A 115,343-nucleotide genomic window follows, 5' to 3' on the forward strand; every position below is an offset into this window, starting at 1 on the left:
TTGTGAGCACACACACCAGGTGAGAAGAACCCAACCACCACAACAGCGGCATCACCAAGATGACACTGAGTCGGTTTGGGCGAGCGGCGGCGTGGGCGTTACTTCAAGCAACTGCCGCCGTCGACGGGCAGAGTGACACCGGTGATGTAGCGGGCCTCATCGGAAGCCAGGAACAGGACCGCATTGGCGATGTCCTCGGGCTCGACCCAGCCGATCGGCAGGGTGTGCATCAGCTGACCGACGACCTTCATGTCCTCCGGGCCCGGGTTCTCCAGGTCGGGACGGAACAACTTCATCGTGCCCTCGTTCATGAACAGGGGAGTGTTCACGTTCGTCGGGTGCACGGAGTTGACCCGGATGTTCTGCGCGCCAAGCTCGACGGCGAACGTGCGCATCAAGCCGACCACGCCGTGCTTGGCGGCGACGTAGTGACCGGTGTGCGGATAGGCCTTGAGCCCACCGACCGAGCTGGTCAGGATGATCGATCCGCCCCGGCCGCCTTCGAGCATGTGCGGCACACCGGCTTTCACCGTCTTCCACACGCCGCCGAGGTTGATGTCGATCATCGCTGTCCAGTCGGTCTCGCTGGTCTTGTCCAGCGTCTGGCCGCCGTTGCCGATGCCGGCGTTGGCCACGATGATGTCGAGGCGGCCCAGGGCGTCGACGCCCGCGTCGACCGCGTTCTTGAGTGCGTCGTAGTCGCGGACGTCGACCTCGGCGGTGTAGATCTGCCGGTTGTGGCCCTTGACCAGATCAGCAGTCTCGGCGAGGTCTTCCGGTGTCGACGCGGCGATCAGGTCGACGGTGTCGATCTTCTTACAGATGTCGACCGCGATGATGTCGGCGCCCTCCGACGCCAACCGCACCGCGTGCGCGCGGCCCTGTCCGCGGGCCGCGCCGGTGATGAACGCGACTTTGCCTTCTACCCGTCCTGCCATGGTTGTTCAGTCCCTTCGTAGGTGAAAGATGTCAGGGGACGATCGTCGGCATGGCGTCCCAGCCGCGGACCGCCGTGGTCTGAGACTTCTCCGCGGCCGCCCAGTCGACCTCCCAGGTGGGGAAGCGTTTGAGGATCTCTTCGAGTGCGATCCGACCCTCCATTCGGGCCAGTGCGTTACCCATGCAGAAATGGGTGCCGGCCCCAAAGGTCATGTGCGACTTGAGCTCACGGTGAATATCGAACACATCGCCGTCGGGTGCGAACCGGCGATGGTCACGGTTGGCCGCACCGACCAGCATCAGCATCGCCGAGCCCGCGGGGACGGTCTGGCCGTAGTACTCGACGTCGCGGGTGACGTAGCGGGCGATCTGCAGAGCAGGCGGTTCCCAGCGCAGGATCTCCTCGATCGCCTGTGGAATCAAAGCCGGGTTCTCGGCGAGTTCACGACGCTGGTCGGGATATTCGGCCAGGGTCTTTCCCGCCCAGCCGATCAGCCTGGTGGTGGTCTCGGACCCGGCCGTCGCGATCACCGTCAAATAGAGCAGCAGTTCCTCGCGGTGCAGCCGTCGAACTGTGCCGGTCTCGTCGGTGAATTCGGCGTTGAGTAGATCGGTCATGATGTCGTCCGACGGGTGATCGCGCCGGTAGTCGATGAACTCGGCGAACACCTCGCCGGTGGCCAGCAGATCGACTTCCTTTTTCTGCAGCGTCGCCTCCCCGTGATCGGTGATCGCGCGCTGGCGGTCCTCCGGAATGCCGAGGAGCATGCCGATCACTCGCATCGGCATCTGCTCGCCGAGGTCGTTGACGAAGTCGAACCGGCCGGTACCGATCAGCGGATCCAGGCACCGGGTGGTGAACTCGCGGATCTGCGGCTCCAGCGCGGCAACTTTGCGCGGGGTGAACACGCGCGACAACAGGTTGCGGTGGATGTTGTGGATCGGCGGATCCTCGAAAATCAAAGTGCCGGGCGGAATTTCCATGCCGGACTTGATGATCTCCAGCAATGCGCCCCGGCCGGAAATGAATGTTTCGTGGTCGATGACGGCCTTGTTGACATCGTCGAACCGGCTCAGCGCGTAGAAGTCGAGATCCGGGTTGTGGTACAGCGGTGCTTCCTCGCGAAGGCGCGCGAACATCGGAAACGGGTTGATGTTCTGGTCGACGTCATAGGGGTCGTAGTGAAGATCGCGAGCGGCACTAACTGTCACCGGAATGTTCCTCCCATGGGCCATCGGTGGAGCAACCATTGCAGTTCTGTTCAAAACGTGTCAATGGCATGTCCGGAATGCGTGAGCTTTGCTGACCAAGTGAGAGAACATCGTTCTCATCCCGCTCGCTTACGTGGCCGCAACTGTTTGGTCGCTAGGTCGTGAACAGGTTGAATAGGGGGGTGTCGCGCAGAGAATCGCCCTTGAGAGCCCGGGTATGACGCTGGTCGCCGGCGTGGACTCGTCCACCCAGTCCTGCAAGGTCCTGATCTGTGATGCAGTCACCGGTGCGGTCGTGCGATCGGCCAGCACACCGCACCCTCCCGGCACCGAGGTCGACCCCGAAGACTGGTGGCACGCTCTGCAGAACAGCATTGCGCAAGCCGGAGGACTCGATGACGTGGCCGCGATTTCCGTCGGTGGTCAACAACACGGCATGGTCTGTCTCGATGACCGTGGCGCCGTCGTCCGACCCGCACTGCTGTGGAACGACACCCGCTCGGATACCGCCGCGGCCGACTTGCTGGCGGAGTCGGGTGGAGCGGCCTGGTGGGCAGATCAGATCGGTGTCGTTCCCGTCGCGTCGATCACGGTGGCCAAGCTTCGCTGGCTGGCCGACCACGAACCAGGCAACGCCGACTCGACTGCCGCGGTTTGTCTTCCACACGATTGGCTGACCTGGCGACTGCGCGGTACCACCGACATCGGTGAGTTGTGCACCGATCGCAGTGACGCCAGCGGCACCGGTTATTACTCGGTGGCGACAGGCGCCTACCGAGACGATGTGCTCACCACCGCCATGCGAGGTCGCCGGCCGGCGGTGCCGCGGGTGCTGGGTCCGCACGAGCCGGCCGGGCACACCGTTTCCGGGGCAGTGCTGGGGCCTGGCGCCGGGGACAACGCCGCCGCAGCGTTGGGACTCGGCGCGGGCGTCGGTGACTGCGTCATCTCGTTGGGGACCTCCGGAGTGGTCAGTGGCGTGAGCGAAGCGGCGCCACATGATCCGGATGGCCTGGTTGCCGGCTTCGCCGACGCGACGGGGCGGTATCTACCGCTGGTGTGCACACTCAACGGCGCGCCGGTACTGGCCGCGGTGGCGGCGATGTTGGGGGTGACCCTCGAGGAATTCTCCCGCCTTGCGCTCACTGCGCCTGCCGGCGCCGAGGGTCTGGTCTGGGTGCCGTATTTCGACGGCGAACGGTCACCGAACCTGCCCGCCGCCACCGGTGCGCTGCACGGAGTGACGGGTCGTAACATGCTGCCGGCCAACGTCGCCCGTGCTGCCGTGGAGGGGTTGCTCGCCTCGATGCGGTTCTGCCTGGACAAGATCGCCGAGCAGGGAATCGGCGCCGAACGGGTGATGATCGTCGGCGGCGGGGTGCGCTCCGAAGCGGTGCGCCGAATCGCACCCGCCGTGTTGTCAGTACCGGTCGCGGTGCCCGAACCGGGTGAGTACGTCGCCCTCGGTGCCGCCCGCCAGGCGGTGTGGACGCTCAACGGCGGCGACTGCCCGGCATGGTCGTCGGTCCGGTCCGTGGCCTATGAGGCCGAGCCGACGCCGGCGGTCATGGAGCGCTATCAGGATGCCTGCCTGCTGACGCTGGGCCGCGACACGTAGCAGCGCGCGGCGCGGCCACGGATACCCGTGAGGATCTCGTAGTCGATCGTGCCCGCCGCGCGCGCCCAGTCCGCGGCCGTCTCCTCGCCGCAAGCTCCCGAACCGAACAGGACCGCCCGGTCACCCTCGGTCACGTCGGTTGAGCCAGGGCCGAGGTCGACGACGAACTGGTCCATGCAAATTCGTCCCGCACTGGGGAATCGTCGCCCGCCGATCACCACCGCGAACCCGCCCGACAGCACCCGGGGGATACCGTCCGCGTAGCCACAGGCCACCACCGCGATCGTGGTGTCGCGCGGCGCGATCCACGTGTGGTTGTACGAAACACCCTGTCCTGCCGAGATTTTCTTGACGAGCGAGATCTCGGCCGTCAGCGTCATCGCCGGTGCGAGACCGAAGTCGCCGAGGTGTGGAACGGGGGTGCGTCCGTAGATGGCGATGCCGGCGCGGACCAGATCGCGCGACAGGTCCGGGCGAGTCAGTGCCGCAGCCGAATTCGACACGTGTACCACCTGCGCGGGCGTGCCCGCCCTGCGCAGATCCGCCACGCAGTCATCCAGATGTGCCGCCTGCCGCGTATTCAGCGGGTGGTCCGGTTCATCACCTCTGGCAAGGTGTGTCATCGCGGTCCGCATCGCCACCGAACCGGATGCCACACATTTGGCGATTCCATCGCACAGCTGCGCCCACTCGGGCATCGCTGCGCCGCCGCGTCCGAGACCGGTGTCGACCTTCACCCCGATCGTTGCCGTGGTGCCGACGGACTCGGCTGCCGACGCCACCGCCGACAACTGACGGACCGAGGAGACCACCACTTCCACGCCTGCGGCAACGGCAGCAGCGAAATCGGTTGTGGGCGTGTGGAGCCAGGCCACGATCGGAGCGGACACCCCGTCGCGGCGCAGTGCCAGGGCCTCGTCGACTGTGGCAACCCCGATCTCGGCCGCACCGGCCGCCAGTGCTGCGCGCGCGACCTGGGTGGCGCCGTGACCATAGCCGTCGGCTTTCACCACGGCCATCACGCCCGATCGCGCCCGCTCGCCGACCACGCCTACGTTGTGGGCGATCGCGCCCAGGTCGACGACGGCCTCGACGGCCGCCACGTCAGTAGTCGATGGCTTCGATGAGCGGCGACGGCTCATCCATCAACGCCCAGAAGCGATCCCGGATCGCCACCGTCAGCGGGCCTGGTCGGCCGTCACCGAATGGTTCGCCGTCCAGCGAGACGATCGGCGTCACGCCGCCCGCGGTGGTCACCGCCATCAGTTCGTCGGCATCGTAGAGTTCGCGGCTGGTCACGTCGCACAAGGTCGCTTCGATGCCCATGGCGTCGGCGATCTCGAAGACCGTCTTGCGGGTGATCCCGGGTAGCGCGTTGCGCGACGGGGAGAACAGCTTCCCGTCCTTGACGATCACGACGTTGAAGCCCGGTCCCTCGGCAACGCAGTTGTCGGCGTCGAGAAGGATGGCGGTGCGCGCGCCGCGGTCTTTGGCCTCGAAGCTGGCCGCGGTGAGATCGCCCCACTGGTAGTTCTTGATCGTCGGGTCGACGGTGTTGCGGCCCGCCCGCCGGACGTGCCGCGGCACGACGGCGGTTGTGCCGAAGATCTGTTCCTCGGGCGGGAATGCCCACAGGTAGGGGATCGCGTAGATGTAGACCTGATGGTTGAGCTTGGACAAGTCTTTCTCGCCCTTGCGCTTTCCGTAACCACGGGTGACGGTCAGGTTTACGAATGACTCTCGAAGTCCGGACAGCGCGACGCAACGCTTGGTGATGTCGGCCAGCTCCTCCTTGGTCATCCCGGGGTCCAGTCGCAGCTTGCGAGCACCGTCGAGCAGCCGGTCCAGGTGATCGCCGAGCCGGAAGATGTTGCCATGCCAGACATGCGCGACGGTGTAGGTAAGGTCGGAGTGGCCGAACCCGGTGTCGAAGATGGAGATCCGGGCCTCCGACGCCGGCACGTACTCACCTTCGATCCAGGCGGCGCCGCCGGCGAATTCGGTGGAGTAGTCCAACTCGTAGTCACTGTATTGGATGACAGACCCGGGCGGGGTGTCCTCGCGGATGGTGCCGGGCTCGACGCTGACCAGATTGCTGGTTGCGAAATCGGTGTGAATTGTCATGTGGATGCTTCCTTTTCGAGGTTAGTCGTTGACGAGGTGGGTGCGGGCGAAGTCCGATCCGGCTTCGCCGCGGCTGAGCCGGCCACGCAGTCCGGTGCCCCACCACAGGGCTCCGACCGCGACGATGCCGAGGAATACCCAGCCATTACCGGCGAACTGTGGCAGGAATATCAGCGCCACTGCGACGGCGAGGAACACGACCAGCGCGGTGACGTAGACCGGTACGCGGAAGCGGCCCAGATCGAAGGTGCCCGGCTCGCCCTGCGGGATGGTGCCTTTACGCACGCCGACCAGCAGGCCGATCGTCTGCAGGATGTAGACCGAGAAGAACAACAGTGAGGCGATACCGAGGATGTAGTTGAACGCCTTCTCGTTGACCAGAGCGGAGAGCAGCAACACGGTCGACAGGCACCCGAGACCGATCACCGCGTACGTGGGGGTCTTGCTCTTGGCCGAGACATGACGCCACAGATGCGACGCCGGCAGCATGTTGTCGCGTGCCATCGAGTACGTCAACCGGGTGGCCACCAGGATGTTGGACAGCAGACACGCCAGGATGTTGGTCAACGCCACCGCCACAACGATTTTGGTGACAACGGGCCCGGCCTGCTGGTTGATGATCTCCTCGATCGGCGCGGCCGAGTTGGCTTGGACGGCCGCCTCGTCGCGGATCGCCAGGACGTACACGACATACATCAACAGCTCGATCACGATCGAGGTGACCAGCGCGTAGAACATGGTGCGCGGGACCACGTGGCGGGCGTTCTTGGTTTCTTCGGCGACATCGGCACCGGACTCCACGCCGATCAGGCCGAAGAACGGGCCGAGTGCAGCGGCCAGCCAGGCCACCACATAGGAGTCTTTGTCGCCGGATTCACCGCCGGTGAACAGTACCGAGATGGGTTGGTGGTGGTCGGGTGCGGAGAACGCGATGATCGCCACCAACAGTGTCGCGCCGACCGTGATGATGAGCTCGAGGCTCACACCGATGTTGTTGACCATGGTGGCGAAGCGCACGCCGTAGATGTTGATGAGCACGCAGAGGAACACCACCCCGATGGCAACCAGGATCTGTTCGCTCTGGCTCATGTTCCAGCCGAACAGGCCGCCGAGGTAACCCGACAAGATGAAGCCGACGCCTGTCATGCCGCTGATCCAGCCGAGGAGGGCGACGAACCCGGTGAACCAGCCGAGGCTCGGGCCGTTGATCCGGCTGGTCCACTGGTAGGCGTAGCCGGCAAGCGGGATCTTCGCGGTGAGGTCTGCGGCGATGAACGCCCACAGTGCGAACACCACGCCGGCCAGCAGCAGGGTCCAGACGAAGGGCCCTCCGGCCGTGAAGTAGCCGGCGCCGAATCCGGTGAAGACCGCGGTGGTGGCGCTGATGGTGGCGAACCCGATCGCGAATGACGCAACCGAGCCCACCGACCGGTCAAGTCGCTGCTGGTAGCCGAACTCGGCGAGTCGGGCGTCCTCGCTTTCGCCGGGGCGGGCCGGTGGTGGTAGCGGTGAATGAGTGGAGGGGGTCAGCGCATCGGTCATGGTCACTCCAGGTCAGTGCGGCTCACAGAACAACTGAAGCCAGGAAAACGCGCCGTGAACGGTTTCGGAAGTTCCACATTTCAATGGACTTATAAGCGTGGTTTATCAGCGGGTTCGTCGCCGAAGTTCCAGTGCTCCTGAACGTGCGAGACCAGCGCCGCTGCCTGCGGAGACAGCCGCGCGGGGTGCCACGCCAGCGCGGTGTAGCTGGGCGGGCGCCCGGTGATCGGCACGTAAACAATCCCGGGGCGGTCGTAGAAATGCGCCACCGACGATGTGGTGAAGCTGATCCCGAGGCCACGGGCGATCATCGTGGTCTCGGCTTCGTACGTCGCGGCGATGCCGGCGATCGACGGCGGGCGGTTGCCGCGCACGTCCATCGCCAGCCAGTAGTCGCGCCAGACGCCTGCGGTCATCGGGGCGCACACGATCGGTTCGTCGAGCAGGTCGGTGATGTCGACCTCGGTACGGGTGGCCAGCCGGTGATCCCTGGGCAGGCACGCCACCCAGCTCTCGGCGTCCAGAAGAAGCATCCGGTGATCGGGCAGATCCACCGGCGGCCGGATCAGCGCGACCTCAGTGCTTCCGTCGCCGAGACCCGCAGTGGGGTCGGCGAAGTCGTACTCGCTGGGTTCGACGACCACGCCCGGGTGTGCCGCCTCGAAATGCCGAACGATGCGGAACAACAGATCTGCTCCGGTGCCGATCAGGTAGCCGAGGCGCAACACGCCCTGCTGTGTTCCTGACATCGTCACCAGGTTGGCGACGACGGCGTCAACACCGCTGAGCGCCTGCTGCACCTGGGGGAGCCACGCTGCGCCCAAATCCGTCAACGCGACTTCGCGGGTGTTGCGGGTGAACAACGCGACACCGAACTGGAGCTCGAGTTGCTTGATCGCCGTCGACAACGCCGGCTGGGTGATGAACAGCTTGTCGGCGGCGCGCCGATAATTCAGCTCGGTGCCAAGGACCGCGAAGTACCGCAACTGGCGCAACGTGACGTCGACTTTCGTGGTGCCCTCCTGGCTCGAGACTGATGGCGATCTTCCAGTGTGCGTCGATCTCGGCGAGATTGACGTATTTAAATCACGCGCTTGACTTACCTCGCGGACTGCGAGTTGACTGCCTACGCGCACCGGTTCCGCGTGCCGACGAGAGGGATTGGGCTGTCATGGGCAACGAACTGGCAGGCAAGATCGCGGTGGTCACCGGCGGTGCGTCGGGCCTCGGGGCCGCCATTGTCGAGCGATTTCTGGCTGAGGGCGCCACCGTCGCGTTCGGCGACATCGACGCCGAACAGGGGCGGGCGTTGGCCGGTGCGCACGGCGCGAAAGCGCTGTTTCTGCCGACCGATGTCGCCGACACCCAGCAGCTCACGCGCCTGATCGACACCGCGGTCGAGGAGTTCGGCGGCCTCGACGTGATGGTGAACAACGCCGGGATCTCGGGAAAAATGCACCGGCGTTACCTGGACGACGATCTCGACGATTTCGAGCGGGTGATGGCGGTCAATCTCAAAGCCGTGATGGCGGGAACCCGAGATGCGGCCCGGCACATGACGGAGCGCGGCGGCTCCATCATCAACCTGACCTCGATCGGCGGCATCCAGGCCGGCGGTGGCGTGATGACCTACCGCGCGTCGAAGGCCGCGGTCATCCACTTCACCAAGTGTGCCGCGATCGAATTGGCCAACTATGAGATCCGGGTGAACTGCCTTGCGCCCGGCCATATTCGGACGGCCATCGTGTCGAAGTCCGCGCACGGCATGGATCCCGACCAGGTGGCGAAGTTCGAAGCCGGGATTCGCGCGACCATGCGCGCCGACCGGCCGCTGGAGCGGGAGGGAACCGCCCAGGATGTAGCCGAAGCGATCCTGTACTTCGCGGGCGACCGCTCGCCGTACGTCACCGGCACCGTTCTGCCGGTCGACGGTGGAACCGCGGCGGGCAAGCCGGTGCCGAAGAAGACAAAGCCGGCAGGTTCTTAAATCAATCGCTTGACTTAATCGCGATCAGGGCGTTGACTGGCGTGCGATGACCACCGCCACCACCACTGGGAGCACCCGTACCGATCGGGCGAGTCTCACCCGCGAAGCGATCCTCACCGCCGCCGAGCGGCTCTTCGCCGAACACGGCGTCTTCGCCGTCTCCAACCGTCAGGTCAGCGAGGCCGCCGGGCAGGGCAACAATGCGGCCGTCGGCTACCACTTCGGTACCAAGACCGACCTGGTCCGCGCGATCGAACACAAGCACGCCGTTCCGGTGGAGAAGCTGCGTGAGGAGCGGATCGCCGCGATGCCCGGCAGCGGAATCGGCCTGCGCGACTGGGTCGAATGTCTGGTGCTGCCGCTGACCGATCACCTGACCGAGTTGGGCAACCCCACCTGGTATGCCCGGTTTGCCGCGCAGGTGATGGCCGACCCGGCGTACCAGAAGACGGTCACCCGTGACGCGCTGGCATTGCCTGCCCTGATCACTGTGGTGGAGGGCATCAACCGGTGCCTGCCGGACGTGCCGGGCCATGTCCGAATGGAACGCAACATCATGGCGCGCAACCTGTTGATGCACACCTGCGCGGAATACGAGCGGGCCCTCGCCGAGGACTCGCCGCTGCCTCTGACCAATTGGCGCACAGCCGCTTCCGGACTCGTCGACGCGATCGTCGGACTGTGGCTGGCTCCTGTGACACGACAAGGCTAGAACCACGATGAAGGTCACCGTCGACCAGGACAAGTGCGTTTCCTCCGGCCAATGCGTGCTCAACGCGGCCGAGGTCTTCGATCAGCGTGACTCCGACGGTGTCGTGGTGCTGCTCGAAACCAACCCGCCTGCCGATCAGGAAGACAACGCGCGCCGGGCGGCCGCGGCCTGTCCTGCGCAGGCCATCTACGTCGAGGAGTGAGGCATGTCGGACACATTGACGTCTGAGGAAACCGAGGCGGCGACCGGCCCGGAGTATCCGATGGAGCGCACCGGGCGGTGCCCGTTCGCGCCGCCGGAACAGGTGATGGAGTTGGCCGCCGCCGCACCGCTGAGCCGGGTCCGCATCTGGGACGGCAGCACCCCGTGGCTGATCACCGGCTACGCCGAAGCCCGAACGCTGTTCGCCGATCCGAGGGTCAGCGTCGACGACCGACGCTCCGGCTTCCCGCATTGGAACGAGCACATGCTCTCCACGGTGGACAAGCGCCCCCGCTCGGTGTTCACCGCCGACGCCGAAGAGCACACCTTCTACCGCCGAATGCTCTCGAAACCCTTCACCTTCAAGCGAGTTGAGGGCCTGCGGCCGGCGATCCAGAAGATCACCGACGACGCCATCGACAAGATCCTGGCGGGCCCGCAGCCCGCGGAACTGGTCACCGCGCTCGCGCTACCGGTGCCGACCGAAGTGATCTGCGAAATGCTCGGCGTGCCCTACGAAGACCACGGTTTCTTCCAGGAGCATGCCAACGTCGGGTTGGCGCGTTATGCCAAGCCCGAGGACAGCATGAAGGGCGCGATGAGCCTGGCGAAGTACCTGTCGAACCTGGTCGAAACCAAGATGGACAACCCGGCCGAGGACGCGGTGTCGGATATCGCCGAACGGGTCAAGGCCGGCGAGATCAGCGTCAAGGAGGCCGCACAACTGGCCAGCGGCCTGCTCATCGCCGGCCACGAGACCACCGCCAACATGATCGGCATCGGAGTGCTGGCTCTGCTGGAGAACCCCGAACAAGCTGCGATCGTGCGTGATGCCGACGATCCCAAAGTCGTCGCCAACGCCGTCGAGGAACTGCTGCGCTACCTGTCCATCATCCAGAACGGTCAGCGCCGCGTCGCGATCGAGGACATCGAGATCGGTGGCCAGACCATTCGCGGGGGAGAGGGCATCATCATCGACCTGTCCCCGGCGGACTGGGATGCCACGGCATTCCCGAATCCGGACCAGTTGCAGGTGCGGCGCGAGAACGCCCGCGAGCATCTGGCGTTCGGCTACGGCCGCCACCAATGCGTCGGTCAGCAACTCGCGCGCGCCGAGCTGCAGATCGTGTTCAGCACGCTCCTTCGCCGTATCCCGACGCTGAAGCTGGCCAAGCCGCTCGACGAAATCCCTTTCAAGAACGACAAATTGGCCTACGGCGTGTACGAACTGCCCGTTACCTGGTGAACGCTCCACCTCGACAGCCTGATTGGAACTGACATGACAACCGCAACGCTCTATCCCGCCGGTGGTCTCGGCGCCCCGAAGGACCGCCACGGACACGCCAAGGGTGACACCGGTTTGCCCGCCGGCACCGAGGTGTTCTCCGCCGATAACCACATCTCGCTGTCCGAGGACATCTTCTTCGACAAGTTCCCGGAAGAGCTCAAGGAGAAGGCGCCACGGATCTGGTACGAGGACGGCGCATACATGGTCGGACGGGCCAAGGGAAAGACGTTCCTGCCCTTGGACTTCAGCCGGGTGCTCATGCAGTACGACGACCTGGCCGGAGCTGCCACCACCAACATCGATGCCCGCATCGCCGAACTCCGCGAGGACGGTGTGGACAAGGAACTCGCGTTTCCCAACGCGGTGTTGGCGCTGTTCCACTATCCGGACCTCGAGTTGCGCGAGCGGATCTTCCGCATCTACAACGAGCACATCGCCGAAGTGCAGGCCCGCAGCAACGGCCACTTCTACGGCGTCGGCTTGATCAACTGGTGGAACCCCGACGGCGCCCGCCGCACGCTGGCCGAGGTGAAGTCGTTGGGGCTCAAGACGTTCCTGATGCCACTGAATCCCGGCAAGGGTGAGGACGGCGAGATCATCGACTACGGCAGCACCGCGATGAGTCCGGTGTGGGACGAGATCGAGGCCGCCGGTCTGCCGGTCACCCACCACATCGGCGAAACCCCGCCGAAGACGCCGTGCGAAGTCAACAGCGTGGTGGTCGGCATGATGATCAACGTCGACGGATTCCGGGAGACGTTCTCCAAGTACCTGTTCTCCGGCATCCTGGACCGCCATCCGGGGCTGAAGGTGGGTTGGTTCGAGGGCGGCATCGCCTGGGTGGCCACCGCGCTGCAGGACGCCGAGCACCTGCTGGCCTCCTACCAGCACATGTTCAACCGCAAGGTGGAGCACGACATCCGCTACTACTGGGACAACCACATGAGCGCGTCGTTCATGGTGGACCCACTCGGACTCAAGCTGATCGACGAGATCGGTGTGGACAACGTCATGTGGTCGTCGGACTACCCGCACAACGAAAGCACCTTCGGTTACTCGGAGAAGTCGCTGCGGCAGGTCGTCGACACCGTCGGACAGGACAACGCGGTGAAGATCTGCAGCAGCAACATCAAGAAATTTCTGGGTGTGCAGTGACCACATCGCTGACCGGGCCGGTACGGTCCCTGGCTGACATCCCGGCACAGCCGGACCGTTCCCGCATGCGTGCCGAGACCGGAGCCCGGTTGCGGGCTGCCATGGCTGAACGCGGTGTCGACGCGTTGATCCTGTTGGGCAACAACGCCGTCACCTACGCGACCGGCACCAGCTGGCCGCTCGGCGACGCCGGACTCTCGCACGTCGAGCGTCCCGTCGCGGTGGTGCTCGCCGACGACCCGTCGCCGCACCTTTTCCTGCCGTTCCGGGAAGGTGCCGCCGAAGAGACCGAGCTGCCGGCCGATCATCTGCACGGGCCGGTGTATCTCGAATTCGACGAGGGTGTCCAGTATTTCGGCACGGTGCTGGCCGAGCTGATTCCACGCGGCAGCACCGTCGCCGTCGACGAGCTCACCGGAGCGATGCGCCGGGCGCAGGGCCGGCTGTTTCCGGGCGGCACGCCCGGCGACGCCGCGGTGGTGGTCGGTGCGGCCAAGACGGTCAAGACCGCCGACGAGATCGCCTGCATCTACAAGGCCGTGCAGATCACCGACACCGCGATGGTGGACGTGCAGAAGGTGCTCGCACCGGGAATCCGCCAGATCGATCTGTCGGCCGAATTCATGCGGCGGGTCTTCGAATTGGGTGCGGTGGCCAGCATGCTGGAACCCATCTGGCAGGTCATGCCCGACACAAGGGCCGACGGCGTGTGGACCACCCACGGTGACCTGGCCCTGCCACTGCTGTCCACCGAGCGTGAACTGCGCGACGGCGACGTGCTCTGGACCGACGTGTCCATCACCTATGGCGGGTACTGCTCGGACTTCGGCCGGACCTGGACCGTGGGCACCGCCCCGGATGCCCGGCAGCAGGCCAACTTCCGCAGGTGGCGCGACATCATGGCCGCCGTCGCCGACGTCACCCGTGCAGGTGCGACCGCGGCCGATCTGGCGCGTGCGGCGATTGCGGCCAACGACGGCGCGAAGCCGTGGCTGCCGCACTTCTACCTGGGGCACGGCATCGGGGTCAACGCGGCCGAGATGCCGATGATCGGAACCGATCTCGGTGACGAATTCGACGAGAACTACGTACTGCAGGCCGGCATGGTGCTGGTCCTGGAACCCGTGATCTGGGAAGACGGCACCGGTGGCTACCGCAGCGAGGAGATCGTGGTCATCACCGAGGAAGGCTGGATCAAATTGACCGACTACCCGTACGCGCCCTATGGCGACTGAGGTACTGGGCGACGACCGCGCCCTCCGCACCGGGCGGCGGAAGCGCGCGCTGGCCCAGATGGCGGCCCACGATCTGGACATCCTGATCCTCGGCAGACAGTCGAACATCCGCTACGTCAGTGGCGCCCAACAACTCTGGGTGGCCGGGACACGTCCCTTCGCTCCGTCGTGTGTGCTGCTGCGCGACGGCGCAGTGCACCTGCTGAGCACGTGGGACGAAGGCGTCCCCGAAGACATCCCGCACGAGAACCTGTACGGCATCGCCTGGAACCCGATGAACACCATCGAGAACCTGAAGAAGATCCCCGGTGCGTCCACCGCGCACCGGGTCGGCTCCGACGCGCTGTCGCCGGGATTCGCGCAGTTGTTGCCGATGGCGTTCCCCAACGCCGAATTCGTTGACGGCGAGGCGGCCATGGGTGCGGCCCGGCGCATCAAGACGCCCGAAGAGATCGACGCACTGCGCGAGTCGGTCAGGGTGGCCGAGGTCGGTCTTGCCGCGGCCGCGGCCAACCTTCGAGACGGTGCATCGCTGTCGGACCTGACCGCGGTGCTGCTGGAAGCGATGACCGCCGGCGGTGTCAGTACACCGGCCCATCAGGACGCTGTGTGGGTGACGGCCAAGGACCACCCGTGGCGGCGGGTCCGCGGTGACGGACGGGTCCACGACGGTGACCTGGTGGCCATCGCCTCCGGCGTGCTGGATCGCGGATACATCGGTGAAATCGGCCGCACCCTTCCCGTAGGCGAGGTCACCGCGGGCGTCAGCTCGCTGTTCGAGCGCTCCGAGCGGCTGCACGCGGCACTGATCGGCGCATGCCGGCCCGGCGCGCCCAACGCGGGCCTGCTTACGGCGTATGAGACTGTCGGCGAGGCACTTCCGGTGGTTCCGGTGGCGCACGGCCTGGGTGTCGGATTCGACTCGCCGGTGGTCTCCCCGCAACTGGCGGCCACCGCGGCCGGTGAGCATCTCGAGCCCGGAATGGTGCTCGCTGTCACCGGTTACGTGTTCGAGCCCGGAGTCGGCGCGGTGTTCCGCCGTGATTCGGTGCTGATCACCGCGGACGGTTGCGAGGTACTGACGTCGAGTCCGGCGTCCAGTGCCCGTGGCTGAATCGCGGCGCCCGTCGGCCGAGGAGATCATCCTCTACGACAAGGACCCGAAGACCAGGATCGCGACGATCACCTTCAACCGGCCCGAATACCTCAATGCGCCGACCGCCGCAGCGCGCCTGCGGTATTCGGACCTGCTGTACCAGGCCGGGGTGGACGACCAGGTGAAGGTTGTCGTCATCCGGGGCGCGGGGGAGGATCTCGGCAGCGGTGCCGACCTCCCCGAATTCATGGAGTTGCAGAACGACGAGGACACCGGCCCCCGGCTCGGGGAGTTCCGGATCCCGGCCGGTGCGGTCGAATACCCCCCGCAGGGGACATATCGCCGCGGCGCCTCGGTCGGTGCCTGGTATGCCAGCCCGCAGTCTGGTATCCGCACGCTGCAGGACTTCAAGAAGATCTCGATCCTCGAGGTCAAGGGATACTGCTACGGCTGGCACTTCTACCAGGCCGCCGACGCCGACCTGGTGATCTCCAGCGACGATGCACTGTTCGGTCATCCGTCCTTCCGCTATTACGGATGGGGTCCCCGGATGTGGTGGTGGACCCAGATGATGGGCATCCGCAAGTTCCAGGAGATGGTGTACACCGGCCGGCCGTTCACCGCTGCCGAGATGTACGAGTGCAACTTCCTGAACAGCGTGGTGTCGCGTGCGGAACTCGAAGACGAGGTCAGCCGCTATGCCCTGGCCTGCGCGCGAAACCGGCCCACCGACACCGTTTTTCAGCAGAAGATGTTCTTCGAGGTGTTCAAGCAGTTCCAGGGTGAGTACCTGGGGAGCCTGCTCGGCAGCACGTTCGAGTCGCTGGGTGGCACGGCCGCACGCGACGAGGACGAGTTCGACATGCACGCGGGACTCGACTCGGGGCTCGCCGGCGCAGTGAAGGACAACGACAGCAAGTTCCCGCCGGAGTGGCGGCTGTCGAAGTCCGGACGCGCCACGGCCAAGCCCAAGAAAGCGAAGGCCGAGAAGACCGAACCCAAGAAGACGAAAAAGAAGAAGAAGTAGCGATGGCCGACTCGCCACTGACCGGCTTCGTCGTGGTCGATCTGTCCACCGGCATCCCCGGCGGGTACTGCACCAAGTTGCTCGCCGACGCAGGCACTGAGGTCATCAAAGTCGAGGCGCCCGAGGGTGATCCGCTGCGGCGATGGTCGGCCTCCGGTGCGCGGATCGGGCCGAACGAGGACGGTGCGCTGTTCAGCTTTCTGGCCGGCGGCAAGCACAGCGTGGTCGCCGACCCGGCCCTCGACGACGATCTGCGCTGGATCGGCGACGTCTTGGCCGGCGCCGACGCCGTCGTCTGGTCACCGGGTTCACCGCTGGCCGACCACTCGGAGCTGGCGCCCGCCGCGGTGCACGCCGCCCATCCGCACCTGGTCGTCGCCGCGATCACACCGTTCGGTCTCGACGGCCCGTGGAGTGGCCGCCCCGCAACCGAATTCACGCTGCAGGCCTGGTCCGGCGGCATCGTCGGGCTGGGCCGCGGTGCCCCGGACCGCGCACCGGTCTACGTCGGCGGCCGGGTCGGCGACTACCTGTCCGGGGCGTATGCCAGTGCGGCGATCCTGGCGTACCGGATGCGGGTGCTTGCCGGCGGCGCCGGTGAGCTCATCGATCTGTCCATGCTCGAAAGTCACGTCATGGGTCTGACGTACTACCCGGTGACGTACTTCGACATGCTCGGACGGCCCTGGCGCGACGCCCGCAAGCTGACCGTGCCGGGGGTCGCCCGAGTCAAGGACGGCTTGGTGGACGTCGGATGTGGCACCGCTCAGCAGTGGTTCGACCTGTGCGCGATGACCGGGCACGAGGAGTGGATCGACGAGAACGCGCCGGTGAGCATCACCGAGCAGGCCAGCTCGAAAGCCGACGAACTGTACGCCTGGATGGCCGAGCACACCGGTGACGAGGTCCGCGAGCTGGCCACGGCGTTCCGGATCCCCAACGCGCCGGTCGCCACTCCCGACACCGTCGAGACGCTCGAGCACTTCGTCGCCAGGAAGACGTTCGTCACCCACCCGGCCGGCTTCCGTCAGCCCGGCCATCCCTACCGGATCACCGGCGTCGAGTTGCGCCCGCCATCGCCTGCGCCGCGACTCGGCGAGCACACCGACCGGCATCGCCACGCTGCGCGCACACCCCGGCGGCCCGGCACTGCTCAAGATCGATTGCCACTGCGCGGGATTCGCGTGGTGGATCTCACCACGTTCTGGGCCGGACCGTCCGCCACCCACCTGATGGCGCTGCTGGGTGCCGAGGTGATCCATGTCGAGTCCGCACGACGCCCCGACGGCACCCGGATGATCGCCGGGGTTCCGGTCACCGAAGACCAGTGGTGGGAGAGGCAGCCGATCTTCGCCGCGCTGAACACCTGCAAGAAGGACATCACCCTCGACCTGGGCACGGAACGCGGCCGGGAGCTGCTGCACCGGCTGATCGCCACCGCCGACGTGGTCGCGGAGAACTACACGCCGCGGGTGCTCGATCAGTTGGGCCTGGATTACGCTGGCTTACAGCGCATCCGGCCAGATATGGTCATGTGCCGCATGCCGGGTTTCGGACTGGACGGACCGTGGCGGGACAACCCCGCGTTCGCGTACGTGATCGAGGCCGCCGCAGGTATCAGCTGGCTCACCGGCTATCCGGACCGGAATCCGTACGAACCGTATTCCGTCGGCGATCCCAACGCCGGGTTGCACGCGCTGAACGCGATCCTGCTCGCCCTCGAACATCGACGGCGCACCGGCAACGGGTCGCTCGTCGAGGCCGCGATGGTGGATGCGGCCCTCAACATCGCCGCCGAGCAGATCGTCGAATACACCGCCTACGGCGCGGTGCTCCAGCGTGCAGGCAACCGGGGACCGACCGCGTCGCCGCAGAACCTGTACCGCAGCAACGAGATCGACGAGTTCGGCCGAGACGACTCCTGGGTGGCGATCGCCGTCGAGACAGACGAGCAGTGGCAGGCATTGCGCGGCGCACTCGGCGATCCGGACTGGGCAGCCGATCCCGAACTCGACACCGCAAGTGGCCGGCGCGCCCGCGAGGACGTCGTCGACCGACACCTGGGCGCGTGGTGCCGGGACCGCACCGGGGACGAGATCGTCGCCGCGCTGTGGCCTGCCGGTGTCCCGGTGGCCAAGGTCATCCAGCCGCACCGGCAGACCGACCTGGAACAGCTTGCCGCCCGCGGATTCTTCGAAGTGCTCGATCACCCGGTGAACGCTCCGGCGCGATTCACCACGATGCCGTTCCGCCTATCCCGGCGGACACCACCGATCCACACCGCGCCTGCACCGCTGCTCGGCCAGCACAACCACGAGCTGCTGACCGAACTCGGCTTGTCCGAACGCGACATCGCGGACTTGGTATCGGCCGGGGTGATCGGCTCGGGGCCGCCGGGCTGAAGCCAACGCCGGGCGGAGGGACGTATTGCCTCCACCGGACAAATGAGAATAGGATTCTCGTCAACTGCATAAGGAGGATTTCATGGGTCAACTGTCGCACCGGGTGGACGTGCCGTTTCCGATCTTCGACGCGGACAACCATCTCTACGAGCCGCCGGAAGCGCTGACCAAGTTCCTGCCGAAGGAATACAAGGACTACGTCCAGTACGTGCAGGTCAACGGCCGCACCAAGATTGCGCTGCGCGGTCAGATCAGCAACTACATTCCCAACCCGACCTTCGAGGTCGTCGCCCGCCCGGGCGCGTGGGAGGAGTACTTCAAGTACGGCAACCCGGACGGTAAGACCAAGCGCGAACTGTTCGGCGAACCGATGCGCGCCATCCCCGCGTTCTTCGAGCCAGCCCCGCGCCTCGAGGTGATGAACGAGCTCGGCCTGGACAAGACCCTGATGTTCCCGACCCTGGCCAGCCTGCTCGAGGAGCGGCTGTCCGACGACCCCGTGGCCATCCACGTCCTGGTCCACTCGCTCAACCAGTGGCTCGACGAGGTGTGGGGGTTCAACTACCAGAACCGCATCTTCACCACACCGGTCATCACGCTGCCGATCGTCGAGAAGGCGATCGAGGAACTCGAGTGGGTGGTCAAGCGCGGTGCCCGCTGCATCCTGGTTCGCCCCGCCCCGGTCCCCGGATTCCGCGGGCCACGCTCGTTTGCACTGCCGGAGTTCGACCCGTTCTGGGAGCGCGTCGTCGAGTACGACCTGCTGGTCGGCATGCACTCCAGCGACAGCGGCTACTCGCGGTACACCTCCGAATGGGACGGCGCCAGCGCCGAGATGCTGCCGTTCCAGACCAATGCGATGGGCATCCTCAACGAGTGGCGCCCGATCCAGGACTCGGTGGGGTCGTGGGTGATTCACGGTGCGCTGTACCGCCATCCGAAGCTGAAGGTCGCGATCGTCGAGGCCGGCTCGAAGTGGATGACCCCGCTGCTGGACGGCCTGGCCGAGGTGTTCCGCAAAGCCCCGGAGGCCTTCCCGAGTGATCCGGTGGAGATGGTCAAGAGCCGCATCCACGTCAGCCCGTTCTTCGAGGACGGCATCGACGATCTGGTCAACCTCGTCGGAGTGGATCAGGTGCTCTACGGGTCGGACTGGCCGCATCCCGAAGGGCTGGCCGAGCCGACCTATTACATCGAGGCCCTTCAGCACCTGAAGGCCGACGATCAGGCAAAGATCATGGGCGGCAACCTGTCTCGCCTCGTCACGGTGTGACACCAGCGGTCACCTGGCAGACCATCCCTGAGATGGTCTTGAGTGCGGCGGACCGGTTCGGCGACGCGGAAGCAGTCGTCGACGGTCCGTTGCGGCTGTCTTTCGCCGAGGTGGCGCACCGGGTGCGCTGTGCGGCAGGTGCGTTCGCGAAGCTGGGCGTCGACAAGGGCGACCGGGTCGCGATCTGGGCGCCCAACTCCGCGCACTGGATGATCGCGGCCTTCGGAGTGCTCACCGCAGGCGGGATCGTCGTCCCCGTCAGCACCCGGTACAAGCAGGCCGAGGCCGCCGACATCATCACCCGCAGCGGCGCCAAGGCAGTCCTGATCGAGAAAGGTTTCCTGGGACAGGATTTCACCGTCCCCGCCGGTGTGCCTGCGATCGACCTGAAGTCCGGCTTCCTCTCTGAGGGTGAGCCGTTCGAGCGGGAGGTCGGCGGGACCGACATCGCCGACATCATCTACACCTCGGGCACCACCGGACGGCCCAAGGGCGTGATGATGAACCATCTGCAGAATCTACGGATGTACACCGAATGGTGCGATCTTGCCGACCTGCGCCCGGGCGACCGCTATCTGATCGTCAACCCCTTCTTCCACACCTTCGGATACAAGGCCGGCTGCATCGCGAGCTTCATCCGCGGCGCGACGATGCTGCCCGTCCCGGTCTTCGACGTCGACCGCGTCGTGGAGCTGATCGCGGCCGAGAAGATCACGATGCTGCCGGGGCCGCCGACGCTCTATCACTCGCTGTTGGCCGTGTCGGACAAGAGCAAGCTCGCCACGCTGCGGGCCGGGGTGACCGGTGCCGCCGACATTCCGGTGGAACTCGTCCGCCGAGTGCACGAAGAACTGCCCTTCCGCACACTGGCCACCGGCTACGGGCTCACCGAGGCCGGAACCGCGACGCTGTCCCGGCCGGGGGACTCGTTCGACGATGTCGCCACCACAGCAGGCGTGCCGTGCGACGGGGTTGAGGTGCGCATCGCCGACGACGGCGAAGTGCTGGTCCGGGGCTACAGCGTCATGCAGGGTTACTTCGATGATCCCGCGGCCACAGCGCAGGCCATCGACACCGACGGCTGGCTGCACACCGGAGACCTCGGAAGCTTCACCGAGTCGGGACGCTTGAAAATCGTCGGGCGCAAGAAGGACATGTTCATCGTCGGCGGTTTCAACGCTTACCCGGCCGAGATAGAGGGCTTTCTGATGGAGCATCCCGCGGTCGCGCAGGCGGCGGTGATCGGGGTGCCCGACGAGCGGCTCGGTCAGGTCGGCAAGGCGTTCGTCGTGCTCAAGAACGGCAGTGAACTGCCGACCGAGGATCTGATCGGCTGGAGTCGAGATCGGATGGCCGGGTTCAAGGTGCCCCGCGAGGTCGTCATCGTCGAAGCGCTCCCGCTGAATGGGACGGGCAAAGTCATGAAAGACCAGCTGCGCTGACTTTTTGTGGAAATGCCATTTCCGCACTATGGCGTCCAAATCACGCGACAATCGCGGACGCGCGGCAAAGCAACTTATCCTTCAGTGATAATCTCATTCTCACGAGACATCGCGCGTCGGCCGTGGATGTGACGGACGACTCAGACCCCGCCCGTACGCTGGCGGGGTGTTTGGACCCAGAGAGGAGTTCGGCATGCGACGGATATTCGCTGATGCGCGCGTGCCGGACCGCAAAGACATGTGTGGGTGCGATGGCGGCTGAGGTCAACGAGGAGGCGGTCTCCGAAGCGCTGGCCGAGCTCGCCGAGGCCGAGGCGGCCGAGGCCGAGGCCCGTGCGGAGGCGGCACGCGCCAAGGCCACTGCGGCGCGCCTGCGAGGAGTGGAACCCGATCCCGGGGATGAGGATTCCGACGACGCCGAAGACGCCGAGGATTATGAGGACGACGAACTCGAGCCCCGCGGGTGGTGGGCGCGCGTCGGTGCGGTCACGGTCGCGGTGGCGGTGATCGTCATCCTCACCATCGCATCGATGGTGGTGACCGGCCTGATGCTCGTCGCGCACCAGAGGGTCGTCGCCCAACGGGCGCATCAGGACGAGCTGGTGGCTGCGGCGCGCGAGGGCGTGATAGCGCTGCTGTCCATCGACTACAACCGGGCCAAGGCCGACGTCCAGCACGTCATCGACTTGTCCACGGGAACGTTCAAGAACGATTTCACCAGAGGCGCAGACGATTTCGTCAAGACCGCCGAACAGTCCAAAGCGGTAACCGTGGGCACGGTCAAATCTGCCGCGTTGGAGAAGGAGACCGGCGACACCGGCGTGGTGCTGCTGGCTGCCTCTTCGACCGTTACCAATGCCAATGGGGCACATCAAGATCCGCGCGCCTGGCGGATGAGCGTGACGGTCGCGCGTGATGGTGCCCAATACAAGATGTCGAATGTGGAGTTCGTGCCATGAGTAGTGACAAGACCACCGAGCCCGTTGAGGGCGACAAGAAGGCCAACGAGCCCGTCGAGGGCGATGACAACACCGATGTAGCCGTCGTCGACGAGGAGTCGACCGCAACGGAACTCGAGGCGGAAACGACCGACGAGGCCACCGAGGGTGACGACGTCGGGACCGAATCCGAACTCCCGGTGTCGGGTGCACGGCGCGGTCCTCTGAGTTGGGCCGCCAGCAACTGGGCGGCGATCCTGCTCGTGGTGTTGCTGGTCGCATCGGCGGGTGCCGCCGGCGGCGTCTACTGGTGGCTGTACCGGCCGGACCAGCAGACCAACTCCGCGGCTCAGCAGCAGGCGATCAACGCTGCGCGCGACGGCACGGTGGCCTTGCTGTCGTACTCCCCGGACAGCCTCGACAAGGACCTGGCCAACGCCAAGGCGCACCTGACGGGCGAATTCCTCAAGTACTACAGCCAATTCACCGACCAGATCGTCGCGCCTGCGGCCAAGCAGAAGGGCGTCAAGACCGAGGCGACCGTCGCGCGGGCGGCGCTCTCGGAGATGCATCCCAGCGACGCGACGGTGCTGGTCTTCGTCAACCAGGTGACCACCAGCAAGGATCGGCCCGATCCGGCCCTGGCGACCAGCAGCGTCATGGTGAAGCTGACGAAGACCGACGGTCACTGGTTGATCTCCGAGTTCAACCCGATCTAGGCCAGCTGAGCAGGAGGACCAATCGATGAGCGTGGCACTGTTGTTGGAGATGGCCGCCTCCGACGCCGAGCGCGTCGGGGTGGTCAGCGACGACCAGCGACTCACCGTCGGCGAGCTGAGCACGCTCGCCGACGGCGGGGCGGGCGTCATCAGCTCCCGCGGTGCCGGCAGCGTCGTCTACGTCGGCCTGGGCGGAGTTATGCTGCCGCTGCTCATCTTCGCCTCGGCTCGCGCCGCACGCGCGTTCACGCCGCTGAACTATCGCCTGTCGGCCGAGGCGCTCGCCGACCTCATCGATCGGCTACCCGACCCGTTGATCGTCTTCGACGCCGACTATGCCGACGTGGTGGCCGGCGCCGGCGCCGCGCGAATCGAGTCGCGGGAATTCCTGGCCGCGGCAGCGACAGCCGAGCCGGTCGCCGAATTCCCGGACCCCGATGACATCGCCGTGGTGCTGTTCACCTCCGGGACCACGTCGCGGCCCAAAGCTGTTGAGCTGTCCCACAACAACCTCACCAGCTACGTGACCGGCACCGTCGAGTTCGCGTCCGCCGAGCCCGGTGATGCCGCGCTGATCTGTGTGCCGCCGTACCACATCGCCGGCGTCAGTGCGGCGCTGTCGAATCTGTACGCCGGTCGAAAGATGGTGTATCTGCGTAAGTTCGACGCGCGCGAGTGGATCCGGCTGGCATCCACCGAAGCCGTCACCAGTGCCACCGTGGTGCCGACCATGCTCGATCGCATCATCACGGAGTTGGAGACCAACCCCACGCCGTTGCCCTCGCTGCGGTCACTGGCTTACGGCGGCTCCAAGGTTGCCCTGCCCCTGGTGCGTAAGGCGCTCGAACTGCTGCCCGCGGTGGGTTTCGTCAACGCCTACGGGCTGACCGAAACCAGTTCCACCATTGCCGTTCTCGGCCCGGACGACCACCGGGCGGCGCACGCGGCCGCCGACGAGTCCGCGCGCAAACGGCTCGGCTCGGTCGGCCGGCCCGTGCCCGGGATCGAGGTGCAGATCCGCGCCGACGACGGCACGGTCCTGGGCCCCGAGGAGATCGGTGAACTCTACGTCCGCGGCGATCAGGTGTCCGGCCGCTATGCCGAGATCGGCTCGGTCCTCGACGCGCACGGTTGGTTTCCCACCAAGGACGTCGCCTACCTCGATGCCGACGGATACCTGTTCATCGGCGGACGCTCCGACGACACCATCATCCGCGGCGGGGAGAACATCGCCCCGGCCGAGGTGGAGGACGTCCTCGTCGAACACCCTCACGTGCGCGACGTCGCTGTCGTCGGTGTCGAGGACGATGAATGGGGCCAGATCATGGTCGCTGTCGTCGTGCCCGTCGCCGACATCACCCCGGATCCGGAAGACCTGCGCGCACACGTGCGCACCCAGCTGCGTGGTTCACGAACCCCGGACCGGGTGGTGTTCCGCCACGAATTGCCCACCACGCCGACCGGCAAGGTGCTGCGCCGCCAGCTTGCCGACGAGCTCAAGTCGCCGACCGCCACCCCGTGATCCCAGGAGGACAACCATGATCAAGACCGGCACCCGACTGCAGAGCCAGGTATGCGACACCCAGGTGATCGTCGTGCGCTCATCGGAGCGTCTGGACGACCTGCGGGCCGGCGGCGTTCCGATGATCCCGCTGGACGGCGAGAAAACCGAAGGCGCGCAACTGGATCCGGACTTCGCCGCGGGCACCGTGATGGGCAAGCGTTACGTCGACGCCGACGGCGCCGAACTCCTGGTCACCAAGGCCGGCGCAGGCAGCCTGAGTGTCGGCACCACACCGCTGGAGCAGAAGACCGCAAAACCGCTGCCGGCCAGCGACTAGGGGTCGGCGTGGACGGCGCGGGGGAGGTCGAGACCCACACGCTCGTGCTGGCTATGGACTACCGGGTCCCGGATCCCAGCCGGGTCTGGCCGGTGCTGCAACGCAGCGAGTCCGCGCTCGCCGATCTCGGCGCGCATTACGTGTTGGTCTACACCTCGACGCGCGAGCATGGTCGCGTCATGGTCACCATCTCGCTGCGGAGCAAAGAGCCCATTCTCGAAGTGTTGCGCTCGCGCGTGTTCCTCAACTGGTTCGACGCTGTCGGCCTCGACGACATCCCCGCCATCTTCGCGGGCGAGACGGTGGACAAGGTCACGCTCGTCGAGCCGTCCGAGGAGAACCCGCCTGGGGTGATCGTCGGCGCGATCGCCGCGGTCGATGACGTGTCCGCGATGATCAGGCGAGTTCACCGGGGACTGCCCCGATTCGAGGCCGCCGGGGTGCGGGCCGTGCGCATCTTCAAGGCCTTCGACGACGACCACGAAGTGATGATCCTGCAGGAGCTCGACGACGAGGCCGACGCCTCCGATTGGGTGAATCATCCCGACGTGGCGGCGGAGTGGATGGGTCACACCGGAGTCGGCGCCTATCCACCGGTTTTCGTCGGCCGCTTGCAACACATCATGCGGCTGGACGAGAGCGTCTGAGAGCGATCGATGTTCGTCTGCCTCTGCAACGGTGTCACCAGCCAGGTGGTGGCCGAGGCCGTCGAGGCGGGCGCCACGACCACCAAACAGGTCGCGACCGCGTGCGGAGCGGGCGCCGAATGCGGCCGCTGCCGTCGCACGGTCCGCGCCATCATCGACGCGGCCGATACGGCGGAACACAAGCGCCACAGGGGCTTCCTACACAAGGGGTGAGGTATGGATGTGCAGCGCATCAGCGACCAACCAGCCGTTCAAAAGCCCCTCCGGCCCTTGACCTGTTAGGTCGAATCAGCTGGGAGAGATTGCGCCTGCGGGCTCGGTTCGTTTATCAGGCCAACGTGCCACTGTTGGACGTCGGCCCGCTCGGGCTGGTCTGGAGTTCGGGAGCGGAGGTATCCAATGACCCATCCCTCGGGGATCCCGGTATTCAAAAGGTTCTTTCGCTCCGCTGGAGGCGTCAAGATCGACAAAAACGACATACGTCGATTCCGTCAGTTCGTCGACGAACAAATCGACGATATCGCCATCGCCGGGCACAGCTCGGCCCGGTGGAATGGACGTGACGTCATTGTGCCGCAAGACCTTCCGATTACCAAGGGTGTCCAGGAGCGAATGCGCGAGTTCGACAAGATCGACGAGGCTGAAGAGATTCGCGAGCTGTTGCGCCAGGTGGTGCGACAACCACCGGGCGATGTGGCGTTCGCTGAGGAGACCGAGCGCCTGCTACCGGAATTGTTCGGTGGTTTGAGTGTCGCGCTGGCCCGGTCGTTTCGCTTGGTTGACCCTACGGTCTGCGACCCGTCCACTGAGCACTGGAATCGCGTGTTCACTCTATTTCGGCTGGTGTACTGATGTCGGGCGATCTGACCCCGATGGGTCAGTTCGAGAATCCCTATTTCGGAATGGATCACGCCGCGGCTAGTGCTGCCTGGTCACCCGCTGCCGATATCGTCGAGACAGACAGCGCATACGTCATCGAGGTTGAACTACCGGGCGTGCGGCGCGAAGACGTTGACGTCACGCTGCACGGCAACGAGCTGGTGGTGACCGGCGAGCTGAAAGAACGCAAGCGTGACGGCATATTTCGCCGACGTGTCCGAAAGGTGGGGGAGTTCGCGTTTCGCGTGACGCTGCCGGGCCCCCTGCGGGAGGACGACGTCGAGGCGTCGTTGGCGTACGGCGTTCTCAAACTATATGTGCCGAAAGCGGAAACCACGAAGTCAAGCAAGATCACGGTCACGGAGTGAGTCGTCGCTAGCGACGGCCGGCGTTACGCGGCGGTCGGGGTCAAGCATCGGTGTTGAGGAAGCGCCAGGCGCGTGTCGCGGCGTGGAGGTTGAACCGGGTATCAACGTTGTGGAGGTCGTGGCCGGTGAGTTCAGCGATGCGCGCCAGTCGGTAGCGCAAGGTACTGCGATGAATGTGCAGAGCGGCTGCGGACTCGTCATAGTTGCCGCCACATTCCAGATAATCGCTGAGAGTTTGCACAAGTTCGGAATTCCTACTCTCGTCGTAGTCGATCAGCGAGCCCAGCCATTCGCGCACGAAAGCCTCGACACTGCCACCGTCGTGGGCGGCGTCGATAAGACGATAGAAGCCAAGCTCGTCGAAGGCCTCTACGCCCTCCGGATTTGCCGAGCGCAGCCGGATATTCAGGGCGCGAAGCGCCTCGGTGTAAGACCGCGGCAATTCATCAGGCACGTCGCACCGACTGCCGATTCCGATGACACTGGTTGTCCGGCCCAGCTTCTCGCTGATGGCGTGGTGCAACGCCTGCGGGTCCGGGCGGCTGTCGATCAGGAGGACGATCAGCCCCCCGTGGCGCCCCTGCAGGTAGTTAAGTTGCAACGCGGCCACCGCGCGCACGGCTGCGGCTGCCAGCACACTCTCCGCGACGTCGTCGACTCGCACCACCACCACATAATGTGGGCGCCGCAAGTCGTGACCCAAGGCATCGGCGCGAGCGTACGCCCCGCTCCGATCAGCGCCGGCCAACAAGTCATCGACCAAGTCGCAGCGCAGCTTGAGCTCCAGCTCGGCAAGATTTCGCCGGTGGCCAAGTTCCAGACCCAACACAATTGCACCATGACGCAGGGCCAGCAGGCTGTCTTCGGTGATTGCGTTATTCGGGTCCGAAATCACCACGACCCCGAGAATGTCCGTCCGGCGCTGTACCAGCATGAGCACCCGGCCCCCGAACCGTCTCGGACCGTTCTGAGCGGTCAACTCGTGCAGCAACAGCTCGCGATCAACCGTCGCTTGTTTGGGATACGGGTGAGGCTGCGCAGGTCCAGCCCAGCAGCGCAAGTTGCCGAACTTGTCTTCTACCCCTACCGGCAGTGCCGTAAGGTCGTGCAGGGCATCAGCGATGCCCTGCTCGCCCATTCCCGACGCCACCGCCGCGCTCAAGACCTCAAGCGTGTTCGCTTGTCTTCGCAACCGCGAAACCGCTGTGGCGAGTTCGTGATTCGTACTCTCAAGGGCGTCGTTGGTGCTCGCCAGTCGTTCGACGTGGGCGATGTGACGCTCGTGCATTGTGGCGTATGCCAAGGCCGCGCCCGCTTGCTGGCCAAGGATTGTCAGACAACGGATTTGAGTCGTCAGCGGCATACTGCGCGCGCTCAGCACGATGCAGCCGTTCACTGTGCCTCGGTGACTGAGTGCAAGCGCCCACGCCCACCGCCCGATTCCCATGTCGAACTGCCCGTCACAGCCGTACTCGCGAAGGCGCTGTTCAATTCCTGGCTGTTCGGTCTGGTCGAACGGAAAGCGAACGAACATGCCGTCTAGGCATTGGTAACTTGCTTCGACCCGACAGGCCGCGAGCTTGCCAACCGTGGCGGTAGCCACGCGGAAAATTTCGCCAACATCGTCACCGCTGAAAACTACCTGCGAGAGAACGGTCAGACTCCTGTGGAAAGGCCGCCGGGGTTGCCGGTTTTGGTCTTGAGATTCAAGCGATTCGCCGTTCATATCGAAATGGCCATCTCTCACCCGCGCTTTACCGGCGTGTCTCTGATGCCACCGTCGGCGATCCGAACAGTGTTCCGGGTCCGAGCGTCAGCCCGCTCCTGGTACCAACAGCCTATGCCCTTCTGATAGCGGTGCGACGATTCGTGAGGGTTTGACTGCTAGACGAGCGCCGGTGAATGTCGGCGCACCGAGGAGTGAACGTTCCATGCCGATCGACGAGCGGGATCTCTAGACTTATAGGGGAGGACGGCGAAATCAGGTAACGCATGCGTCGATCGGTCGATACACGGCGAATTGGGTCGGCGCCGGTGGCGCAGACCAGCGATGTTGACGAGGCCCGCGACTTGCTGGGCCGGGCCTACTTACCGCTGGACATCGATCCGATCGGTTGTGGTCCGCTGGACCTGCACATGAGCGCCGCGAAGCTTGGAGTGCTGACAGCGGGTTACGTTCAGTTCGGCGGCGAAGTGAAAGTTCGCATACCCGACGTGCAGTCCTATCACGTTGACATCCCGATGTCCGGACAGGTGACCAACTCGTGGGGTGACGGTCGCCAAGACGTGGCGGTTGCCCCGGAATCTGCGGGCGTCTTTACGCCTGGCATCCCCGTCGACATCGGATGGTCCCCGGGTTGTGGCCAGATCTGCCTCATGATCCCTACCCGCGAAATGATGCAGCAGTTGGAAACCATGCTCGGCCAGGCATCGCTTGCCCCGGTGGCATTCGAGCGTCGCCTGGATCTGCAGACTCCGTCATCGATCAGCTGGTTGGAGCTTGTAACCGTGTTGATGCGCGATGCCAACCGACCAGGTGGAGTGCTCAGTCACCGACTCGCCGAGGACAATCTGCAACATCTGATCGTCCAGTTTCTGCTGCTGATGCAACCACACAACCACAGCGCAGCTCTCCGATCGGATGAGCGCCCATCGTCTGCGGGCGTGGTCAGGCAGGCCATCGAGCTGATGCGGGCGTTCCCGGAAGCCTCGTGGACCACGGCGAAACTGGCCCAAGAGACAGGACTCAGCGCCAGGGCACTCCAGAGGAGCTTCGCGCGCGCTGACCAGATGCCGCCCATGGCGTACCTTCGGTACGTTCGCCTGCACCGTGCACATGCCGAACTCCTGAACGCCGATCCGCGGTCCGTCACGGTGACCGCTGTGGCAAGCCGCTGGGGCTTCTTGCACTTCGGTCGCTTCGCTCAGCAGTACTACCAACAATTCGGGGAGTCGCCCTCGGTGACGCTTCGCGGCCGCGACGGCCACGCAAGGCGATGACGACGGTTCCGAGGGCAGAGATGGCTTTCGGATCAGCCTTCGGAGTCTGGACTCACCAGTCCTCTGGCGACCACCGACACTGGTTGCCGACCATCCCTGGACAGCTGTGCCAATAGCGAGAGCGCGGCGACGGCGTCCATGGCGAAGCGTTCCATCAGGATTCCTTTAGCCAGTCCGATCAGCTCGCGATTGGTCTGGGCCTGGCGGTACCGCTCCGCGCGCCGACCAACCTCGAGGAGAATTTCGGCATCGCCGGCGAACGCCAGCCCAATCAGTTCGTCTTGGGGGCCGAACGCGGACGCCTGAGCCGAGTACAGGTTCAGTGCCGTCCTGCCGTGGTGGTGGGTGAACAACGGCACGCACAGCATTGAGCGGATGGGTGTGACGGCTACGACTTCCTCGCTGAAGGCGGGCCACCGCGCCTCACGAGTGAGGTCGTCAACTCGGCACGTTTGGCCTTCCCAGGCTGCATCGAAACTCGGCCCCTGCCGGCAGCGCTGCTGCAGCTTGTTCAACAACCGAAGGTGATCGTCGGTTGAGGCGAGACTGCGCACGCTGTCGGCTTGCCCGAGGCGCACGATGCCGGCGTACTCCACCGCCGATAGCTTCATGGCAGCAGCAGTGATCAGTGCCCAGATCGAGCCAGGATGGACGTCTGCCTCGGCGCGCACGCTACGGATCAGGTGTGTGATGGCGGCATGTGCGTCGGCCTCCCTCTGCACCTGTTCCGCCGCCACGGCCATAGCTTGCTGCATGCCGACCCCTCACGTCACGCTGTCTTCTCAGCACGAGTCTGGCAATCTGATGCCGCCATCGTGAGCGCCCCCAGAGTCAAAAATCGCGATCACCATTCGTCCCGGCAAGACAAGCCCTCAGCCGTTACCGACACCAGTCAGCTGTTTGAGCAGGCGGCAATCCGACTTGCGCACAGGTGATTTCACGAGTTGCGGCAGCCCATTCGTACATGCCGACCCGTCATAGTCATTTCGAGCCGGAGCGCAGAAGCGCGCATGGCCTCATCGCTCCGCGAGGAGTGGGGTGGCGTCGCCCACTGGCGCTACTCGGCGAACCGCTGGCGTTGCCGGATGCCGTAGGCAGCTGCTCTCACGCCACCGTCGTCTTCGAGCCCTGATCCCAGCGCTCCGCCGACGGTAGCGATGGAGGCAATCAACCACGCGAGCCACAGATAGTCCGCAGCCGATACCGGATGACCGACTGCTTGGGCAAATACATCTGGCGTCAGAAGAATACCGGCCGTGAACAACATCGACAGGAACAACGCCACGTGGAGCACGACGACACCGATGATCAGCGTGATCACGGTCGCGATGTTGTAGAGACGCGACCGGGTACGTGCTGCGGATGACTCTGGACGCTCCCAGAGTTCGTGATCAAGGATCAACCAGGTGACCATTGCCCCGATCGACAGCACCGTGGTGGCGCTCATTCGCCACGGTCCCATCGTGTCGGCGAATCGCCAAATTGTGTCGGTTGCCAGCCCCAGTGCGCCAGAGCCGAGTGCCACCACGAGCACCTTCGATAGTCCAACGACCAACCTCCACGGTCGATTCGCGCGCACCATGCCGGCCAGCAACCGAAAGCGCCGAAGGCCTCGTGGGGCGAAATAGCGGACTCCTGTGCATGTCTCTGTAGCCGGAAGTCGTGCTGCCGTTTGTGGCAGAAGCTCAGGTCGGTCGGCCACCACAGCGACGGCCAGAAGGACCAAGGCCCGCACGCGGCTGGTGACAAATGCTGCGCCAACCCCCGCGACGCAGATGAGTCCAAACCGATGCCCCGCGCTGATTTCGGCGAGAACGGGCAGGGTGCCGTCTCGACGGGGTAAATCGGTCATGTATATGACGACGTCAGCATTTCGTTCCAAAGGCGCAACTGATTCGATGACCTCAGCGAACGACGCTTGTTCGTGGCGCAGGTGCGACTCGATCTGAACGGAAGTTTCCCACCGCACTGGTGAATTCCGCCGGTCAGCGAGTTCAGCCGACAGCCAATCGGGTGTGCGCTCGGCAAGTCGCGCCGGCACCCCGGGATCTGCGATGAGCAATACGGTGCAGGTGTAGTGAGGCCAGCCGGGTCCTTCTTGAGCGCCGATCATTACTGTGGAGTCGCTACCGTCGTGTGGAAGCGGTAGCCGCGCGCTCGATTGCAACACCGGTGAGCAGCGCCCGCAGCTGGGCGCGTCCTCGACTCAATCGAGAGTTGACGGTGCCGACAGGTACTTGCATGATCTCGGCGATCTCCGTGTAGCGGAAACCTTCCACGTAGGCGTAATGGATCGCCATCCGAAAGCTCTCCGGGAGCGCCATCAGCGCCTCCACTATCTCGTCGTCCGGCAAGGCCGCCAGCGCTTCAGCCTCTGCTGAACCCACGTCTGACGATGAGCGCCGGTAACTCTCAGCGATCTGCGAATCGGTCATTCGACCGCAGAGGCATTCCGCCGCCTGTCGCTGAGCCCGGCGGTAGGAACTGATCCATGTGTTCGTCATGATCCGGAACAGCCACGCCTTGAGATTGGTCCCTGTTTGGAAGGAGTGAAACGCCGCATAGCCTTTCAGCATCGTTTCTTGAAGCAGATCCTCGGCGTCCATGCGGTTTCGGGTCATTCTCAGCGCGCCGGTAAAGAGGGGGTCGAGCAGCGGTAACGCATCCCGCTCGAACCGGGCGGACAATTCGGCTCTGGTCTCGGATGACCGAATGACAGCGCTGCCGACCGGTTGACAGCCGCTCGCACGCTTTCCGACGAGGACGAGAAAGCCGCTGCCCGCTGCGTCGATCGCTGGACTTCGCCGGCCGGCTCCGCGGCGAACGTGTCGTTTCGGCGGGATCGATGCCACGCCGCGGGCCTCGCCGGGGAGGAGCTCCAGAATTGGTGCCGTACAAGCTCGTTCGGTATCCATCTTGGAATTCCCATGCTAGAAGTGACGGTTGCAACGCAGGTGCTCAAAAATTAGATTGCCGGTCTGGCCGACATACGGCGACGTCCCGGCAGGTCCAAACGACGTTTTCGAACTGGTCCGCTGGGGTCAAGGACCACGGACTCGACGTCAGGCTGGTCCCTCGGGACCGCCGTTCGGCATGTCTGTCATGCGTGAGCGGACGGTGATTGCCACGCGGCGAACCAGCCGGAGCATCGACATCATCGAAACAGCGAAAACCTCTACGTGGCAGAGCAACCCGTTTTATCGGCGGTGTGGAGCTGGCTTTGATGAAGCAACCTTTCAGGCCGCAAGGCTGGTGTGGACGCGAACACGTTCATCGGGGCACCTTAGCGGCGACGACATCAGCCTGGAGGATCTCGAGCGGCTCGTCAAAGAGTAGGTCGGCATTGGCCAGCAGGGATGAGGCGATCGCCCCCTCCAGGTGTGCCTGTCGTTCAGCGTTCGACGGAAATGCATCGACGATCCAGAAGGTGGTCATATCGGTTCGCAGCGCAAACCAAACGACGGTGCCCTGCTCCTGGTTGGCCAGTCTGAGGGCGTCGGTCAGGAAGTTGCTGACCTCGTCCGCCTTATCTGGTTTGGCCACTAGCCTGACGACGAGCGCCACGGCAAGCGGGGAATCGGCAGTAGTCATGATTACTCCTCGCGTATTCGCCTCGCCTATACAGTGATTCGATGGCGGAGGTCTGGTTCACAGGGCCATGAGCCGCGGCTTCAGCACCACCTTCGTCCAACCGTCGTCGCGGGCGTCGAAGTGCTCGTAGGCACTCGGGGCGTCAGACAACGGAAGTTCGTGAGAGACGATCCACGATGGCTTGGCCTTGCCTTCGTGGATCAGGTCTCGCAACTCACGGTTGTAGCGCTTGACGTTTGCCTGCCCAGTTCCCATCCGTTGGCCTTTGAGCCAGAAGTCCCCCATCTCAAAAGCGATTCTGCCCTTCCGCCGGTCGTCGTCCTGCGCGCCGGGATCCTGCGGCAGATACAAGCCCACCACGCCGATTCCGCCGGTGAACTTCACCGCCCGCACCAGATCGTTGAGTACCATCGACGGATCCTCGTGGCCGTGGGGATCATGCGCCTGATAACCGATGCATTCGCAACCGCAGTCGGCACCAACGCCTTTGGTCTCTTCCAGGATCTGCTCGAGGGCAGATCCCTGCGAATCGTCGATCGCGATGACCCCGATCTGTTCGGCCAGCTTGAGTCGGTCGGGGCGACGATCGACGATCATCACCTTGGCCGCGCCCTTGATCACCGCTGAGTGGGCGGCCATCAGACCGACCGGGCCCGCACCATAGACCACTACCGCATCGCCGGGTTGAAGCCCGGCAAGCTCGGTGCAGTGCCAGCCGGTCGGAAAGATATCCGACAGCATGACGTAGTCGGTTTCCTTCTCCTGCGCGTCATCGGGCAGCTTCAAACAGTTCGAGTCGCCGAACGGTACGCGCAAGTATTCGGCTTGGCCGCCGTCGTATGGCCCCATACCCGCGAAACCGTAAGCCGCCCCGACCATCCCCGGGTCGGGATTGTTGGTCAGGCAGTAGGCCGTCAGTCCTTTTTCGCAATTACGGCAGAAGCCGCAGCTGATATTGAACGGCAGGCAGACCCGGTCGCCAATTTTCACCGAGACCACCGCGGGGCCCACGTCGACGACCTCACCGAGGTTCTCGTGCCCGAGAATCCTGCCAGTTTCCATCGTTGTCCGACCCTCGTACATATGGAGGTCGGACCCGCAAATGTTCGTGGTGGTGATCTGGACGAGTACGTCAGTAGGCGCTGTGATGACCGGTTCCGCGACATCCTCAACACGAACCCGCATGGGCCCGTCATACACAACAGCTTTCATGACTGCTCCTAGATTGCGTACGGGCCGCCGCGGCGATCTTGAGGTCGGCGCCGCATATCGGCCGACTGGCGACGCGATCAAGCTGCGTCGGCACCCAGGTTTCTACAGCGCGGTGCAGACGTCTTCGTCGCACCAGGCCGAATTCGCAGCGCCTTTTTGGCCTCCGTGAGACGGCTGCCCGGGTCGGCGAGTCAGCCATAGCTGATTTGCGTGCTGTTTGGACGCGAAACGGATGACAGCGGGCGTTTGGTGGATATCGCAGGGCTCCTCCGTGCACTTGACTAGCTCGCGATTACGCCCGCAGGAGGTGACGTGAGCCAAGATGCCCTAGGAAGGCACACTCGGTCGATCGTTGTCAGCGTCCAACGTTTGGTCGTTGGAGACACCGTGGTCCACCTTGCGGGTGACTTGACGGGTGGCGCAGCTGCCGCGATTCAGCAGACCCTCATCGACCAACTAGCGCAAGCGCCACCACAATTGATCGTGGACCTGTCGGCGGTCAGTGGTATCGACTCCGACGGTGTTGCTGCTCTTGTCTCGGCCGCCGCGGTCGCCGGCGAGTCGGATAACGCATTTTGCCTAGTGGACAAAGGGGCCGGTCCAGTCCTTTGCGCTCTCGCCGCCGAGCGAGTGATCGATCTGTTCGAGGTCTTCTCCTCTGTTGGCGAGGCGGTCCAGGGCTGGCGCTGACTGACGCGCAATCGTCCTAGCCGGATCGCAACGCGCACCGCTGGTCCCGGCCGGTCCACACACAACCCCCGCCATGCCGGGCGATCGTATTGCCCTCTCCAACAGGGATTGTGGGAGTGCGTCGCGGTTTCGCCTGGCAGTGTGCAGTGCACCGGGATGATCACAATGTCATCGCATGCGCGGGCGGACAGTCACCGCGACGCAGGATGACGAATTGATCCGCCAGCCACACCAGCGCCGGACCGTTCGGGTCTACGCCGGGTAGCAGGTCAAGCATCGTGAAGGCATCACCGACGCACTGCGTTAGAAACTCCCTTTCCTTCTTCTCCAGCCCAGCCTGTGTCGTCATGGTGAGACCCTTCCCAAGATCGTCCGGAGGCGGGCAGTCCGCCCCAATCAGTACCTTGGTGCACGATTCGGCCGCGGTCCCCGGCCTGAAGGCGCGAGGAATCAGCAGCCATATGGTCCTTGGGAGACAGATGAAGCGCCTCGCCACGTCGGGTTTGTGATCGGCAGCCATCTGTAGGCCGCGTTCCCAGGGGGGAAGGCTACGAGTTCTCCACTTGGGATTGCACCCTCTCGCGCTGACAGGACCAATTCCGACCGACAACTCTGGCTTGTCGGGAGCACGCGCTCGTCGAACTCGATTGCCACACTCGTTATTCGGAAGCTAATGCACGGACCGTGCGTACTGGCTCACGACTGCGGAAGCCTCCGATAACCATCGTTGCGACCGTAGGAGAAGCCATGGCTCTAATGCGATTCGATCCGTTTCGCGAATTCGATCGGCTGGCCGAACAAGCAGTGGCCGGCGCACGCACTGCGCGCACGCTTCCCATGGAGGCGGTGCGGCGCGGTGACCAATTCCTTGTCGCCCTTGATGTGCCGGGGATACAGGGCAGAGACCTTGACGTGACGGTCGAACGCAACGTCATCGAGGTCACCGCGCGCCGTCGTCCGCTCAAGCAGGATGGTGACGAACTGATCGTTGATGAGCGGCCCCAGGGTGAGTTCCGCCGCCAACTCTTCCTCGGCGACAACCTTGACCCCAACGGGATGAGCGCGGTCTGTGCCCATGGCGTGTTGACGTTGACCATCCCCGTCTCGGAGCACAGCAAGCCTCGCAAGGTGGAAATCGAGACCACCGACGAAACTCAGCAAGCCATCGCTACCGAATCCGTGCCACCCCACCAACAAACAGTGAACGCGTAGGAGCAGCGATGGCTGTGCATTCGACGGTGCAGACCTCGGCGGTGCGGACCAATGAGCCGGCCCGCCAGGTGATCGCCACTTTCGACAACTACGCCGACGCCGAGCGTGCGGTCGACTATCTGTCTGACCGCGGGTTCGAGGTGAACCGGGTATCGATCGTGGGCCGCGATCTGCAGTACGTAGAACAGGTTCTCGGTCGGTTGAACTATGGCGGGGCGGCGCTGCGTGGTGCCGGCTCGGGCGCCTTGGTCGGCGCGCTGATCGGATGGATCTTCGGCTTGTTGAGCTGGATCGACCCATTGGTCTCGGCCCTGGTGCTGGCCGGCTACGGCCTGGTTTTCGGGGCCATCGTTGGCGCCGCTTTCGGGCTGCTGGTGCACGCTCTCCAACGCGGCCAACGCGATTTTCGCTCGGTTAGCGGGCTGCGCCCCAGCTCCTATGACGTCGTTGTGGACGTGCAGGTTGCCGATCGTGCATTGCAACTCCTGACCAGCGGCAATCGAAAGGAATAGACGATGGCAACAGCGGTAGGTATCGACCTTGGGACCACGAATTCGGTGATTGCCGCCTGGCAGGGCGGGGAACCGGTTGTGATTCCCAACACCGAAGGCGCGCGCACCACACCCTCGGTGGTGGCTTTCACAGAAAACGGCGAGCGACTGGTCGGGCAACTGGCCAGGCGACAGTCGATCATGAACCCAAAGGGCACCATCTATTCGGCCAAGAGGTTCATCGGTCGTCGCTTCGACGAGATATCGGAGGAAGCCAAGGCGGTCAGCTTCGACGTCGTCGAAGGCGAAGGTGGCGCCGCCCGGTTCGACGTGCGGGGCAGGCAATACTCGCCAGAGGAGATCAGCGCGCAGGTATTGCGCAAGCTCGTCGAGGACGCCGGCAAGTTCCTCGGTGAGCGGGTCAAGGAAGCGGTGATCACCGTCCCCGCGTACTTCAACGATGCGCAACGCAACGCCACAAAGGATGCCGGGCGGATCGCCGGGCTGGAAGTGCTGAGAATCATCAACGAGCCCACGGCTGCAGCGCTGGCGTACGGCCTGGACAAGAAAGGCCACGAGACCGTGCTGGTCTTCGATCTCGGTGGCGGCACGTTCGATGTCAGCCTTCTCGACGTCGGTGACGGGGTGGTCGAGGTTCGCTCCACCGCGGGTGATTCCCATCTGGGTGGCGACGACTTCGACCGCCGGCTCGTGGACTACCTGGCGGACGAATTCCAACGTGAGAACAACATTGATCTGCGAAAGGACTCGCAGGCGCTGCAGCGACTGTTCGAGGCTGCCGAGAAGGCGAAAGTCGAGCTGTCGTCGGTGACACAGACGCAGGTCAACCTGCCATTTGTGACCGCCGACGCCAACGGCCCCAAGCACCTCACCATGACCATCAATCGGTCGAAGTTCGAGGAACTCACACACGATCTGGTGGAGCGCTGCCTGGGTCCGGTCAAGCAGACGATGGACGACGCCAAGGTGACGGCGAATGACATCGACGAGGTCATCCTGGTCGGCGGGTCGACCCGTATCCCCGCCGTCCAGGCCCTGGTCCGCCGGCTCACCGGCGGCAAGGACCCGAACATGACCGTCAACCCCGACGAGGTGGTCGCAATGGGTGCCGCGATTCAGGCGGGCGTGCTCAAAGGCGAGGTCTCCGATGTCCTGCTTCTCGACGTCACCCCGCTCTCGCTGGGGGTGGAGACTGCCGGTGGTGTGATGACCAAGATCATCGAACGAAACACCACCATCCCGGCGCGCCGCAGCGAGGTGTTCAGCACCGCTGCAGACAATCAACCGGCTGTGGATATCGTTGTGCTGCAGGGTGAACGCGAGATGGCGAAGGACAACCGGGTACTCGGCAGGTTCAAGCTGGAGAACATCCGGCCGGCCCCCCGCGGCGAGCCACAGATCGAGGTCACGTTCGACATCGATGCCAATGGGATCCTCCACGTCACCGCGCGTGACAAGGACACCGGCGCCGAGCAGAGCATCACCATCAGCGAACAGTCGAACCTCGATCACAACGAGGTCGAGCGGATGCTCGCAGAGGCCGAGTCGCACCGGCGCGAGGATGAACAGCTGCGAAAGCAAGTCGATGCGCGCAATGAACTCGATTCCGCCGCTTACCAAGTCGAGCGTCGCCTCGCCGAGCTGGGTGACTCCGCGGCGCCACATGACCGGGCCCGGGCCGAGATGCTGGTCGCCGACGCCAAGCAAGCCGTCACCGACGAGGCGCCGCTGGAACGCGTGCAATCGCTGACATCCGAACTGCAGCAGGCGCTCTACGGGCTGCAGCCCATCCAGGGCGGCAGCAACGGACAGCAGGGGCCCTCTGCCAACGGGCACGGTGCGCCGGCGGGCGACGACGACGTGGTCGACGCCGAGTTCGATCGGGGCTGACCCACCATGGTCAGTTCGACGGAACATTCGCAGACCGACGAGGACCGGGCGGCGGTCGAGAATGCCGCGCCTGAAGCGGTTGCCACCCCGAACGATTCGGACGCCGAGCTTGCCAGGATCGAAGATCGCTGGCGTCGTGCGGTCGCTGATCTGGACAACCTTCGAAAGAGATACGCCCGTGAATTGGACCGCGAGCGAACAACGGAACGGTCCAGAGTGGCCGGTGCGTGGCTGCCCGTCGTAGATAACTTGGAGCGGGCGATCGCTCATGCGGGTGACCAGTCCGACGCGGTCGTCGAGGGCGTGCGGAGCATTCTGGGGCAGGCACTGCAGGTTCTCGATCAACTGGGTTACCCGCGCGATGTGGAGTCGGGGGTGCCGTTTGACCCGCAGCGTCACGAGGTGGTCGGAGTCGTCGAGCATGGCGACAGCCCACCCGGGACGGTTGTCGAGGTGCTGCGCCCGGGCTACGGACAAGGCTCGAACCAGTTACGGCCGGCGTCCGTCGTGGTCAGCCGACGCGAGGAGTAGGTCGGGTGGCCCGCGACTACTACGAAGTCCTCGGTGTGTCGCGGGACGCGAGCACCGACCAACTCCAGCAGGCGTTCCGCACGCTGGCCCGCAAGTACCACCCGGATGTCAACAAGGATCCAACAGCCGAAGACAGGTTCAAAGAGGTCAATGAGGCCTATCACGTGTTGTCGGACCCCGACACCCGTAAGCGGTACGACCGCTTCGGCGAAGACTTTCGGCAGGTACCCGAGGATTGGGAGGCGCGAGCAGCGGCCGGTGCCGGTGGATTCGGCGGTGCTGGGCGATCAGGCACCCGGGTGCGTTACGGCCAAGGCTTCGGTGGGACCGGCGGTGGCATCAACATTGAAGACCTTTTCGGTGAGATGTTCGGCGGCGGTGGCGGATTCGGCCCGATTCCGGGCGCTGACCAGGAAGCGAGCTTGGAGCTCACTGTCGAGGAGGCTTACCGCGGCGGCAAACGCCAGATCTCGCTGGGTGGCCGGAACTACCGGGTCAACATCCCTGCCGGTGTCATCGACGGTCAGCGTATCCGGCTGGCCGGAGAGGGCGGCCGGGGTAACGGAGATGCACCGGCGGGAGATCTCTATCTGCGCGTGCGAATCAAGCCGCATCCCCAGTTCCGTCTCGACGGACGCGATGTCACCGTCGATCTGCCGGTATCGCCCTGGGAGGCGGTGCTGGGGACCACTGTCGCGGTCCGGACACCCGGCGGTGAAGCAAAAGTTGCGGTGCCCCAGGGTTCGTCGACGGGCAGGCGGTTGCGTTTGCGCGGCGAAGGTATGCCTAATCCACGTGGTGTCGCCGGCGACCTCTACGCAGAGATCAAGGTGATGGTGCCAGCGCAACCCACTGGGCGAGAGCGTGAGTTATTCGAACAACTGGCGGCGGTGTCCACGTTTGACCCGAGGAGGGGACGATGACCGCCCCGCGCTATGTGCTGACGCGACGGCCCGCCATGCGACTCGACGTTTTCGCGATGCGCTGCGGATTGCATCCCGAGATGGTGCGCCGACTGGTGGCGCTCGGCCTCGTCGCCTGCCGACGGGATTCCGCCGGCGACCCCTCATTCGAATCTTCAGCGTTGGTGACAGTCGCCCGCATTCAGCGATTGAGGACCGGTCTTGGACTGAATTATGCGGCGATCGGGCTGGTCCTCGACCTGCTGGACCATATCGAAGAGCTGGAATCTGCTTCTCGCACAAGGAGGACGCCACCGTGGACATCAACAAACTGACCCAGAAGTCACAGGAGGCACTGGCCGAAGCGCAGAGCATGGCGACCAGAATGGGCCATATCGAGGTCGACGGCGAACATCTGCTGATGGCGCTTATTGACCAGCCCGATGGTCTGGTGCCGCGGCTGCTTGATCAGGCGGGCGCCGACACCGGGGCGTTGCGCTCCGACCTGGAACGCGAGCTGAACCGGCGCCCCAAGGTGAGCGGTCCGGGTGCAGTGCAGGGCCAGGTCTCTGTCACCAGAAGGCTGGCGAATCTGTTGGAGGCCGCCGAGCGGGAAGCCAAGCGGCTCAAGGACGAATACGTGTCCGTTGAGCATCTGGTCATCGCCCTTGCCGAAGAAGGTGCATCTACCGCCGCAGGCCGGATACTCGCCGGAAACGGTGTGACACGAGATTCCTTCCTGGGTGCATTGACCAAAGTCCGCGGCAACCAACGGGTCACCTCCGCGACACCCGAGGGGGCTTACGAAGCGCTGGAGAAGTACGGCCGCGATCTCGTCGCCGAGGGACGCGCCGGCAAGCTGGATCCAGTGATCGGCCGAGACGCCGAGATCCGCAGGGTAATCCAGATCCTCAGCCGCAAGACCAAGAACAACCCCGTCTTGATCGGCGACCCCGGGGTGGGTAAGACCGCGATCGTCGAGGGGTTGGCCCAGCGGATCGTTCGCGCGGACGTCCCGGAAGGTCTGCGCGACAAGACGATCTTCTCCCTCGACATGGGCTCGCTGGTGGCAGGTGCCAAGTACCGCGGCGAGTTCGAGGAACGGCTGCAGGCGGTCCTGTCGGAGGTGAAAGCGGGCGAGGGTCGAATCCTGTTGTTTGTCGACGAGCTGCACACCGTGGTCGGCGCCGGGTCCGCAGAGGGGTCGCTGGACGCAGGCAACATGCTCAAGCCGATGCTGGCCCGTGGCGAGCTGCACATGATCGGTGCCACAACCCTCGACGAATACCGCAAGCACATTGAAAAGGACGCTGCGTTGGAGCGCCGGTTCCAGACCGTCCTGGTCGACGAACCGGACGTCGAGGACACCGTGTCGATTCTGCGCGGGTTGCGTGAGCGTCTCGAGGTGTTCCACGGGGTGAAGATTCAGGATGCCGCATTGGTAGCGGCGGCAACCCTGTCACACCGCTACATCACCGACCGCTTCCTGCCCGATAAGGCGATCGATCTGGTGGACGAGGCGTGTGCGCGGTTACGAACCGAAATCGATTCGATGCCGGCGGAATTGGATGAGATCACCCGTCGGGTCACCCGGCTCGAGATCGAGGAGGCGGCGCTGGCCAAGGAGACCGACACGGCCAGCAAGTCCCGGTTGGAAGAACTTCGCAAAGAACTGGCAGATCTGCGAGCGGAGGCAGACGCGCGGCATGCGCAATGGGATGCCGAACGCCAGGCGATCCGGCGGGTACAGGAACTGCGCGGGCAACTCGAGCAGCTTCGGCACGAGGCAGAAGAAGCCGAACGCGACTATGACCTCAACCGGGCGGCCGAGTTGCGCTACGGCCAGATCACCGAGCTGGAACGCAAACTGCAAGCGGCCGAGGAACAGCTGGCGTCCAAGCAGGGCGAAAAGCGGCTGCTTCGCGAGGTCGTCACCCAGGACGAGATCGCCGAAATCGTTGCCGCATGGACCGGTATACCGGTGGCCCGATTGCAGGAGGGTGAACGGGAGAAGCTTTTGCGGCTCGACGAAATACTGCACGAGCGGGTGATCGGTCAAGATGAGGCGGTACAGCTGGTCGCCGATGCTGTGATTCGGGCCCGATCCGGAATCCGGGATCCGCGCCGCCCGATCGGCTCGTTCATCTTCCTCGGACCTACCGGGGTCGGTAAGACCGAGCTCGCGAAGACGCTGGCCGCCGCGTTGTTCGACAGTGAGGACAACACGGTCCGTCTTGACATGAGCGAGTACCAGGAGCGGCACACAGTGAGCCGATTGGTCGGTGCGCCACCGGGATACGTCGGTTACGAGGAGGGCGGACAGCTCACGGAGGCGGTACGACGCAAGCCCTACTCGGTAGTGCTGCTCGACGAGATCGAGAAGGCGCACGCCGACGTGTTCAACACCTTGCTGCAGGTGCTCGACGACGGCCGGCTCACCGATGCGCAAGGACGTCAGGTCGACTTCCGCAACACGGTGGTCATCATGACCTCGAACATCGGATCTCTCCACCTGCTCGACGGCGTCACCGCGGATGGCGAGATCAAGCCAGATGCGCGCGACCGGGTGCTGGCCGAGCTGCGCGGACAGTTCCGTCCCGAGTTCCTCAACCGGGTCGACGATATCGTGTTGTTCACTCCACTATCGATGCCGCAGCTTGAACGGATCGTCGATCTACAGCTTGCCGAGCTTCGGGATCGGTTGGTGGAAAGGGATATCGAGCTCGATATCACCCCGGAGGCCCGCCGGCTCATCGCCCAACACGGCTACGATCCGGTGTATGGGGCGCGGCCGTTGCGCCGCTACATCGCCCACGAGGTAGAGACCAGGATAGGGCGGGCCTTGCTGCGCGGCGACATCGCGGGTGGTGGGAAGATCCGCGTCACCGTGGAGAACGGCGAACTCGCCGTGGACTATTCGGCGCCGGTCCTGGCGGCTTGACGGAGGAGGCGCTATGGAAACAGACATTGTGACATGCCCACACTGCGGAAAACGCAATCGCGTACCAGCGGCGGCCACGGGGACGCCCCGGTGTGCCAACTGCCACCAGTGGCTGCCGTGGATCGCTGCGGCCGGGGACACGGACTTCACCGAGGTCGCCGAAAAGGCCTCGGTTCCAGTACTTGTCGACCTGTGGGCAACCTGGTGTGGACCGTGCCGCATGGTGAGTCCGGCGCTGGAACAGCTCGCGACTGAACGCGCCGGGCAACTCAAACTGGTCAAGGTCGACGTCGACAAGGCGCCGGCGACTTCGCAGCGGTTCACGGTTCAGGCGGTACCGACACTCTTGCTGCTCGAACACGGACGAATACTGGCGCGGCAATCGGGCGCGGCACCCGTTGCTGCACTTCGTAATTGGCTGGACAACGCGCTATCGGCCGACAGCGCGAAGGAGGGACGATCATGACGTCTGTAGGGATCGATCCACACGTGGCGGCGATCCGCCCAGTGCGTCCACGCGCGGCCGGCTGCGAGGAATGTCTACGCCTCGGCACTCCATGGGTGCACCTGCGGTTGTGCCTGACGTGCGGGCACGTCGGTTGTTGCGACTCGTCACCGATGCGGCATGCCCGAGCGCACGCGCATACGGTGAGCCACCCGATCGTGCAATCGATGGAACCCGGCGAGAACTGGCGGTGGTGCTATGTCCACGAGAATTATGTCTGAGGTCACCGCCGAGGAGCGCGAGTCGACTTCGCTGGCGGAAACTCCCGACATCTACGGCGCGTACCCGCGACTGTCCGACGACCAAATTGCCACCCTCGAGGCAGGCGGCGCCCGGCGCGCCGTAGAGACGGGCGAAATACTGGTCCAAGAGGGGAAGCGCTCTGATTACTTCTTCGTCATCCTGTCCGGCAAAATCGCTGTCAGCACCACCGACGACATGGGTATTCGGCACGTCATCCGGGTACATGGCCCTGGGCGGTTCCTCGGGGAGCTCGGCGACCTCGAAGGACAAGCCGCCTTTTATACCGCCGAAGTGGTGGAACCCGGCGAAGTGCTCGTCATACCGACCGAGCGGGTGCGGGATCTGGTCGTCCACGATCCGGTCCTCAGCGATCTCATCCTGCGCGCGTACCTATTGCGCCGCTCGCTGCTCATCCAACAAGAACATGGATTCCGGATCATCGGATCCTGCTACTCGCCGGACACTGCCCGTCTGCGGGAATTCGCGGCGCGAAATCGTCTGCCACACAGGTGGATCGACCTTGAACGTGACAAGCACGCCGAACGGCTGCTGCAGCGGTTCGGAATATCGCCCCAAGACGCTCCGGTGGTGGTCTGGGGCGGGGCGGTGCTGCGCAATCCGACCAACACCGAGCTGGCTCGTTGGGTTGGACTGCCGGCACCGGATACCGTCCCCGACGAATGCGACCTCGTCGTGGTGGGCGCTGGTCCGGCCGGGCTCGGCGCTGCGGTGTATGCCGCGTCGGAGGGCCTGACCACCGCGACCATCGAGCGGTTCGCAACCGGCGGGCAGGCTGGGACATCGTCGAGAATCGAGAACTACCTCGGGTTCCCCGGCGGAATCTCCGGAGCCGACCTTGCCGAACGGGCGGCGCTTCAGGCCGGCAAGTTTGGTGCGCGGACCATCGTCTCCACGGAGATCACCCGGCTGGAATCCAGTGGCGGACAGCACCGGTTGACGCTCGCAAACGGGACGTCGGTGGTGGCCAGGGCCGTGGTGCTGGCTATGGGAGCCCGGTACCGAAAGCTGTGTGTGCCAGGCATTGAAACGTTCGAGGGCAACGGCGTTTACTACGCCGCCACCTTTCAAGAGGCGTTGATGTGCGGCATCGGGCCCGTCGTCATCGTGGGGGGAGGTAACTCCGCGGGTCAGGCGGCGGTGTTCCTGTCCTCGCTGGTTTCGCGGGTGTACGTGGTGATCCGCGGCGACGACTTGAACAAAGACATGTCTCGATATCTCGTCGACCAGATCCTCCTGAACCCCCGTGTGACGGTCCTATCGTGCACCGAGGTCCGGGAAGTACATGGAAACGGCGTACTCAGTTCCGTGGTGACCGAGGACAAGCGCACGGGCGAACGACAATCGATCCAGACCCCAGCCCTGTTCGTCTTCATCGGCGCCGATCCCAATACCGGATGGCTCGCCGGTGCGATTCAACTCGACGACCGTGGCTTCATCCCGACGGGCCAGGCCGCGCTTTACTCGGACACCGACGAAAACCAACTGCGCACACCGGGTCAGCCGAGGACGTTGGAGACCAGCCAACCCGGTGTATTCGCGGCAGGCGACGTGCGTAGCGGCTCGGTGAAGAGGGTGGCCTCCGCGGTTGGCGAAGGGGCGATGGCCATCAGCCAAATCCACGCGTACTTCGGCGGCTGATCGACGGCGGTTGGCCGCAGCGGGCGCAAGATGCGCCGTTGCGGGCGTACCGTCGTGCCATCATCGACGCGGCGGAACACAAGCGTCACAAGCGTTCTCTGCACAAGGGGTAACGCTGGATCTCCAGCGCAATCAGCGATGAACTTGAGATCGTTTCGGTGCTCCACCCGCTATGCCCGCGCAGTCGATGGGCCGGCTGCCGCCGCGGGCGACTGAGACAACCGCGTGCGGCGGCAACCACCACCGCGTTATGGTCCGCACCGACAGCGGATGTGGAGTTGACCGAGGAGGCCGAGACATGAGTGGTGTCATCGTCACCGGAGCCGCGTCGGGGATCGGCCGGGCTTGCACCGAGGCGCTGATCGCCGACGGGCGCCGAGTAGCGCTGTGGGACATCGCCCCGGCTGTGGCGGAGGTGGCCGAGGGACTCGGTATGCCCCACAGCGTGATCGACGTCTGCGACGGCGCCTCGCTGAGCGCTGCCGTCGATGCTGCCGCGACCGCGATGGACGGAATCGACGGACTGGTGCACGCCGCCGGACGGGTCATCCCCGAACCGGTAGGCGCCTTCACCGAGGAATCGTGGGACGCGGTGCTCGACGTCAACCTGCGTGCCCAGGCGATGCTGTCTCAACTGCTGTTGCCACAGCTGCAGGAGGCTGCCCGCGCCGGCGCCGCTCCTGCGATCGTCGGCATCTCGAGCATCGAGGGACTGACCGCCAACCCGTTCATCCCCGCCTACTGCGCCTCCAAGGCCGGCCTGCTGGGGCTGACCCGATCGATGGCCGCTCAGCTGGGTCCGGAAGGGATCCGGGTGAACGCGGTGTGCCCCGGCTTCATTCGCACCCCGATGCTGCAGATCGCCCTCGACGTCGACGAGGTGCGCGAAGGTTTCGAGGCGGCCGCACCGATCGGCAGGCTGGGGAACCCCGACGAGGTCGCCGCGGCGGTGGCGTTCCTGATGTCGCCGAAGGCGTCGTTCATCACCGGCGCCCACCTCGTGGTCGACGGGGGAGTGACCAGCAGACATCCCTGACGCAGGGATCAGCCCACTCAAGTCCCCACAGGTCGGGACTTACGCCCCTGTCAGACCCAGGGCGGTGCGGCGACAGTGGACGTATGAGTGTGCAGTTTCCCGAGCCCGAGACGCTTCGGACGGTCCTGAGCCTGGCGATGCGGGCACCGTCGGTACACAACTCGCAGCCATGGCACTGGCAGGTCGGGCCGAACAGCCTGGATCTGTACGCCGATCCCAGCAGGCACCTGCCGAACACCGATCCCGACCGGCGCGACATGCTGGTCAGCTGCGGTGCTGCTCTGCACCATTGCACGGTCGCGCTGGCCGCGTTGGGGTGGCAGGCCAAGATCCGCCGGTTCCCCGATCCGGCCGACAGCGCTCACTTGGCGTCGATCGAGGTGGCGCCGCTCGCGGCCGGTGAACTCGATGTCACGCTGGCCGCCGCGATCACCCGGCGTCGCACCGATCGGCGCACCTTCAGCTCGTGGCCGGTACCCGGTGGTGACATCGCGCTGATGGGTGCGCGCGCTGCGCGGGCGGGGGTGATGTTGCGCCAGCTGGACCTGCTGCCGCACCTGACGGAGATCGTCGCCCGATCGGTGTCCAAGCACGCCGCCGATGCCGACTACCTCAGTGAGCTCAGCGCGTGGAGCGGTCGGTACGGGTCACTGGCGGGGGTTCCCGCCCACAACACTCCCGCACCCGATCAGCACGCGACGCTGCCTGCCCGAGTGTTCGCGGGCCCGATCTTGGCGCAGCCGTCGGAAACGCCTGCCGCCGAAGACAACGGCGTCCTGCTCGCGCTCGGTACCGAGACCGACGACGACCTGGCCCGGTTGCGCGCCGGCGAGGCGACCAGCCTGGTGCTGCTGTCGGCGACAGCCATGGGGCTGGCGACGTGCCCGGTCACCGAGCCGCTGGAGATCGGTGAAACACGAGAAGCGGTGCGTGAAGACGTCTTCGGCATAAGCGGCTATCCGCAGATGTTGGTGCGCATCGGCTGGGCCCCGGTGAACGCCGACCCGCTGCCTGCCACCCCACGCCGGCCATTCTCGGAAGTGGTCGGCGGCCTCGACGATCGCGTGGCGTGACAAACCGAAAGGAATATCAAATGGCAACTTCTGCAACGAAATACGACATCATCGTCGGTGTCGATGGATCCCCGGAGTCAAAGGTCGCCGTCGACTGGGCGGCACGCGACGCGGCACTGCGGGGGATGCAGGTGCACCTGGTGCACGTGCTGAGCTCGCCCGCCGTGATGACCTTCCCCGAAGTGCCCGTACCGAGCGGTTACTTTCAGTGGCAGGAGGATGCGGCTCGCGAGATCTTGGATAGCGCGGCCGAAACCGTCGCAGCCGCCACCAAGGACGACCCGGTGGAGGTCACCACCGAGATCGTGAGCGGATCTCCGGTGCCGACGCTGGCGGATTTGTCCAAAGACGCCCAGCTGATCGTGGTGGGATGCCGGGGGCGCGGTGCGCTGGCCCGCAGTCTGCTCGGCTCGGTCAGCACCGGCCTGGTTCACCACGCGCACTGCCCGGTGGCGATCATCCACGACGAGGATCCGTCGACGGCCCGCCCGTCGAAGGCGCCGGTGGTCGTCGGCGTCGACGGTTCACCGGCCTCGGAGAAGGCGCTGGAAATCGCGTTCGAGCAAGCCTCGTTGCGTGGAGTGGAACTGGTCGCCGTGCACGCCTGGAGCGACACCGGGGTGTTCGAATTCCCCGGCCTGGACTGGTCGTCACTGCGGTCGATCGCCGAGGAGACACTGGCCGAGCGGCTGGCCGGTTGGCAGGAGCGCTACCCAGATGTCGTGGTGCATCGGCTGGTCGTGGCCGACCGGCCCGCGCAACAGCTCATCGAGCAGTCGGAGTCGGCTCAGTTGACAGTCCTCGGCAGCCACGGACGTGGCGGATTCGCCGGGATGCTGCTGGGGTCGGTCAGCACCGCGGTGGTGCATGGATCCCGGCAGCCGGTGATCGTCGCACGCAGCGGCTAACACCAAACACCGCGGGACACAACGCCTTACGGCAGTGGTGCACTCCAGCGCAGCACCGTACCGCCGCCGGCGGCGTTGTCGACGGTGAAGTCCCCGCCGACCTCGTACGCGCGGCGACGCAGGTTGATCAACCCACTCGGGTTGACTTCGGCCGGCATGCCCCTGCCGTCGTCGACCACCTCGATCGCAAGTTCGTCCTCGACCCGCACAGTGACGCTGAGCGATTGGGCGTCGGCATGGCGCACCGCGTTGCTGACCGCCTCGCGAACCACCGCCTCGGCGTGATCGGCCAGGCCCGCCTCGACCACCGACAGCGGACCGACGTACTGAATGGCGATCCGCGGGCCCGAACCGGCGAACGCGTTGACCGCGTCGTCGAGGCGCTGCCGCAGCTGTGTGGTGGTGCCCACCGACCCGCCGTGCAGGTCGAAGATCGCGGTGCGGATCTCCTGGATGACCTCCTGCAGGTCGTCGACGCTGGCTGTCAGCCGCTGGCGCACTTCGGGCAACCGGCTGCGCGGAATCGTGCCCTGCAGGGACAGCCCGATCGCGAACAACCGTTGGATGACGTGGTCGTGCAGGTCGCGAGCGATCCGGTCGCGATCGGAGAGTACGTCGAGCTCACGCAGGTGACGCTGCGTCGAGGCCAGCTGCCAGGCCAGCGTCGCCTGGTCGGCGAACCCCGCCATCATGTCGACCTGTTCGTGGCTGAAGGTCTGCCTGCCGATGCGCCGCAGAATCACCACCACCCCGGCGACGGTGTCGGTGGTGCGCAATGGCAGCACCAGCGCTGGACCGATCCCGGGTATCGCAGGCAGCTCGTCGCTGATGTCGGCGAAGCGCTGCGGCGCCTGTGCTGCGAAGGCGTGGCCGATGACGCTGTCCCGCACGGTGATTGGCGGCAACGACCCGGACTGACCGACCTTGCCTGCCGTCTCGACGACGAGCAATTCCTCGACCTGGTCGACGGGCAGCTGGATATCGCTGGGCACCGCGACGAGGACCACGTCCGCCGCGGTGAGTTTGAGCGCCTCGTCGGCGATGAGCCGGAACACCTGCGCCGGGTCCGCACCACCCAACAACTCGGTGCCGATGTCGCGGGTCGCCTCGATCCAGGACTGCCTCGTGCGGGACTGCTCGTAGAGGCGGGCGTTGTCGATCGCGATCCCCGCCGCGGCGGCCAACGCTTCGACCAGGACTTCGTCGTCCTCGCTGAACGGCTGCCCGTCGGCCTTGTCGGTGAGGTACAGGTTGCCGTACACCTCGTCGCGGATGCGCACCGGAACGCCGAGGAAGGTGAGCATCGGCGGGTGATTCGGCGGGAAACCCACCGACGCCGGGTGCTGCGTGATGTTGTCGAGCCGGATCGGTTTCGGTTCGTCGATGAGGTGGCCGAGTACGCCGCGGCCGGAGGGTAGCGGGCCGATCAGTTCATGGGTCTCGGCGTCGATGCCCTCGTAGATGAACTCGACGAGCTCATGATCGTGGCCGCGGACGCCCAGTGCTCCGTAGCGGGCGTCGACGAGGTCGATCGCCGTGTGCACGATGGTCTTGAGTGTGACGTCCAGTTCCAGACCCGAGGTCACCACGAGCATCGCTTCGACCAGACCGTCGAGCCGGTCCCGGCCCTCCACGATCTGCTCTACCCGGTCCTGGACCTCGACAAGTAGCTCGCGCAGACGTAGACCTGACAATGTGTCACGCAGCGGCGACCCGGCCTTACGATTTCCGTCTGGTCCGACAGTGTCGGTCACAGCCCTCATGTTGCCACCAGAAGGCAACGGCCGCTTCACTCTTGGCTGCGCTGATTGTGGTCGAGCTTCGAGATGAACACCGCGGCTTGGGTGCGGCGCTCCATCCCAAGTTTTGCCAGCAGACGCGATACGTAGTTTTTCACCGTCTTCTCGGCGAGGAACATTCGCGCGGCGATTTGCTTGTTCGTCAGGCCCTCGCCGAGTAAGCCGAGCAGGACCCGTTCCTGTTCAGTGAGACCCGACAGCGGATCGGAACGCTCGGCAGCACCGCGCAACTTGGCCATCAGCGCCGCGGCGGCCCGATTGTCGAGCAGCGACCGGCCCGCGCCGACATCCTTGATCGCCTCGGCGAGCTCCATGCCCTTGATGTCTTTGACCACATACCCGCTCGCCCCGGCGAGGATGGCGTCGAGCATCGCCTCATCGGATGTGAACGACGTCAGCATCAGGCACCGCAGATCGGGCATCCGGGACAGCAGATCGCGGCACAACTCGATGCCGTTGCCGTCGGGCAGGCGGACGTCGAGCACCGCGACGTCGGGGTTGAGCGCGGGGATCTGCGCCAACGCCTGCGCCACCGAACCGGCTTCGCCGATGACTTCGAGATCGGGATCGGCGGACAGCAGGTCGATCAGTCCACGGCGAACGACTTCGTGGTCATCGACGAGGAAGACCTTGACCATGGTGCAACGATATCGGGAGTTCGCTAATCCGCGTCACAACAATCGCTGACGGTCGACGACCAGAACCGAGCAATCGGTGTTGTGCAGGGCTGCCGACCCGGTGGGACCGAGTAGTTCCTCGATGCCCCGGGCGTTGCGTGCGCCCACCACGACGAGCTGGATGGAGCCGGCGTTTTTGGCCAGATAGTTCAGCACGCTGCCGTGGATCGCGACCGGTCGGGCGTCGAGATCGGGATATTGGTTCTTCCAGTGCGACAGCCGGCGGTCCAGTTGCGCACGCACCATCCGGTTGCCGTCGGCGACGGCGTGGGAGTCGTGGACGTCGGTGTAGCGCGACTGCCACGAGCCGAGAACCCGCAGCGGCGCGCCCCGCAACCGTGCTTCGGCGACGCCGAACTGCAGCACCGCAGCGCTGTCGGGTGATTCGTCGAGTTCGACGACGATCCAGCCGGGTTCGTGCCCCAGGGGCCGATCCTCGCCCCGCACGATGGCGACGGGGCAGTGCGCAGCGGTGACCAGCGCGGTCGCCGTCGATCCGATTCGGTCGGCGTCGAAGTGCTTGAGCCCGACCTCGCCGACGCAGATCATCGCGGCCACCCGCGAGGCCTCGACCAGGGTGGCGATCGGACGGCCGTGAAGGACCTCGACTTCGAGCTTGACCTGCCGTCCGGTGGCCTCGACCGCCTCCGCCGCCGACCGGACCGCGAATTCGGCGCCGGCCAGCAGACGCGCCTCCTCGTGCGGGTCCACCGGATCCGGGCCGGGCGGCTGGATCGCGTAGACCAGCCGCAGCGGCATATCGCGGCTGACCGCCTCGTCGATCGCCCACAGCGCGGCCCGGACAGCACCCCGAGAACCGTCGACGCCGACCACGATCGACGGCGGTGTGAACGATTCGGGCATCAGGGGCTCCCCGGGACGGCGGACTCCATTGTCGCCGACGACGACATCAGAGCGAGGTGAAAACGCCGGGCCGCTAGCCGGCTGCGGCTTCGATCTCCGACATCGATGTCGCGAAAAGCTGACTGGCCAGGTTGGACAACGCCCGCGCGACGGCCACCTCGTCGCGCAGTTCCACCGCGTGTTCGGTGCCGGCATCCATCCGGGCGGTCCCCGTGCCCACCAGGGCGGTACTTCGCCAGGAGAGCAAAGCGGTGGCCCGGGTGCGATCGGCATCCTCGTCGACGGCGATCAACACGGCCGAATGCTTGGTCTGGTCGAGATCTTCCATGGCGTCCCCCTCGGTCATCTCGATCCGACCACGTGGGCTGACACCGCGGATAGGGGCCGAAGTCCCAACGGAGTGGGTCGTTCGGCGGCTCAGCGCTTGGGCTTCGGCGGTGCGAGCACTTTCATGACCATGCGCATCGCCGGCTCGGGAACCCGGTCCTTCATGGCGAGTGCGGTCTCGGCGACGCGGCCACGCGCCGGCGTGCCGCGGCCGAACAGCCGGTTGAACGGACCGCCCGACGGTTCCAGCTCGACGTGCATCGGGGGCCCACCGTCGGCGGCGCCGAGCGCAGAGGAGATCACGATCCGCTGGATCTCGCTGGTGCCCTCGAAGATGGTGTACAGCTTGGCGTCGCGGTACCACTTCTCCACCGGATGGTCGCTGATGTAGCCCCAACCGCCCATGGTCTGGATGGCCCGCTCGGTGGTCTTGACGGCGATCTCGCTGGCGGCCAGCTTCGCCATCGAGCCTTCACCGCGCTCGAACGGCACATTGTTGGCGGCCATCCAGGACGCGCGCCAGGTCAACAGCCGGGCGGCGTCGATACCGGTGGCGAGGTCGGCCAGCGGGAAGGCGATGCCTTGGTTGTCGATGATGGGGGCACCGAACGCCTCGCGGCGGTTGGCGTAAGCGGTGACGTATTCCAGTGCGGCACGGGCGATCCCCAGCGCCTGGGCGGCCACCATCGGGCGAGTCTGCTCGAACGTGCCGAGGGTGGCCGATCCGGAGCGCCGCCCGCCGGTGGCCATGGCCTCGCGGGTCTTGGCCAGCTTGTGCTCGAGCTTGTCCTGCCCGCCCAGCAGGTTCGCGCCGGGCACCCGAACGCCGTTGAACTTCAGCTCCGCGGTGTGCGACGCACGGCACCCGAGCTTGTCGAGCTTGCGGACGAGCTCCAAACCCGGTGTGCCACCGGGCACGACGAACAACGCCTGTCCGCGGTGGCCCAACTCCTCGTCGACGACGGCGTTGACGACGTGCACGTTGGCGATGCCGCCGTTGCCGATCCACATCTTGTGTCCGTCGATGATCCAGTCGTCACCGTCGCGGCGGGCCCGGGTCCGCAGGTTGCGCACGTCGCTGCCACCCTCGGGTTCGGAAATCGCCAATGCGGCAAGCTTCAGATCCCCCGGGGTGCCGAAGCACTCGGGCGCCCAGGTCAGCATCTGTTCGGGGGTGGCGGCCTGGCCGATGGCCGACAGTGCCAGCGCCGGCATGACCACGGCCAAACCGATTCCCGCACAACCCCAGAACAATTCCTCCATGAACATCGGCAGCGACAGGCCGGTCGGGTCACCGATCAGGTCGCGGTAGAACAGTGGACTGTAGAAACCTTGGCGGGCGGCTTCCTCGAGTACCGGCCACGGAAACTCCTGGCGCTTGTCGTAGTCGGCGGCCACCGGTCGGATGCAATGTTCGGCGAACTCGTGTGCGCGGCGAGCGAGATCGTGCTGCGCCGTCGTCGGCGTGAGGTCCAGACCCATCGTGCGTCCTTTCGACGCTTGGGTGATACCTCCGGTACCGCATGATCAAACGTCGGGCCCGCCGGGAAAGTTGGAGCCCGGGCTGCCGCGGAGTCGGGTTGCACGGCAGCTCGGGGCTGACTGGGATATCGACCGCCGACCGGTGGGCGTTACCGACGTTTTTCGCCCCTGGTGGCCGGGTAGTCGACTCCGACACGGAGGTGATTTCCATGCCAAAGACAACCAAGCGCGGCGACGCCAAGAAGAGCGAGTTGCCCAGCACTCTGAAGAAGTCCGACGCGAAGGCACAGCGCACTTTCGCCAAAGCACACGACGCGGCGGCCGAGGAGTATGGCGAGGGCGAGCGGGCCCACCGGGTGGCCTACAGCGCGCTCAAGCACAGCTACGAGAAGGTCGGCGACCACTGGGAGGCCAAGAGCTCCACGGGGCCCTCGGATTCCCGGGCGCGCAGCGGCGGCCCCAACCCGAAGGGCAAGAGCGCGGAAGGGGTCGACGCCAATTCGAGCAAGAAGCATCTGCTCGACGTCGCGAGACGGCTCGACATCAGCGGACGTTCATCGATGAACAAAGGCGAACTGGTCGACGCCATCATGAAGGCCAATCGCCGCGAGAGCAGGCGCAACCGCTGATCAGCGGTCCCGGCGAGGGGTGGCCGGTGCCGGCTCGGAGTCGGTGAAGAACTCCAGGAGGTACCGGCTCTCCTCGATGTCGCCGATCGTGCGCCTGGCTTTCCTTCTGGTGATGAGAATGGCGGCGATCGCAAACGCCCACACGACGTATTGGACGCACCAGGCCAGTCGGAACGATTCGAACGAGTAGCCGCCTGCCGCACCGATGATCACGCCCATCGCCTGCATGACCAGCAGTGAGGCCAGGAAGCCGCCCATGTTCACCGCGCCCTGCGCGGTGCCCAGCGTCGAGCGCGGGTTGAAGGTACGTGCGAAATCGAAGCCGACCATCGAGCCCGGGCCGCCGAACGAGATCACCACGATCAAGAGCACCAGCAGCCAGCGCGGTGCCGCGGATGGCAGCGCCAGCACCACCGTCCAGATGAGCGCATTGCTGATGACGATGCCCAGCACGATCCATGACCGCCGGTGTGGATGCCGGCCGGTGATGATGCCGATCAGCACGCCGAAGACGATCGCGGCGACCACCGAGATGGTCAGCAGTGTTCCCGCCTCACCACGCGAAAGATTTTGCGCCACCGTCAGATACGGGACTCCCCACATCAGCGCGAAGACGGTGACCGAAAACTGGGTGCCCATGTGGGTGAAGAAGCCGAGCCGGGTGCCGGGTCGCATCCACACCGTGTTCACGCTGGCCAGCGTCTCGCGAAGGCTGACCACCGGGTCGTTCGCGGTGATTCCGCTGGGCGTGTTCTTCACCAGCAGCAGGGTCAGCACCAGCGACAGCACGCCGAACGCCGCGACGGTCACATAGGCCCGGGTCCATCCGGACCCGATGAGCAGAGCCATGAACGGCACCGCTGAAAGCACCTGTCCCAGTTGACCTGAGATGCCGGTCAGCTGGGTCACCAACGGGATCTGGCGCGGTGTGAACCAGTGGGGCACCAGCCGCAACACCGAGATGAATGTGAACGCGTCGCCGAGCCCCACCACCGCGCGGGCGGCGATCGCGGTGGGCAACGACACAGTGACTGCCAGGACCAGCTGACCTGCGAGCATCAGCGTCGCGCCCGTCAGGATCATCTTCTTGGACCCGAAGCGGTCCAGGAGCAGGCCGGCCGGGATCTGTGCGGACGCATAGACGATCACCTGCAGCACGACGAACGTCGACAGCACGCCAGGGCTCGCCGAGAACCGCTTGGCCGCATCCAGCCCGGAGACCCCCATCGTGGTGCGGTCCAGCACGGCCACGATGTAGGCCAACGTTCCTGTCGACCACACAATCCAGGCCCGCACTGTCCGTCACCCTTCGTCGATCCGCCCCACCAATCATCTCCCGGCGGCGCAAATTGATTCCCGGGCTATACCCGGGTTGACGCGGGATCACCGCCGAAGCGTTGCGCCAGCCACACCGGGATGATCGCCAGCACGGTCAGCGTCGCGGCGACGACGTTGATCACCGGAGCCTGGTTGGGCCGGAACAGGTTGCCGAATATCCAGATCGGCAGCGTCTGCACCGTCGGCCCGGCGGTGAATGTGGTCACCACGATCTCGTCGAAACTGAGCGCGAAGGCCAGGATCGCACCGGCGACCAGCGCGCCGCGCATCATCGGGAATGTGACATAGCGAAACGTCTGCCAGCCCGATGCGCCCAGATCGGCCGACGCGTCCTCCAGGCCGGTGCCGAGCCGGCGCAGCCGGGCCTGGGTGTTGTTGAAGACGATCACGATGCAGAACGTCGCGTGGCCGACGATGACCGTCGCCAATCCGAGCGTCATCCCCAGCGCCGAGGTGAACGTCGCATTCAGCGCGATACCGGTGACGATCCCGGGCAGCGTGATCGGAAGCACCACCAGGAAGCTGATGGTCTGTCGCCCGAAGAACTCGTAGCGCTGGACGGCGAACGCGGCCATGCTGCCCAACAGCAGCGCGAGGGCCGTCGCGCACAGGCCCACCACCACCGAGTTCGCCAGCGAATGCCACATGCCGTCGCTGGCCCACGCGTCGGCCCACCACCGCAACGTGAAACCGCTTGGCGGGAAAGCGAACGTCTTCGACGAGTTGAACGCGTTGAGGACTACCAGGAGCAGCGGCGCGTACAGGAAGACAAGGACGAACAGCGTCCAGATCCGGACCAGGCGGCGCAACGTGGGTGACAACATCAGACGTTCTCCAAGGCGCCGGTGCGTCGCATCGCGAGCAGATAGAGCACGATCGCCGCCAGCGGGATCAACGACAGTGCGGCGGCAAGCGGCTGGTTGTTGGCGGTCACCAGTTGCCCGTAGATGATGTTGCCCAGCATCTGGGTTTTGCCACCGACGATCGTCACCGCGATGTAGTCGCCCATCGAAAGGGAGAACGTGAAGATCGAACCGGCCGCGATCCCGGGAAAAACCAACGGCGCCACGATGGTTCGCAATGTGGTGAGATCCGACGCACCCAGGTCGGAGCTGGCGTCGATCAGCGGGTCGGGCACCCGCTCGAACGCCGCGAACACCGGGATCACCATGTATGGCAGCCAGAGGTAGGCCAGCGTGAGCACCGTGGCGATCAGGCCGTAGCCCGGTGTGTAGCCGGCCACCCACTGCAGCGGACCTTCTGGCGACAGCAGCATCCGCCAGGCGTAGGCCTTGACCAAATAGCTTGCCCACAACGGAGTGGTGACCGCGACCACCAGAGCCAGCCGCACGCGCGGTGAGGCGACCTTGGCCATGTACAGGCCCAGCGGTACGGCCAGCGCAATGCAGATCGCCGTGACGCTCAACGCAATCCCGACCGTACGCAGGGTGGCCGTGCGGAACACCGCGTCGGTGACGACCCGCACGATGTTGTCACTGGTGTAGGAGCGCACCACCGCACCGGTGAACGTATCGGTGCTCCAGAACGCTGAAAGCAGCAGTACGCCAAGCGATCCCAGGTAGGCCACCACCAGCCAGGCCAGTGGCGGGACGAGCAGGAAGGCGAGACGAAGGCGCCGGCTCACCCGGTGGCTCAGCCCTTGATCTGCTGCCACTTGTCGACCCACTCGTTGTAGGCCGTGCAGTTGTCACCGCTGCCGTCCACGCATTGCTTCTGCGGTGTCGTCCAGTAGCTGATCTTCTCCGCGTAGGCGGAATCGGTGGCGTGGTAGGTGTCGCAGAACGACTTGTCGCTGGTGAACTCGCAGGCCTTGGTTTGCGCGGGGGCCTCACCGAAATACTCGGCGACCTGGGCATTGACCTGGGGGGAGGTGATGTAGTCCATCCACTTGTACATGCAATTGGGGTTCTTGGCCTTCGACGAGACCATCCAGGTGTCCGACCATCCGGTCGAGCCCTCCTTGGGCAGCACGGTCGCGATCTTGACCTTGTTGTCGGCAGTGATCATGTTCGCGATGACCTGCCAGGTGGTGCCGATCGCCGAGGTGCCGGATTCGAAGGCCTGTACGGCTTTGGTGTAGTCCGACCAGTATTCGCCGATGTTGGCGTGCTGGGCCTTGAGGAGATCGACCGCCGCGTTGAGCTGGTCTTCGGTGAGCGCGTACGGATTCTTGATGCCCAGTTCGGGTTTCGTCTTCGACAGGTAGAGCGCGGCGTCGGCGATGTAGATGGGGGAGTCATACGCGGTGACCTTGCCCTTGTACTCCGGGGCGCCGGGGAACACCGCACCCCAGCTGTCGGGTGCGCCCTTGACGACGTCGGTGTTGTACATCAGCAGGTTGGCGCCCCAGCCGTGCGGGATGCCGTACATCTGGCCGTTGACCGAGTTCCACGGCTTGTCCTTGAGGAACGCCGAGATGGTCTCGTAGTTGGGCACCAGATTGGTGTTGACCGGGGCGACGTCACCGGCGTAAATCAGCCGAAGCGTCGCGTCGCCCGACGCCGAAACACCGTCGTACTGGCCGGTTCTCATCAGCTGCACCATCTCGTCGGAGGTGTTGCCGATCTTGACGTTGACCTTGCAGCCGGTCTGCTGCTCGAACGGTCCCACCCAGTTGACCTTCGGGTCGTTGGATCCATTCTCGGCGTAACCGGCCCAGGCGATCAGGTTCAGTTGGCCCTCGCCGTTGCCGAGGGCTGACAACGGCTCCATCTTGGGCGGTGCGGTGGTGCCGCCACCGCCGGAGTTGTTGGAACTCGAACAGGCGGCGACCAGTGCGGCACACACGGCGAGCGTGACGCCGAGGCGGCGGGTGGCAGTTCTCATGGCGAGCTCCTCTTATCAGGCGGACAGGGATCGGACGGCGCTGTCTGGCCAGGCCAGTACGACGGTTGCGCCGTGTGTGAGGTCGGTGGACGCCTCGGCCGACAGCAGGGTCGCGGTCAGGCCGACCCCGGATGCGTCGACGGCCACCCGGGTGATCGGTCCGGCGTACACCACTTCGGCGACTTGGGCTGTGACACTGCGCATTCCGGCCGGGACGGTCTCATCAGGGGTGAGCACGGCAATGCGCTCGGGGCGGATCGCGACGGTGCCGGCCCGTCCGACCAGCGCTTCGGCGGTCGCACCGTCGACCACGTTGGAGGTGCCGACGAAGTCGGCGACGAACCGGTTGGCCGGATTCTCGTAGACCTCGCGCGCCGCCCCGACCTGTTCGATACGTCCGTCGTTGAACACGGCGAGCCGATCGCAGAGGGTGAGCGCCTCGTCCTGATCGTGGGTGACGATCACGAACGTGATGCCGACCTCGCGCTGAATCGCCTTCAGCTCCACCTGCATCTGCTCGCGCAGCTTGAGGTCCAGCGCGCCGAGGGGTTCGTCGAGCAGCAGCACCTTGGGCCGGCCTACCAGCGCGCGGGCCAGGGCAACCCGCTGCTGCTGGCCGCCCGACAATTGCGCGGGCTTGCGCGCCGCGTGCCCGGACAGTCGCACCATGTCCAACGCGGCCGCGGTGCGCTCGCGGCGTTCGACTTTCGGCACGCCCTTGACCTTCAAGCCGTATTCGACGTTCTGGGCGACCGTCATGTGCGGGAACAGTGCGTAGTCCTGGAAGACGGTGTTGGTGTCGCGTTTGGCCGGCGGCAATGCGGTGACATCGGCGCCGCCGAGGTGAACCGTGCCCGCAGTCGGCTGCTCGAAGCCGGCGATCATCCGTAGCACCGTGGTCTTGCCCGAACCGGACGGGCCGAGGATCGCGAACAGTTCGCCGTCGGCAACGGTCAGGTCGGCGCCTTCGACTGCGGTCACGTCGCCGAACACCTTCCGCACCCCGCGCAACTCGATCTGCGGTGCGCGAGAGGGGGCCGGCGGCATGCGGTGGATCCTACGGATTGAGTTGTCAACCCGCAGCGTCATGGTCGACTTCGCCGGTCACCGAACCTCTGGACCACCGGATTCGCGATGCGCACCGCGGACATGGAAAGGTGATGCACCTGTGACCGGTGTCGTTGGTGTGGTCGATGAGGCAATTGTCATATCCTGAGGCGCGTGTCCATGTCGCGACGCGACGTCCTCAAACTGGCCGCCGCCACCCCGGCCGCCCTCGGTCTCGGGACGCTTGCGTCGACCGTCGCGGCGTCCGTCGCGAGTGCTGAGCCGGCCACCGCGGCCACCGGCTCACTGGGCGTGCTGCTGGACTACGCGGCCGGCGTCATCAGTGCCGCTGATCTGAAGGCCTCCGGGGCGCTCGGCGCCATCCGGTACGTCTCGGACCGGCGGCCGGGCGGGGACTGGATGCTCGGCAAGCCGATTCAGCTGACCGAGGCCCGCGATCTGTATCAGGCCGGTCTGAAGATCGTGTCCAACTACCAGTTCGGCAAGCAGGACACCGCGGACTGGCTCGGCGGCCAGCAGGCCGGGGTCATCCACGCCAAACGGGGCTGGCAGCTGCACACCGCCGCTGGCGGCCCGGTAGCCGCCCCGATCTACGTGTCCATCGACGATGATCCGACCCCGGATCAGTACAAGACACAGGTCGCGCCCTACCTGCGGGCCTGGGAGTCGGTGATCGGGCACCAGCGCGTCGGCGTATACGGGAACTCCAAGGTCATCGACTGGGCGCTGCAGGACGGTCTCGGGTCCTGGTTCTGGCAGCACAACTGGGGCTCGCCGAAGGGCTACACCCACCCTGCCGCGCACCTGCATCAGGTCGAGATCGACAAGCGCAAGGTGGCGGGTGTGGGCGTCGACGTGAACAACATCCTGAAGCCGCAATTCGGCCAGTGGGACTGAGTCAAGGCGAAAAACTTACCGGCTAGTAAGGATTTGCCAGCAAACTCAATGACGCCATTCTGGTGAACAATTGTGGACTGAAAAACCTAGCAAGTGCTTGGCTGACGATCGCGACGAGAGACGCGCGACAGAAAATCGTCAGGTAACGATTCGATAACAGTCGTGCTTTGAACAGCACTGTTGCGCCTACTCAACCGTAACCACCTGCATGCAGGACGTTTGTCCGCCGATGTCTGGGCGCCTGTTCGACGCGGTGTTACCCAGCGTGCTGTTACCCGTCCGTAGAACTCGTCAGTAACCAATATTGGGCGGAAAACAGTGCTGGTTCTTATGCCACTCTTAGTAGAGCCGAGATGTCAGCCTGCGCCCTCCAGGGGGAAGCGCGCGGCGGCCGTGATTCGACGGGGAATCGCCCACACAGACATACGAAACGACGACGCGACGACCGCGCCGACGAGCACGACAGGGAGATACACAAGGTGACGATCCACGAGCACGACAGGCTCTCCACAGGCGACGGATCATGGCGCGGGGGCGCCAAGGGGACCACCACGCATGCGCTGGTCGACCGTCTGAACGCCGGCGAGCCCTACGCCGTGGCCTTCGGCGGGCAGGGCAGCGCGTGGCTGGAAACCCTCGAAGAGCTGGTCACCTCGGCCGGGATCGAATCCGAGCTTGCGACCCTGGCCGGCGAGGCTGAGCTGCTGCTCGAGCCCGTCGCCGACGAACTCGTCGTGGTCCGCCCGATCGGCTTCGAGCCGCTGCGCTGGGTGCGCGCGCTGGCCGCCGAGGAAGCGGTGCCGTCGGCCAAGCAGCTGACGTCGGCCGCGGTGTCGGTCCCCGGCGTCCTGCTGACCCAGATCGCCGCCACGCGCGCGCTGGCCCGTCAGGGCATGGACCTCGCTGCCGCCCCGCCGGTGGCCGTCGCCGGCCACTCCCAGGGCGTGCTGGCGGTCGAGGCACTGCGCGCCGGTGGCGCCAAGGATGTCCAGCTGCTCGCTCTGGCCCAGCTGATCGGCGCCGCGGGCACGCTTGTCGCCCGTCGCCGCGGTATTTCGGTCCTCGGTGACCGCCCGCCGATGGTCTCGGTGACCAATGCCGAGCCGGAACGCATCTACGAACTGCTCGAAGAGTTTGCTCAGGACGTCCGCACGGTGCTGCCGCCGGTGCTGTCGATCCGCAACGGCCGGCGCTCGGTCGTCATCACCGGAACCCCGGAACAGCTGTCCCGATTCGAGCTGTACTGCGAGCAGATCGCCGACGCCGAAGCCGCCGACCGCAAGAACAAGAACCGCGGTGGCGCGGTGTTCGCGCCCGTCTTCGATCCGGTCCAGGTCGAGGTCGGCTTCCACACCCCGCGGCTGGCCGACGGGATCGACATCGTCGGCCGCTGGGCCGCCGCCGTCGGGCTGGACGTCGAACTGGCGCGCGCCCTGACCGACGCGATCCTGGTGCAGCAGGTCGACTGGGTCGAAGAGGTCACCGCCCTGCATGACGCCGGAGCTCGATGGATCCTCGACCTCGGCCCCGGCGACATCCTCACCAGGCTCACCGCGCCGGTCATCCGCGGCCTCGGCATCGGCATCGTGCCCGCCGCCACCCGTGGCGGTCAGCGCAACCTGTTCACCGTCGGCGCCGTGCCCGAGGTGGCCAAGCCGTGGTCGAGCTACGCGCCCTCGGTGGTCACCCTGCCCGACGGCTCGGTGAAGCTGTCGACGAAGTTCACCCGGTTGACGGGTCGCTCGCCGATCCTGCTGGCGGGCATGACGCCGACCACCGTCGACGCCAAGATCGTCGCCGCCGCAGCCAACGCCGGGCACTGGGCCGAACTCGCCGGTGGCGGCCAGGTCACCGAAGCCATCTTCGACAAGCGCGTCGCCGAGCTGGAGACGCTGCTCGAGCCGGGCCGCGCAATCCAGTTCAACTCGCTGTTCCTGGACCCCTACCTGTGGAAGCTGCAGCTGGGCGGCAAGCGCCTGGTGCAGAAGGCGCGCCAGTCCGGTGCCCCGATCGACGGCGTCGTGGTCAGCGCCGGCATCCCCGAGCTGGAGGAAGCCGTCGACCTCATCGACGAGCTGAACACGGTCGGCATCGCGCACGTGGTGTTCAAGCCGGGCACCGTCGAGCAGATCCGCTCGGTCATCCGGATCGCCGCCGAGGTGCCCACCAAGCCGGTGATCGTCCACATCGAAGGCGGCCGCGCCGGCGGCCACCACTCCTGGGAAGACCTCGACGACCTGCTGCTGGCGACCTACTCGGAGTTGCGCGGCCGCGCCAACATCACCGTCTGTGTCGGTGGCGGCATCGGCACGCCGGAGCGCGCCGCGGAGTACCTGTCCGGCCGGTGGTCGGCTGTCTACGGTTACCCGCTGATGCCGGTCGACGGCATCCTGGTCGGCACCGCGGCGATGGCCTGCCTGGAGGCGACCACCTCGCCCGCGGTCAAGCAGCTGCTGGTCGACACCGTGGGCACCGATCACTGGGTCGGGGCCGGAAAAGCCGTCAACGGCATGGCTTCCGGGCGCAGCCAGCTGGGCGCCGACATCCACGAGATCGACAACGCCGCCTCGCGCTGCGGCCGTCTGCTCGACGAGGTCGCCGGTGACGCCGAGGCCGTGGCGGCGCGCCGCGAGGAGATCATCGCCGCGATGGCCGTCACCGCCAAGCCGTACTTCGGCGATGTCGGCGAGATGACGTATCTGCAGTGGCTGCAGCGCTTCGTCGAGCTGTCCATCGGTGACGACGACTCCACGGCCGACACCAAGACCGACGACTCCCCGTGGCTCGACATCACCTGGCGGGACCGCTTCGCCGAGATGCTGCAGCGCGCGGAGGCCCGTCTCAACGCGAAAGACACCGGCCCGATCGAGACGCTGTTCGATGCGTCCACCGCGGACGGCGAGTGGCTGCTGGAGAACCCGGGCCAGGCTCTGGAGGCCCTGCAGGCTCGCTACCCCGACGCCGGGTCGGTGCTGCTGCACCCGGCCGATGTGCCGTTCTTCGTCCAGCTGTGCAAGACGCTGGGCAAGCCGGTCAACTTCGTCCCGGTCATCGACAAGGACGTGCGGCGCTGGTGGCGCAGTGACTCCCTGTGGCAGGCCCACGATGCCCGCTACACCGCCGACCAGGTGTGCGTGATTCCCGGCACCCAGGCCGTCGCGGGTATCACCCGGGTCGATGAGCCGGTCGGTGACCTGCTCGACCGCTTCGAGCAGGCCGCGGTCGACGAGGTGCTGGCCTCGGGCGCACAGCCTGAGCCCGTCGCCGCCCGGCTGCGGGTGCGCACCGACGCGACCGGGCCGCTGGCCATCGTGCTGGATTCGCCCGACGTGCTGTGGGCCGGTCGCACCGCCACCAACCCGGTACACCGCATCGCGGCGCCCTCGAATTGGCAAGTCCGCGATAACAATTCGGCAACCAACCATGACACCGGGGCGCGCCTCGAGGTGGTTGCACCCGATCGGGTGGTGTTGAGTGTCCCGCTGTCGGGCACCTGGATCGACATCTCGTTCACCCTGCCCGCCACCGTCATTGACGGCGGCATGCCGGTCGTTCGCACCGAGGATGCTGCCACCGCCATGCGCGCAGTGCTGGCCATCGCCGCCGGGGTGGACGGACCCGACGCGCTGCCGCCGGTCGTCAACGGCTCCACCACCGTCACCGTCGGCTGGGACCCCGAGCGGGTCGCCGATCACACCGGCGTCACCGCGACATTCGGTTCGCCGCTGGCGCCGACGCTGTCGATCGTTCCCGACGCGTTGGTCGGCCGCTGCTGGCCCGCGGTATTCGCCGCCATCGGCGGGGCAGCCACCGACTCCGGCTTCCCGGTCGTCGAGGGTCTGCTCAGCCTGGTGCATCTGGACCACGCGGCCCGCCTGCTGAAGCCGCTGCCCAAGGAACCGACCCAATTGACCGTCACCGCAACGGCTTCGGTCGCCACCGATACCGAGGTCGGCCGGGTCGTGCCGGTGACGGTGAACGTCACCGACGCCAGGGGCATGATCCTGGCGGTCCTCGAGGAGCGCTTCGCTATCCGCGGCCGCACCGGTGCCAAGGAGCTCACCGACCCGGTGCGCGCCGGGGGAGCGGTGTCGGAGAACGCCACCGACACCCCGCGCCGCCGTCGCCGCGACGTCACGATCGGTGCGCCGGTCGACATGCGTCCGTTCGCAGTGGTCTCCGGTGACCACAACCCGATTCACACCGACCAGGCCGCGGCGCTGCTGGCCGGGCTGGAATCGCCGATCGTGCACGGCATGTGGCTCTCGGCCGCTGCCCAGCACGTGGTCACCGCCACCGACGGCAAGCCCGCCCCGCCGGCCAAGCTGATCGGCTGGACCGCCCGCTTCCTGGGCATGGTCAAGCCCGGCGACGACATCGACTTCCGGGTCGATCGGGTCGGAATCGATTTGGGCGCTGAGGTTTTGGAGGTCACCGCCAAGATCGGTACCGACCTCGTGATGAGTGCGACCGCCCGGTTGGCCGCGCCGAAGACGGTGTACGCCTTCCCCGGTCAGGGCATTCAGCACAAGGGCATGGGCATGGAGGTGCGGGCCCGGTCCAAGGCCGCCCGCAAAGTCTGGGACACCGCCGACAAGTTCACCCGCGACACGTTGGGCTTCTCGGTGCTGCACGTGGTCCGGGACAACCCGACCAGCCTGATCGCCTCCGGTGTGCACTACCAGCACCCCGAAGGTGTGCTCTATCTGACGCAGTTCACTCAGGTCGCGATGGCCACCGTCGCCGCCGCGCAGGTCGCCGAGATGCGTGAGCAGGGTGCATTCGTCGAGGGCGCGATCGCCTGCGGTCACTCGGTCGGTGAGTACACCGCGCTGGCATGCGTGTCCGGGGTGTATCCGTTGGAGGCGCTGCTGGAGGTGGTGTTCCACCGCGGCAGCAAGATGCACGACATCGTGCCGCGTGACGAGATGGGCCGTTCCAACTACCGCCTCGCCGCGATCCGCCCGTCGCAGATCGATCTTCCCGATGCCGACGTCACGGAGTTCGTGGCCGAGATCGCCGAGCGCACAGGGGAATTCCTGCAGATCGTGAACTTCAACCTGCGCGGCTCGCAGTATGCGATCGCCGGCACGGTGCGCGGTCTCGAGGCGCTGGAGGAAGAGGTCGAACGGCGTCGCGAAATCAGCGGCGGCAAGCGGTCGTTCATCCTGGTTCCCGGCATCGACGTGCCGTTCCACTCGGACGTGCTGCGGGTCGGCGTCGACGATTTCCGTCGCGCGCTGGAACGCGTCATGCCCGCCGATGCCGATCCGGCGTTGCTCATCGGGCGCTACATCCCGAACCTGGTGCCGCGGCCGTTCACGCTGGATCGCGACTTCGTCCAGGAGATCCGGGATCTGGTTCCGGCCGAGCCGCTCGACGAGATCCTCGCCGACTACGACACCTGGCGTAACGAAAAGTCGCACGAGCTGTGCCGCAAGATCGTGATCGAGCTGCTGGCCTGGCAGTTCGCCAGCCCGGTCCGCTGGATCGAGACCCAGGACCTGCTGTTCATCGAAGAGGCTGCCGGCGGTCTCGGTGTCGAGCGCTTCGTCGAGATCGGCGTGAAGTCCGCGCCGACGGTGGCGGGCCTGGCCAGCAACACCTTGAAGTTGCCCGAATACGCCCACAGCACAGTGGAAGTGCTCAACTCCGAGCGTGACGCCGCCGTGCTGTTCGCCAGCGACGAGGATCCGGCCACCGACGATTCCGACGACGAACCGGTGGCACCCGCAGGCGAGGCGCCGGCCGAAGCCGTTGCGGTCGAGGCCGCCCCGGCAGCTGCGCCCGCGGCCGCACCGTCCGGTGGGCCCCGCCCTGACGACATCGGATTCGACGCCGGTGACGCCACATTGGCGCTGATCGCGCTGAGCGCCAAGATGCGGATCGACCAGATCGAGCCGCTGGATTCGATCGAGTCGATCACCGACGGCGCGTCCTCGCGGCGTAACCAGCTGCTGGTCGACCTCGGTTCGGAGCTGAACCTGGGTGCCATCGACGGTGCCGCCGAGGCGGATCTGGCGGCGCTGAAGGGTCAGGTCGCCAAGCTGGCGCGCACCTACAAGCCGTTCGGCCCGGTGCTCTCCGATGCGATCAACGATCAGCTGCGCACGGTGCTGGGCCCGTCCGGCAAACGCCCGGCCGCGATCGCCGAGCGGGTCAAGAAGACCTGGGAACTCGGCGACGGCTGGGCCAAGCACGTCACCGCCGAACTGGCTCTGGGCACCCGTGAGGGCAGCAGTGTGCGCGGTGGCGCACTCGGCGGCCTGCACGAGGGTGCGCTGGCCGATGCCGCCGCCGTGGACAAGGCGATCGACGCCGCGGTCGCCTCGGTGGCGGCCCGCAAGGGCGTCGCGGTGTCGTTGCCGTCGGCCGGCGGTGCCGCGGGCGGCGTGGTCGACTCGGCCGCGCTGACCGAGTTCGCCGAGACGGTGACCGGTCGCGACGGTGTGCTGGCGTCGGCTGCCCGGATGGTGCTGGGTCAGCTCGGTCTGGACAACCCGGTGACGGCCGCTCCCGCGGCCACCGACGCCGAACTCATCGACCTGGTCACCGCCGAACTCGGCTCGGACTGGCCGCGGTTGGTGGCCCCGGCGTTCGACGCCAAGAAGGCGGTGCTGCTCGACGACCGCTGGGCCAGTGCGCGCGAGGATCTGGTCAAGCTTTGGCTTGCCGACGAGGGCGATATCGACGCCGACTGGCTGGCGCTCTCGGAGCGCTTCGAGGGTGCCGGCAATGTCGTTGCCACCCAGGCCAACTGGTGGCAGGGCCGGGCCCTGGCGAGCGGGCGCAACATCCATGCGTCGCTGTTCGGCCGGATCGCCGCCGGCGCCGAGAACCCCGGCAAGGGTCACTACAGCGACGAGGTCGCGGTGGTCACCGGCGCGTCGAAGGGCTCGATCGCCGCATCGGTGGTGGCAGGCCTGCTCGACGGTGGCGCCACGGTGATCGCGACGACGTCCAAGCTCGACGACGACCGGCTGGCGTTCTACAAGGCGCTCTACCGCGACCACGCCCGCTACGGCGCGTCGCTGTGGGTGGTCCCGGCCAACATGGCCTCCTACTCCGACATCGACGCGCTGGCGTCGTGGGTCGGTAGTGAGCAGACCGAAAGCCTTGGGCCGCAGTCGATTCACCTCAAGGACGCGCTGACCCCGACGCTGCTGTTCCCGTTTGCGGCGCCGCGGGTGGCCGGCGACCTGTCCGAGGCGGGCTCGCGCTCCGAGATGGAGATGAAGGTCCTGCTGTGGGCCGTCCAGCGGCTGATCGGTGGGCTGTCGTCAATCGGTGCCGAGCGGGACATCGCCTCACGTCTGCACGTCGTGCTGCCCGGTTCACCCAACCGCGGCATGTTCGGCGGTGACGGCGCCTACGGCGAGTCCAAGTCCGCGCTGGATGCGGTGGTCAACCGGTGGAGTGCGGAGACGTCGTGGGCGCAGCGGGTCAGCTTCGCGCACGCGTTGATCGGCTGGACCAAGGGCACCGGCCTGATGGGGCATAACGACGCCATCGTCGGTGCCGTCGAAGAGGCCGGCGTCACCACCTACAGCACCGAAGAGATGGCTGCGATGCTGCTCGACCTGTGCTCGGTGGAGGCCAAGGTCGCCTCGGCCAACGCCCCGCTGAAGGTCGACCTCACCGGTGGACTCGGCGACGTCAAGCTCGACATGGCCGAACTGGCCGCCAAGGCCCGGGAGGAGATGGCCAGCGAATCGGCGGATGCGGCTGCGTCCGCTGCGACGGCGGGCACCATCGCCGCCCTGCCGTCGCCGCCACGCGGCTACGTCGCGAACACCCCGCCGGCATGGGCCGACCTGGACGTCGACCCGGCCGACCTGGTGGTCATCGTCGGCGGCGCCGAACTGGGCCCGTACGGCTCGTCGCGCACCCGCTTCGAGATGGAGGTCGACAACGAGTTGTCGGCAGCCGGCGTGCTCGAATTGGCCTGGACCACCGGGCTTATCGGGTGGGAGGACGATCCCAAGCCGGGCTGGTACGACACCGCTACCGGTGAGATGGTCGACGAGGCCGAACTGGTGGAGCGCTACCACGACGCCGTCGTGGAGCGTTGCGGCATCCGCGAATTCGTGGATGACGGCGCCATCGACCCCGATCACTCGTCACCGCTGATGGTCAGCGTTTTCTTGGACAAGGACTTCAGCTTCGTGGTGTCCTCGGAGGCCGACGCTCGCGCGTTCGTGGAGTTCGACCCCGAGCACACCGTCGCCCGGCCGGTGCCGGACTCCGGTGACTGGGAGGTGATCCGCAAGGCGGGCACCGAGATTCGCGTGCCGCGCAAGACCAAGCTGTCGCGGACGGTGGGGGCGCAGATCCCGACCGGCTTCGACCCGACGGTCTGGGGCATCAGCCCGGACATGGCCAGCTCGATCGACCGGGTGGCGCTGTGGAACATCGTCGCCACCGTCGACGCGTTCCTGTCGTCGGGGTTCACCCCGAACGAGCTGATGCGCTGGGTGCACCCCAGCCTGGTGGCGTCCACCCAGGGCACCGGTATGGGCGGTATGACGTCGATGCAGACCATGTACCACGGCAACCTGATGGGCAAGGCCAAGCCGAACGACATCCTGCAGGAGGTCCTGCCGAACGTCGTTGCCGCGCATGTCATCCAGTCCTACGTCGGCAGCTACGGCTCGATGATCCACCCGGTCGGCGCGTGCGCCACCGCGGCGGTGTCGGTCGAGGAGGGCATGGACAAGATCCGCCTCGGCAAGGCCGAGCTGGTGGTCACCGGTGGCTTCGACGACATGACATTGGAAGCCGTCATCGGCTTCGGTGACATGGCGGCGACCGCCGAGACCGCCACGATGCGGGCCAAGGGCATCAGTGACTCGAAGTTCTCCCGCGCCAACGATCGTCGCCGGCTGGGCTTCCTGGAGGCCCAGGGCGGCGGCACCATCCTGCTGGCGCGCGGCGACCTGGCACTGAAGATGGGTCTGCCGGTGCTGGCCGTGGTGGGCTACGCGCAGAGCTTCGGCGACGGCGTGCACACCTCGATCCCGGCTCCCGGACTCGGTGCGCTGGGCGCCGGTCGGGGCGGCAAGGATTCGCAGCTGGCCCGTTCACTGGCCAAGCTCGGAGTCGGCGCCGACGACATCGCGGTGATCTCCAAGCACGACACCTCGACGCTGGCCAACGACCCCAACGAGACGGAGTTGCATGAGCGGCTGGCCGACTCGCTGGGCCGTGCGCCCGGGGCCCCGCTGTTCATCGTCAGCCAGAAGAGCCTGACCGGTCACGCCAAGGGCGGCGCGGCGGTCTTCCAGATGATGGGGCTCTGCCAGATCCTGCGTGACGGCGTCATCCCGCCGAACCGCAGCCTGGACTGTGTCGACGACGAGCTGGCCACGTCCGGTCACTTCGTGTGGCCGCGCGAGACCCTGCGCCTGGGCGACAAGTTCCCGCTGAAGGCGGGTCTGGTCACCAGCCTCGGCTTCGGTCACGTGTCCGGTCTGATCGCGCTGGTGCATCCGCAGGCGTTCCTGGCCTCGCTGAACGAGCAGGAGCGGGCGGACTACACCAAGCGGGCGCACGAGCGGGTGCTGGCGGGTCAGCGGCGCCTGGCCTCGGCCATCGCCGGTGGACGGCCGATGTACGAGAAGCCTGCCGATCGCCGGTTCAACCATGACGAGCCGGAGAAGCGACAGGAGGCGGCGATGCTGCTCGACCCGGCCTCACGCCTGGGCGATGACGACGCCTACGTGCGATAAAGTCGCGCCGTGGCAATAGTCGGAGTGGGGATCGACGTCGTCTCCATCCCCGATTTCGCCGAGCAGGTCGACCAGCCGGGAACGGTGTTCGCGGAGACGTTCACGCCAGGTGAGCGCCGTGACGCCGCCGACAAGAGTTCGGTGGCGGCGCGGCACCTGGCGGCTCGGTGGGCCGCCAAGGAGGCTGTGATCAAGGCGTGGTCGGGCTCGCGCTTCGCGCAACGTCCGGTGCTGCCGGAGGGCATTCACCGCGACATCGAGGTCATCACCGATATGTGGGGCCGGCCCAAGGTCCGGCTGACCGGTGACATCGCCAAGCATCTGGCCGAGGTGACCATCCACGTGTCGCTGACGCATGAGGGTGACACCGCGGCGGCGGTGGCCATCCTGGAGACCCTCTAACCGCGAGCAGACGTAAAGAGGCCTGTTCCTTCGGCGTGTCGGACACTTTTGCGTCTGCTCGCCGACAATGGCGAGCGACTAACGTCGTCGGTATGAGTGATCTCGTCGAACGCGTGCAGGCGGTGCTTCCCTCGGTGCGAGCCGACCTGGAGGATCTGGTCCGCATCCAATCGGTGTGGGCCGACCCGGCCCGGCGTGATGAGGTGCATCGCAGCGCCCGGGCGGTGGCCGATCTGTTGAGCAATGCGGGCTTCGCTCAGGTCGAGATCGTCGCCGAGGGCGGTGCCCCCGCGGTGATCGCGCACCATCCCGCGCCGCCCGGTGCGCCGACGGTGCTGCTGTACGCCCACCACGATGTCCAGCCCGAAGGTGAAGCATCGCAATGGGATTCGGATCCCTTTGAGCCGACTGAACGGGACGGGCGGCTCTACGGCCGGGGCACCGCCGACGACAAGGCCGGGATCGCCACCCATCTGGCGGCGTTCCGTGCGCACGCGGGCAATCCGCCGGTCGGCGTCGCGGTGTTCGTCGAGGGGGAGGAGGAGTCCGGCTCGCCGTCGCTGGGCAGGCTGCTGGCCGCCCACAAGGACAAGCTGGCCGCCGATGTCATCGTGATCGCCGACTCGGACAACTGGACCTCCGAGATCCCGGCGCTGACAGTGTCATTGCGTGGACTGGCCGACTGCGTGGTCGAGGTCGCCACCCTGGACCACGGACTGCACTCGGGGCTGTGGGGCGGGGTGGTGCCCGACGCGCTCAGCGTCCTGGTCCGCCTGCTGGCCAGCCTGCACGACGACGACGGCAACGTCGCCGTCGAGGGCCTGTACGAGACGAGCGCCGCGGACGTCGACCGCGGCCCGCAGTGGGTGCGGGCCGAGTCCGGGCTGCTCGACGGGGTGCAGGAGATCGGCTCCGGCAGTGTGGCTCAACGCATGTGGGCCAAGCCGGCGATCACCGTCATCGGCATCGACACCACGCCGATCGCCAAGGCGTCGAACACGCTGACTCCGCGCGCCAGCGCGAAGGTCAGCATGCGGGTGGCGCCGGGCGGTGACGCGGCGGCCCATCTGCACGCGCTGCGACGCCACCTCGAGCAGCACGCGCCCTGGGGCGCGCACGTGAAGGTCATCCCCGGTGACGTCGGTCAGCCCTACGCGATCGACGCCAGCGGACCGGTCTACGACGCCGCCCGCGCCGCGTTCAAGGAAGCTTGGGGCGCCGACGTCGTCGACATGGGGATGGGCGGCTCGATTCCGTTCATCGCCGAGTTCGCCACCGCGTTCCCCGACGCCACCATCCTCGTCACCGGTGTCGAGGACCCCGGCACGCAGGCGCACAGCATCAACGAAAGCCTGCATCTCGGGGTGCTGGAGCGCGCCGCCACCACCGAGGCGCTGCTGCTCGGGAAGCTGGGGGAGCCGACCTAGACCGAGATATCCCGCCGCAGTTTGGCGACGTGGCCGGTGGCCTTGACGTTGTACTGTGCGACCTCGATCTTGCCCTTCTCATCGACCACGAACGTCGACCGGATGACGCCCTGGACGGTCTTGCCGTACATCTTCTTCTCGCCGTAGGCGCCCCACGCGGTGAGGACCTTCTTGTCGGGATCCGACAGCAGGGGGAACGTCAGCTCGTCGCGCTCGGTGAACTTGGCCAGCTTCTCCGGCTTGTCGGGGGAGATGCCGACGACGTCGATGCCCGCGCCGTTGAGTTCGGCCAGGCTGTCCCGGAAGTCGCAGGCCTGCTTGGTGCAGCCGGGGGTCATCGCGGCCGGGTAGAAGTACACGATCACCTTGCGGCCTTTGAAGTCGGACAGCTTCACGGTCTTTCCCTCGGCGTCCGGCAGGCTGAACGCCGGTGCTTTGTCGCCAACTTCGAGGCGTGCTGTGTCGGTCACCTAGTAGTCCCTTCATCCACCGGTGCATCGGGGTTGGCCCGGGTTGATCTAGGGTAGTTCGGCAGGGCGGCGATTTGGAGGACGGAAGTGGCGGACCGGGACCCCGAGGTCATCAAGGCCGAGATCGACCAGGCGCGTGACCGGCTGGCGGTGACGGTGGACTCGCTGGCCGAGCGCGCCAACCCCCAGCGCATCGCCGACGACGTCAAGGCCGCGGTGCTGCGCTTCGTCAAGAAGCCCCCGGTGGCCGCGGCGCTGGCCGGCGTCAGCGTGGTGACCGTCGTCCTGGTGGTGCGCCGCATCCGCAACGGCTAATTTCGGCGGATCAGCCGCCAGAGCCGCAACGGCAACAACCCGATCAGCGGTGCGCGTTTGCCCAGGTCGTCACTGTCGCGCCGGTTGAAGGCCTTGGAGTAGCGGGCCGCGTGCTCCGCCGTCGGATATGTCTTGTAACCCGTTGTGCCGCAACCTCGGTCGCAATGGAAATGCAGTGTGGGTCCGTCGTTGGTGAACACCATCCGGTGCCCCAACATCCGGCACGCCGCGCTCATGGCTTGGCCTCGCCGGCTGAGGTGAGCGGCGCCGCGATGTCCTCGAGCTGGCGGCCTTCGGCCTTCACGCCCCAGGCGAGTTCCACCAGCCCGCCGACGGCCATGACCGCAGCGCCGACCAGGAAGGCCACGGCCACCAAGCCGCGTTCACCCGAGCCGATCAGCTGCCCGAACAGCAGCGGTCCGGTGATGCCGCCGATCGCGGTGCCGATGGCGTAGAAGAAGGCGATGGCCAGCGCCCGGGTTTCCATCGGGAAGATCTCGCTGACCGTCAGGTATGCCGCGCTGGTACCGGCTGAGGCGAGGAAGAAGGTGGCGACGAGTACGGCCATGAACCCCCACAAGCCGCCCGTCTGCGCGAGGAACACCGCGGTGAGGACGAGGGTGATCACCGCCGATCCAAGATAGGACAGCGCGATCATCGGCTTGCGTCCGACGGTGTCGAACAAGCGGCCGAGGATCAGGGGCCCGGTGAAATTGCCTGCGGCCCAGACGATGAAGAACGCCGGCACGATACCGGATGAGACGCCGTAGAAACTGTTGAGCAGGGTGCCGAGGTTGAATGTCACCGCGTTGTAGAGGAACGCCTGCCCGACGAACAGTGCCAATCCGAGCATCGCGCGTTTGGGGTAGCGGGTGAACGCCACATGTGCGATCTCGCGGAAGCCGATGGTGTGGCGTTGGTGGATCGTCAGCTCGCGGTCCGGTTCGTCGAGCTGTGCGCCGGTGCGGTCGATCACGTCGCGCTCGATTTCGTCGACGATCCGTTCGGCTTCCTCTTCGCGACCGTGGATGAACAGCCAGCGCGGACTCTCCGGGACGTTGCGCCGAACCAGCAACACCACCAGGCCGAACGTCGCGCCGATGCCGAAGGCCAGTCGCCAGCCGACATTCAGCGGCACCCAGTCACCGTTCAGCAGGACCAGTGAGCCGGCGGCGCCCAGTACCGCGCCCAACCAGTAGGACCCATTGATCGCCAGGTCGACCCGGCCGCGGTTGCGGGCCGGAATCAGCTCGTCCACAGCGGAATTCACCGCGGCGTACTCGCCGCCGATGCCCGCGCCGGTGAGGAACCGGGTGAGGAAGAAGTACCACGGCGCGAACGAGAACGCCGTCGCGACGGTGGCCGCCAGATACAGGCCCAGTGTGAGCAGGAAGAGCTTCTTGCGGCCGTAACGGTCGGTCAGCTGGCCGAACACCAGCGCACCCACGCAGGCACCCACGACGTAGATGGCGGCCGCGATGCCGATCTGCCCTGCGGTGATGGCCAGTCCGCTGCCGGGCTCGGTGAGCCGCGCGGAGACGTTGCCGACCATGGTGACTTCCAGGCCGTCGAGCACCCACGCAGACCCGAGACCGATGACGACGCGCCAGTGAAACCTCGACCACGGCAACCGATCGAGCCGGGCGGGAACGTTGGTGGTGATCGTTTTGGTCTGTCCGCTTGTGGTCATCGCCGGCCCCCAGGGATTCGTGTTTCGAGCAGGACGTTGATCTACCCCGTCGTACGGCACATCAAGCGAACAGGAAACACACAGGAAGTAATTTACATAGTTAATGAATGTTTTGGCTATCCCTCGACAGGAGCCGAAGGGAAGCCGACAGTGACAACCACAGACTCAATGACCGACGCACCGGTCGCCGATACCGAACTCGAGGCAGTCGCCGAGACCACGCGCCGGCGTCGGCGGATGGACTATGAGCACCCCCGCTACAAGTGGGTGGCGCTGTCCAACACCACGCTCGGTGCACTTCTGGCCTCGATCAACTCGTCGATCGTGCTGATCTCGCTGCCGGCGATCTTCCGCGGAATCGGGCTCAACCCGCTGGCGCCGGGGAACGTGAGCTACCTGCTGTGGATGCTCATGGGATACCTCGTCGCGACCGCCGTGCTGGTGGTGCCGCTGGGCCGGTTGGGCGACATCTTCGGCCGCGTCCGGATCTACACCCTGGGCTTTGTGGTGTTCACGATCGCGGCGATCGCGTTGTCGTTCGACCCCTTTGAACTGACCGGAGGTGCGGTGTGGCTGATCGGTTGGCGGGTGGTACAGGGTGTCGGCGGTGCAATGCTGATGGCCTGCTCGGCCGCGATCCTCACCGACGCCTTTCCCAGCCGTCAGCGTGGAATGGCACTGGGGGTCAATCAGGTGGCCGCGATAGCCGGGCAGTTCCTGGGGCTACTGATCGGCGGTCTGCTGTCGCAATGGGATTGGCGAGCGGTGTTCTGGGTCGGCGTGCCGCTCGGGCTGGCCGGAACCATCTGGAGTGTGCGTTCTCTGGTCGAGGTCGGTGTGCGTACCCCGGCGAAGTTGGATTGGTCGGGCACTGCGCTGTTCGCGGTGGGATTCACCGTGCTGCTGGCCGGGATCACGTACGGTATCCAGCCCTATGGCGGGCACCCGACCGGCTGGACGAATCCCTGGGTGCTCGGCGCCATCGGCGCGGGTGTGCTGCTTCTGGCCGTGCTCTGCATCGTGGAACTGCGGGTGCGTGCTCCGATGCTCGACGTCCGCCTGTTCAAGGCCAAGCCGTTCGCGCTCGGTAACCTTGCCGGTCTGATGGCCGCCGTGGGGCGCGGGGGATTGCAATTCATGCTCATCATCTGGCTGCAGGGGATCTGGTTGCCCTTGCACGGCTACAGCTTTGAATCCACTCCACTATGGTCGGGGATCTATCTGCTGCCGATGACGCTCGGCTTTTTGGTGGCCGGCCCGCTGTCGGGCACGCTGTCGGACAAGTTCGGATCGCGTCCTTTCGCGATCGGCGGCATGCTGTTGATGGCCGCGACTTTCCTTGCGCTGATGGTGATTCCGGTGAACTTCAGCTTCTGGCTGTTCGGCCTGCTGGTCTTCCTCAATGGTGTGGGCGGCGGCATCTTCACCTCACCGAACACGGCGGCGATCATGTCCAGCGTGCCGGCCTCCGAGCGGGGCGCCGCCTCCGGGATCCGGGCGACGTTCACCAACGCCGGGATGTCGCTGTCGATCGGCATCTTCTTCTCGCTGATGATCGCCGGTCTGGCGAACACGTTGCCGGGCACCCTGAGCACTGGGCTCCAGAATCAAGGGGTCTCGATGACCGAGGCGCACCGCATCGCGGAGCTACCGCCCGTAGGCAGCCTGTTCGCGGCGTTCCTCGGATACAACCCGATCGGCGAGCTCATGGGCGACACGGTGCACCAGCCCGGGGTCAATGCCTCGGTGTTGACCGGCAAGGAGTTCTTCCCGCATCTGATTTCGGGGCCGTTCCACGCGGGTTTGACGGTGGTGTTCATCGCCGCGGCGGTGATGATGGTGATCGGAGCGGCCGCGTCGTGGGTGAATCCGGGACGGGTCGCCGATCGCGATTAGCGGCGGCGCAGCCACTCGCCGAACGAGCGGCGAAAGCCCGGGGGATTGGCCGTCAGACCCAGTCGGCCGCAGCTGTGCACATGCAGCGGCAACGCTGGTGCGGGTGCCTGTGGAGCTACCTCGCCCTTGGGGTGGGGAACGAGGTTTTCCGGCGTCATGCGGCTAAGTCCTCACTACGTCACTGGACGGGTGGTCCGGGGGCGGCTGTTGGTCAGTACAGCTAACGCCGACTATAACACCGCCTCTTGCATAAGAGCAGCACAAAGCACTACTTTGCTTCATCGATAACCTGTCCGGTTACCTTCACGTGGACATTCTTGCTGGTCAGTCGACTGTCCCGGCATTTTGCCCAGCAGATTCACAGCGATGCATCTCACACCGGTCGCCGACCGGTGGACGACGCAACCTTGGCAACCTCGGAGTCTCGATCAGGGCAGGACGATGGGTAGCCGTTCCCAGCCCCGCACGGTCGATGTCGGTGCCAGTGTGGCGTTCGCGTAGTCGATGTCCCATTCGGGGAAGCGGTTGAGCAACTCGTCGAGCGCAACCCGCCCTTCGAGCCGGGCCAGGTTGGCGCCGAGGCAGTAGTGGACGCCCTTGCCGAACGTCAGATGGCTGATGGTGTCGCGGTGGATGTTGAAGCTGTCGGGGTCGTCGTAGCGGCGCGGATCTCGATTGGCGGCCCCGAACAGCAGCAGCATCGCGCTGCCGGCCGGCACTGTCGTGCCGTAGCACTCGAAGTCTCTGAGCACATAGCGCCCGACGTGCGGGCCGGTGGGTTCGAAGCGCAGGGTCTCGTCGATCGTGCGGTTCAGCAGCGAGCGGTCGTTGCGGACGTCGCGGCGTTGGGACGGGTGCTCGGCCAGGACTTTGGCCAGCCAGCCGATCAGCCGGCCGGTGGTCTCGTTGCCCGCGCCGGCCACCACCTGGGTGTAGTGCAGCACCTCTGTTCGGGTGAGCTTGCGGGTGACCCCGTCGTCATCGGTGAACTCGACGTTGAGAAGTGCGGTCATCAGATCGTCGGAGGGATTCTTGGACCGCCACTCGACGTAGTCGGCGTAGATGCGGCCATCGGCGATGCGGTCGGGGTCGGCGACTTTCATCGGGGTGCCTGGTTTGGTCCGCAGGTTGGCATCGTTGGCGTCGCGCACCGAAACTTGTTCGGACTCAGGGATTCCCAGCAGCATGCCGATCACCCGCATCGGCATCATCGAGGCCAGTTCGGCGATGATGTCGAAGCCGCCCGAGCCGACCAGCGGATCGAGGCAGCCGACGCAGTACCGGCGGATCTGGTCTTCGATTTCGGCCATCCGCCGGGGCGTGAACACTCGGGACATCAGGCCGCGCAGTTGGGTGTGAGCGGGCGGATCCTGGAACATCATCACGCCACCGGGCATGTCGAAGTCGGACTTGATCAGCTCCAGGATGTCGCTGCGACTGTTGGAGAACGTCTCCCAGTCCGACAGCGCGGCGTCGACGTCGGCGTGCCGCGACAACGTCCAGAAGTCGTAGCGCTCGTTGTGGTAGATCGGCGCCTCGTCGCGCAGACGGGCGTACACGGGATAGGGGTCGGCGACGATGTCGACGTCGTACGGGTCGTAATAGACGGTGTCGTTCGCAATCGCCATAGCAATCCCCGGTCCTGGCCCGTCGCTTGCTGAGCGATCGCTCAAACTATCGGGTCACGCCCTGTTTAGCAGCCCCGGCGAGTGCCGGTCAAGGACGATGTTGACCGAAAACGACGCCAGGGTTGAGGATGCCGGCCGGGTCGAAACTGTGCTTGATCCGCTGCATCAAAGCCACCTTGGCCGGATCCTCGAGCTCGCGGAAATAGTCGGCCTTGGCCCGCCCGACACCGTGCTCGCCGGAGATCGCGCCGCCCAGCGACATGCCGAGCGCGAAGATCTCGGTGAGCAGCTTCTTGCGGGTCTTCGGCTCTTTGCAGAACAGGACGCCGTGGACGTTTCCGTCGCCGGCGTGCCCGCACCCGCTCATGCCGACTCCTTCGGCCATCGCGATGTCGCGGGCCCTGCGCAGGAACTCCGGCATCGATGCCCGTGGAACGACGACGTCGATGATGTCGTCCGCTCCGATCGCTTTCGCGGTCCAGAACACGTTCTCCCGTGCCACGATCAGTCGGCGCGCTGAATTGCCTTGCAGTACATAGGCGTCCACGGCGCCCCAGTCGCTGAGCAGCGCGCCCAACGCGGTGGCGTCCTCGTCGAGGCGGTCGGTGTGGTTGTTCTCCAGGGCGACCACGAGGTAGGCCGCGCAGGTGTCGCGGATCTGTTCGGGAATGCCCAGCTCCAGCTTCTCGGCGTTGACGATCGCGGCCATCACGACGTTGTCGATGTACTCGACGATGGTCGGGTTCAGTCCGCTCGAGATCAGCTTCGGGACGGCGGCCATGACCTGGTCGAAATCATCGAAGGGTGCCAGCACCGTGACGCTGTGTGCCAGCCGGGGGACCAGTTTGACGGTGACCTCCGTCGCCAGCGCCAGGGTGCCCTCGGATCCGATGATCAGCTGCGTGAGGTCGTACCCGGTGGAGATCTTCGACATCTTGCCGCCGGTACGGATGATCTCGCCGGTGGGTAGGACGGCCTGCAGGCCGAGCACGTTGTGGCGGGTGACTCCGTATTTCACGGCCCGCATGCCGCCGGCGTTGGTTCCGACGTTTCCGCCGACGCTGGAGGACAGCTCGCCGGGATACACCGTGTAACTCAGTCCGACCCGGGCGGTCTCGGCATCGAGTTCGGTCAGGGTGACGCCGGGCTGCACCACGGCGACGTGATTGTCGGTGTCGATCTCCACGATGGCGTTCATCCGCTCGAACGAGATCAGCAGCCCGTCGGCGACCGGTTGGGCGGCGCCGGACAACCCACAACCCGACCCTCGGGCGGTCACCGGAACATGGTGTTCTGTCGCGGTTTTCAGCAGCGCCGCGACTTCTTCGGCGGTGGCGGGCTTGGCGAGATAGGCCGGGCGCTGGGGCGGGATGGTCAGAGCTTCGTCGTGGCCGTAGTCGTCGGCGATGGCGTCATCGACGGCAAAATGCCTCCCGCCGACGATCGCGGAAAAGCGCGCCGCCACATCGGTCATCGCCAACCTCCTTCGCCCGGTCACGGCAGCGTATCCGGCCGCGCACAGCCGGAGACCTGTTGCGCGAGTTCGGGGTCAAAAGTCCCTTACCGCCACTGTGCGGCGACCCGAAGATGAGGCGATGACTGATAAGGCAGTGCGAGTCGACTCCTGGGATCCCGAGGAGCACACCGAACTTCCGGGCTTCGCCCACGGGGTTACCCGATACGGAGGCCACTGGTTCGATATCGGCGTGTCGATCGTGCCGGGGGACACCGACGCGGTGGAGGCATTGGACAAGGTGTTCGCGAAGCTGAAGGAGATGGTCATTGCCGAGGCGCCTCGCATCCAATACTTCAGCGTCGACATCCGCGTCGCGTCTGCGACTCCCGTCGCTCACCCCAAATGAACCAGGAGAAGGTGATGGCCGAACTTGTATGTCCAGTGTGTCGACGCAGGGTCAGCGCGCCGGATCAGCACGGGCAGAAGATGCCTGAACACCGCGACAACAAAGGGCAGCCGTGCCGCGGCGTAGGTCGCAAGCCTGCCTGACGCGTGCGCCGTGGGCTAGGACGTCACCAACTCGCGGCGCCGCTCGCCGATCAGGTGGACCAGCCGGTCGGCCACGTCCGCATTCCGCGCGACCATGGCGCCGAGGATTACCACTACGGCGCCGATGATGGCCGTCAGGATGGGGATCATCTGGCCCCTTGTGGTCGCGTGCAGCAGTTCTTGATACGACGGGACGCCAAGCTGGCTGGGCGGCCAGGGATACCGGCCAAAGTCTCGTGAAACGACGAAAGCCCCGCCGAGGCAGGGCTTTCGTTTTGTGCGCCGTCAGGGTTTCGAACCCCGGACCCGCTGATTAAGAGTCAGCTGCTCTACCAACTGAGCTAACGGCGCGAACCGCGTCAGCGACAATAACAAACACCACTGCCGAACATGAAATCCCGCTGGTGGGCTCGGTCGGGCTGCTGATCTGCACAGTCGCCGCCGGCCTGGAAGTTCCCTTAGACTATTGCCAATCATTCCCAGCGTTCGCACAGCAAGCAGGAGTTGAGGGCGGTATGTGGCAGGTCGGCTCGCTGAACCGGCCGGGGCGTCGAACCCGGCTGGCGGCTCTCGCGATCATCCCCGCCCTGCTCATCGGGCTCAGCGGGTGTAGCAGCGGTGAGCCGGCGCCCGCCCCGGTCAAGGTCATCGCGGACAAAGGCACCCCCTACGGTGATCTGCTGGTGCCGCAGCTGACGGCATCGGTCAAGGACGGAGCGGTTGACGTGCCGCTGGACCGCCCGGTGACGGTGAGCGCCACCGGCGGGGTGCTCGGGTCGGTGACGATGGTCAACGAGTCCGGCAAGCAGGTGGCCGGCACCCTGAGCCCGGACGGCGTGACGTGGTCGACCAGTGAGCCGCTGGGCTACAACAAGAGCTACACGTTGAGCGCGCAGTCGCTGGGTCTCGGTGGCGTGACGACCGAGAAGCTGACCTTCGAGACGCAGTCACCGGAAAACCTGACAATGCCCTACCTGTTGCCCGGCGACGGCGAGGTCGTAGGCGTCGGTCAACCAATCGCGGTGCGCTTCGATGAGAACATCCCGAACCGCCTGGCGGCCGAACGCGCGATCAAGGTGACCACCAACCCGCCCGTCGAGGGTGCGTTCTACTGGCTGAACAACCGTGAGGTGCGTTGGCGCCCGGAGAACTTCTGGAAGCCGGGCACCACGGTCGACGTCCAGGCCAACACCTATGGGGTCGATCTCGGTGACGGGTTGTTCGGCCAGCAGAATCTGTCGTCGCGCTTCACCATCGGTGACGAGGTGATCGCGACCGCCGACGACAACACCAAGCAGCTGACCGTCCGGCGCAACGGCGAGGTCGTCAAGACCATCCCGATCTCGATGGGCAAGAACAGCACCCCGACCAACAACGGTGTCTACATCGTCGGCGACCGGTTGTCGCACATGATCATGGATTCGTCGACGTACGGCGTTCCGTCCAACTCGCCCAACGGCTATCGCACCGAGGTGGATTGGGCCACCCAGATGTCCTACAGCGGCATCTACGTCCACTCCGCGCCGTGGTCCGTAGGCGCGCAGGGATATTCCAACACCAGCCACGGCTGCCTGAACGCCAGTCCGAGCAATGCGCGGTGGTTCTATGACAACACCAAACGCGGTGACATCGTGGAAGTCCGCAACACCGTCGGCTCGACATTGCCGGGCACCGAGGGGCTCGGCGACTGGAACATTCCCTGGCAGCAGTGGAAAGCGGGCAACGCCAACGCTTAGCGTCGCTCCCCGAAGGTCCGGACGAAGGACAGCACCCGCGGCGACAAGTGCGGGGGAGTCCACGGCTCGTGGGTGGACCCTGGCGCGGATTTGACGGCGTCGAGACCCCTTTCGCCACCGAATCGGCCGATCAACTCTGTCACGGCCGCGACGTCCTCGGCGACGGTCGGGTACAGGATGGTGTCGATCTGGTCCTGTAAGGCTGTGAGTTTCGGCTGAACCCCCGCGAGCATGTCCAGCACACTGGGATCGCGGCTCAGCGCGGTGAGTTCATCGGGCGCCGGCCATCGTCTGCCCGGTTGATTCGCGTGTGTCGCCATGCGCTCACGGTCCAGGTGAACGTCCACATGGGGCTCGCCGTGTCGGCGCGCGGTGAATTGGTAGCGCAGCGCGTTGCTTTCGCAATCGTTCAACTCGCTCAGCCAACGGTAGTCGAACGACGATTCGGCGAGGTCGTCGAACAACGCATCAACTGCCCGAGCCTGGGGACTGTTGTGGCCGAAGGCCTTTGACGCACTCGCAACCGACTGTTGTCGATGGCTGTGCAGGGCGGCAGTGACGGCAGCCAGTGCCGAGCCGATCTTGCGACGACGCTCGTCGTTGATGCGCTCGTCGAAGGTGGAACCGTGGGTGGTCTGCAAATCGAGGACGATGCCGGTCACGACGTCGGTCAAGGTTTCGCTTGCAATCATGATGCGCTGCAACGACTCCCGGTTCACCATCGTCCGCAGGCGGCCGTATGCCTCGCGGTAGCGCTTGTTCTCGGAATCCGTGAGCGCGCACACCTTGTCGAACGTGATCCCGGCGTCCACCGTCGGCCGGGCGCCCGACGCCTGCAGGCTGGCCGTCAGCGCGACGGTCCGGGCGTCGATCTCGTCGGCCGGCGGACCGCCCTCGTCCAGCCAGCGGCCGCACTCGCGCCGCAGCGTGCCCAGGCAACGCTTGATCGAGGTGTGTATCGCCGAAGGCGTCATTCGGTCCCGGACGTCCGCGGTGCGGTAGTAATCGAGAGTCGCCGAGGTCATCGCATGTGCCAGCGCTTGCAGGGTGCCGAGAACAACCAGGATGGCCGGGTCGTCGTGCGGTGGGGGATCGGCCGCCGCGGCGCCCTGCCAGATCTCCCAGGCGTCCGCGCAGTAGTCGAAGGGGTCGTCAGCGTCGATGGCGTCGAGGGCCGCGCAGAAGGCGTCGAGTCGATCTGTCCAGACACCGAGTGGACCGGTGTCGCCGGCGAACCCGCTTGATTCAGTGGTTGCGTCGTGACCGTGCATGCTGCAACCCTCCCCCAGCTAAGCGGTGCAGTTATTACCTGACGGTAACTCATGTTCGGATATTTGGGTTGCCCAACTGCGACGAGCGGACGAAATCTTTACCATTTCGAGGTTTCGGGGGAGCGGATCAGCCCTCGTGAGCCGTACGAAGACGGGAACCGAATCGCCTGGTCAAGGTGGACACCTGTCCGGTCCGTCCGGGTCGAGAACAAATTGTTGGTGCTACGCCGAGAGCTGGTTGCCGAACTTCGTGGCAACCTGCAAGCCCGCCATCGCGGCGGCGCTGCGTGCCTTCACCGTCGCGGCTCCTGGCAAACCTTCGTGCTTCCACCGCTCGCATTGAAGGTGGACTGCGTTCAGCTCATCGATCAGCGAGTTGTGGATGGCCGAGAGCGTCAGCCGACGGCTGTCGCTCGGAGGGCTGTGGTGATCGCGAGCAGTCGAAGTGACCGCCTCCGCCAACACCTCAATCACGCCCAGCACGAGAAGCATTGCCGGATCGGTGGCCGAGGGCGGATCGGAGATAGCTGCGCTCTCCCAGATGTCCCATGCGTCCTCGCAGAACGTGTACGGGTCATCGGCATCGATGGCGTCGAGTGCGGTGACGAAGGCGGCGAGACGGTCGAGCCAGGTGGTTAATTGCTGCGAACCGTCGATTTCAGCGAATTCGTCAGTGGTCATCCTCGGGTCCCTTCGCGATACGCGTCCCCCCGGACGCCAAGCTGCTGTTCCGGTCTGTACCCCGTCGAGGAACTTTTGAATCATCAATATTTGCCACGGCCCGTGCGCACAAAGGGCCATCGCGCCGCAGCGGCGATCCGTCACGAGCCGCCGGAGGGCTTGCGCCGGCCGACCAGAAACCATGCTCTGTGATAAGTGAACTATTAGCTCGCTCTTAGTCGTTCGACCTACGCTGCCGTAGGTAGTCGGGCTGGGAGTGAACGTTCATGCGCAACATCGATCCGGCCGGCGTCTCGATCCTCACGGTGGTGGTGATGCTGCCTGTGGGCGCCACGGTGTCCGGCGCGCTCACCTGGTCGATGTTCGGCAACGTCTATGGCGGGCTCGCGTTTCTCGGACTCTTCATCGTCGGCGTCGCCGCCGAGAACGTCCGGCAGCGGCGTAGCGTCGCCCGGCGCGTGCAGGCGGAGGCAGAGGCGGTGCAGTACATCGTGCGATTGCACGACGTCGCCCGTCAGTCCGGCGTGGAGCTGAGCACGCCGTCGTGGGCACAAAAAAGTCAGGCCCCGAAATCGGGGCCTGACCTGCAGGGTGGCTGACGGGACTCGAACCCGCGACAGCCAGGATCACAACCTGGTGCTCTACCAACTGAACTACAGCCACCATCGCTGCGGACCGTCCGGAGGCGGCAGCAGCGTCGTCGATACTAGCTGTTGTGGGCCTCTCCAGCCGAATCTGATTCGCCCGGGGCGTGGAGCTCGGCCGCCGCCGCGGCAATCTCGCTGGTAGAAGGCCCTGGCTGGGGGACGAAGGCGGTGCGTCGGTAGTACTTCAGCTCGCGGATCGACTCCTGGATGTCGGCCAGTGCGCGGTGGGCGAGCCCCTTTTCCGGTTGTCCGTAGTAGATCCGCGGATACCAGCGCCGGCACAGCTCCTTGATCGAGCTGACGTCGATCATCCGGTAGTGCAGGTAGTTGTCCAGCGTCGGCATGTCCCGTGCGATGAACCCGCGGTCGGTGGCAATCGAATTGCCGGCCAGTGGCGCGGTCTTGGCCTGCTTCACATGGGAGCGGATGTACTCCATCACGAGTTCCTCGGCGGCCGGCACGTCGATGACGGACGCGCGGACCTCCTCGGTGAGCCCGGAGCGGCTGTGCATCTGGGTGACTACCTCGACCATGCCATCCAGTGACTCGTCGTCGGCATGGATGACGACGTCGATGCCCTCGCCGAGGACGTTGAGCTCGGCGTCGGTGACCAGAGCGGCGATCTCGATGAGCTTGTCGGTCCGCAGATCGAGGCCGGTCATCTCGCAGTCGATCCACACCAATTCTTCACGCACAGCGCTCAACCCTAAGCCCCCGCTGACTTGTAGTGTCGTATGGCCATCACCCGAGCGACCACGGAGGCGGCCGATGAGCAGCGAATCGACGACGACCCCTGCCCAGCAGATCGCCGCGGGGTACGCGACCACCGGGGCGACACTCGATCTCGGTTCGGTCGTCATCGATGGAGCGGTCGATCCGACGGCGCAGGTTCGCATCCCGCTGGCCATGATGAACCGCCACGGCCTGGTCGCAGGGGCCACCGGCACCGGTAAGACCAAGACATTGCAGGTGATCGCCGAGCAGCTTTCTGCGGCGGGGGTACCGGTGATGATGGCCGACGTCAAGGGTGACCTGTCCGGTCTGTCGCGGCCGGGGGAGTCCAGTGACCGGACCCTGCAGCGCGCCAAGGACACTGGTGACGACGGCTGGGCGGGCGCGCCGTTCCCAGTCGAGTTCCTTTCGCTGGGCACCGGCGGTATCGGCGTCCCGGTGCGCGCCACGATTTCGGCGTTCGGTCCCATCCTGCTGTCAAAGGTGTTGGGGCTCAATGCCACTCAGGAGTCCACGCTCGGGTTGATCTTTCACTGGGCCGATCAGCAAGGGCTGCCGCTGCTGGACCTGAAGGATCTGCGGTCGGTGATCACCTATCTGACCAGTGACGAGGGCAAGGAGACGCTGAAGACCATCGGCGGGGTGTCGGCGCAGACCGCGGGCGTCATTCTGCGCGCACTGGTCAACCTCGAGGCGGAGGGCGGTGACACCTTCTTCGGCGAGCCCGAGATCGACCCCGCCGATCTGCTGCGCGTCGATGCGCAGGGCCGTGGGGTGATCACGCTGCTCGAGCTCGGCGACCAGGCCGCTCGGCCGGTGATGTTCTCCACGTTCCTGATGTGGGTGCTGGCCGACCTGTTCACCTACCTCCCTGAGGTCGGGGACGTCGACAAGCCCAAGCTGGTGTTCTTCTTCGACGAGGCGCACCTGTTGTTCACCGATGCGTCCAAAGCGTTCCTGCAGCAGGTCGAGCAGACGGTCAAACTGATCCGCTCCAAGGGCGTCGGGGTGTTCTTCTGCACCCAGCTGCCCACCGATGTGCCGAACAATGTGCTGTCGCAACTGGGTGCCCGCATCCAGCACGCGCTGCGGGCGTTCACACCGGATGACCAGAAGGCGCTGTCGAAGACGGTGCGTACCTATCCCAAGACCCAGTTCTACGATCTGGAAACGGATCTGACGTCGTTGGGTATCGGCGAGGCGATCGTCACCGTGCTCTCCGAGCGCGGTGCTCCGACTCCGGTGGCATGGACCCGGCTGCGCCCGCCGCAGTCACTGATGGACACCATCGGCCCAGACGCGATCAAGGCTGCGGCGCAATCGAGTTCGCTGTTCGCCAAATACGGACAGACCGTCGACCGCGAATCCGCCTACGAGATGCTGGCGGCGAAACTCGCACCGCCGCCGCAGGAGCCCGTCGACCTGCCGCCGCTATTACCGACCGGAATCGACCTGCCGCCAATGCCCAAGCCGCAGAAGGCCGAGCCGGGCGTGCTCGATCAGGTGATGAACAGCCCGGCGTTCAAGAGCGCGATGCGCTCGGCGGGCACCGTGATCGGCCGCGAGATCACCCGCAGCATCTTCGGAACAGGACGCCGGAGGCGCTAGCAGGCGTGCTGCGGTCCGCCTCTGAGCGACAACTGCGCCTCAACCAAGTTCTCGCACATCGAGATTGACGTCGGCGTGATCGGTACTCGCACTTCCACACGCTTACGTCGATCTCGATGAAACGGGACGGTACGCCCGAGGAAGTTAGTCGCCGCCCAGCTTCTTGTAGACCGCGCCGACAATCGGCGTGACGATCGAGCGCGGCGCGTACCCCGATGCCACCGACATCGCCTTGGACGTCAGGCCGGGCACCACCCGCATCTTGTTGTGCTCCAAGCCATCCAGCGAGATCCGCGCCGTGTACTCGGTGTTGATCCACAGGAAGTCTGGGATCAGTCGCTCCACCAGTGACTGCTCTGCCTCGTCGGGCAGCTCGGTGCGCACCGGCCCCGGCGCCAGCACGGTGACATGCACACCGACACCCTTCAGTTCGCCGCGCAGCGACTCACTGAACGTGTTCGCGAACGCCTTGGTCGCGGCGTAGGTGGCGTTGTTCGGGATCGGCGAATTCCCGGCCGCCGAACCCGAGATGAGAATGCCGCCGGCCCGGCGGGCGACCATCCGCGGCAGCACCGCCAACACCAGATCGTGCACACCGAGCACATTGAGCTGGACCTGAGCCCGCTCGGCCGCCGGATCCAGTTTCGCAACGGGCCCGAAAGTAGCGGTGCCCGCGTTGGCGCACAAGATCGAGATCTCTCGGCCGGCCAGCTCGTCGGCGAACGCGGTCCGGGCGTCGGGATCGGCGAGATCCACCGCGCGAACCTCGACGTTGACGCGGTAGCGCTCCGTGAGTCGCGCGGCCAGCTCGGCCAGCACCTCACCGCGGCGCGCGGTGATGATCAGGTGGTGGCCGCGGGCGGCGAGTTCGGTGGCCAGCGCCTCACCGATGCCTTGGGAGGCACCGGTGACGACGGCTCTGCTGTCCGGGGAAGGTGCGGGTACTGGCATGCGGCAATCGTAGGGGGAGTCGGTTCCGGCGGGCAGGAGCGCCAGCGACTCGGGGAATGGCTTCCGGCGGGCAGGAGCGCCAGCGACTCGGGGAATCGATACGCTGGCCCGCATGCGCACGCCCCCGTCGGTTGCTCAGACCGCCGGACGGTCAAAAGTTGTGGCGTGGGCGTTGTGGGACTGCGGTTCCACCGGTATGAACGCCATCGTCGCGACATTCGTTTTCGCCGTGTACCTGACCAGCACGGTCGGCAAGGACCTGCCGGGCGACACCTCGCCGGCGAGTTGGCTGGGCCGGGCACTCGCACTTGCCGGCCTCACCGTCGCGGTCCTCGCGCCGCTGACCGGCGTGCTGGTTCAGGCGCCGCAGCGACGGCGCGCCGCACTGATGCTGCTGACCGGGTTGGCGGTGCTGTCAACGACCGCGATGAGCCTCATCCGCGCCGAGCCGGCCTACTTCGCAATGGGCTTAGTGCTGCTCGGGTTCACCGCGGCGTGCGGGGACCTGGCCAGCGTGCCGTACAACGCGATGCTGCGGCAGCTCACCACCCCGCAGACGTCCGGGCGCATCTCCGGAATCGGGGCGGCCGCCGGGTACTTCGGCAGCGTCCTGCTGCTGATGGTCATCTACGTCGCGTTCATCGCAGGCTCCGGCCCGAACCGCGGCGTGCTCGGGATCCCGGTCGCCGACGGCCAGAACGTGCGCGCGGCCATGCTGATGGCCGCCGCCTGGTTCGTCGTGCTCGCGTTGCCGCTGCTGATCACCGCTCACACCCTCGCCCCGGCCGCCGACCTGGAGCCGATGCCACCCGGTCAGGCCGGGGGCTACCGCGGGCTGTGGAACGATCTGCGCTCCGAGTGGCGACGCGACCGCAACCTGGTCTACTACCTGGTCGTCAGTGCGATCTTCCGGGACGGCATCGCCGGAGTCTTCGCCTTCGGCGCGGTGCTCGGCGTCAGCGTCTACGGCATCTCGCCGTCCAACGTGCTGATCTTCGGGGTGATCGCCAGCACCATGGCCGCCCTCGGCGCGGTGCTCGCCGGGCCGGTCGACGACCGGATCGGCGGCAAGCCGGTGATCGTCGCCTCGCTGACGTTGATGATCGTCGTCGGCCTCACGCTGTTGTCGTTGTCGGGGCCTGTCGTGTTCTGGGTCTGCGGCCTGCTGTTGGCGTTGTGCGTCGGACCGGTCACCACGTCCGCGCGCACAGTGCTGCTGCGGATGGTCAGCGACGGTAAAGAAGCCGTCGCATTCGGGCTCTACACCACCACCGGACGGGCGGCGTCGTTCCTGGCGCCATGGCTGTTCTTCGTCTTCGTCGACGCCTTCCACGCCGACCGCGCCGGGCTCGGCGGGTTGTGCGTGGTGCTGGCAGTAGGGCTGGTGGGCATGGTGCTGGTGAAGGTGCCCAACCACCGGTTGGACTAGCCGGCTCCGGTGCAGATCGTCAGTCCGCGGCCGGTACGTTCGCGGACCTGTGAGCCGTTCACCGACACGCTGCAGGTCACGTCACGTCCGACGTTGACCACGGCGACGCTGGCCGATGTCCGCGCCGGCGACGACAGGCTGACTTCCTTGCTCCACGGCAGCATCACGTTGAACTCGGTCTGCATGATCCCGCCGGTGTCGACGTAGGTGATGTTGATCGCGCGGCCGTCCCCGGAGACGGTGTAGACGACGGTGTCGGTGCCCGCCGGGCTGGTGGTGTCGGCGGGCGGCGGAGCTGTCGTGCTCGGCGCGCCGCTGGTCGTCGGCAACGTCGGCCGCGTCGTCGTCGGCGCCACAGTGGTGGCCCTGGGTGTGGTCGTGGTCTCCGACAACGGGGGCAGCGGCGCCACCACCGTCGACTCTCGGGCCGAACTGGTCACGATCACCAGGGCGATCACCAGTCCCACCACCAGCAGCACCGCGACGGCCGCGGCGATCCACAACCACTTCGGCGACTTGGGCGGGCCGGGGGGCGGCTCGGGCGGCTCGCTGGGCGGATAGCCGCCGCCTTGATGCCAGTAGGACGGCAGCTGTTCGGTGGGCTGCATCGTCGGCGGCACGCCGCCCTGACCGTAGCCCGGGGCGCCGTAGCCGGGTCCGTAATACTGACCGGAGTAGGCGGGATCGGTGCTCGGCGGATAACCGTTGCCGGGGGACTGCGTCGGGTCAGACCACCCTGGTCGACGCGGATCGTTCATTCCCACCTCATGCTTGCAGGCTACCTGCGAGTGGCAGCGCGGGGTTGATGCCTGTTGCTCAGCACCGTGTTTACCACCGGCGGGCGACGTGGAACGTGTTACTGCGGTAAGAGGAACCAAAGAAAGTAGGTGGCGTGGAACTCGACGTGCGTGCGACGTATGGCGCATCCCTGTCGCCGGACGCGACGGCATTCGCCCATATCGTCGACGACGGGGGATATCCGCGCGCCGTCCAACGTTTCCTGCGCGGCTGGCGGGCAAGTTCGTCCCGCGATGTGGAATTGCCGGTTGAGGGGCCGGTGACCAGAGTCATCCATTCGGCCGACGGGCACTGGTTGGCCTGCCAGGTCGCCCCGGAGGGCAGCACCCGTAGCCAGATCTGGGTGGTCACCACAGACCCGGACGACCGGATGGCCCGTCGCATCGACGGCATGGGTTTCGACGGGATGGCAGGCACGGCCGAGCTGATCGCCTGGGACGGCACCCGGGTGTGCGCGATCCTCACCGGTGAGGACGGCGTCGGTCAATCCAGCCTGATCGATCCGGCCGACGGCAGTGTGACGGTGCTGGATCGGCGCTCCGGCGGCCGGCTGGTGGACGCCTGGGCCGGGTCGGCGTTGATCCGGGTCGGTCCGCGCGGGTATCGCGAGCTGATCATGTTGACCGGTCCGACCGAAATCGCGTTGCTGCCTTCAGATCCCGGCTCGTCGACGGACATGGGCGTGATCTTGGACGATCATCATCCGCGGCGGCTGCGTTCCGGTCCGGACGGTGAGCACACCACGCTGTATCACCCGGCTTACACCTACGGGCCCGATATCGTCGACGGCTACGTGCGCGCGCTGATCCGCAGCGACAACGGCTCGGACAACAGCCGTCTGCTCGAGGTCACGGTCACCCCGGACGGCGTCGCGTATCACGTGGTCGCCGAGCGGCGGGGCCATGACCTCGACGAGTTCGTCGTCAGCGATGACCTGTCGACTGTCGCGCTGTTGTGGAACGTCAACGGCTGCAGCGAATTACAGATCCTCGAGTACGTCGACAACACGATGTCCGAGCCGATCCCGCTGCCGAATCTGGTGGCGAGCGAACTGTCCATCAGTGCGGGCGGATCGATGGTCGCGATGACGATCCAGGGCGCCGACCTGCCGCGCACCGTCGAACTGGTCGATCCCCGGTCGCGGGAGTGGGAGCGCATCGATCGCAAGCCCAGCGTCGGCCCGGTTTCGGACCGGCCGAGGCTGCACTTCGTGACCGCGCGGGACGGTCGTTCGCTGACCGGCTGGTTGTATTGCCCGCCGCCCGGTGTCGAGCAGACCGGGATGATGATCTATCTGCACGGGGGACCCGAGGGCCAGGCCCGCCCCTCGCACAGCGAGATCTTCCCGGGATTGCTCGATGAGGGCATCGCGGTGTTCACGCCCAACGTCCGGGGTTCGGGCGGACAGGGCCGGGAATTCGTACACGCCGACGACAAGGACAAGCGGTTCGCCGCAATCGACGACGTGGCCGACTGCGCGCACTACCTCGCCGAGCGCGGCCTGGCCGACCCCACGCGAATCGCCTGTGCGGGTTGGTCTTACGGTGGCTACCTCACGATGGCGGCGCTGGCGTTCCATCCCGATCTGTTCGTCGCGGGCGTCAGCATTTGCGGGATGAGTGATCTGGGGACGTTCTATCGCAACACCGAGCCCTGGATTGCGGCGGCGTCCTACGCCGAATACGGGCACCCCATCGCCGATCGGGACCTCCTCGACAAGCTCTCTCCGCTGCAGCGGGTGGATGGGTTGACCGCGCCGTTGCTGTTGGTACACGGCGGCACCGACACCAACGTTCCGGTCAGCGAATCCGAGCAAATGGTCGAGGCACTGCGTGCCCGCGGCCGTACCGTGCGCTATCTGCTCTTTGCCGACGACGGCCACGAGATCGTCAAACGCGAGAATCACGCCGCATTGGCTCGAGCCGTCGCGGATTGGCTGGCCATGGCGTTCGAGCGCGGCGAAATTCGGAAGGTTTAGGAAACTTTCGGACGGGTAAACCCTTGTCCGCCAAGTCCTGCGGACCATCAAGGAGGCCAACCATGCGAGGCCGCGGAATCATAGGCGTGATCGTAATCGTATGGCTGCTGATCGGAGTTTTCGCCACCTGGCAGCGCGGTTACTTCTCGAATAGTGAAACCAACTGCGCTACTGCGGGGTCCATCGCCCTAACGGTGGTTGCGGGACCGCTCAATTACGGCGGAGTCAATCCGAAGGTTGCCAGCTGCAACCTGCCGCAACCCAGTCAGTAGTGGCGAAAACAGTTCAGCAACCAAGCATCTGGAGGAAGAAATGATCATTCTCGGAGCGATTCTGCTCATCTTGGGATTCGTCCTGAAGATCCAGATCCTATGGACGATCGGGATCATCCTGCTGGTTATCGGTGCGGTGCTGTGGCTGCTCGGCGCAGTCGGCCGCCCCGTCGGCGGAAGACGTTCGTGGTATTAACCCGTGCCGCAGGCGTGACGGTCGGCGGACGATAGCGCTGCCACCGTCATAGCCCGAAGTACATCGCGTGAACGCCCCTGGTCGGCTCCCCGGGCCGCCAGGGGCTTCATGCTGTGTGGGGTCGAGTTGAGCAGACCGAACACCGCGTGCGCCATCAACCGCGCGTCTGCCTCAGCGATGTTCGGATGAACCTGGCGTAGCACCTCGACCCACACCTCGACATAGCTGCGCTGCGCCCGGCGAACCTGCCGCTGGGCGGAGGTCGGCAGGTGGGCGAGATCGCGATCCTGGATGCGGATGAGGTCCGACTCGCCAAGTGCGAAGTCGAGGTGGAATTCGATGAGACCGGCGAGCGCGGCTTCGGGCTCGAGCGCCTCTTCGACGACAGCGCGGGCGCCGGCCAGTAGTCGGGTGCTGATGCCCACCAGCAGTTCGACCAGGAGGGCTTCCTTGTTGGGGAAGTGCCGGTAGACGGCCGGCCCGCTGACACCGGCGGCGGCGCCGATGTCCTCGATCCGCACGGTCTGGAAGCCCTTCTCCGCCATCAACCGCTCCGCAGCCGTCAGTAGGGCAGACCGGCGATCCGATTTCTGCCTGCTTCGACGGGTCGTCGTGTCGATGAGGACCCTCCCGGAATGACTCTGGACGTTTCGGTTAATCTTCACTAACGTTACATCAGTTAGCCGTCATTAACTCAATTCGGGACGGGGCATCGACGATGGCATCGCCCAACCGTGAGGCGCATCTGCAGCTGGTCGAGCAGTTGCGCGGCAAGCTGGCCACTGCGGCGCTCGGCGGGCCGGAACGCGCCCGGGAACGGCACGTCGCCCGGGGCAAGCTGCTGCCGCGCGATCGGGTTGACGGACTGCTGGATCCCGGCAGCGCGTTGCTGGAGATCGCTCCGCTGGCCGCCGACGGCATGTACGACGACGACTGCCCCGCGGCCGGGATCATCACCGGGATCGGCCGGGTCTCCGGGCGGGAGTGCATGGTCGTCGCCAACGACGCAACGGTCAAAGGCGGTACCTACTACCCGGTGACGGTCAAAAAGCACCTGCGCGCACAGGAGATCGCGCTGCAGAACCGCCTGCCGTGCATCTATCTCGTGGATTCCGGCGGCGCGTTCCTGCCCCGCCAGGACGAGGTGTTCCCCGACCGCGACCACTTCGGCCGGATCTTCTTCAACCAGGCCACCATGAGCGCGTCGGGTATCCCGCAGATCGCGGCCGTGCTCGGCAGCTGCACCGCCGGCGGCGCCTACGTTCCCGCGATGAGTGACGAGGCGGTGATCGTCCGCAACCAGGGCACCATCTTCCTTGGCGGCCCGCCGCTGGTGAAGGCCGCCACCGGCGAGGTGGTGACGGCAGAAGAACTCGGCGGCGGCGACCTGCACTCCAAGACCTCCGGGGTGACCGACCACCTCGCCCACGATGACCGCGACGCCCTGCGCATCGTCCGTCGCATCATCGCCACCCTCGGCCCGCGGGAACCGCGACCATGGGATGTGCGTCCCCCCGTCGAGCCGATCGCCGACCAGCATGAGCTCTACGATGTCGTCCCCGTCGACGCACGAGTGCCCTACGACGTGCACGAGGTGATCACCCGCATCGTCGACGGCGGCGAATTCAGCGAGTTCAAAGCCGAATACGGCACCACGCTGGTCACCGGATTCGCGCACATTCACGGCCATCCGGTCGGCATCGTCGCCAACAACGGCGTGCTGTTCGGCGAATCCGCGCTCAAGGGAGCACATTTCATCGAACTGTGCGACAAGCGGATGGTGCCGCTGCTGTTCCTGCAGAACATCACCGGCTTCATGGTCGGTCGCGACTACGAGGCCGGCGGCATCGCCAAGCACGGCGCGAAGATGGTGACGGCGGTGGCCTGCGCCCGCGTTCCGAAGCTGACCGTCGTGATCGGCGGCTCGTACGGCGCGGGGAACTACTCGATGTGCGGGCGCGCCTACTCGCCGCGGTTCCTCTGGATGTGGCCGAATGCCCGGATCTCGGTGATGGGTGGCGAACAGGCCGCGTCGGTGCTGGCCACCGTCCGCGGTGACATGACTCCCGAGGAATCCGAGGCCTTCAAAGCTCCGATCCGCGAACAGTACGAACATCAGGGCAACCCGTACTACTCGACCGCACGGCTGTGGGACGACGGCGTCATTGATCCCGCCGACACCAGAACTGTTCTGGGACTGGCACTCTCGGTGACAGCCAACGCTCCCGTCGAGGCCGTCTCCTACGGCGTGTTCAGGATGTGACGATGTTCAACACTGTGCTGGTCGCCAACCGCGGCGAGATCGCTGTGCGGGTCATCCGCACCTGTAAGGCGATGGGTATCCGTTCGGTGGCCGTCTACAGCGACGCCGACGCGGGTGCCCGCCACGTCACCGAGGCCGACACCGCCGTCCGTATCGGGCCGCCGCCGGCCCGGCAGAGCTACCTCGACATCCAGGCCGTGGTCGGTGCGGCGCTGCGTACCGGCGCCCAGGCCGTCCATCCCGGATACGGCTTCCTCTCGGAGAACGCCGAATTCGCGGCTGCGCTGGAGCAGGCGGGGCTTGCGTTCATCGGACCGCCGTCGGCCGCGATCCGCACGATGGGTGACAAGATCGCCGCCAAGGCGACGGTGTCGAAGTTCGGGGTCCCGGTGGTGCCGGGCATCGCCAGGCCCGGCCTGACCGACGCTGAACTCATCGACGCCGCCGCGGATATCGGATTTCCGATCCTGGTGAAGCCGTCCGCCGGAGGTGGCGGCAAAGGCATGCGGCGAGTCGACGACGCAGCCGACCTGCCGGCGGCGCTGGGCGCCGCGCGACGGGAATCCGCGGCCGCCTTCGGTGACGACACCCTGTTCCTGGAGCGGTTCGTGTTGCGGCCCCGGCACATCGAAGTCCAGGTGCTCGCCGACGGTTTCGGCAACGTCGTGCACTTCGGTGAGCGCGAGTGCAGCCTGCAGCGACGCCATCAGAAGGTCATCGAGGAGGCGCCCTCGCCGCTGCTGGACCCGCAGACCCGTGCCCGGATCGGCGCGGCTGCCTGCGACACGGCCCGCAGCGTCGACTATGTCGGCGCGGGCACCGTCGAGTTCATCGTGTCCGCCGACAAGCCCGACGAGTTTTTCTTCATGGAGATGAACACCCGGCTGCAGGTGGAACATCCGGTCACCGAGATGGTCACCGGATACGACCTCGTCGAGTGGCAGGTCCGCGTCGCGGCAGGGGAGAAGCTGCCCTTCACCTCCGACGACATCACGCTGACCGGGCACGCGATCGAAGCGCGCGTGTATGCCGAGGATCCGGGGGCCGGCTTCCTGCCGACCGGTGGGCCGGTGCTCGCGCTACTCGAGCCATCCGGTGATGGCGTGCGGGTGGATTCCGGTTTGGCTCAGGGGATGACGATCGGCAGCGACTACGACCCGATGCTGTCGAAGGTCATCGCACACGGCGCCGACCGCGCGGCCGCGCTACGCACCCTTGACCGCGCGCTGTTGCATACCGCGGTGCTCGGCGTGGGGACCAACATCGAGTTCCTGCGATTTTTGCTCGCCGACGACGATGTGGCGGCCGGCCGGCTCGACACCGGCCTGATCGACCGGACCCCGTTCGTTCCCGCCCCGATCGGCGATGACGCGTTCATCGCCGCGGCGGCCTACCGCTGGCTGACGCGCTGGCCGTCGGAGCCGGCGGACCCGTGGGATGTGCCGTCGGGCTGGCGAGTCGGCGCGCCCGCGCCCACCGGTATTCGCCTGCGATCCGGTGACAGGACCGACCACGTTCACATCACCGGCGTTCCTGCCGGCGCAGTCGCTCGCATCGAGGACCGCGAAAGCCGTTCACTGTCTGGCGAATTGGACGGCAACCAGCTTGCGGTGACTATCGACGGCGTTCGCAGTGTGTACACCGTGGCTGTCAACGGCGACCAGATCTGGCTGGCCGGTGGTGGTCGCTCGCTGGTGCTGGAGGAAGTACGGGAGGCGCCGGTACGCCCGGACGATGAGCTCAGCGGCGACGCTGAACTCGTCAGCCCCATGCCCGGAACGGTCGTGGCGGTAGGCGTTTCCAACGGTGACGACGTCGCCGCGGGCACGGTGGTCGTCGCCGTCGAGGCGATGAAGATGGAGCACTCGCTCACCGCGCCGGTCGACGGAATTGTCGAACTCCATGTCGCCGTCGGTGATCAGGTCAAAGTGGGCCAGCTGCTGGCGAAGGTCACAGCCAGAGAAGAGAAAGCACAATCATGACTGACTTCCTGTCCACGGGAACACTTCCCGACGAGTACGCACAGCTTGCCAAGACCGTACGCGACTTCGCCCAGACCGTTGTTGCCCCGGTGGCGGCCGAACACGATGCGGCGCACACGTTCCCGTACGAAGTCGTGGCGGGAATGGCCGAGATGGGCCTGTTCGGCCTGCCGTTCCCCGAGGAGTACGGCGGAATGGGCGGCGACTATTTCGCTCTGTGCCTGGCATTGGAAGAGCTCGGGAAGGTCGACCAGAGCGTCGCCATCACGTTGGAGGCCGGGGTCTCGCTGGGCGCGATGCCGGTTTACCGGTTCGGCAACGAGATGCAGAAGCAGGAGTGGCTGCCACAGCTGACCAGCGGTCAGGCCCTTGGCGCGTTCGGTCTGACTGAGGCAGGCGGTGGCACCGACGCAGGCGCCACCAAGACAACCGCGAAGTTGGACGACGGACACTGGGTGATCAATGGCACCAAGCAATTCATCACGAACTCCGGCACCGACATCACCCGACTGGTCACCGTCACGGCTGTGACCGGTGGCTCCGGGGACCACCGGGAGATCTCCTCGATCCTGGTGCCGGTGCCGACCCCCGGCTTCACTGCCGAGCCCGCCTACGACAAGGTCGGCTGGAATGCCTCGGACACTCACCCGCTGACGTTCGACGACGTTCGCGTGCCCGAGGAGAACCTGCTCGGTGAACGCGGCCGCGGTTACGCCAACTTCCTACGGATCCTCGACGAAGGCCGGATCGCGATCGCCGCGCTGTCGGTCGGTGCGGCACAGGGCTGCGTCGACGAGAGCGTGAAGTACGCCGCCGAGCGTGCCGCCTTCGGTCAGCCGATCGGAAAGTATCAGGCCATCGAATTCAAGATCGCCCGCATGGAGGCTCGCGCACACGCGGCCCGCACCGCCTATTACGACGCGGCCGCGTTGATGCTGGCAGGCAAGCCGTTCAAGAAGGAGGCCGCGATCGCCAAGATGGTTGCCAGCGAGGCCGCGATGGACAATGCCCGCGACGCAACGCAGATCCACGGCGGCTACGGCTTCATGAACGAATACCCGGTCGCCCGGCACTATCGGGACAGCAAGATCCTCGAGATCGGCGAAGGGACAACCGAAGTGCAGCTGATGATCATCGCCCGGCAGATGGGACTGTAGGTGACTGATTCGTCCGAGGAAAAGGTCGTCGTCCAGCGCGGCCTGTGGTTCGAGGAGTTCGAGATCGGGGTGCGCTACGTGCACGCGCCCGGCCGCACGATCACCGAGGCCGACAATGTCTTGTTCACCACGCTGACGATGAACACCCAGGCGCTGCATCTGGACGCGGCGTTCGCCGACGCTCTGCCGCCCTTCAACCAGCGGCTGGTGAACTCGATGTTCACGCTGTCCACCCTCGTGGGCCTGTCGGTGACGCAACTGACGCAGGGCACCATCGTCGGTAACCTCGGCTTCTCCGACATCGCTTTCCCCAAGCCGCTTTTCCACGGCGACACGATGTACGCTGAAACCGTCGTCACCGACAAGCGGGAGTCCAAGAGCCGCCCCGGCGAGGGCATCGTGACCTTCGCGCACACTGCTCGCAATCAGCACGGTGACGTCGTCGCGACCGCGTCGCGCAAGACCATGGTGCGGAAGAAGCCCGTCTGATGGCACTCGGCAATCCGGGACCGGCCTGGCTGTTCTGCCCTGCCGACCGTCCCGAGCGGTTCGAAAAGGCCGCGGCTGCAGCCGATATCGTCATCCTCGACCTCGAGGACGGGGTGGCGGCCAAGGACCGTGAAGCCGCGCGTGAAGCACTGGTGTCTACTCAGCTCGACCCCGGCCGGACCGTGGTGCGGGTCAATCCGTCGACCACACCGGATCATCGGTTAGACCTCGAGGCGTTGGCCCGCACGCCGTACACCACGGTGATGCTGGCCAAGACCGAATCTGCCGAGCAGGTCGCCGCTCTGGCTCCGCTCGACGTCGTGGTGCTGATCGAAACCCCGCTGGGTGCGCTCAACGTCGTCGAGTCCAGCAGGCCTGACAACGCGTTCGCCGTGATGTGGGGCGCCGAGGACCTGTTCGCCGTCCTCGGCGGCACCGCCAACCGCTATCCCGACGGCTCGTACCGCGAAGTCGCGCGGCATGTGCGGTCGCAGAGCTTGCTGGCGGCCAAGGCGTACGGCCGCCTCGCGCTGGATTCGGTGTACCTCGACATCAAGGACCTAGACGGCCTCGCGGCCGAGGTGGACGACGCGGTGGCCGTCGGATTCGACGCGAAAGTGGCCATCCATCCTAGCCAGATCGCGGTGATCAGGAAGGGCTACCTTCCCAGCGCTGAGCAGGTAGCTTGGGCGCGACACGTGCTCGAGGCGGCCCGCGATGAACGCGGTGTCTTCCAATTCGAGGGCATAATGGTGGATGCCCCGGTGCTTCGGCGAGCAGAGCGCATAGTCCAGCTGGCGCCCGACCCCGGCCGCTAGCTGGAGCCTGCTACAACAGGTTTGCTCCGACCGCCTCTGCACCGGTAGAGGAGGCGGTTATGGATCAGCCGATTCAACTCATCGGGCCCGACGGAACAGCGGCGGCCGAAAGCCGATATCGCCGTGATCTGCCGCCGGAAACCCTAGCGTGGCTCTACGAAAATCTGGTTGTCGCGCGGGATCTCGACATCGAGTTCGTCAATCTGCAGCGCCAGGGCGAATTGGCGCTGTACGCGTCCTGCCGGGGCCAGGAGGCCGCGCAGATCGGCGCCGCGGCGGCACTGCGGAAGACCGACTGGCTGTTCCCGCAATTCCGCGAACTGGGTGTATTCCTGGTTCGCGGGATCCCGCCCGCGAACGTGGCCGCACTGTGGCGAGGCGCCTGGCATGGCGGGCTGGATTTCACCAGCAAGTGCTGTGCACCCGTCGCCATTCCCATCGCCACCCACACCGTGCACGCCGTTGGCGCGGCGATGGCGGCCCAACGGCTGGGCGAGGATTCGGTGACGGTGGCATTCCTCGGCGACGGCGCCACCAGTGAAGGTGACACGCACGAGGCGATGAACCTGGCCGCCGTCGAGAAAGCGCCGTGTGTTTTCTACGTCCAGAACAACCAGTGGGCCATCTCGGTCCCGGCGAGCCGCCAGTACGCCGTGCCCACCCTCGCGCAGCGCGCGGCCGGCTACGGAATGCCGGGAATCCAAGTGGACGGCAACGACATCCTGGCCTGCTTCGCGGTGATGAGTGAAGCCGCTGACCGGGCGCGGGCCGGGGACGGACCCACGCTCATCGAAGCGGTCACCTACCGGATGGAACCCCACACCACCTCCGACGACGCCACCCGCTACCGCAGCGCCGACGAGATCGCCTACTGGTCGGCCCGCGACCCGATCACTCGGTACCGCACGTATCTCCAGGAGAGGGGCGTCCTCACCGAGCGGATCGAGCAGCGAGTGCAGTCGCGGTCGGCGCGGCTGCGGACCGAGCTCCGCGACGCGGTGGTGGGCACCCCCGATCCGGATGCGGACGAGCTGTTCGACCACGTCTACGCCGAGATCACGCCCGAATTATCCGCGCAGCGTGAGCAATTGCGCACCGAGTTGGCGGGAGGCCTGCGATGACTCAGATCATCGAGCGGCCGCCGATGCGCGGCGACGGCACACCGGAGCCTGACGGCCCGCTGCTGACCGAACTGCCCACCGTCACCACTCTGACCATGGCGCAGGCGATCAACCGTGCCCTGCACGACGCGATGGCAGGCGATGACCGGGTGCTGGTGTTCGGCGAGGACGTGGCCGACCTGGGCGGGGTCTTCCGCATCACCGAGGGGTTGGCCGAAACATTCGGGAACCAAAGGTGTTTCGATACGCCGCTGGCCGAGTCGGCGATCATCGGTGTCGCCATTGGCCTGGCGATTCGCGGTTTCGTACCCGTCCCGGAGATCCAGTTCGACGGGTTCTCCTACCCGGCGTTCGACCAGATCGTCAGCCACCTCGCCAAGTACCGTAACCGGACCCGCGGCCAGGTCGACATGCCGGTCACGGTCCGAATCCCGTCGTTCGGCGGTATCGGCGCGGTCGAGCATCACTCGGAATCCACCGAGACCTACTGGGTGCACACCGCCGGGCTGAAAGTCGTTGTGCCGTCTACACCCTCGGACGCATATTGGTTGCTCCGGCATTCCATCGCCGCCCGCGATCCGGTGATCTACCTGGAGCCCAAGCGGCGGTACTGGGGCCGTGAGGCAGTCGACCTCGCGGTGCCGGGACCGCCGATTGGCAAGGCTGTGATCCGGCGACCGGGCGACGACGTCACGGTGCTCACCTTTGGCGGGCTGGTCGGGACCGCTCTGAATGCCGCAGAGATCGCTGACTGCAGTGTCGAAGTGGTCGACCTGCGCTCGCTGAGCCCGTTGGACTTCGACACGGTGGCCGCGTCGATCTGCAAGACGGGCCGCGCGATCGTCATGCACGAGGGACCCCGCACCCTGGGCTTCGGAGCAGAGTTGGCCGCGCGAATCTCCGAGGAGCTGTTCTACGACCTGGAGTCACCGGTGCTGCGGGCCACCGGGTTTGACACCCCGTACCCGCCTGCGCGGTTGGAGAAGCTCTGGCTGCCTGGCGTGGACCGCCTGCTCGACTGCGTCGAGAAAGCGATGCGACGACCATGAGCGACTTCCTGGTGCCCGACCTGGGCGAGGGCCTCGAGGACGCGACGATCACCAGTTGGGCCGTCGCCGTCGGAGATGTGGTCGAACTCAACCAGACCCTGTGCACGGTCGAGACCAACAAGGCCGAAGTCGAGATCCCCAGCCCGTACGCTGGGCGGGTCGCCGAGCTTGGTGGAGCTGAGGGTGAAACCCTGGGCGTGGGAACACTGTTGGTGCGCATCGAAACTTCAGAGCGCGCACCGGTACTGGTCGGCTACGGCATCGACGACGGCATGGACCGCAGTCGGCGGGCGCGGGCGGCCCCGAAAACGCGCAAGCTCGCAGCCGAGCTCGCGGTAGACCTGAACGGGTTGCGGCCCGGATCGGGGATCGACGGGGTGATCACCCGGGACGACGTGCTCGATGCGGCCGGGGCTACATCACAGAGCATCCCGGTGCGTGGTGTACACGCCCGGATGGCCACCCACATGTCGTTGTCTCGCAGCCGCATTCCCGATGCCCACGCCAGCGTCCAGGTGGACGGCATGGCGCTGCTGCGGCTACGTGATCAGCTTGACGTGACCCCGTTCGTCCTGACGTTGCGGTTGCTGGTGATCGCGCTCGGCCGCCATCCAATGCTCAACGCCACCTGGGTGGAAGCCGATGCGGGACCGGAGATCCGGATGCACCCCGACGTTCGGCTGGGTGTCGCGGTGGCGACCGAGCGAGGCCTGGTGGTTCCGGTCGTGGAGACCCGCGGACGTTCCACCCGGCAGTTGGCTGCCGCCGTCGACGAGGTGGTGGGGCATGCCAGGGCAGGCACCTTGGCGCCGACCCAGCTGAGTGGCTCGACGTTCACCGTGTCGAACTTCGGTGCGCTGGGTCTTGACGACGGGGTACCGGTGATCAACTACCCGGAGGCCGCGATCCTCGGGATGGGCTCCCTGAAGGCGCGGGCCGTGGTGGTCGACGGCACAGTGGTGGCTCGCCCGACGATGACGCTGACGTGTGCGTTCGACCATCGCATCGCCGACGGGGCGCAAGCCGCCGCGTTCCTGACCGATCTGCGCGGACTCATCGAATCGCCGGAGACCGCGCTGCTCGATCTCTAAACGGTTGATGCCGAGCGTGCGAGTTGTGGTCGACGAATCGACCGTTCACCACCGACAACTCGCACGCTCGACGTCAGACGGGCAGCCGCCAGCGCGCAGCTTGGCGGTGACACGCGCGATGATCACGTCGGGTCGTCTGAGCATGTCGGCGCTCACCCGGATAACCGCCCATCCCATCGAATCCAGGATCGCGATGCGATCGATGTCCCAGGACCGCTGTCGGCCGTCAGTCCAATGCTGCACTCCGTCGTATTCGACGGCGACCCGCCATTCCCGCCAACCCATGTCGATGCGGATGACGACGTCGCCGTAATCGTCGAAGAACTCGATCTGCGTCTCCGGCGTCGGCAGGCCTGCGCCGACCAAGAGCATGCGAAGTAGTGATTCGCGCGGTGATTCGGCACCGCCGTCGGCCAACGCCAGCGCCGCACGTAGCCGCCGAACACCCCGCACGCCGGGATTCGCGTCGGCGATTGCACGGATGTCGTCGGGCTTGAGTCGGGTGGCATTCATCAGCGCGTCGAGCAAGGGCACCGCGTCGCGCGGGGGAAGTCGTCGTCCGACGTCGAACGCGGTGCGCGCAGCAGTGGTGACTCGCATGCCCTGCCGTAGGCACACGTCGTCGTCTGCGATCGCATACGAATGCGCGATAAGGCCTGGGGAGGTGTGCCGGTCGGCGCGGATGATCTCCGCGGGGGCGTTGTCGTCCAACCATTTCGTGCCGTGGATCGCGGCGGCCGATCGTCCGGCCAGCACGACGTCGGGTCCGGCGAACAGCCACGCTGCCCGGGCGCGCTGTAATGCCGTCAACGGCAATTCATTGGCGAGGTAGACATTGCGGAACACCGCGCGATAGCGGGTGCGCAGTTGGTGGTCGGTGACCTGTCCGCTGCGCATCGCCGACATCCCGAGGAACGGTTGGTCCTGCACACCAACACCATCGACGAATCAGCGACCGGGCGATTACGTCCATCCCCAGCGGCGTTGAGCGTGCGAGTTATCGTCGACGAATCGACCGTTCGCCACCGACAACTCGCACGCTCGACGTCAGACGTGGGCGTGGAACTCCCACGGCGCGGTGGGTAGTACGTCGCCGGTCTCCAGCAGCGTCTTGAGATTGGCGAATACCGTCGGCCAGCCCTGCCCGACCGACTCCCGGTCCGCAGGGGACTGGAAATTCGTATGTGTCACAGTCAGTTTGACGATGTCCCGGAAGGGCTCGATGTCGAACGTGACGACGCTTTCCTCGGCCGTCGGATCGTCGCTGGGCTCGCCGAAGCCGAAGACCAATCGGCGCGGTGGGTCGACCTCCATCACGGTGCCGGCGACGTCGACGACGCCGGAGCCATCAGACCGGACGTGCTCGACGCGGCCGCCCACGCGCCAATCCGAGACCTGGGCATGACCCCAGAATTTCGCGGTCAGCTCGGCGTCGGTGAGAGCGTGCCACACCTGCTCGGCGGTGGCGTGAATGTAGGTGGTGTAGACGTAATCGGGAATGTCCGACATAGCGTGTCCCTCCGCGTGCTGCTTGATCATGTCCAGAGCCGCCAGTCGAGGCTCTTCGAACTTCCAGATCCAGCGGGTCTGGAGTTGGTGGATCGGTACTGCATTCAGGTAGTGGAGCTTGCGGCGGCCGTCGCGCACTGAGGTCACGAGGTTGGCGCTCTCGAGAATCTCGAGGTGCTGGCTGACCGACTGCCTGCGCATGTCGAGCCCCTCGCAGAGCTCGCCGAGCGTCAGTCCCGCGCGCTCGTGAAGCATGTCGAGTAACCGTCGCCTGCCGGGGTCGGCCAACGCCTTGAAGACCGCGTCCGCGTCCACGGCGCAATTATGCAGTCATCTGCCTGCATATTGCAACCGGGCCGGGTCAGCGCCGCTGGGCGGCCGCCAGCCGGGCCTTGAACTCCGGCGATTCGATCGAGGTGGCCTGCGGGCCGAGCTCGATGTCCTTGGCCGCCTCGTGGTGGTCGGTGTCGAGGAAGCCTGGGATGGCCGTCGCGCGCATCGAGGCCTTCGTGGACAGCACGACCTCGCGCGGCGCGGCCGCAGGCCCGGCGGCCAACTCGCGCGCAGCCGCGACGGGATCCTCTGCCACGGTCAGCGCCAGGCCATGCCGTACCGCGGCCTCGGCGTCGAATCGCATGCCGAACAGCAGTGCCGCGCGGGCGACCTGCGGGCCGACTGCGCGCTGCAGCATCCACGTCGCGCCGCCGCCGGGATGGATGCCGAGCTTCTGGAACCGGGGATCGAACACGGCGTGCGGCCCCGCGATCCGGACGTCGGCGGCCAGCGCCAGGTTCAGCCCGGCTCCCACGGCCGCGCCGTTGACCGCCGCGATGGTCGGCAGTGCGCACCGGCCGACGGCCATGAAGCCGGCGTAGATTCGCTCGAGCCCCTCCTTGGCGGCCGCGCCGAGCGCGGACAGGTCCGCGCCCGCACAGAACGCCTTGCCCGCGCCGGTGATCACCACGGCATGGGCCTCGGCCTCGGCTGCCTCGACGGCGTCGCGCAGCTGCTGGGACATCGCGTCGGTGACCGCGTTGCGGCGGTCGGGATCGTTGACGGTGATCAGCGCGACACGATCGATGACCTGATAAAGGACCAGGTCAGACATTGCAAGTCTCCATCTTGGGGAGGCTAGCAGTTAGGGTCGGATCATCATGGCGGCACCGCACCAGCAACCTGTCCGGGTGGCCGTCTTGGGTCCGGTCCGGGCTTGGCACGGTTCGACGCCGGTGGACGTGGGCGGACCACGCCAGCGTTCCCTGCTGGCGCGACTGGTGCTGGCCAAGGGTCAGGTGGTCTCGGTCGACCGACTCATCGAGGATCTCTGGCACGGCGAGCCCCCGCCGAAAGCGCTGTCCGCACTTCAGGCTTACGTGTCGCATCTGCGGCGCGTGCTCGAACCGGGCCGCGCGCGGCGGGCCCCGGCCGAGCTCATCGTCAGTGCCGCACCCGGCTATCGGCTGGCGCTGCCCGCCGATTCCGTTGACGCATGGTGGTTCGACGAGCAGGTGCGGGCGGCCGAGGCCGAACCCGACCCGGCGCAGCGGGTCGAACTCCTCACCGCGGCCCTCGAGCAATGGGCCGGTGAACCCTACGCCGAGGTGTCCGATGCCGCGTGGGCCATCGCGGAGATCGCCCGCCTCGCGGAATTACGGCTCGCTGCAATCGAATTGCGGGCATCGGCCCAGCTTGCGCTGGGCCACCACAGTGCCGTGATCGGCGCGCTGGAACGTGTGGTGCTCGAGCACCCGACCAGAGAGGGGGCGGCCGCCATCCTCGCCACGGCGCTCTACCGGGCTGGTCGGCAGGTCGCCGCGTTGGCGGTGTTACGCAGTACACGTGATCATCTCGCCGACGAACTCGGACTCGAACCGGGCCGGGCGCTGCGTGATCTCGAACGCGACATCCTGCGCCACGCCGCGCATCTCGACGACGATCAACCGGCCGCGCTACCGCTGCCGCAGGCGCCGAGCTCCGTGCCGGATATGTCCGAACCCTCAGCGCCCCATGGTCGTTCTCGTGAGCTGGCGGCGATCGATGCTGCCGCTCACGACGCCCGCGCCGGTGGCAGCCGCCTGGTGTGGGTCGGTGGTGAGGCAGGCGCCGGAAAGACCACCGTCACCGGCGCTGCCGCGACCCGGTTACGTGCCGCTGGTTGGACAGTCGCGGCCGGAAGATGCCCAGAGGTCGACGGCGCGCCGCCAGGGTGGGCCTGGACGGAGGTGCTGCGACACTTCAGCGACTCCTTCGCCGCCGCCGATCAACGTCTCATCCGCGCCCTCGCGCCACTGCTGCACGACGCCGAGCACGCGAACGAGGACGGCGACCAAAGTACGTTCTGGACAGCGCATGCCGTCGCGGACGTGATCGGCCGGTCCGCCACCGTCCAACCGGTCGCGGTGCTTCTGGACGATCTGCACCGAACTGACGGCCTCACCCTGGAACTGTTGCGGTTGGTCGTCCACGAATTGCAGGACCGACCCGTCCTGATCGTGGCCACCTACCGGCCGTCGGAGTCGGGAACCGAATTGGCGGCGGCACGCGCGGCACTCGCGGTGCGCACCGTCGCGCATCTCAGCATCGGGGGACTGGACGCGCGGGCAACCGCTGCGCTGGCCGCCGAATGCGGCTTGACCGATCTCACCGACAACGAGTCGCAGCTGTTGCACGACCGCACCGGGGGCAACCCGCTCTTCGTTCGGGAGATGGCCCGGCTGATGCTGTCTGAGGGACTCGATACCGCGCGGGTCGCGGTACCGACCGGGGTGGGGGATGTGCTGCGGCGCAGACTGATTCGACTTCCCGGTGCGACAGTGACGGCCCTCCGCCAGGCCGCTGTGCTCGGCCGGGAGATCGACGTCGATCTGCTCGCCGAACTCGCCCAGCGCGACCCCGACGACGTATTCGAAGCGCTCGAACCCGCGGTGCTGGTCGGTCTCTTGGAGGAGCCTGCCCCCGGCCAGGTCAGGTTCGCGCACGCATTGGTGCGCGACACGCTGTACGAAGACACGTCCCTGCTGCGTCGGTCTCGCCTGCACGCGGCCGTACTGGACCTGCTGGTGGCCCGGTCGACGGATCCTGCAGCCCTGGCCTATCACGCTGTTGCGGCTGCGACACCGGCCAGCGCGGCCGCCGCCGCCGAACTGGCGATGGCCGCAGGCCGCGACGCCGACCGCGTTGGCGCACCGGCCGAGGCAGCCCGGCAATGGCAGGCCGCAGTGCGGATGCTGAAGCTGGCGAACCGCGCCGAGGCCGGGCCGCCGGATGCCGAGCGATCCATCGAGGCCTACTGCGGATGGGTGGCAGCATCCGCCCGGGTCGGCGATGTGGTCGCGGCCCGTGCTGGCTTGAAAGAGGCTCTGCCGCTTGCGGATGGGTCCGACGGACGCGTCGCCCGGTTGCTGACGTCGTGGGACGCGCCGTTGATCTGGCGGGTTCGGATCAGTGACCGCGCCGACGCCGACATCGTCGACCCGCTGCAGCGGGTACTCCGCGGTGAGTTGTCGCCGGAGGTCCGGGTGCGGCTGCTCACCACATTGTTCGCCGAGTTGGAGGGCGCCGACCATGATGCCGCACTGGCGGCGAGCGCCGAGGCGCTCACGCTGGCGCGTGCACTGTACGAACGAGATCCGCAGGTGCACGGCAGGCTGCTGTGCGCGGCGCTCAATGCGCGTGCCTACGCCGCGCTGGGTCCGGATCTGGCCCACGAGCGCGAGCGGCTGACCAACGAATTTCTTTCCGTCGCAGAGGCATCCGCTGCCGTCGACTATCAGGCCGTCGCACATTGGCTGGCGTTCCTCGCCGCAGCCGGTCGTTCCGATCTGGTTGCCGCCCTCGACCATGTCGACCTTGCGGTGGCCAGGGCAGGCACCGGTCAGCTTGCCCCGCTGCTGACGGTGTTGGAGGTGTTCACCGCCCAGCTGACCGTGCTGGCAGGCCGGATCGACGAGGGCGAGCGGCGCTATGTCGGGGCCGCCCGGCAGCTGGCCGAGCAGGGCACCGCCAACGGCGCGCAGATGGGCTTGGTCGGCAGGTTCACCGCGGGTCTGGCTCGCGGGGAGCTGGCACCGCTGGCCGACGACTTGCTGGCCGTGCACACTCACGTCTCGACTTCGATCGCCGACGGTGCGGTGCTGGCGTTGCTCAGCGCCGGGCGCCCAGACGACGCCCGGCAGATCTGGGCGAGCCGAGAGCCGGTCGAACGGTCCTACTACTGGCTGGCGATGACGACGCTGCGGGCGCACGCCGCCGTCGCGCTCGGTGATGCTGATGCCGCGATCCGGTGTGCTGAAGAACTGCAACCGTTTTCGGGCCGGATGGCGGGGCTCGACAACGGCAGCCTGCTGGCCGGCGCCGTCGACGACGCGTTGGCCGCGGTTGCCGACTTACGAGGCGCCGACGCCGACGCGCGACGGTACCGGGCCGCCGCCGCGGCGCTGAGGACTCAGCTGGCGGCGGAGGCGGCCCGGCTCGTCGACCGGGTCAGCCGCTGAACACCTCCTTCTCGAATTTGCGGTGCCGCCAAGCCAATACGGTCAAGAGCAGACGAAGAACGGGACTGACTTCCTTGGCCAGGGCCGCTCGTTCGTCGTCGGTCGCCGCCCCCACCGTGCGTGGCCCGTCGAACGTCAACCGCCCCGTCCGCTGGGCCGTCTTCTCCACGACCTGCCAATCAGCGACCGAGACGTACTGACGGATCACCGGAAAGATGTCCCGCTCCTCCTCGGCGATGTGCTCGGTGAGCAGATTGCGTAGGTCGGCCAACTCGGCGCCCAGCAGCGCGGCGGTGCGGCGGTCACCGGCGACCCGGAACGCGTTCGCCCGGTGCCCGATGATCTCCAGGCGCGGATCCAGCGCGGCGTGGTCGTCGGTCAGCTCGGTCAGGTCGACGACGCCGCCTGCGCAGGCGTCGATCACCGGCCACAACACGGTGTCCTCGACGGAGTGGTGGTGGTGGATGGATTCGCAGAGCAGGTCGGTGTAGCGGGCGATCGCCTGGGCACGCCGGGTCGAGCAGCGCTGCCGGCCCTCGCCGATGTCGGTCACCACGGCGACCAGGCGCCCGACGTCGGTGAGCATCGCTCGGTGCGCCAGCGTGATGCCGGTCAGCTCGGGCTCGGGGTCGTGGGGCTTGCGGGGGGTGACGGTGACGGGCTGCGGTGTTTTCATGCCACGACCATGGCCGGCCGCACTTGCAGGACACTTGCGATCGACTTGCGGTCGGTCGGGGAAGATTGTTTACACCGCGGAAATGTTCACCCGCGCGATCGGCTGCCGGTTACGTTTCAATGAATCCGCCAGTTCCGGCGGCAGAAGGGAAACCACAGGTGGCAACGATCAATGCGGAGCCCTTCCCGCTCGATATCGACGTCGCGAGCACCGCGCTCGTGATCATCGACATGCAGCGCGACTTCGTGCTGCCCGGTGGCTTCGGTGAGGCGCTCGGCAACGACACCTCACTGCTGTTGGCCGCGGTCGAGCCGATCGAGCGGGTGCTGGCCCAGGCTCGCAAGATCGGCATGCTGGTCATCCACACCCGAGAGGGGCACCGCCCCGACCTGACCGACTGCCCGCCGGCCAAGCTGCATCGCGGCGGCAAGACGTTCATCGGTGAACCGGGCCCCATGGGCCGCATCCTGGTTCGCGGCGAGCAGGGTCACGACATCATCGACCAGCTGTACCCCATCGACGGCGAACCGGTGATCGACAAACCCGGCAAGGGCAGCTTTCATGCCACCGACCTGGGCCAGATCCTGGCCGATCGTGGCATCAAGACGCTCGTGGTCTGCGGGGTGACCACTGAAGTCTGTGTCCACACGACGGTCCGCGAGGCCAACGACCGGGGTTACGAATGCCTGGTGCTCAGCGACTGCGTGGCGTCGTATTTTCCGGAATTCCAGCGGGTGGCGCTCGAGATGATCAAGGCTCAGGGCGCCATTTTCGGATGGGTGGCCGACGCCGACGAGTTCATTGCGGCGACGTCCTGACGCATGGCAACCGGTTCGCGGTCGTATCCCAACCTCTACAAGGACTCGGTGTCCTTGATGACGGTGTCGGCGCGGGTGACGTCGATACCCGGTATCGAGGCCGCGTCGGTGGTGATGGCCTCGGCCACCAACGTCGACAACCTCGCCCACGCCGGCCTCGGCACATTCGAGGTGCGGCCCAACGATTTGATCGTCGCGGTGTCGGGCAGCCAGGAAGCGTGCGACGAGGCGTTGGCCGCGGCCGATACGCTGCTGTCGGCATCGCCCACTGACAGCGGCGAACCGACGTCGGCGGCGCCGATCACCAGCATCCAGACGGCTGTCGCCACCGATCCTGCGCTCAACCTGGCGCTGATCTCCGTGCCCGGCGATTATGCCGCCGCCGAGGCGATGAAGGCGCTCCGGCTGGGCTTGGACGTCATGGTGTTCAGCGACAACGTCACTCCCGAGGCCGAATTGGCGCTCAAGGACTATGCGCAGGCCCGTGACCTGATGGTGATGGGCCCGGACTGCGGCACCGCGATCGTCAACGGGATCCCGCTGGGTTTCGCCAACGTGGTGCGACGCGGCCCGATCGGGGTGGTCGGCGCCTCCGGCACCGGCACCCAGGAAGTCACCGTCCGGATCCATCAGAACGGTTCCGGGGTCTCGCATGCGCTCGGCACCGGCGGGCACGACCTGGCTGAGGCGATCGGCGGAATCTCGATGCTGCACGGGTTGGCCGCCTTGGACGCCGACCCTGCCACCACGGTCATAGTGCTGGTGTCCAAGCCGCCGTCACCGACGGTGGCCACGAAAGTGCTTGCCGCGGCGCAGGACAGCCTCAAGCCTGTCGTCGTCATCTTCCTCGGCGCCGATCCCGATTCCGTCACCCGTGACGGCGTGTACGGCGCGGCATCGCTTGCGCAGGCCGCGGATATGGCCGTCGAATTGGCCGGTGGTCGGCAGCCGACCGCTTCCGGTATCGCCATCTCAGCCGAGATGAGCCGAACCTTGAGCGATCTCGCGGGAGCGATGGCGCCCAGCCAGCGGTTCGTCCGGGGCATCTTCTCCGGCGGCACCTTCTGCTACGAAGCGCAGCTGATACACCACACCCATGGCGTGACCGCCCAGTCGAATACCCCGGTGGCCGGCAACACCACCGTGGCCGACCTCCGCACCAGTCAGGGGAACGCCATCCTCGACATGGGCGACGATGAATTCACCCGCGGCAAGCCACATCCCATGATCGACCCGTCGCAGAAGGACGCCCGCATCCGCGCCGAGATCGCCGACCCCGCCACGGCCGTCGTGTTGTTCGACGTGGTACTTGGCTACGGCTCGGCCGCTGACCCGACGGCGGAACTGGTTTCGATCATCGACACTGCCCGCGCCGACGGAAGCACCATCGCATTCATTGGTTACGTGTGTGGCACCGAGTTGGATCCGCAGGATCACGCGAAGGCCGTGGCGGGCTTGAAATCCGCCGGGGTGCTGGTCGCGTCGAGCAACGCGGAGGCGGCCCTGTGGTCCGCGACCCTGGTCACCGCGCGGGGAGGCCATCGATGAAAGAGCTTCTCCAGCAGGATCTCAGCGTCGTCAACGTCGGATTGCGCGGCTTCGCCACCAACATCACCGCGGCCGGCGGCCAGGTCACCGACGTCACCTGGGCGCCGCCGGCAGGCGCCGACCCGGCGCTGGGCTGGGTGCTGGCCAATCTCGTCGGTGACCCGCGCATCGAGGCAGCCAACCACATCGCCTTCGACCGTTACCTGGCCGCGCAACCTCGACTGGTCGACCTCGTTCGCGCCGGGGAGGTGATGGCCGGGCTCGGTCCCGGTGAACGCCGCATCCTGCACTCCGGACCGCCGATCGACTGGGTAGACATGTGCGGGCCGCAGCGCGGCGCGATCGCCGGGGCGATTCTCTACGAAGGCTGGGCCGATGACCTCGACGCCGCCGAAAAGCTGGCGGGTAGTGGGGAAGTGGCACTGGAGCCCTGCCACGAGCACGGCGCGGTCGGGCCGATGGCCGGGATCATCAGCCCGTCGATGCCGGTGTGGGTGGTGGAAAACACCGCCGCCGGGAACCGGGCCTACAGCAACCTCAACGAGGGCTTGGGCAAGGTGCTGCGGTTCGGCGCCAACTCCCCGGACGTGCTCGACCGGCTGCGGTGGCTGGGCGGCGACTTCTTCACCACCATGCAGGTCGCGGTGCGTGGGCTTGCCGATCCCGACCTCAAACCGCTGATGGCCCAAGCGCTGCACATGGGCGACGAACTGCACAACCGCAACGCCGCCGCTTCCGGGCTGCTGTTCAAGCGGTTGACCTTGGCACTGCTGAACACCGACCTGCCCTCCGACGCGGTGCGCCGCGCGCTGGAGTTCGTCGCAGGCAATGACCACTTCTTCCTCAACATCTCGATGGCCGCAGCCAAATCGATGTCGGACGCCGCGGCGGGGGTGCCGGGCAGCAGCATGGTCACGGTGATGGCCCGCAACGGGGTCAACTTCGGCATCAAGCTCGCCGGCACCGGCGATCAGTGGTTCCAGGCGCCGGCCAATCCCGTTGACGGACTGTACTTCCCGGGATACACCGTCGACGACGCGGCCGCCGACCTCGGCGACTCGGCGATCACCGAGACCAACGGGCTGGGCGGCTTCGCGATGGCCGCCTCACCGGCGATCGTCCAGTTCGTCGGCGGAACCCCGGCCGACGCGACCGCCAACAGCCGCCGGATGCTGGCCATCACGCTGGGCGCCAACCCCGCATTCACCCTGCCGCCGTTGAACTTCGGCGGCACACCTGCCGGAATCGACGCCCGTCTGGTGGCCGACTCCGGCATCCTGCCCATCATCAACACCGGGATCGCGCACCGGCAAGCCGGTGTCGGTCAGATCGGCGCGGGCATCACCACCGCGCCGATGGAGTGCTTCACCGCCGCCCTTGCAGCGCTGGCGTCGAACCTCGACGGGGCAGCATGAGCACCGCGATCGTGGCGTTCGGCGGCAACGCGTTGGTCACCGACGCCGAACACGACTCCATTCCCCAGCAGTACGACACGGTCTGCCGCACCGTCGGTCCGCTGATCGACATGGTGGAACAAGGCTGGAATCTCGTTGTCTCCCACGGCAACGGTCCGCAGGTCGGTTTCATTCTGCGGCGCTCGGAGCTCGCCAAGGACGAGGTCGATCCTGTTCCGGTGGACTATGCAGTCGCAGACACCCAGGGTGCGATCGGCTACATGTTCGTCAAAGCGCTGCGCAACGAGCTGGCCCGCCGGGGTTTGTCGCGACCGGTGGTGGCTCTGGTCACCCACTCGGTGGTCAGCGTCGACGACCCGGCCTTCACCAACCCCACCAAACCCGTCGGTTCGTTCTTGACCGAGGACCGGGCCAGGGCACTGGCGGACACGTTGGGCTGGTCGATCGCCGAGGACGCCGGCCGCGGGTGGCGGCGCACGGTGGCCTCACCACGGCCGACCACCATCCTGGAGACCGACGTGATCCGCCAATTGCTCGACGGTGGTGCGATCGTCATCGCGGTCGGCGGCGGTGGCATCCCGGTGGCGATCGAACCCGACGGCACTGTCGTCGGGGTGGAGGCCGTCGTCGACAAGGACATCGCCTCGGGCCTGCTGGCCCACGAACTCGGTGCCGAGCTGTTACTGATTCCCACCGGCGTACCGCGGGTGGCCATCGGGTTCGGCACGCCTGCCGAGACCTGGTTGGACACCATCACCGTGGGGCAGGCCCGCGACTACATCGCCTCGGGCCAGTTCGGCAAGGGTTCGATGGAACCCAAAGTGCAAGCCGTCGCCGAATTCGTAGCCGCGACGCCAGGTTCGGTCGGCGTCATCGGTGCCGCGGAGGAGATCCCGGCCATCCTGGCCGGTACGTCGGGTACTCGGATCGTCGGTGCGGCGACGGGCCTGACAGTGGATGAGAAGGGAAGTGACGCAGTGCTGTTGGCGGTCAACGGAACACTGATGCGAGGGCTGAAGCTGTCGCCCAACATGGCCGCCGCCGGAGCCACGTTCCTGCGGGAGGCCACCACCCAGCCGGTGTACCGGCTGTGGACGATCAACGACGAGCATCCGGCAATGATCCGTGTCACCGACGGTTCCGGGGTCGGTGTGGCCGTCGAGGTGTGGGAGGTGCCGGCTGCGGGTCTGGCCGGGATCCTGCTCGCCGAGCCGCCCGGGCTGTCGATCGGCAAGGTGAACCTCGATGACGGCTCGACGGTGCTCGGCGTCATCGGGGAGCCCGCGCTGGTCGAAGGACAGCGTGAGATCACCGAGTTCGGCGGGTGGCGGGCGTACATCGCCGGCGGGGATGTGTGACCAATAGGCCATAGCCACCGTCAGTGGTGACCGATAGCATCCGCCACACACACTGACCACTACGACGAGGGCCTTGGCATGGGTGAGCGCGAGTTCGCCATCGCTACCGCGGTGCTGCGCGCCACCGGCTATTTGAATGCAATCCGCATCTTCATCGGGGTGGCGTGTATCTGTCTGGGCCTGCTCAGCTCGCTGGAGCAGATTCACTCCATCCAGCCGCTGGGACCGCACGGCCTGTTCGCTCGTGGCGTTCACCTTCTCCTGCTGTTGTCGGCCGTGCTCATCGGTGGTCTGTGGCTGGGTCGCCCGTGGCCGGGGTATCGGCGCGCGGTCGCGTTCGCCGTCTGGGGCGACGTCGCGCTCGCGGTGTCCGCCGCCACGCTCACCGCGCCCGAGGCGCGGTTGGCCGCCACCGTCTACATGTGCCTGATCGGTGTATTCGCCGCCGTGCTGTTGGGCTATCGGGTGTTGTTCCTGCACTGCGGTTTCGCGACCGCGACGATTCTGGCGCTTACCTGGGTCGGAGTGCAGCTCGACGGGGCGCCGCTGGCGGAGCTGTCGCTGTACTTCCTGCCCGCGATGGCGACGGTCGTGGTGATGCCGGCGATCGCTGCGATGGTCATCGAGGGCACTCGCCGCAGCCTGAGTGCCACGGCCTATGTGGCCAATCGTGATTCCCTGACCGGGTTGCTGAATCGGCGGGGTCTGTACGCCGAAGCCGGGACGACGTGGGCGCGGAGTCCGCGCGGTTCGGTGCTCGCGGTCGTGGTCATCGACCTCGACGGGTTCAAACGGCTCAACGACGACCACGGGCACGGCACCGGTGATGCGACGCTGCGAGTGGTGGCCGAGCAGCTGACGAAGCTGATCCGTACCCGCGACATCGCCGCCCGGATCGGTGGTGACGAATTCGTGCTTGTAGCAAGCCTTTTGGATGACCACGACCTGGACAGTTTCGTCCGCCGCGTGCAAGCGCTGACGCTGCGTAATCCCAAAGGATTGTTCCTTCGATTCAGTGTCGGGGTCACCTGGGAGCATGTCGGCGCGGTGCAACTCGACCTCGACTCGATTCTGCATCGTGCCGACGAAGCCATGTACCGCGCCAAGCGGGTCGGTGGCGGCACCGTTGTGGTGGTCGAGCCGCCAGGCGTCGACGAGCGGCAGACCGCGGTTTAACCCCGCGTCGTGGCGCCTTCTCGCCGTCGTACCCCGGCCAGT

The 115,343-nt window shown here is 66.2% G+C and carries 104 protein-coding genes and 2 tRNA genes (1 of these 106 running past the window's edge); 64 read left to right on the forward strand and 42 right to left on the reverse strand.

What is annotated here, in order from left to right; translation table 11 throughout:
• Nucleotides 1-98 precede the first annotated feature (98 nt).
• Nucleotides 99-938, reverse strand: a complete 840-nt coding sequence (locus BST42_RS14415; protein ID WP_083119758.1) for a mycofactocin-coupled SDR family oxidoreductase — start codon at nt 936-938, stop codon at nt 99-101.
• Between the two features lie 31 nt (nt 939-969).
• Nucleotides 970-2,151, reverse strand: a complete 1,182-nt coding sequence (locus BST42_RS14420; RefSeq protein ID WP_435406037.1) for a cytochrome P450 — start codon at nt 2,149-2,151, stop codon at nt 970-972.
• A 217-nt stretch (nt 2,152-2,368) separates the two neighbouring features.
• Here BST42_RS14420 and BST42_RS14425 point away from each other — a divergent pair, with 217 nt between their 5' ends.
• On the forward strand, nt 2,369-3,769 hold the full coding sequence (locus BST42_RS14425) for a xylulokinase (protein ID WP_083119764.1): 1,401 nt from the start codon (nt 2,369-2,371) through the stop codon (nt 3,767-3,769).
• Here the strand turns inward: BST42_RS14425 and alr are convergent.
• The 4 genes from alr to BST42_RS14445 form a co-directional block, all read right to left on the reverse strand.
• A complete protein-coding gene (gene alr, locus BST42_RS14430) occupies nt 3,730-4,911 on the reverse strand; it encodes an alanine racemase (protein ID WP_083119766.1) in 1,182 nt (393 codons plus the stop codon). The two genes, BST42_RS14425 and alr, sit on opposite strands and share 40 nt — an antisense overlap.
• Nucleotides 4,874-5,893, reverse strand: coding sequence for an aminotransferase class IV (locus tag BST42_RS14435; RefSeq protein WP_083119769.1), 1,020 nt, complete (start codon nt 5,891-5,893; stop codon nt 4,874-4,876). Before BST42_RS14435 ends, alr begins: the two co-directional genes overlap by 38 nt.
• Nucleotides 5,894-5,914: 21 nt before the next feature.
• Nucleotides 5,915-7,435, reverse strand: a complete 1,521-nt coding sequence (locus BST42_RS14440; RefSeq protein ID WP_083119772.1) for an APC family permease — start codon at nt 7,433-7,435, stop codon at nt 5,915-5,917.
• Nucleotides 7,436-7,524: 89 nt separating this feature from the next.
• Entirely contained in the window at nt 7,525-8,421 is an 897-nt protein-coding gene (locus tag BST42_RS14445) for a LysR family transcriptional regulator (protein WP_083120268.1), read from the reverse strand.
• Between the two features lie 185 nt (nt 8,422-8,606).
• Here BST42_RS14445 and BST42_RS14450 point away from each other — a divergent pair, with 185 nt between their 5' ends.
• The 19 genes from BST42_RS14450 (at nt 8,607) to BST42_RS14540 (ending at nt 26,645) form a co-directional block, all read left to right on the forward strand.
• Nucleotides 8,607-9,422, forward strand: coding sequence for an SDR family NAD(P)-dependent oxidoreductase (locus tag BST42_RS14450; protein ID WP_083119774.1), 816 nt, complete (start codon nt 8,607-8,609; stop codon nt 9,420-9,422).
• Between the two features lie 46 nt (nt 9,423-9,468).
• The gene (locus tag BST42_RS14455) at nt 9,469-10,134 is read left to right on the forward strand and encodes a TetR/AcrR family transcriptional regulator (protein WP_083119779.1); all 666 of its coding nucleotides are present in this window, start codon (nt 9,469-9,471) and stop codon (nt 10,132-10,134) included.
• Between the two features lie 7 nt (nt 10,135-10,141).
• On the forward strand, nt 10,142-10,336 hold the full coding sequence (locus BST42_RS14460; protein ID WP_047331619.1) for a ferredoxin: 195 nt from the start codon (nt 10,142-10,144) through the stop codon (nt 10,334-10,336).
• Between the two features lie 3 nt (nt 10,337-10,339).
• Nucleotides 10,340-11,581 carry a cytochrome P450 gene (locus BST42_RS14465; protein WP_083119782.1) on the forward strand — a complete coding sequence of 414 codons (1,242 nt, stop codon included), beginning with the start codon at nt 10,340-10,342 and terminating at the stop codon, nt 11,579-11,581.
• Nucleotides 11,582-11,614: 33 nt separating this feature from the next.
• Nucleotides 11,615-12,778 carry an amidohydrolase family protein gene (locus tag BST42_RS14470; protein ID WP_083119784.1) on the forward strand — a complete coding sequence of 388 codons (1,164 nt, stop codon included), beginning with the start codon at nt 11,615-11,617 and terminating at the stop codon, nt 12,776-12,778.
• A gap of 65 nt (nt 12,779-12,843) precedes the next feature.
• On the forward strand, nt 12,844-14,013 hold the full coding sequence (locus BST42_RS14475) for a M24 family metallopeptidase (RefSeq protein ID WP_083120269.1): 1,170 nt from the start codon (nt 12,844-12,846) through the stop codon (nt 14,011-14,013).
• Nucleotides 14,003-15,127: a M24 family metallopeptidase gene (locus BST42_RS14480; RefSeq protein ID WP_083119786.1), complete on the forward strand. Its 1,125-nt coding sequence runs from the start codon at nt 14,003-14,005 to the stop codon at nt 15,125-15,127. Before BST42_RS14475 ends, BST42_RS14480 begins: the two co-directional genes overlap by 11 nt.
• Nucleotides 15,120-16,136, forward strand: a complete 1,017-nt coding sequence (locus tag BST42_RS14485) for an enoyl-CoA hydratase/isomerase family protein (protein ID WP_110918631.1) — start codon at nt 15,120-15,122, stop codon at nt 16,134-16,136. Before BST42_RS14480 ends, BST42_RS14485 begins: the two co-directional genes overlap by 8 nt.
• Before the next feature lie 2 nt (nt 16,137-16,138).
• Nucleotides 16,139-18,538, forward strand: coding sequence for a CaiB/BaiF CoA transferase family protein (locus BST42_RS14490; RefSeq protein WP_083119791.1), 2,400 nt, complete (start codon nt 16,139-16,141; stop codon nt 18,536-18,538).
• A gap of 82 nt (nt 18,539-18,620) precedes the next feature.
• Nucleotides 18,621-19,811 (forward strand): amidohydrolase family protein, encoded by a 1,191-nt coding sequence (locus BST42_RS14495; protein ID WP_083119793.1) that lies wholly within the window; start codon nt 18,621-18,623, stop codon nt 19,809-19,811.
• A complete protein-coding gene (locus BST42_RS14500) occupies nt 19,808-21,253 on the forward strand; it encodes a FadD3 family acyl-CoA ligase (RefSeq protein ID WP_083119796.1) in 1,446 nt (481 codons plus the stop codon). Before BST42_RS14495 ends, BST42_RS14500 begins: the two co-directional genes overlap by 4 nt.
• Before the next feature lie 251 nt (nt 21,254-21,504).
• Complete coding sequence (locus BST42_RS14505) at nt 21,505-22,212, forward strand: Rv1363c family protein (protein WP_133057460.1); 708 nt, start codon at nt 21,505-21,507, stop codon at nt 22,210-22,212.
• A complete protein-coding gene (locus tag BST42_RS14510) occupies nt 22,209-22,910 on the forward strand; it encodes an Rv1363c family protein (protein ID WP_083119802.1) in 702 nt (233 codons plus the stop codon). Before BST42_RS14505 ends, BST42_RS14510 begins: the two co-directional genes overlap by 4 nt.
• Nucleotides 22,911-22,935: 25 nt before the next feature.
• A complete protein-coding gene (locus BST42_RS14515) occupies nt 22,936-24,432 on the forward strand; it encodes a class I adenylate-forming enzyme family protein (protein WP_083119805.1) in 1,497 nt (498 codons plus the stop codon).
• 16 nt (nt 24,433-24,448) lie between these two features.
• Nucleotides 24,449-24,751 (forward strand): hypothetical protein, encoded by a 303-nt coding sequence (locus tag BST42_RS14520; RefSeq protein ID WP_083119819.1) that lies wholly within the window; start codon nt 24,449-24,451, stop codon nt 24,749-24,751.
• A gap of 53 nt (nt 24,752-24,804) precedes the next feature.
• Nucleotides 24,805-25,398, forward strand: a complete 594-nt coding sequence (locus BST42_RS14525) for a fatty-acid--CoA ligase (protein WP_083120270.1) — start codon at nt 24,805-24,807, stop codon at nt 25,396-25,398.
• 9 nt (nt 25,399-25,407) lie between these two features.
• On the forward strand, nt 25,408-25,611 hold the full coding sequence (locus tag BST42_RS14530) for a (2Fe-2S)-binding protein (protein WP_083119822.1): 204 nt from the start codon (nt 25,408-25,410) through the stop codon (nt 25,609-25,611).
• 186 nt (nt 25,612-25,797) lie between these two features.
• Nucleotides 25,798-26,250, forward strand: a complete 453-nt coding sequence (locus BST42_RS14535; RefSeq protein WP_083119824.1) for a DUF1931 family protein — start codon at nt 25,798-25,800, stop codon at nt 26,248-26,250.
• Nucleotides 26,250-26,645: an Hsp20/alpha crystallin family protein gene (locus BST42_RS14540; protein WP_083119826.1), complete on the forward strand. Its 396-nt coding sequence runs from the start codon at nt 26,250-26,252 to the stop codon at nt 26,643-26,645. The genes BST42_RS14535 and BST42_RS14540 overlap by 1 nt, the downstream gene beginning before the upstream one ends.
• A 40-nt stretch (nt 26,646-26,685) precedes the next feature.
• Here the strand turns inward: BST42_RS14540 and BST42_RS14545 are convergent, their stop codons facing one another.
• Nucleotides 26,686-28,371 (reverse strand): PucR family transcriptional regulator, encoded by a 1,686-nt coding sequence (locus tag BST42_RS14545; RefSeq protein ID WP_083119829.1) that lies wholly within the window; start codon nt 28,369-28,371, stop codon nt 26,686-26,688.
• Nucleotides 28,372-28,679: 308 nt separating this feature from the next.
• Between BST42_RS14545 and BST42_RS14550 the strand changes: the two genes are divergently transcribed.
• The gene (locus BST42_RS14550; protein WP_165760854.1) at nt 28,680-29,645 is read left to right on the forward strand and encodes an AraC family transcriptional regulator; all 966 of its coding nucleotides are present in this window, start codon (nt 28,680-28,682) and stop codon (nt 29,643-29,645) included.
• Between the two features lie 32 nt (nt 29,646-29,677).
• Here BST42_RS14550 and BST42_RS14555 read toward each other — a convergent pair whose 3' ends face one another.
• The 5 genes from BST42_RS14555 to BST42_RS14575 all read right to left on the reverse strand — a co-directional run bounded on the left by BST42_RS14555 (nt 29,678) and on the right by BST42_RS14575 (nt 34,448).
• A complete protein-coding gene (locus BST42_RS14555) occupies nt 29,678-30,388 on the reverse strand; it encodes a GAF and ANTAR domain-containing protein (protein WP_165760855.1) in 711 nt (236 codons plus the stop codon).
• A gap of 314 nt (nt 30,389-30,702) precedes the next feature.
• Nucleotides 30,703-31,758, reverse strand: a complete 1,056-nt coding sequence (locus BST42_RS14560) for a hypothetical protein (RefSeq protein WP_083119836.1) — start codon at nt 31,756-31,758, stop codon at nt 30,703-30,705.
• Nucleotides 31,759-31,771: 13 nt separating this feature from the next.
• A complete protein-coding gene (locus BST42_RS14565) occupies nt 31,772-32,560 on the reverse strand; it encodes a sigma-70 family RNA polymerase sigma factor (protein ID WP_083119839.1) in 789 nt (262 codons plus the stop codon).
• 355 nt (nt 32,561-32,915) lie between these two features.
• On the reverse strand, nt 32,916-33,236 hold the full coding sequence (locus tag BST42_RS14570; RefSeq protein ID WP_083119840.1) for a putative quinol monooxygenase: 321 nt from the start codon (nt 33,234-33,236) through the stop codon (nt 32,916-32,918).
• A gap of 57 nt (nt 33,237-33,293) precedes the next feature.
• Nucleotides 33,294-34,448, reverse strand: a complete 1,155-nt coding sequence (locus BST42_RS14575) for a glutathione-independent formaldehyde dehydrogenase (protein ID WP_083119841.1) — start codon at nt 34,446-34,448, stop codon at nt 33,294-33,296.
• A 387-nt stretch (nt 34,449-34,835) separates the two neighbouring features.
• Between BST42_RS14575 and BST42_RS14580 the strand changes: the two genes are divergently transcribed.
• Nucleotides 34,836-35,138 carry an STAS domain-containing protein gene (locus tag BST42_RS14580; RefSeq protein ID WP_264047603.1) on the forward strand — a complete coding sequence of 101 codons (303 nt, stop codon included), beginning with the start codon at nt 34,836-34,838 and terminating at the stop codon, nt 35,136-35,138.
• A 160-nt stretch (nt 35,139-35,298) separates the two neighbouring features.
• On the opposite strand, the gene BST42_RS14585 is transcribed toward BST42_RS14580, so the two are convergent.
• Nucleotides 35,299-35,487, reverse strand: coding sequence for a hypothetical protein (locus BST42_RS14585; protein ID WP_083120271.1), 189 nt, complete (start codon nt 35,485-35,487; stop codon nt 35,299-35,301).
• 407 nt (nt 35,488-35,894) lie between these two features.
• On the opposite strand from BST42_RS14585, the gene BST42_RS14590 reads away from it, so the two are divergent.
• The 13 genes from BST42_RS14590 to BST42_RS14650 all read left to right on the forward strand — a co-directional run bounded on the left by BST42_RS14590 (nt 35,895) and on the right by BST42_RS14650 (nt 48,550).
• On the forward strand, nt 35,895-36,350 hold the full coding sequence (locus BST42_RS14590) for an Hsp20/alpha crystallin family protein (protein WP_308207490.1): 456 nt from the start codon (nt 35,895-35,897) through the stop codon (nt 36,348-36,350).
• Between the two features lie 8 nt (nt 36,351-36,358).
• Nucleotides 36,359-36,862 carry a YflT domain-containing protein gene (locus BST42_RS14595; protein ID WP_083119848.1) on the forward strand — a complete coding sequence of 168 codons (504 nt, stop codon included), beginning with the start codon at nt 36,359-36,361 and terminating at the stop codon, nt 36,860-36,862.
• Between the two features lie 3 nt (nt 36,863-36,865).
• Nucleotides 36,866-38,752, forward strand: coding sequence for a molecular chaperone DnaK (gene dnaK, locus BST42_RS14600; RefSeq protein ID WP_083119850.1), 1,887 nt, complete (start codon nt 36,866-36,868; stop codon nt 38,750-38,752).
• Between the two features lie 6 nt (nt 38,753-38,758).
• Nucleotides 38,759-39,283 carry a nucleotide exchange factor GrpE gene (locus tag BST42_RS14605; RefSeq protein WP_083119852.1) on the forward strand — a complete coding sequence of 175 codons (525 nt, stop codon included), beginning with the start codon at nt 38,759-38,761 and terminating at the stop codon, nt 39,281-39,283.
• A gap of 5 nt (nt 39,284-39,288) precedes the next feature.
• Entirely contained in the window at nt 39,289-40,206 is a 918-nt protein-coding gene (locus BST42_RS14610) for a DnaJ C-terminal domain-containing protein (protein WP_083119855.1), read from the forward strand.
• Nucleotides 40,203-40,520 carry a chaperone modulator CbpM gene (locus tag BST42_RS14615; RefSeq protein ID WP_083119857.1) on the forward strand — a complete coding sequence of 106 codons (318 nt, stop codon included), beginning with the start codon at nt 40,203-40,205 and terminating at the stop codon, nt 40,518-40,520. The genes BST42_RS14610 and BST42_RS14615 overlap by 4 nt, the downstream gene beginning before the upstream one ends.
• Entirely contained in the window at nt 40,502-43,126 is a 2,625-nt protein-coding gene (gene clpB, locus BST42_RS14620) for an ATP-dependent chaperone ClpB (RefSeq protein ID WP_083119859.1), read from the forward strand. The genes BST42_RS14615 and clpB overlap by 19 nt, the downstream gene beginning before the upstream one ends.
• A 13-nt stretch (nt 43,127-43,139) precedes the next feature.
• Nucleotides 43,140-43,592: a thioredoxin gene (gene trxA / locus BST42_RS14625; protein ID WP_083119860.1), complete on the forward strand. Its 453-nt coding sequence runs from the start codon at nt 43,140-43,142 to the stop codon at nt 43,590-43,592.
• Entirely contained in the window at nt 43,589-43,852 is a 264-nt protein-coding gene (locus BST42_RS14630; RefSeq protein ID WP_083119862.1) for a UBP-type zinc finger domain-containing protein, read from the forward strand. Before trxA ends, BST42_RS14630 begins: the two co-directional genes overlap by 4 nt.
• Nucleotides 43,830-45,533: an FAD-dependent oxidoreductase gene (locus tag BST42_RS14635; protein WP_083119864.1), complete on the forward strand. Its 1,704-nt coding sequence runs from the start codon at nt 43,830-43,832 to the stop codon at nt 45,531-45,533. The genes BST42_RS14630 and BST42_RS14635 overlap by 23 nt, the downstream gene beginning before the upstream one ends.
• Nucleotides 45,534-45,831: 298 nt before the next feature.
• Nucleotides 45,832-46,569: an SDR family NAD(P)-dependent oxidoreductase gene (locus BST42_RS14640; protein ID WP_083119866.1), complete on the forward strand. Its 738-nt coding sequence runs from the start codon at nt 45,832-45,834 to the stop codon at nt 46,567-46,569.
• Between the two features lie 83 nt (nt 46,570-46,652).
• Complete coding sequence (locus BST42_RS14645) at nt 46,653-47,642, forward strand: Acg family FMN-binding oxidoreductase (RefSeq protein ID WP_083119868.1); 990 nt, start codon at nt 46,653-46,655, stop codon at nt 47,640-47,642.
• A gap of 20 nt (nt 47,643-47,662) precedes the next feature.
• Nucleotides 47,663-48,550 (forward strand): universal stress protein, encoded by an 888-nt coding sequence (locus BST42_RS14650; protein ID WP_083119873.1) that lies wholly within the window; start codon nt 47,663-47,665, stop codon nt 48,548-48,550.
• 26 nt (nt 48,551-48,576) lie between these two features.
• Here BST42_RS14650 and BST42_RS14655 read toward each other — a convergent pair whose 3' ends face one another.
• The 5 genes from BST42_RS14655 to BST42_RS14675 all read right to left on the reverse strand — a co-directional run bounded on the left by BST42_RS14655 (nt 48,577) and on the right by BST42_RS14675 (nt 53,699).
• Entirely contained in the window at nt 48,577-50,313 is a 1,737-nt protein-coding gene (locus tag BST42_RS14655; protein WP_083119875.1) for a GAF domain-containing sensor histidine kinase, read from the reverse strand.
• 26 nt (nt 50,314-50,339) lie between these two features.
• Entirely contained in the window at nt 50,340-50,987 is a 648-nt protein-coding gene (gene dosR / locus BST42_RS14660; protein ID WP_083119877.1) for a hypoxia response regulator transcription factor DosR/DevR, read from the reverse strand.
• Nucleotides 50,988-51,020: 33 nt separating this feature from the next.
• Nucleotides 51,021-51,890, reverse strand: coding sequence for a universal stress protein (locus BST42_RS14665; RefSeq protein ID WP_083119880.1), 870 nt, complete (start codon nt 51,888-51,890; stop codon nt 51,021-51,023).
• A 73-nt stretch (nt 51,891-51,963) separates the two neighbouring features.
• On the reverse strand, nt 51,964-52,236 hold the full coding sequence (locus BST42_RS14670) for a dsRBD fold-containing protein (protein WP_237159434.1): 273 nt from the start codon (nt 52,234-52,236) through the stop codon (nt 51,964-51,966).
• A gap of 71 nt (nt 52,237-52,307) precedes the next feature.
• Nucleotides 52,308-53,699, reverse strand: coding sequence for an acyl-CoA dehydrogenase family protein (locus BST42_RS14675; RefSeq protein ID WP_083119882.1), 1,392 nt, complete (start codon nt 53,697-53,699; stop codon nt 52,308-52,310).
• Between the two features lie 209 nt (nt 53,700-53,908).
• Between BST42_RS14675 and BST42_RS14680 the strand changes: the two genes are divergently transcribed.
• On the forward strand, nt 53,909-54,328 hold the full coding sequence (locus tag BST42_RS14680) for a ChaB family protein (RefSeq protein ID WP_083119885.1): 420 nt from the start codon (nt 53,909-53,911) through the stop codon (nt 54,326-54,328).
• Here BST42_RS14680 and BST42_RS14685 read toward each other — a convergent pair whose 3' ends face one another.
• From BST42_RS14685 to BST42_RS14705, 5 genes are all read right to left on the reverse strand, one after another.
• The gene (locus BST42_RS14685) at nt 54,329-55,624 is read right to left on the reverse strand and encodes an MFS transporter (protein ID WP_083119887.1); all 1,296 of its coding nucleotides are present in this window, start codon (nt 55,622-55,624) and stop codon (nt 54,329-54,331) included.
• Nucleotides 55,625-55,689: 65 nt separating this feature from the next.
• A complete protein-coding gene (locus BST42_RS14690) occupies nt 55,690-56,490 on the reverse strand; it encodes an ABC transporter permease (protein ID WP_083119889.1) in 801 nt (266 codons plus the stop codon).
• Entirely contained in the window at nt 56,490-57,341 is an 852-nt protein-coding gene (locus tag BST42_RS14695) for an ABC transporter permease (RefSeq protein WP_083119892.1), read from the reverse strand. Before BST42_RS14695 ends, BST42_RS14690 begins: the two co-directional genes overlap by 1 nt.
• Nucleotides 57,320-58,513 (reverse strand): ABC transporter substrate-binding protein, encoded by a 1,194-nt coding sequence (locus BST42_RS14700; RefSeq protein ID WP_083119894.1) that lies wholly within the window; start codon nt 58,511-58,513, stop codon nt 57,320-57,322. The genes BST42_RS14695 and BST42_RS14700 overlap by 22 nt, the downstream gene beginning before the upstream one ends.
• A gap of 15 nt (nt 58,514-58,528) precedes the next feature.
• Nucleotides 58,529-59,560 carry an ABC transporter ATP-binding protein gene (locus BST42_RS14705; RefSeq protein ID WP_110918615.1) on the reverse strand — a complete coding sequence of 344 codons (1,032 nt, stop codon included), beginning with the start codon at nt 59,558-59,560 and terminating at the stop codon, nt 58,529-58,531.
• Nucleotides 59,561-59,734: 174 nt separating this feature from the next.
• On the opposite strand from BST42_RS14705, the gene BST42_RS14710 reads away from it, so the two are divergent.
• The 4 genes from BST42_RS14710 to BST42_RS14725 all read left to right on the forward strand — a co-directional run bounded on the left by BST42_RS14710 (nt 59,735) and on the right by BST42_RS14725 (nt 72,035).
• Nucleotides 59,735-60,478 carry a glycoside hydrolase domain-containing protein gene (locus BST42_RS14710; protein WP_083119899.1) on the forward strand — a complete coding sequence of 248 codons (744 nt, stop codon included), beginning with the start codon at nt 59,735-59,737 and terminating at the stop codon, nt 60,476-60,478.
• A 479-nt stretch (nt 60,479-60,957) separates the two neighbouring features.
• Complete coding sequence (locus BST42_RS14715) at nt 60,958-70,206, forward strand: type I polyketide synthase (protein ID WP_083119902.1); 9,249 nt, start codon at nt 60,958-60,960, stop codon at nt 70,204-70,206.
• Between the two features lie 9 nt (nt 70,207-70,215).
• Entirely contained in the window at nt 70,216-70,608 is a 393-nt protein-coding gene (gene acpS / locus BST42_RS14720; protein WP_083119904.1) for a holo-ACP synthase AcpS, read from the forward strand.
• Nucleotides 70,609-70,700: 92 nt separating this feature from the next.
• A complete protein-coding gene (locus BST42_RS14725; RefSeq protein WP_083119907.1) occupies nt 70,701-72,035 on the forward strand; it encodes a dipeptidase in 1,335 nt (444 codons plus the stop codon).
• Here BST42_RS14725 and bcp read toward each other — a convergent pair.
• Nucleotides 72,032-72,505, reverse strand: a complete 474-nt coding sequence (bcp, locus tag BST42_RS14730; protein WP_083119910.1) for a thioredoxin-dependent thiol peroxidase — start codon at nt 72,503-72,505, stop codon at nt 72,032-72,034. The two genes, BST42_RS14725 and bcp, sit on opposite strands and share 4 nt — an antisense overlap.
• An 87-nt stretch (nt 72,506-72,592) precedes the next feature.
• On the opposite strand from bcp, the gene BST42_RS14735 reads away from it, so the two are divergent.
• On the forward strand, nt 72,593-72,820 hold the full coding sequence (locus BST42_RS14735) for a DUF3618 domain-containing protein (protein WP_083119912.1): 228 nt from the start codon (nt 72,593-72,595) through the stop codon (nt 72,818-72,820).
• On the opposite strand, the gene BST42_RS14740 is transcribed toward BST42_RS14735, so the two are convergent.
• Both BST42_RS14740 and BST42_RS14745 read right to left on the reverse strand, forming a co-directional pair.
• Complete coding sequence (locus BST42_RS14740) at nt 72,817-73,056, reverse strand: hypothetical protein (protein WP_083119915.1); 240 nt, start codon at nt 73,054-73,056, stop codon at nt 72,817-72,819. The genes BST42_RS14735 and BST42_RS14740 overlap by 4 nt on opposite strands.
• A complete protein-coding gene (locus BST42_RS14745) occupies nt 73,053-74,510 on the reverse strand; it encodes an MFS transporter (protein ID WP_083119918.1) in 1,458 nt (485 codons plus the stop codon). The genes BST42_RS14740 and BST42_RS14745 overlap by 4 nt, the downstream gene beginning before the upstream one ends.
• A gap of 168 nt (nt 74,511-74,678) precedes the next feature.
• Here BST42_RS14745 and BST42_RS14750 point away from each other — a divergent pair, with 168 nt between their 5' ends.
• Complete coding sequence (locus tag BST42_RS14750; RefSeq protein WP_110918616.1) at nt 74,679-76,406, forward strand: MFS transporter; 1,728 nt, start codon at nt 74,679-74,681, stop codon at nt 76,404-76,406.
• A gap of 428 nt (nt 76,407-76,834) precedes the next feature.
• On the opposite strand, the gene BST42_RS14755 is transcribed toward BST42_RS14750, so the two are convergent.
• On the reverse strand, nt 76,835-78,034 hold the full coding sequence (locus tag BST42_RS14755; RefSeq protein WP_083119921.1) for a cytochrome P450: 1,200 nt from the start codon (nt 78,032-78,034) through the stop codon (nt 76,835-76,837).
• 88 nt (nt 78,035-78,122) lie between these two features.
• Nucleotides 78,123-79,508 (reverse strand): FAD-binding oxidoreductase, encoded by a 1,386-nt coding sequence (locus BST42_RS14760; RefSeq protein ID WP_083119923.1) that lies wholly within the window; start codon nt 79,506-79,508, stop codon nt 78,123-78,125.
• Between the two features lie 121 nt (nt 79,509-79,629).
• On the opposite strand from BST42_RS14760, the gene BST42_RS14765 reads away from it, so the two are divergent.
• Nucleotides 79,630-79,896, forward strand: a complete 267-nt coding sequence (locus tag BST42_RS14765) for a hypothetical protein (protein ID WP_133057461.1) — start codon at nt 79,630-79,632, stop codon at nt 79,894-79,896.
• 158 nt (nt 79,897-80,054) lie between these two features.
• On the opposite strand, the gene BST42_RS30315 is transcribed toward BST42_RS14765, so the two are convergent.
• Nucleotides 80,055-80,189, reverse strand: coding sequence for a hypothetical protein (locus tag BST42_RS30315; protein WP_264047643.1), 135 nt, complete (start codon nt 80,187-80,189; stop codon nt 80,055-80,057).
• Nucleotides 80,190-80,317: 128 nt separating this feature from the next.
• Nucleotides 80,318-80,390, reverse strand: a tRNA-Lys gene (locus BST42_RS14770).
• A gap of 164 nt (nt 80,391-80,554) precedes the next feature.
• Here BST42_RS14770 and BST42_RS14775 point away from each other — a divergent pair.
• Entirely contained in the window at nt 80,555-81,775 is a 1,221-nt protein-coding gene (locus tag BST42_RS14775) for a L,D-transpeptidase (protein WP_083119929.1), read from the forward strand.
• On the opposite strand, the gene BST42_RS14780 is transcribed toward BST42_RS14775, so the two are convergent.
• Both BST42_RS14780 and BST42_RS14785 read right to left on the reverse strand, forming a co-directional pair.
• Nucleotides 81,772-83,046: a hypothetical protein gene (locus BST42_RS14780; RefSeq protein WP_083119932.1), complete on the reverse strand. Its 1,275-nt coding sequence runs from the start codon at nt 83,044-83,046 to the stop codon at nt 81,772-81,774. The two genes, BST42_RS14775 and BST42_RS14780, sit on opposite strands and share 4 nt — an antisense overlap.
• Before the next feature lie 222 nt (nt 83,047-83,268).
• On the reverse strand, nt 83,269-83,727 hold the full coding sequence (locus BST42_RS14785; protein WP_083119935.1) for a hypothetical protein: 459 nt from the start codon (nt 83,725-83,727) through the stop codon (nt 83,269-83,271).
• Nucleotides 83,728-83,993: 266 nt separating this feature from the next.
• Between BST42_RS14785 and BST42_RS14790 the strand changes: the two genes are divergently transcribed.
• Nucleotides 83,994-84,326, forward strand: coding sequence for a hypothetical protein (locus BST42_RS14790; protein WP_083119938.1), 333 nt, complete (start codon nt 83,994-83,996; stop codon nt 84,324-84,326).
• Here the strand turns inward: BST42_RS14790 and BST42_RS14795 are convergent.
• Both BST42_RS14795 and orn read right to left on the reverse strand, forming a co-directional pair.
• A tRNA-His gene (locus tag BST42_RS14795) sits at nt 84,318-84,390 on the reverse strand. The two genes, BST42_RS14790 and BST42_RS14795, sit on opposite strands and share 9 nt — an antisense overlap.
• A gap of 43 nt (nt 84,391-84,433) precedes the next feature.
• Nucleotides 84,434-85,069: an oligoribonuclease gene (gene orn, locus BST42_RS14800; RefSeq protein ID WP_083119940.1), complete on the reverse strand. Its 636-nt coding sequence runs from the start codon at nt 85,067-85,069 to the stop codon at nt 84,434-84,436.
• 73 nt (nt 85,070-85,142) lie between these two features.
• On the opposite strand from orn, the gene BST42_RS14805 reads away from it, so the two are divergent.
• Nucleotides 85,143-86,714 carry a helicase HerA-like domain-containing protein gene (locus tag BST42_RS14805; RefSeq protein ID WP_083119943.1) on the forward strand — a complete coding sequence of 524 codons (1,572 nt, stop codon included), beginning with the start codon at nt 85,143-85,145 and terminating at the stop codon, nt 86,712-86,714.
• Nucleotides 86,715-86,858: 144 nt separating this feature from the next.
• On the opposite strand, the gene cmrA is transcribed toward BST42_RS14805, so the two are convergent.
• Nucleotides 86,859-87,665 (reverse strand): mycolate reductase, encoded by an 807-nt coding sequence (cmrA, locus tag BST42_RS14810; RefSeq protein ID WP_083119946.1) that lies wholly within the window; start codon nt 87,663-87,665, stop codon nt 86,859-86,861.
• A 112-nt stretch (nt 87,666-87,777) separates the two neighbouring features.
• Between cmrA and BST42_RS14815 the strand changes: the two genes are divergently transcribed.
• A complete protein-coding gene (locus BST42_RS14815; RefSeq protein ID WP_083119948.1) occupies nt 87,778-89,094 on the forward strand; it encodes an MFS transporter in 1,317 nt (438 codons plus the stop codon).
• Here BST42_RS14815 and BST42_RS14820 read toward each other — a convergent pair.
• Nucleotides 89,091-89,852: an MmpS family transport accessory protein gene (locus BST42_RS14820; RefSeq protein ID WP_083119951.1), complete on the reverse strand. Its 762-nt coding sequence runs from the start codon at nt 89,850-89,852 to the stop codon at nt 89,091-89,093. The two genes, BST42_RS14815 and BST42_RS14820, sit on opposite strands and share 4 nt — an antisense overlap.
• Nucleotides 89,853-89,986: 134 nt before the next feature.
• On the opposite strand from BST42_RS14820, the gene BST42_RS14825 reads away from it, so the two are divergent.
• The 3 genes from BST42_RS14825 to BST42_RS29635 all read left to right on the forward strand — a co-directional run bounded on the left by BST42_RS14825 (nt 89,987) and on the right by BST42_RS29635 (nt 92,338).
• Entirely contained in the window at nt 89,987-91,870 is a 1,884-nt protein-coding gene (locus BST42_RS14825; RefSeq protein ID WP_083119954.1) for an alpha/beta hydrolase family protein, read from the forward strand.
• Nucleotides 91,871-91,932: 62 nt separating this feature from the next.
• The gene (locus tag BST42_RS14830) at nt 91,933-92,142 is read left to right on the forward strand and encodes a hypothetical protein (protein ID WP_081845180.1); all 210 of its coding nucleotides are present in this window, start codon (nt 91,933-91,935) and stop codon (nt 92,140-92,142) included.
• Nucleotides 92,143-92,182: 40 nt separating this feature from the next.
• Nucleotides 92,183-92,338 carry a DUF6131 family protein gene (locus BST42_RS29635; RefSeq protein WP_165760857.1) on the forward strand — a complete coding sequence of 52 codons (156 nt, stop codon included), beginning with the start codon at nt 92,183-92,185 and terminating at the stop codon, nt 92,336-92,338.
• Here the strand turns inward: BST42_RS29635 and BST42_RS14835 are convergent.
• Entirely contained in the window at nt 92,335-92,958 is a 624-nt protein-coding gene (locus BST42_RS14835; RefSeq protein WP_083120274.1) for an SACE_7040 family transcriptional regulator, read from the reverse strand. The two genes, BST42_RS29635 and BST42_RS14835, sit on opposite strands and share 4 nt — an antisense overlap.
• 98 nt (nt 92,959-93,056) lie before the next feature.
• Between BST42_RS14835 and BST42_RS14840 the strand changes: the two genes are divergently transcribed.
• Genes BST42_RS14840 through BST42_RS14875 form a run of 8 tightly spaced genes read left to right on the forward strand, consistent with a single transcriptional unit; the run spans nt 93,057 to nt 102,308 of the window.
• Nucleotides 93,057-94,601 (forward strand): carboxyl transferase domain-containing protein, encoded by a 1,545-nt coding sequence (locus tag BST42_RS14840; RefSeq protein WP_083119957.1) that lies wholly within the window; start codon nt 93,057-93,059, stop codon nt 94,599-94,601.
• Nucleotides 94,602-94,603: 2 nt separating this feature from the next.
• Nucleotides 94,604-96,583, forward strand: a complete 1,980-nt coding sequence (locus tag BST42_RS14845; RefSeq protein WP_083119958.1) for an acetyl/propionyl/methylcrotonyl-CoA carboxylase subunit alpha — start codon at nt 94,604-94,606, stop codon at nt 96,581-96,583.
• On the forward strand, nt 96,580-97,740 hold the full coding sequence (locus BST42_RS14850) for an acyl-CoA dehydrogenase family protein (protein ID WP_083119960.1): 1,161 nt from the start codon (nt 96,580-96,582) through the stop codon (nt 97,738-97,740). The genes BST42_RS14845 and BST42_RS14850 overlap by 4 nt, the downstream gene beginning before the upstream one ends.
• Nucleotides 97,741-98,229, forward strand: coding sequence for a MaoC family dehydratase (locus BST42_RS14855; RefSeq protein ID WP_083119963.1), 489 nt, complete (start codon nt 97,741-97,743; stop codon nt 98,227-98,229).
• Nucleotides 98,229-99,047 (forward strand): HpcH/HpaI aldolase/citrate lyase family protein, encoded by an 819-nt coding sequence (locus BST42_RS14860; RefSeq protein ID WP_083119966.1) that lies wholly within the window; start codon nt 98,229-98,231, stop codon nt 99,045-99,047. The genes BST42_RS14855 and BST42_RS14860 overlap by 1 nt, the downstream gene beginning before the upstream one ends.
• 59 nt (nt 99,048-99,106) lie before the next feature.
• Nucleotides 99,107-100,168 carry a pyruvate dehydrogenase (acetyl-transferring) E1 component subunit alpha gene (gene pdhA / locus BST42_RS14865; protein WP_083119969.1) on the forward strand — a complete coding sequence of 354 codons (1,062 nt, stop codon included), beginning with the start codon at nt 99,107-99,109 and terminating at the stop codon, nt 100,166-100,168.
• 23 nt (nt 100,169-100,191) lie between these two features.
• Nucleotides 100,192-101,217 carry an alpha-ketoacid dehydrogenase subunit beta gene (locus BST42_RS14870; protein ID WP_237159454.1) on the forward strand — a complete coding sequence of 342 codons (1,026 nt, stop codon included), beginning with the start codon at nt 100,192-100,194 and terminating at the stop codon, nt 101,215-101,217.
• Nucleotides 101,214-102,308 (forward strand): dihydrolipoamide acetyltransferase family protein, encoded by a 1,095-nt coding sequence (locus BST42_RS14875; protein ID WP_083119975.1) that lies wholly within the window; start codon nt 101,214-101,216, stop codon nt 102,306-102,308. Before BST42_RS14870 ends, BST42_RS14875 begins: the two co-directional genes overlap by 4 nt.
• A 45-nt stretch (nt 102,309-102,353) precedes the next feature.
• On the opposite strand, the gene BST42_RS14880 is transcribed toward BST42_RS14875, so the two are convergent.
• The 3 genes from BST42_RS14880 to BST42_RS14890 all read right to left on the reverse strand — a co-directional run bounded on the left by BST42_RS14880 (nt 102,354) and on the right by BST42_RS14890 (nt 104,925).
• Nucleotides 102,354-103,214 (reverse strand): DUF559 domain-containing protein, encoded by an 861-nt coding sequence (locus BST42_RS14880; protein WP_083120275.1) that lies wholly within the window; start codon nt 103,212-103,214, stop codon nt 102,354-102,356.
• A gap of 141 nt (nt 103,215-103,355) precedes the next feature.
• Nucleotides 103,356-104,132: an ArsR/SmtB family transcription factor gene (locus tag BST42_RS14885; RefSeq protein ID WP_083119978.1), complete on the reverse strand. Its 777-nt coding sequence runs from the start codon at nt 104,130-104,132 to the stop codon at nt 103,356-103,358.
• A gap of 46 nt (nt 104,133-104,178) precedes the next feature.
• Nucleotides 104,179-104,925 (reverse strand): enoyl-CoA hydratase, encoded by a 747-nt coding sequence (locus BST42_RS14890; RefSeq protein WP_083119980.1) that lies wholly within the window; start codon nt 104,923-104,925, stop codon nt 104,179-104,181.
• A 46-nt stretch (nt 104,926-104,971) separates the two neighbouring features.
• Here BST42_RS14890 and BST42_RS14895 point away from each other — a divergent pair, with 46 nt between their 5' ends.
• On the forward strand, nt 104,972-108,310 hold the full coding sequence (locus BST42_RS14895) for an ATP-binding protein (RefSeq protein ID WP_083119982.1): 3,339 nt from the start codon (nt 104,972-104,974) through the stop codon (nt 108,308-108,310).
• Here the strand turns inward: BST42_RS14895 and BST42_RS14900 are convergent.
• Nucleotides 108,300-108,986, reverse strand: coding sequence for a hemerythrin domain-containing protein (locus BST42_RS14900; protein ID WP_083119985.1), 687 nt, complete (start codon nt 108,984-108,986; stop codon nt 108,300-108,302). The two genes, BST42_RS14895 and BST42_RS14900, sit on opposite strands and share 11 nt — an antisense overlap.
• A gap of 119 nt (nt 108,987-109,105) precedes the next feature.
• On the opposite strand from BST42_RS14900, the gene BST42_RS14905 reads away from it, so the two are divergent.
• The 5 genes from BST42_RS14905 (at nt 109,106) to BST42_RS14925 (ending at nt 115,301) form a co-directional block, all read left to right on the forward strand.
• Nucleotides 109,106-109,804, forward strand: a complete 699-nt coding sequence (locus tag BST42_RS14905) for a cysteine hydrolase family protein (protein WP_083119987.1) — start codon at nt 109,106-109,108, stop codon at nt 109,802-109,804.
• Between the two features lie 3 nt (nt 109,805-109,807).
• Nucleotides 109,808-111,352, forward strand: a complete 1,545-nt coding sequence (gene fdrA, locus BST42_RS14910) for an acyl-CoA synthetase FdrA (RefSeq protein ID WP_083119990.1) — start codon at nt 109,808-109,810, stop codon at nt 111,350-111,352.
• Nucleotides 111,349-112,767, forward strand: a complete 1,419-nt coding sequence (locus tag BST42_RS14915) for a YlbE family protein (RefSeq protein WP_083119993.1) — start codon at nt 111,349-111,351, stop codon at nt 112,765-112,767. The genes fdrA and BST42_RS14915 overlap by 4 nt, the downstream gene beginning before the upstream one ends.
• Nucleotides 112,764-114,125: a carbamate kinase gene (locus tag BST42_RS14920; RefSeq protein WP_083119996.1), complete on the forward strand. Its 1,362-nt coding sequence runs from the start codon at nt 112,764-112,766 to the stop codon at nt 114,123-114,125. The genes BST42_RS14915 and BST42_RS14920 overlap by 4 nt, the downstream gene beginning before the upstream one ends.
• 78 nt (nt 114,126-114,203) lie before the next feature.
• Nucleotides 114,204-115,301 carry a GGDEF domain-containing protein gene (locus BST42_RS14925; protein ID WP_083119999.1) on the forward strand — a complete coding sequence of 366 codons (1,098 nt, stop codon included), beginning with the start codon at nt 114,204-114,206 and terminating at the stop codon, nt 115,299-115,301.
• Here BST42_RS14925 and BST42_RS14930 read toward each other — a convergent pair.
• Nucleotides 115,298-115,343, reverse strand: partial view of a sigma-70 family RNA polymerase sigma factor gene (locus tag BST42_RS14930; RefSeq protein ID WP_083120276.1) — the final stretch only. It continues 803 nt past the right edge of the window; the window shows 46 of its 849 coding nt (coding positions 804-849); its start codon lies off the right edge, out of view; it ends in the stop codon at nt 115,298-115,300. The two genes, BST42_RS14925 and BST42_RS14930, sit on opposite strands and share 4 nt — an antisense overlap.

The sequence above is a fragment of the Mycolicibacterium rhodesiae genome, assembly GCF_002086695.1.
GTDB lineage: Bacteria > Actinomycetota > Actinomycetes > Mycobacteriales > Mycobacteriaceae > Mycobacterium > Mycobacterium rhodesiae.

Coding starts and splice junctions, on each gene's coding strand:
- BST42_RS14530 (WP_083119822.1), top strand. CDS start 25,408: ATGTTCGTCTGCCTCTGCAACGGTGTCACCAGCCAGGTGGTGGCCGAG.
- BST42_RS14450 (WP_083119774.1), top strand. CDS start 8,607: ATGGGCAACGAACTGGCAGGCAAGATCGCGGTGGTCACCGGCGGTGCG.
- BST42_RS14490 (WP_083119791.1), top strand. CDS start 16,139: ATGGCCGACTCGCCACTGACCGGCTTCGTCGTGGTCGATCTGTCCACC.
- BST42_RS14575 (WP_083119841.1), bottom strand. CDS start 34,448: ATGAAAGCTGTTGTGTATGACGGGCCCATGCGGGTTCGTGTTGAGGAT.
- BST42_RS14925 (WP_083119999.1), top strand. CDS start 114,204: ATGGGTGAGCGCGAGTTCGCCATCGCTACCGCGGTGCTGCGCGCCACC.
- BST42_RS14820 (WP_083119951.1), bottom strand. CDS start 89,852: ATGAACGATCCGCGTCGACCAGGGTGGTCTGACCCGACGCAGTCCCCC.
- BST42_RS14455 (WP_083119779.1), top strand. CDS start 9,469: ATGACCACCGCCACCACCACTGGGAGCACCCGTACCGATCGGGCGAGT.
- BST42_RS14435 (WP_083119769.1), bottom strand. CDS start 5,893: ATGACAATTCACACCGATTTCGCAACCAGCAATCTGGTCAGCGTCGAG.
- fdrA (WP_083119990.1), top strand. CDS start 109,808: ATGGCAACCGGTTCGCGGTCGTATCCCAACCTCTACAAGGACTCGGTG.
- BST42_RS14630 (WP_083119862.1), top strand. CDS start 43,589: ATGACGTCTGTAGGGATCGATCCACACGTGGCGGCGATCCGCCCAGTG.
- BST42_RS14670 (WP_237159434.1), bottom strand. CDS start 52,236: ATGACCGAGGGGGACGCCATGGAAGATCTCGACCAGACCAAGCATTCG.
- pdhA (WP_083119969.1), top strand. CDS start 99,107: ATGGATCAGCCGATTCAACTCATCGGGCCCGACGGAACAGCGGCGGCC.
- BST42_RS14415 (WP_083119758.1), bottom strand. CDS start 938: ATGGCAGGACGGGTAGAAGGCAAAGTCGCGTTCATCACCGGCGCGGCC.
- BST42_RS14920 (WP_083119996.1), top strand. CDS start 112,764: ATGAGCACCGCGATCGTGGCGTTCGGCGGCAACGCGTTGGTCACCGAC.
- BST42_RS14555 (WP_165760855.1), bottom strand. CDS start 30,388: ATGGCCGTGGCGGCGGAACAGGTGCAGAGGGAGGCCGACGCACATGCC.
- BST42_RS14740 (WP_083119915.1), bottom strand. CDS start 73,056: ATGAGCGCGGCGTGCCGGATGTTGGGGCACCGGATGGTGTTCACCAAC.
- BST42_RS14475 (WP_083120269.1), top strand. CDS start 12,844: ATGCGTGCCGAGACCGGAGCCCGGTTGCGGGCTGCCATGGCTGAACGC.
- BST42_RS14470 (WP_083119784.1), top strand. CDS start 11,615: ATGACAACCGCAACGCTCTATCCCGCCGGTGGTCTCGGCGCCCCGAAG.
- BST42_RS14560 (WP_083119836.1), bottom strand. CDS start 31,758: ATGATCGGCGCTCAAGAAGGACCCGGCTGGCCTCACTACACCTGCACC.
- BST42_RS14595 (WP_083119848.1), top strand. CDS start 36,359: ATGGCTGTGCATTCGACGGTGCAGACCTCGGCGGTGCGGACCAATGAG.
- BST42_RS14690 (WP_083119889.1), bottom strand. CDS start 56,490: ATGTTGTCACCCACGTTGCGCCGCCTGGTCCGGATCTGGACGCTGTTC.
- BST42_RS14460 (WP_047331619.1), top strand. CDS start 10,142: ATGAAGGTCACCGTCGACCAGGACAAGTGCGTTTCCTCCGGCCAATGC.
- BST42_RS14480 (WP_083119786.1), top strand. CDS start 14,003: ATGGCGACTGAGGTACTGGGCGACGACCGCGCCCTCCGCACCGGGCGG.
- BST42_RS14590 (WP_308207490.1), top strand. CDS start 35,895: ATGCGATTCGATCCGTTTCGCGAATTCGATCGGCTGGCCGAACAAGCA.
- dnaK (WP_083119850.1), top strand. CDS start 36,866: ATGGCAACAGCGGTAGGTATCGACCTTGGGACCACGAATTCGGTGATT.
- BST42_RS14860 (WP_083119966.1), top strand. CDS start 98,229: ATGGCACTCGGCAATCCGGGACCGGCCTGGCTGTTCTGCCCTGCCGAC.
- BST42_RS14570 (WP_083119840.1), bottom strand. CDS start 33,236: ATGACTACTGCCGATTCCCCGCTTGCCGTGGCGCTCGTCGTCAGGCTA.
- BST42_RS14505 (WP_133057460.1), top strand. CDS start 21,505: ATGGCGGCTGAGGTCAACGAGGAGGCGGTCTCCGAAGCGCTGGCCGAG.
- BST42_RS14545 (WP_083119829.1), bottom strand. CDS start 28,371: ATGAACGGCGAATCGCTTGAATCTCAAGACCAAAACCGGCAACCCCGG.
- BST42_RS14785 (WP_083119935.1), bottom strand. CDS start 83,727: ATGACCACTGACGAATTCGCTGAAATCGACGGTTCGCAGCAATTAACC.
- trxA (WP_083119860.1), top strand. CDS start 43,140: ATGGAAACAGACATTGTGACATGCCCACACTGCGGAAAACGCAATCGC.
- BST42_RS14635 (WP_083119864.1), top strand. CDS start 43,830: ATGTCCACGAGAATTATGTCTGAGGTCACCGCCGAGGAGCGCGAGTCG.
- BST42_RS14900 (WP_083119985.1), bottom strand. CDS start 108,986: ATGAAAACACCGCAGCCCGTCACCGTCACCCCCCGCAAGCCCCACGAC.
- BST42_RS14765 (WP_133057461.1), top strand. CDS start 79,630: ATGACTGATAAGGCAGTGCGAGTCGACTCCTGGGATCCCGAGGAGCAC.
- BST42_RS14680 (WP_083119885.1), top strand. CDS start 53,909: ATGCCAAAGACAACCAAGCGCGGCGACGCCAAGAAGAGCGAGTTGCCC.
- BST42_RS14520 (WP_083119819.1), top strand. CDS start 24,449: ATGATCAAGACCGGCACCCGACTGCAGAGCCAGGTATGCGACACCCAG.
- BST42_RS14525 (WP_083120270.1), top strand. CDS start 24,805: ATGGACTACCGGGTCCCGGATCCCAGCCGGGTCTGGCCGGTGCTGCAA.
- BST42_RS14535 (WP_083119824.1), top strand. CDS start 25,798: ATGACCCATCCCTCGGGGATCCCGGTATTCAAAAGGTTCTTTCGCTCC.
- BST42_RS14880 (WP_083120275.1), bottom strand. CDS start 103,214: ATGTCGGCGATGCGCAGCGGACAGGTCACCGACCACCAACTGCGCACC.
- BST42_RS14425 (WP_083119764.1), top strand. CDS start 2,369: ATGACGCTGGTCGCCGGCGTGGACTCGTCCACCCAGTCCTGCAAGGTC.
- BST42_RS14870 (WP_237159454.1), top strand. CDS start 100,192: ATGCGCGGCGACGGCACACCGGAGCCTGACGGCCCGCTGCTGACCGAA.
- BST42_RS14805 (WP_083119943.1), top strand. CDS start 85,143: ATGAGCAGCGAATCGACGACGACCCCTGCCCAGCAGATCGCCGCGGGG.
- BST42_RS14775 (WP_083119929.1), top strand. CDS start 80,555: ATGTGGCAGGTCGGCTCGCTGAACCGGCCGGGGCGTCGAACCCGGCTG.
- BST42_RS30315 (WP_264047643.1), bottom strand. CDS start 80,189: ATGATCCCCATCCTGACGGCCATCATCGGCGCCGTAGTGGTAATCCTC.
- BST42_RS14495 (WP_083119793.1), top strand. CDS start 18,621: ATGGGTCAACTGTCGCACCGGGTGGACGTGCCGTTTCCGATCTTCGAC.
- BST42_RS14540 (WP_083119826.1), top strand. CDS start 26,250: ATGTCGGGCGATCTGACCCCGATGGGTCAGTTCGAGAATCCCTATTTC.
- BST42_RS14515 (WP_083119805.1), top strand. CDS start 22,936: ATGAGCGTGGCACTGTTGTTGGAGATGGCCGCCTCCGACGCCGAGCGC.
- BST42_RS14895 (WP_083119982.1), top strand. CDS start 104,972: ATGGCGGCACCGCACCAGCAACCTGTCCGGGTGGCCGTCTTGGGTCCG.
- BST42_RS14790 (WP_083119938.1), top strand. CDS start 83,994: ATGCGCAACATCGATCCGGCCGGCGTCTCGATCCTCACGGTGGTGGTG.
- BST42_RS14605 (WP_083119852.1), top strand. CDS start 38,759: ATGGTCAGTTCGACGGAACATTCGCAGACCGACGAGGACCGGGCGGCG.
- BST42_RS14840 (WP_083119957.1), top strand. CDS start 93,057: ATGGCATCGCCCAACCGTGAGGCGCATCTGCAGCTGGTCGAGCAGTTG.
- cmrA (WP_083119946.1), bottom strand. CDS start 87,665: ATGCCAGTACCCGCACCTTCCCCGGACAGCAGAGCCGTCGTCACCGGT.
- BST42_RS14585 (WP_083120271.1), bottom strand. CDS start 35,487: ATGACGACACAGGCTGGGCTGGAGAAGAAGGAAAGGGAGTTTCTAACG.
- BST42_RS14725 (WP_083119907.1), top strand. CDS start 70,701: ATGAGTGATCTCGTCGAACGCGTGCAGGCGGTGCTTCCCTCGGTGCGA.
- BST42_RS14665 (WP_083119880.1), bottom strand. CDS start 51,890: ATGCCCGAATCGTTCACACCGCCGTCGATCGTGGTCGGCGTCGACGGT.
- BST42_RS14850 (WP_083119960.1), top strand. CDS start 96,580: ATGACTGACTTCCTGTCCACGGGAACACTTCCCGACGAGTACGCACAG.
- BST42_RS29635 (WP_165760857.1), top strand. CDS start 92,183: ATGATCATTCTCGGAGCGATTCTGCTCATCTTGGGATTCGTCCTGAAG.
- BST42_RS14875 (WP_083119975.1), top strand. CDS start 101,214: ATGAGCGACTTCCTGGTGCCCGACCTGGGCGAGGGCCTCGAGGACGCG.
- BST42_RS14440 (WP_083119772.1), bottom strand. CDS start 7,435: ATGACCGATGCGCTGACCCCCTCCACTCATTCACCGCTACCACCACCG.
- BST42_RS14705 (WP_110918615.1), bottom strand. CDS start 59,560: ATGCCGCCGGCCCCCTCTCGCGCACCGCAGATCGAGTTGCGCGGGGTG.
- BST42_RS14915 (WP_083119993.1), top strand. CDS start 111,349: ATGAAAGAGCTTCTCCAGCAGGATCTCAGCGTCGTCAACGTCGGATTG.
- BST42_RS14650 (WP_083119873.1), top strand. CDS start 47,663: ATGGCAACTTCTGCAACGAAATACGACATCATCGTCGGTGTCGATGGA.
- alr (WP_083119766.1), bottom strand. CDS start 4,911: ATGAGCCGTCGCCGCTCATCGAAGCCATCGACTACTGACGTGGCGGCC.
- BST42_RS14890 (WP_083119980.1), bottom strand. CDS start 104,925: ATGTCTGACCTGGTCCTTTATCAGGTCATCGATCGTGTCGCGCTGATC.
- BST42_RS14750 (WP_110918616.1), top strand. CDS start 74,679: ATGACCGACGCACCGGTCGCCGATACCGAACTCGAGGCAGTCGCCGAG.
- BST42_RS14565 (WP_083119839.1), bottom strand. CDS start 32,560: ATGGATACCGAACGAGCTTGTACGGCACCAATTCTGGAGCTCCTCCCC.
- BST42_RS14780 (WP_083119932.1), bottom strand. CDS start 83,046: ATGCACGGTCACGACGCAACCACTGAATCAAGCGGGTTCGCCGGCGAC.
- BST42_RS14745 (WP_083119918.1), bottom strand. CDS start 74,510: ATGACCACAAGCGGACAGACCAAAACGATCACCACCAACGTTCCCGCC.
- BST42_RS14640 (WP_083119866.1), top strand. CDS start 45,832: ATGAGTGGTGTCATCGTCACCGGAGCCGCGTCGGGGATCGGCCGGGCT.
- BST42_RS14845 (WP_083119958.1), top strand. CDS start 94,604: ATGTTCAACACTGTGCTGGTCGCCAACCGCGGCGAGATCGCTGTGCGG.
- BST42_RS14465 (WP_083119782.1), top strand. CDS start 10,340: ATGTCGGACACATTGACGTCTGAGGAAACCGAGGCGGCGACCGGCCCG.
- BST42_RS14675 (WP_083119882.1), bottom strand. CDS start 53,699: ATGGGTCTGGACCTCACGCCGACGACGGCGCAGCACGATCTCGCTCGC.
- BST42_RS14655 (WP_083119875.1), bottom strand. CDS start 50,313: ATGAGGGCTGTGACCGACACTGTCGGACCAGACGGAAATCGTAAGGCC.
- BST42_RS14645 (WP_083119868.1), top strand. CDS start 46,653: ATGAGTGTGCAGTTTCCCGAGCCCGAGACGCTTCGGACGGTCCTGAGC.
- BST42_RS14905 (WP_083119987.1), top strand. CDS start 109,106: ATGAATCCGCCAGTTCCGGCGGCAGAAGGGAAACCACAGGTGGCAACG.
- BST42_RS14755 (WP_083119921.1), bottom strand. CDS start 78,034: ATGGCGATTGCGAACGACACCGTCTATTACGACCCGTACGACGTCGAC.
- BST42_RS14830 (WP_081845180.1), top strand. CDS start 91,933: ATGCGAGGCCGCGGAATCATAGGCGTGATCGTAATCGTATGGCTGCTG.
- BST42_RS14615 (WP_083119857.1), top strand. CDS start 40,203: ATGACCGCCCCGCGCTATGTGCTGACGCGACGGCCCGCCATGCGACTC.
- dosR (WP_083119877.1), bottom strand. CDS start 50,987: ATGGTCAAGGTCTTCCTCGTCGATGACCACGAAGTCGTTCGCCGTGGA.
- BST42_RS14700 (WP_083119894.1), bottom strand. CDS start 58,513: ATGAGAACTGCCACCCGCCGCCTCGGCGTCACGCTCGCCGTGTGTGCC.
- BST42_RS14510 (WP_083119802.1), top strand. CDS start 22,209: ATGAGTAGTGACAAGACCACCGAGCCCGTTGAGGGCGACAAGAAGGCC.
- BST42_RS14760 (WP_083119923.1), bottom strand. CDS start 79,508: ATGACCGATGTGGCGGCGCGCTTTTCCGCGATCGTCGGCGGGAGGCAT.
- BST42_RS14815 (WP_083119948.1), top strand. CDS start 87,778: ATGCGCACGCCCCCGTCGGTTGCTCAGACCGCCGGACGGTCAAAAGTT.